The sequence below is a fragment of the Sphingomicrobium nitratireducens genome (assembly GCF_026157035.1).
In the GTDB taxonomy this organism is placed as follows: Bacteria; Pseudomonadota; Alphaproteobacteria; order Sphingomonadales; family Sphingomonadaceae; genus Sphingomicrobium; species Sphingomicrobium nitratireducens.
This window is the reverse complement of record NZ_JANJZA010000001.1, coordinates 1,773,341-1,888,683: the sequence shown is the minus strand read 5'-3', so window position 1 is coordinate 1,888,683 and position 115,343 is coordinate 1,773,341. Positions and strand designations below refer to the sequence as shown.

The window sequence follows — 115,343 nt, the reverse complement described above, 5'->3', positions numbered from 1 at the left end:
TGATGAGCCTCAGCGAATTGTCGAAGGTCACCGACGAGGGCGTTACATTCAGGAGCCATCTCGACGGCTCGCGCCACCTCTTGACGCCCGAGCGCTCGATCGAAGTCCAGCGGCTACTCGACAGCGACATCATCATGCAGTTCGACGAGCTCGTCCGTCCCGACGTCAGCGCAAAAAAGCAGCGCGAGGCGATGGACCGCTCGATCCGCTGGGCGAAGCGCAGCCGCGACGAATTCGACAGCGGCGGCGAGCATGCGACGCGTGCCGCGATCTTCGGGATTCAGCAGGGCGTCCTCGACGAGAAACTCCGCAAGGAAAGCGCCGACGCGCTGATCGACATCGGGTTCGACGGCTTTGCCGTCGGCGGGCTCGCCGTGGGCGAGGGGCACGAGGCCATGCTCGGCTGTCTCGACTTTGCGCCAGGTCAGCTGCCCGCCGACCGTCCGCGTTACCTGATGGGGGTGGGCAAGCCCGACGACCTCGTCGAATCGGTGCGGCGCGGGATCGACATGTTCGACTGCGTGCTGCCGACCCGCTCGGGCCGGACAGGGCAGGCCTTCACGCTCGACGGGCCGATCAACATCCGCAACGCGCGCTTTGCCGAGGACCAGTCACCGCTCGATCCCGACTGCGCCTGCCCGACCTGCGCAACCTATACGCGCGCCTATGTCCATCATCTCGTGCGCGCAGGGGAGATCCTCGGCGCGATGCTAATGACCGAGCACAATCTCAACTTTTACCAGCAGCTGATGGCGGGCATGCGCGCGGCGATCGCCGAGCAGCGCTTCGAGGCGCACGCCAACGGATTCCTCGACCGCTACCGGCGGCGCGGCAACTAGCGCCTAGCGCGCGCCGACCGACAGGAAGGACGGGACCGGTCCCGACCATTCGCCCTCGGCGACCTCGGGGGCAAGCGGTTTGGCGGGCAACGCCTTGGCGGCGGCGGTATCGGGACGATCGTCCTCGTAGGCCGCTTCGGCAGCCTCGACGCCCGGCGTCACTTCGTCGCTCTTCTTGCGGCCGCGCCCACCGCGGCGGCGACGCTTGGGCTTGTCCTCGTCGGAATTCTCGACACGGGGAGACTCGGCCTTGGGTGTCTCGGCCTTCTTCTCGGGCTCGGCCTTGGTCTCGGGTTCGGCCTTCGCCTTGCCGCCGATCTTGTGCTTGGTCAGCTTCTCGATCGCGTCGACCGCGTCGGCATCGGCGCGGGTCGCCAAGGTGATCGCGATACCGCTCGCGCCCGCGCGGCCGGTGCGGCCGATGCGGTGGACATAGTCGTCGGGCTGCCACGGCACGTCATAGTTCACGACGTGGCTGACGCCCTTGATGTCGAGCCCGCGCGCAGCGACGTCAGAGGCGACGAGGATGTTGATCTCGCCCGCCTTGAACCGGTCGAGTTCGGCGATGCGGTCCTTCTGCTCCATGTCGCCCTGGATCTGGCCGACGCGGAAGCCGTCGCGGCGCAGCTTGGAGGTGAGGTCGCGCACGGTCACCTTCTTGTTGCAGAAGACGATCGCGGTCTCGACTTCCTTGCCAGACAGGATCTCCTCGAGCATCTTCTGCTTGGCGCGCGGGGCCACCTGGACGATCTGCTGGTCGATATTCTTGTTGGCGGTCGCCGGGCGCGCCACCTCGATCATCTTGGGATCGTTGAGGAAGCGGTCCGCCAGTTTCTTGATCGGCGGCGGCATGGTCGCGGAAAACAGCATCGTCTGCCGGTTCTTGGGCAGCTTCTGGCAGATGCTCTCGATGTCCGGGATGAAGCCCATGTCGAGCATGCGGTCGGCCTCGTCGATGACAAGCAGGTCGCACGCGGTCAGCAGGATCTTGCCGCGCTCGAACAGGTCGAGCAGTCGGCCCGGCGTCGCGATCAGCACGTCGACGCCCTTCTCGAGCGCCTTGACCTGGTCGCCCATCTGCACGCCCCCGATAAGCAGCGTCATCGAGAGGTTGTGATACTTGCCGTATTTCTCGAAATTCTCGGCCACCTGCGCGGCCAGTTCGCGGGTCGGCTCGAGGATCAGCGAACGCGGCATGCGCGCCCGGCTGCGGCCCTCGGCGAGCACGTCGATCATCGGCAGCACGAAGCTCGCCGTCTTGCCGGTGCCCGTCTGGGCGATGCCGATCAGGTCCTTGCCCATCAGGACGGGCGTGATCGCCCCCTTCTGGATCGGGGTGGGCGTGTCGTAGCCCGCGTCGGACACGGCGCGCAGCAATTCATCGGAGAGGCCGAGATCGGCAAAAGACATGCAGGGTTTTTCCGGAAATATTTCAGGCTTGTCCGACGCGAGCCGGACGCGGCGGCTGACTGCCCCTAAACGGCTCGAAAGTCAAGAAATCTACTTGGAAAGCGGCTGGAGGAGCTGGACCCGTTCGATCCGGCACGACCCGCCCATGCGGGTGCGCACCGCATCGCGCCCGACGCACAGCTGTCCGTCGGTCGGCTGGAGGTAGAAGCCGCCGTAGAAATCGAGGCTCTTGCAGTCGCGGTCGGTCTGGACGCGCACGCGCTGATTGCCGCGCATCAGGAAGTCGATCGTGCGCTCGCCAGCCAGCCGTGCCCCGGCGATGCCGCGGGTCGCGAAGCATTTAGGCGCATTGAGCACGCGGTAGCTGGCGTCGGTCTTCTTCTTGGGCTGCAGGGGGATACGCAGGATCAGCTGGTTGCGGATGATCACCCTGCGCACGGGCGGCACCGCGTCCGCGCTCGCCAGCCGGGTGCCGGTGACGAGCCCGCTCGGTCGCGGCCCGTCGGGGGCAGCGATCGTCGAGCTCATGAGGGCAATGCCGGTGATCAGCGAGAACATGCGTGCGAAATCGATCCTTTCGCCCCTGCTGGCATGCGGGCCTTGAACCGGAAATGAACCCCAAACGCAACACTCGTCGACAAAATCCGCGATTTGCCCGCCGCTTTCAAGGGGATGCGGCTTGCACGCGGCCATTCGAACGCCTAGAGGCATGGCTTCGAAATTTCCGACCGGGACCAAGTGGTTGATCCGTTGGACGAACCGGTCTTCAAACAGGAGTAATTTGATGGCGAGTGAAGCGCCGAACGCCGGCCTGCCGATCCTTTACGAGGGTCTCGAACCGATCAGCACCGAGAAGCACGGCAAGCTCAAGATCGATCGCGTCGATGCGGGCAAGGTGCTCGCGAAGGTGCACGCCGTTCCCGTCACCGTCGAGGAGTTCCACCTTCTCCAGCGCAACTTCCCGGTCATCTTCTCGGCCGGCGAGAGCCCCGTGCCGCTGGCGCTGATGGGCCTCCATGAGGGCGTCAACGCTTTCGTCGACGACAACGGCAAGCTGACTGACGACTATCTGTACCTGCCCGCCTACGTGCGCCGTTATCCGTTCATGCTGGCGCGCCTCAACGAGCAGTCGGAAGAACTCTCGCTGTGCTACGACCCGACCTCGGGTGCGCTCGGCAGCAAGGGCGAGCCGCTGTTCGACAAGGACGGCAAGGCGTCGGAGCAGACCACCAAGATCCTCAAGTTCTGCGAGCAGTTCGAACAGGCTGCCCAGCGCACCGGCGCCTTCATGAAGGAGCTGATGGACATGGACCTCTTGATGGGCGGCGAAGTGTCGGTACAGCCGGAAGGCATGGACAAGCCGTTCATCTATCGCGGCTTCCAGATGATCAACGAGGAAAAGCTGCGCGAACTCAGCGGCGACAAGCTGCGCAAGATGAACCAGAACGGCATGCTGCCGGTCATCATGGCGCACCTCTTCTCGCTCGGCCAGATCCGCGAAGTGTTCGCGCGTCAGGTCGACCTGGGCAAGGGTCCCAAGGAGATCGTCGAGCTCAAGAAGGCTCGCGACAAGGCGACCGAAAACGCCTGACGCCAGGACTGCGACCTGATGAAAGGGCCGGTCCCGCCACGTGCGGGGCCGGCCTTTTTCATTCCGCCGCCGCCCGCATCCATCCCTCGGCAAGCCCATGGGCCAAGCGCGAGAAGAGCAGGCGCATTCGGCCCATGCCGGGCCCCGGCGCGGTGAGGCTCGCGTCGAGATAGGCCGCCCGGTCGATCTCGACTTGCAGCGCATGGACATCGAACGACGGGGCGCCATGGCACGCCGTGATGTGCCCGCCTGCATAGGGATGGTTGAACCCGCATTCCTCGCCCACCTCCTTGACGAGCTGTGCCGCGAGCCGGCTGACCCACGGCGCCGCGCTGGTACCGTGGCGATCGCCCAGCACGATCCGCGGCAAGCCCCGGCGGCGCGGCGGCATTGAGTGGCAATCGATCAGGATCGCCCCGCCATGGCGCGCCGCGGCAGAACCGAGCAGGCCGGTCAACGCATCATGATAGGGCGTCCAGCCGCGCGCGATCCTGAGGTCGAGCTGCGCGCGCGACAAGGGGCGTTTCCACAATCGCGGCTGACGATGCGAGCGCGAGGGTATCAACCCGAGCCCCTGCGCGGCGCGGCTACCAGCCGGCGGTGGCGACGCGCCTTCGACGCACAGCGGATCGAGTTCGTCCAGCGCCCGGTTGCAGTCGATCGCCGCGCGCGGCGCCTTAGCGATTACGGCCGCGAACCCCTGGCGCACGAGTGGCTCTACCAGCGCATCGACCAACGGGTCCTCGAGCGCCATCAGCGCCGCCTTGCCGCCATGCGCGAGCGGGGCGAGATCGGCGAGCTTGCCGCGCCCCGAATGCGGGACCGACAGGACGATCGGCCATCGGCCGTTCCCCTGGTGAACGGCGGGCAAGGGGAGGGGGGGCTCGATCAATGGCGTCGAGGCTAGGCGTGCCGTTTTGCAACATCAATCGCCTGATCGGGCCAAGGTGGCTGGAAAAAGCGTTCTTCAACGCGCATAGAGGAGCCTATGGCGAAGATCCTGCTGGCAGAAGACGACCACTCGATGCGCGAATATCTCGCGCGGGCGCTGGAACGCGTCGGTTATGAAGTCGACAGCGTGGGCTGCGGTACCGAGGCGCTCCCGCTCCTCGAGAAGCAGCGCTACGACCTCCTCCTCACGGACATCGTCATGCCCGAAATGGACGGGATCGAGCTGGCGCAGAAGGCGAGCACCATCGACGCCTCGATCCGCGTCATGTTCATCACCGGATTTGCGGCCGTCGCACTGCAGGGCGGCAAGGCCGCGCCCGAGGCGAAACTGCTTTCCAAGCCGTTCCACCTCAAGGACCTCGTTGCCGAGGTCGACCGGATTTTCCAGACCGAAGACCAGCACGGCCGCCTTTAGGCGAGTTTGGGCTTGGCAAGCGATGATTCGGGCCTTAAAGGCCCCCACACCACCGCGGCATATCGCTGCCGCGCGCGAGGAAATGTGGGCGTGTAGCTCAGTGGTAGAGCACTATGTTGACATCGTAGGGGTCGCAAGTTCAATCCTTGCCACGCCCACCATTTCCTCCCTGATCTCAGAGAATTAGTCGTCCTCGGACCGCAACAGGTCGCGCACCGCGCCGGCCAGCGCATCGTCCTCGAACGGCTTTTGCAACCGCGGGCGTTCGCGCCATTCCTCGGGCATCGACCAGTCGGCATAGCCGCTGGTGATGACGAACGGTACGCCGCGCTCCTCGAGCGTCTTCATGACGTCGAAACTCTTCTCGCCGCGAATGTTGAGGTCGATCACCGCCGCGTCGATCTGCTCGCGCTTGGCAAGGTCGATCGCCTGCATCATGTCGTACGCCGGCCCGACGATGAAAAAGCCCCGGTCGGTCAGGATGTCTTCCGCGCGAAGAGAAAGGACCGGGCTGTCCTCGACGACGAGGATGCGGCCCTTATCCTCTGAATGGTCGTTCAACGTTGCGTCCCCGTAACTTGCGTTCTTTCGAACAAAAGGGCCGGAGGCGTCTTCAGGTTCCCTGATTTCCCGCGCAGCCGATGCAATGGGTGACGCTGGGGTCATTCTCTAGCCGCTTGGCGGCGATCTCCTCGCCGCACGCGAGGCAGTACCCGAATTCGCCCTCGTCGATCCGCGCGAGCGCGGCGCGGATACGGTCCTTCTGTACGGCGCGGCGGCGCGACTGGGCCTGCGCCATCGCCTGCACCTGGAGCGCGTCCATGCGCGACAGGCGTCCAACCGATTCCTGGTCGAGCTCGACCGTCGCGCGGTCGCTCTCGCCCAGCGCCTCCTCGTCCTCCAGCGCTGCCAGTTGCGTCTCGAGCGCCTTGCGGGCCGCCTTATCGTCCATAGCGCGCCTGCGGGCGGGTAAAGAAGTCGCGGTCCCAGCGACCATGTTCGGGCGGACCCCAGCCAGAATGTCCCCATCCGCAGAAGGGCGCGGCCGGGTCGAAGGCGGGCCGCGCCTCTCCAAGCGAGAGCATCCCTGCCTGCGCCTGCGCAAGGAAACGCTCGCGTGCCGCCTCGTTGAACCCGTAATAGACGCCGACGAGCCCGAATGGACCGGCATCGTGCAGCGCCAGGGCTTCGTCGAAGGTCGCAAAGGTCGACAGGAACGCGATCGGGCCGAACCATTCGCGAAGGCCCAGCGGGTGATCGCCCGCAAGCCCCTCGACCAATGTCGGTGCAAGCCAGCAGCCACCGTCATGACCATCGGAAAGGCTGGACCGTGTTAGCCGCGCGCCGGCATCGCGCGCCTCTTGCAGCGCGCCTTCGATCCGGCGGCGCGATGCAGGATCGATCATCGGGCCCAGTTGCGTCTCTCGTTCCTCGGGACGCCCCACCTTGAGCCGCTCCATCGCCGCGGCCAGCTTGGTCGAAAAGGCGCTGGCCACGTCCTCGTGGACGATCAGCCTCCGGATCGCGGTGCAGCGTTGGCCGGCGTAGCTAAACATGGCGACCGCGAGGTCATGCGCCGCGGCGTCGAGATCGGCGTCGCGGTCAATGATGGCGGCGTTGCTGCCGCCCATTTCGGCCTGTACCGGCATGCCGCGCGCGGCGCCCTCGGCAGCGAGTTGGCGCCCGACCCGGTCCGAGCCGGTGAAGGAGAGTGCATCGACCTCTCGCGCGATGATGCGACCCGCCTGCGCGTCGCCCGCGACCAGCTCGAACGGCGCACGGCTGGCGCGCAGCAATTCGGCCATGCGGCGCGACAGGCGCAGCGCGGGCGGGGCGGGCTTCCAGATCGCCGAGTTGCCGTAGACGAGCGCCGCGAGCAGCTTGGCGAGCGGTATCGCGAACGGGTTGTTCCACGGCGTGATCAGTCCGACCAGCCCGTGCGGGCGATAGGCGACCTCGGCAATGCCCGCCAATTCGCGGTCCTCGGCGGTGTCGATGACGTGGCGGGAAAGTCTCTGCCCGTAGCCGAATTCGCCCTCCGCGTCGGCGATCGGCTTGCCCAGATCCTCGACCAGCAGCGCGATCAGGGCGTCCCGGGCCGCCTCGATGGTCTCGATGCCCCCGGCCAGCCGCCGCTTGCGCTCCTCGATCGATAGCCCGGCCCAGTCGGCCTGAGTGTCCCGCAACGCGGCGACCTTGCGCGCGATCGTCGGCGCATCGTCGTCCTCCAGGTCGAAGAGGACCCGCGCTCGATCGCACGGATCGTGATGGGCGAGGGGACCGCTCCCGGTCCCGACAACCTCGTCGATGGTCGCCATGCGTGCCGCGCGCCCGTCAAGCCAGGCAAGCGCACTTCGGCCGTGTGCGGGATCGTCGCTTCCCACGGCATCGGAAACGATCACCACGTCGTGGCCCGCCGCGTAGGCGTCGGTCGCGCTCTCGCGGATGCAGGCATGGCTGTGCACGCCGGCGATCAGCAGCGGGCCCGGCGCGGCCTTGCCCAGATGCTCGGCCAGTCCCGGCGCGTCGAACGCGGAAAAGAAGTGCTTGATGAAGACGGGTTCGCCCTCGCGCGGCGCGGCTTCGGGAATGGGCAGGGCGCCGGGCGTCCCCTCGACCACCTCGCGCCGCGCCGGATCGCGGCGGTGCGGCATCGCGTCGCTCCCGTCCGCGGACACGCGCGTATGGACGTGGGCGATCGGCCAGCCTTTCGTGCGCGCCGCTCCAAGCAACCGAGCAATTTTCGCGGCCAGTGCCGTGCGCTCGGGCTCCAGCCCGCTCCGCGCGAAAAAATCTTCCTGGCAGTCGACCAGCAGGAGCAGCGGCGTGTCGCCCACGCGCCGCGCCTACAGTCCCGCGTCGTCGATCACGCGTTCGAGATGATAGGCGACCCGGTCCGAGAAGGCCTGCGTCCCGACCGTCTGGCAGCCCGACGTCGTGACATCGGAGGTGCGATAGCCTTCCTCGAGCGTCGCCGCGAGCGCCGCGCGGAGCGCCGCATCGGCCTGGCCCCACGAGAAGCTTTCGCGCAGCATCATGCCGAGCGAGAGAATCTGCCCCGACGGGTTGGCGATGCCCTGGCCGGCAATGTCGCGCGCCGCGCCGTGGCCGGTCTGGTAGACCGCCTGGCCGGCATCGTTGAAGTTGCCCGAATAGGACAGCCCGCGCGAAGCGAGCAGCAGCGAGCCGCAATCGGCCAGCACGTCGCCGAACATGTTGGGCGAGACGAGCACGTCGAACTGGCCCGGGTTGGCAACCAGCTGGTAGACCGCATTGTCGATCTCGAACTCGATCAGCTCGACGCCTGCGGCCTCGGCCATCTCCTGCGCGCAGCGCTTCCACATGCCGCTGATCGAGGGGATGCCGCCCGGCTTGGTGACGAGGTGGACTTTCTTGCGTCGCGTGTTGGCAAGCCGCATCGCGACGCCCAGGATGCGTACCACGTCGTGCTCGAGATAGGAGAATTTGTGGGTCGCGATCCGGCCGCCCTGGCCGTCTTCCTCGTCCCACTGGCCCTGGTAGATGCCGCCCTTCTGCTCGCGCACCGCGATGATGTCGGTCTTGGCGACGGTTTCGTCGCGGACCACGCCCGCGCCCTTGAGGGCGGGCTGCGGCTCGAGCGGGGTGAACTTGCAGTACAGGTCGAATTCGCGGCGCGTCTCGTAGACGAAGCGGTCGCCGCCCGGGCCGCAGAACAGTGCGCCATTACGTGCGAAAACGTCCTTGGCGAAGTCGATCGCCTCGTCCGACAGGCTCGAGCCGTGCTTGAGCTTGGCGGGCAGGCCGATGAGGCCGCCCTCGTGAATGTCGAACCGGCGATGGCTGTTGCGCGACAGGATTTCCAGCATCCGCATCGCCACCGGCACGACTTCGGGGCCCACGCCCTCGCCGAGGAACATGCCGATGTGATGGGTCGCGGTCGGGTCGAACGCCGGAATTGGCCGTTCGAGCGTTTCGGAGAGCCGCGGCGCGGGCATCATGGCCAATTTCTCATCGCCGGCCTCGAGAAGGGTGGACGCACTCGTCATACTGAACCTTTAGAACGTTGATTAAGAAAAGTCTGTGTCATTTGTTGCGCGATTTGAAGCCTTGGCAGCTTTCCCATCGCGTTGCGTGGCAAATGTGTCACGCGCACGAACATGGTCGGCACGGTCTTCGGCGCGATCTGGGCGATCACCGCGCGCACCTTCTTCATCGTCTCGGGACCCTCGGCGATCGCGGCCACGCCGAGCCGGTCGCCGCCCGGCAGCTGGAGCACGACGCAGGCCGCGTCCTCGACGCCCTCGATCTCGGCAAGCCGTTCCTCGGCGTCGGGCGCGTTGAGCTTCCAGCCGCCGACGTTGAGGGTGTCGCTCGCGCGGCCCTCGATGGCGAGCAGCCCGTCCTCGAAGAGGATGGCAAGGTCGCCCGGCTGGAACCAGCCGTCGCGGAAACTGCCCTGCGACGTGTCGTCGGGGCGTGCGGCATAGCCTTCGACCATCAACGGGGTCTTCGCGCGCAGCGATCCGATCGTGCCGGGCGGGACGGGGTTGCCGGCCGGGTCGACGATCTCGACCGTCACGCCCTCGCGGACGTGGCCCACCGCGCCGGGATGCCGCGCGGTGAATTGCGCCGCGCCCGAAGAGATGTTGCCGGTTTCGGTCGAACCGTAGTGGATACGCACGTCATGGGCGAGCCGCCGGGTGGCGAGCGCGCCGACCTGGCGCGGCAGGCGACCGCCAAACAGCAGGATGCGCCGGTTGCCCGGGTCGACGACCCGCGCGCCCTGATTGACGATGTTGCGCAGTTGCACCGGCGACATCACCGAAACCGTCGCCTCATTGGCGATCACCGGCTGGCGGTTCTCGTCCGCCAGCGCGACCGTGCCACCCGCCGCCCACACGGCGAGCGGATAGCGAAAGCCCGCGGTGGTGCGCGGGAGAAGCTGCGAGACGAGGACGTCGTCGGGTCCAACGTCGCCGAGCAGCTGGGCGATCCGGCCGCACAGCATGGCGTGGTCCCACTCGACCAGCTTCGCGCGCCCGGTCGTGCCCGAGGTAAGGTTGATCCGCACCGCCTCCGTCTCGAGGCCCGGATCGGGCGGCCACGTCGCGTCGCGGTGATCCTCGAGCATCGACATCGCGAACCCGATCGGGTCTTTCGCGTCGGGCGGCAGGTCGCCGACGGCGGCATCGATCGGCCCGCTTTCGGCCAGCGCATGGTAGGTCGCGGGGTCGCCGACGCTGGTGTGCCGCGCGCCCGAAAGGATCGTCCCCAGCAGGAGCAGCCAGTCCTGGTAGGCCATCGTGCGCCCGTCGGCGGGAAACCCCACCGCGACCCGCTTACCCGGCCCGACCCCCTGCCGGCGCAGCCAGCTCGTCGTCGCGGCGATGTCGGCGCGAAAGCGAGCTAAGTCGATCGCCCCTCCGGGCAACCGCACCGCGACGCGCGCATCTTCGTGCCGACCGATCGCCTGTGCCAGCGTGTCCCAGTCGCGTTCGATGTCCGCCCCCATTCTTCTTTCCCTAGTCCGGCTTGCGGAACTTGAGGGTCATGCGATCGCTCTCGCCGATCGCGAGGTAGTGCGCGCGCTCGCCCTCGAACGCGTCGAGCCGCGGCGGCAGCGTCCACACCCCGTTGGGATGGTCGGCGCTATCGTTGGGATTGGCGTTGATCTCGCTGGTCTCGACCAACTCGAAACCGGCAGCCTGTGCCAGCGCGATGACGGTCGATTGCTTCACGTACCCCGAGCGACCTTCGAGAGCGGCCGCGCCGTTCTCGGGCAGGCGGTGCTGGACGAGGCCGAGCGTGCCGCCGGGCTTGAGCATGGCAAAAGCCGAGGCGAACATCGCGGCCGCGTGGGGCGGCTCGGCATTGAGCCAGCTGTGCGTGTTGCGAAAGGTCAGCACCACGTCGACAGTTCCGCCGAGCCCCGCGTCGCCGCCGGGAGCGGGGAGGGACGCGAACCTTACCTTGCCGTAGGTCGCCGGGTCGGCGCCCGCCTTGGCGCGCGCGGGTCCGAGCCCGCCCTCGCTCGACACCAGCACCAGTTCACCGGCATCGGCGAGATAGGGGGCAAGGATTTCGGTGTACCACCCGCCGCCCGGCCACAGTTCGACGACCCGGTCGTCGGGCTCGACGCCGAAAAAGGCGAGCGTTTGCGCAGGATGGCGCTGTGTGTCACGGGCGCGGTTGGCCGCGCTGCGGACGGGAGACGCGATCGCTGCCTGGAGCGTGACGGGCTCGGCCCGCACGGGCGCATCCGCGCACGCCGTCAAACCGGCCAGCGCAATCAGGAACAGACGCATGGTGAAAGGCCCCGCAACAACATCGTTGCGCCCTGCATGAAGGGCGCAGCCGACGGACGCAAGGGGGTGGAGGGCGAAAGCGACGCCTTCGCCCGCCCGGGAACCCTAGAGGCAGGCCTCGAGATAGGGCTGGTCGAAGCCGAACTGCTTGGCCTTGTCGAGCGTGTAGGGGCGAAGGCCCATCGAGGCATACTCGCCGATGATCTTCCCGTCGGGAGTCTCGTCGTGATACTCGAACTTGAACAGTTCCTGCGTCACGATGACGTCGCCTTCCATCCCGATCACCTCTGTGATGTTGGTGGTACGGCGCGAACCGTCGCGAAGACGCTTCACCTGGACGATGAGGTCGACCGAATCCGCGATCTGACGGCTGATCGCCTCCTTCGGGATCTTGATGTCGCCCATCATGACCATGTTCTCCATACGCGCCAGACATTCGCGCGGGGAGTTGGAGTGGAGCGTGGCCATCGAGCCGTCGTGGCCCGTGTTCATCGCAGCGAGGAGGTCGAAACACTCCTGTCCGCGAATTTCGCCCAGGATGATGCGGTCGGGACGCATACGCAGCGCGTTGATGACGAGGTCGCGGATCGAGATCGCGCCCTGGCCCTCGAGGTTGGCAGGGCGGGTTTCCAGCGGCAGCCAGTGCGGCTGCTGCAGGCGAAGTTCGGCCGCGTCTTCGATCGTGATCACGCGCTCGCCCGGGTCGATCATCTTCGACAGGGCGTTGAGCATCGTCGTCTTACCCGAACCGGTACCGCCCGAGATGACGATGTTCATGCGGCTCGCGCCCGCGATCTTGAGGCACGTCGCCATCTTTTCCGACATCGAGCCGAACCCGCGCATCATGTCGACGGTGATCGGCTTGTCGGAGAACTTACGGATCGAGATCGCCGTGCCCTTGAGAGACAGCGGCGGGATGATGACGTTGACGCGGCTGCCGTCCTTGAGGCGGGCGTCGGCCAGCGGCGTGGTCTGGTCGACGCGGCGGCCGACCTGGTTCACGATGCGCTGCGCGATCTGGAACAGGTGCTCCTCGTCGCGGAACTGGATCTTGGACAGTTCGAGCTTGCCCTTGCGCTCGACGAAGGTCTGGTCGGGGCCGTTGACCATGATGTCGCTGACCGCCGGATCGGCGAGCAGTTCCTCGAGCGGGCCGAGGCCGAGCAGTTCGTCGACCAGCACCTTTTCCAGCGCGAACTGTTCGCGGCGGTTCAGCGTGATCTTGAGCTCTGCGAGCACCTCGGAGATGATCGGGCGGAATTCCTCGGCCAGCTCGTCCTTGCCGAGCGTTGCGGCGGCTTCCGGGTCGACGCGCTCGAGCAGGCGGGGCAGGACCTGGTCCTTGATCTTGTTGACGCTGGCTTCGAAGCCCTCGGCCTTGTCTTCCTTGCCGCCCTCGTCGTTCATGCGCTGGTTGAGCTTGTCCATCGCGGACAGGCTGCCGCCCTGCGGCTTGGGCGCAGGGATTTCGGTGCCGGCCTGTTCGAGCTCGTCGAGCGGGGGGAACTGCTCGCCGCCACCGTCGGGCGCGTGCTGTTCGCGGGCGGGATTCGACGGCGCGCCCTGCATCGGACGCGCGACGCCGAAGCTCTTGCGCTGGCCCTTGCCGCCCATGCCGTTGCGGTTACCGAAAGCGTTCATGCCTAACCCATCCCCGTTCGAATTCATCGGAAATCTATTGGGTAAATAAGCGGCAAACCCTTCAAAAAGGTTGATGAGGGTGTCGTCAGAAACGAAAAGGGCGGACCCGAAGGCCCGCCCGACAACGTCCGCAAGTGGTCGAGAAATGTCAGCCTTCCGCCTTCTCCGCGAGGACGGTGAGGCCCTTGTCGCCGACTTCGGCGAAACCGCCCGAGACCATCACGCGCTCGGGTTCGCCGCCGGCGGTCTTGTAGATTTCCAGCGAGCCGTCCTTGAGCGTGGTCATGAATGGGGCGTGGCCCGCCATCACGCCGAAGTCGCCCTCGACGCCGGGCACCACGACCATGTGGACGCTCTCCGAGCGCAGCTGCTTTTCCGGGGTCACCAGTTCGAACTGAAGGTCGGCCATGGTCTCAATTCTTCCCATCGATCGCCGCGTCGAAATGCGAAGCGGCTTTCTCAAACTTGTCCCGGCAGCCCGGGTTGCAGAAGCCGACCACCTTGCCCTGGTAGAGCGTCAGGCTGTCGGCCTGCACCGGGTCGCCCGACCACGGGCAGACCCGGTTGATGCAGTCCTCGAGGCGAAGATCGCTCCCCGCCATCGAGCTTAGGCGTCTTCCGCCATCTTCTCGGCCTTGGCGACGGCGTCTTCGATGCCGCCGACCATGTAGAAGGCCGCTTCCGGAAGATGGTCGTACTCGCCGTTCACGACCGCCTTGAACGAGCGGATCGTGTCTTCGAGTTGGACGAACTGGCCCGGAATGTTGGTGAAGACTTCGGCGACGTGGAACGGCTGCGAGAGGAAGCGCTGGATCTTGCGGGCGCGCGCGACCGTCAGCTTATCCTCTTCCGACAGTTCGTCCATGCCGAGAATGGCGATGATGTCCTGCAGCGACTTGTACTTCTGGAGGATCTCCTGGACCGCACGCGCGGTCTGGTAATGCTCCTCGCCGACGATGCGCGGCTCGAGCACGCGGCTCGAGCTGTCGAGCGGGTCGACCGCCGGATAGATGCCGAGTTCCGAGATGGCGCGCGACAGGGTGGTGGTCGCGTCCAAGTGGGCGAACGAGGTCGCCGGCGCCGGGTCGGTCAAGTCGTCCGCGGGGACGTAAATGGCCTGCACCGAGGTGATCGAGCCCTTGTTGGTCGAGGTGATGCGCTCCTGCAGCGCGCCCATGTCGGTCGACAGGGTCGGCTGGTAGCCCACGGCCGACGGAATACGGCCGAGCAGCGCCGACACTTCCGAACCCGCCTGGGTGAAGCGGAAGATGTTGTCGACGAAGAAGAGCACGTCCTGGCCTTCCTGGTCGCGGAAATATTCGGCCTGAGTGAGACCCGACAGCGCGACACGCGCACGCGCGCCCGGCGGCTCGTTCATCTGACCGTAGACGAGCGCGACCTTCGAGCCTTCCGGCGTCGCGTTGCCGTCCTTGTCCTTGGCGATGACGCCCGCGTCGAGGAACTCGTGATAGAGGTCGTTACCCTCGCGGGTGCGCTCGCCGACGCCGGCGAACACCGACACGCCGCCGTGACCCTTGGCGATGTTGTTGATCAGCTCCTGGATGAGCACGGTCTTGCCCACGCCCGCGCCGCCGAACAGGCCGATCTTGCCGCCCTTGGCATAGGGGGCGAGAAGGTCGATGACCTTGATGCCCGTGACGAGGATCGCCGCGTCGGTCGACTGGTCGACGAATTCCGGCGCTTCCGCGTGGATCGGCATGTGCATGTCGCTGCCGATCGGGCCGAGTTCGTCGATCGGCTCGCCGACCACGTTCATGATGCGGCCGAGCGTCTTGGGGCCGACGGGAACCTCGATCATCGAGCCGGTCGCCTTGACGGCCTGGCCGCGGGTGAGGCCCTCGGTCGCGTCCATCGCGATCGTGCGGACGATGTTCTCGCCCAGGTGCTGCGCGACCTCGAGAACGAGGCGGTTGCCGTTGTTGTCGGTCTCGAGCGCGCCGAGGATCGGCGGCAGTTCGCCGTCGAATTCGACGTCGACGACGGCGCCGATAACCTGCGCGATGCGACCGGTCTGGGTCTTGGTGGCGGTGGCCATGTGTCTGTCCCTTGCCTTGAAGTTAGAGCGCTTCGGCGCCCGAGATGATTTCGACGAGTTCGGTGGTGATCGCCGCCTGGCGTTGGCGATTGTACTGGATCGAGAGGCGGTTGATCATGTCGCCCGCGTTGCGTGTCGCATTGTCCATCGCGGTCATCTGCGAGCCGTAGAAACCGGCCTGGTTTTCCAGCTGCGCGCGGTAGATCTGGATCGCGACGTTCTTGGGCAGCAGGTCGGCGAGAATCGCTTCCTCGTCCGGCTCGTACTCGACCGCGGCCGCCGCGGCGCCCGTGTCCTCGACCTCGGCCGGGACGACCGGGATGATCTGATCGACCATCGGGACCTGCGACAGCGTGGTCTTGAACTCGGCATAAGCGAGGTGCGCGACGTCGAAGCGACCGGCGTTGAACCGGTCGACGATGTCGTCGGCGATCGCCTGTGCATCCGAATAGGCCGGGTTCTTGATGCCCATCGTGTCGTGCTGGCCGATCACCTTGCCCGGGAAGAAGCGGTTGAGGATCGGCTTGGACTTGCGCCCGACGATATAGAAATGGACGTCCTTGCCCTCGGCGATCAGCGCATCCGCCTTGGCCTTGGCGGCCTTGACGATGTTCGAGCTGAACGCACCCGCGAGGCCCTTGTCGGCGGTGACGACGACGATCAGGTGCGTGTCGTCCTTGCCCGTGCCGGCGATCAGCTTGGGGCTCTGCGGCCCGACGGTGATGCGGCCCGCGAGCGACGAGACGACGTCGGCGAGGCGCTGCGCGTAGGGACGGCCCGCCTCGGCGCGCTCGGTGGCACGCCGCAGCTTGGCCGCGGCGACCATCTTCATCGCCTTGGTGATCTTCTGGGTCGACTTGACCGAGTTGATCCTCAGCTTGAGATCTTTGAGGCTGGCCATCGGCTAGCGTCTCCTGCTCGTCCCTCTGATCAACCGAACTGCTTGCCGAACGCGGCGAGCGCGTCCTTGAGCTTGGCGACCGTGTCGTCCTCGAGCTTCTTGGTCTCGCGGATCGTCTTCAGGATGTCGGCGTGATCCGAACGCATGAAGGTCAGCATCGCCGCCTCGTAGCGGGTCACGTCCTCGACCTTGACCGCGTCGATGAAGCCGTTGGTACCGGCGTAGATCGAGACGACCTGCTCTTCCATCGGCATCGGGTTGAACTGCTTCTGCTTCAAAAGCTCGGTCAGGCGCGCACCGCGGGCCAGCAGCTTCTGGGTCGAGGCGTCGAGGTCCGAACCGAACTGCGCGAACGCGGCCATTTCGCGATACTGCGCCAGCTCGAGCTTGATCGAACCCGCGACCTTCTTCATCGCCTTGGTCTGCGCGGCGCCGCCGACGCGGCTGACCGACAGGCCGACCGAGATGGCCGGGCGGATACCCGCGTTGAACAGGTCGGTCTCGAGGAAGATCTGGCCGTCGGTGATCGAGATCACGTTGGTCGGGATGTAGGCCGACACGTCGCCCGCCTGGGTCTCGATGATCGGCAGCGCGGTCAGCGAACCGGCACCGTTGTCCTCGTTCATCTTGGCCGCGCGCTCGAGCAGGCGGCTATGCAGGTAGAAGACGTCGCCCGGATAGGCTTCGCGGCCCGGCGGACGGCGCAGCAGCAGCGACATCTGGCGGTAGGCGACGGCCTGCTTGGACAGATCGTCGTACACGATCACGGCGTGCATGCCGTTGTCGCGGAAATATTCGCCCATCGCGCAGCCGGTGTAGGGCGCGAGGAACTGCAGCGGGGCCGGCTCCGAAGCGGTCGCGGCGACGATGATGGAATATTCCATCGCGCCGTTTTCTTCGAGCGTCTTGACGAGCTGCGCGACGGTCGAGCGCTTTTGGCCGACCGCGACGTAGATGCAGTAGAGCTTCTCGCTCTCGTCACCCGACTTGTTGATGTCCTTCTGGTTGATGAAGGTGTCGATCGCGACGGCCGACTTGCCGGTCTGACGGTCGCCGATGATCAGCTCGCGCTGGCCGCGGCCGACGGGGACGAGCGCGTCGAGCGCCTTGAGACCGGTCTGGACCGGCTCGTGCACCGACTTCCTCGGGATGATGCCCGGCGCCTTGACCTCGACGCGGCTGCGCTCGGTGGCCTCGATCGGGCCCTTGCCGTCGATCGGGTTGCCGAGCGCGTCGACGACGCGGCCCAGAAGGCCTTTGCCGACGGGCACGTCGACGATGGTGCCGGTGCGCTTGACGGTCGAGCCTTCGGCGACTTCGCGGTCCGAACCGAAGATGACGACGCCGACATTGTCGCTCTCGAGGTTGAGGGCCATGCCCTGCACGCCGCCGGCGAACTCGACCATCTCGCCCGCCTGGACGTTGTCGAGGCCGTGGACGCGGGCGATGCCGTCGCCGACCGAGAGAACGGAACCGACTTCGGTGACCTTGGCGTCAGCGTCGAAATTCTTGATCTCGTCGCGGATCACGCGGGAAATTTCAGCGGCACGGATATCCATGTTCAGCCTTTCATCGCCTGAGCGAGGGTGTTGAGTTTGGTTTGGACGGAGGCATCGATCAGCTGGCTGCCCAGCTGGATCCTGATGCCGCCGAGAAGGGCGGGGTCGACCTTGGGCTCGACCGAAACGTCGCGGCCAACGCGGGCCGACAGCTTCTTGCGGAGCGCCTCGATCTGGGCGTCGTCGAGCGGGTGGGCGCTGGTCACTTCGGCCTTGGCCTCGCCGCGATGGGCGGCGAGCAGCGTGTCGAACGCACCGAGCGCGGCGCCAAGCTGCGACAGGCGGCCCTTGTCGGCGAGCACGCCGAGGAAGTTGGCGGTCAGCCCGTCCAGCTTCATTTCCTTGGCCAGCGCGCCCATCGCCTTCACGGCCGCGGCGCGGTCGATCATCGGCGAAGTCGCCACCGCCTTGAGCTCGGCCGATTCGGCGAGCGCGGCGCGCAGCGAATCAAGGCTCGCCGCCACCGTGTCGATCTGGTTTTCGTCTCGCGCCAGGCCGAAGAGCGCCGAGGCGTAACGCCCCGCCAAGCTGGCCCGGATGCCGCCGGAATTCTCCACGCGTGTCATGCTCCGAACAGAGTATATTGCCCATGCAACGAACGGGGCGCTGCGGTCTTGGAAAAAACCGTGCGCCCCCCATGGGTTGGCGCGCCCCTAGCAAGGGGTGCGAGAGGATGCAAGGCGTGGCTCGGCGCTTTTGGAAAAAAGCGCGTCGCACCCGCGTTTTGACGTCAGATTTCGCGCGTGAAGAAATGGGTGAAGGGGGTGTCGCTGTAGCCCGCGAACGGGCCGCACCGCACGAAACCGGCGCGTTCGTAGAGCCGGTTTGCCGCCGCGAACAGCGGGCTGTTGCCCGTCTCCATCGACACGCGCGTCATCCCTGCGCGGCGTGCCCGTTCGAGGAGGGCCTCCAGCATCGCCCTGCCGGCGCCGGTGGCGCGGGCGGCATCCGCTACGCGCATGGACTTCACTTCGCCGTGCCCGTCTCCGAGCGAGCGCAGGGCCCCGACCGCGACCAGCGTGCCGTTCTCCTCGCGCATCGCCAGGAACAGGATGGACGGGGCGCCAAGTCCGTCGGCCGTCATTACGTGACAGGCCTCGGGCGGGCTGTCGGCGCGCATCTCGGCGTGATGCTGCGCGAGCAATGCGCGCACGTCGTCACGGTCGAGTTGCCCTTCGTGTATCGTGCGTCCGGCCATGCGATGGCGCTGGGCCGGAAGGGTGGCGCGCACAAGGTGAAACATTGACCGCAAGCTTCGGGAAGCCGCGCGAGATTGGCGCGGCTAGAAGTTGCTGCCATGATCCATTTCATGACCTTGTCCGACGACGAACGCTGGCAGCGCGTGCTGGCCCGCGACCGCCGCGCCGACGGCGCCTTCGTCACCGGCGTGTTGACCACCGGCATCTATTGCCGACCGTCCTGCGCCGCGCGGCATCCCAAACGCGAGAATGTCCGCTTCTTCGAAAATGGTGCCGGCGCCCGCGAGGCGGGTCTGAGGCCCTGCAAGCGCTGCCATCCGGACGATGTCGCGCCCGACGAAGCCGCCGTGGCGAAGGCCGCCCGCCTCCTCGACGCGGGGCCTTCCAGCCTCGCCGAACTCGCCGAAGCGACTGGCTATTCCCCCGGTCACCTCCAGCGCGTCTTCAAGCGCGCGCTCGGCGTCTCTCCCGCCGACTATGCCCGCCGCCGCCGCGCCCAGCGCGTCGAAGTCGCGCTCGCCACCGAAACGCGCGTGACCGACGCGGTCTACGAAGCCGGCTACGAAAGCCCGAGCCGCTTCTATGCCGACGAGCGCATCGGCATGGCGCCGTCCGCCTGGAAGAAAGGCGGGGAGGGCGTCACCATCCGCTACGCGCTCGCCGACAGCGTGCTAGGACCGATGCTGGTCGCGGCGACGACCAAGGGCATCTGCCGCTTGAGCTTCGACGAGAACGAGGACGCCCTGCGCGCACGCTTCCCTAACGCCCGGATCCTGCCCGACGATGGCACCATCAGGGCCTGGGTCGAGGGCGCACTGGCGGCGGTCGACGCCCCGCTTGCCATGCCCGACCTGCCGCTCGATGTCGCGGGCACCGCGTTCCAGGAAGCCGTGTGGCAGGAGCTCCGCCGCATCCCGCCGGGCGAGACGCGCAGTTACGCCGATATCGCGGCTGCCGTCGGAAAGCCCGGCGCGGTGCGCGCGGCCGGGAGCGCGAACGGGGCCAACAACGTCGCCGTCCTCATTCCCTGCCACCGCGTCGTACGCTCGGACGGCAGTCTCGGCGGCTACGCCTACGGGCTGGAGCGAAAGGCTAGGCTGCTTGCCGCCGAAGGAGTGAGCGAAGACCAGTCCCGCCTCGACCTTTAGCTTGCAACGCGTCCGCCTTGGTCGCACGCTCCCGTCATACCGAGGGGGAGGCAAGTCCATGGCAGACGTCGTCGCAACCAAGCCGATGTGGCGAAAGATCGTCGATTTTCCACTGGTCGCGATGCTGATCGCGCTGGCGATCATGCTGGCGCTGTCCTTCGTGACCGGCCGGATCGGCCCTTATGTGCAGTCCGCGGTGCCTGCGCCTTACGATCTCCTCGTCGGCGCCTTCATCGTCATCGGGCTCGGCTATGCGGCCTACAAGCTGGTCATCCGCCATCTCGGCGAGATCAAGCGCGACGACCTGCGGAGCGAACATGCCTTGCGCGATCTCGGCCTCGGGGTGGGCGGCTCGTTCCTGCTGATGTCCGCGATCGTCGGCGTCGCGGCGCTGTTCGACGTCTACAACATTATCGGCGAGGGCGGTTTCGACGGCTTCGTCTACATCCTGGCGGGCGGCGGGCTGATCGCGGGTTTCATGGAGGAACTCGTCTTCCGCGGCATCCTGTTCCGCTGGATCGAGGAATTTCTCGGCAGCTGGGCGGCCCTTGCGATTACCGCCCTCCTGTTCGGTTTCGCGCACCAGATGAACGACAACGCCACCACGTTCTCCTCGATCGCGATTGCAGTAGAGGCGGGACTGCTGCTCGGTGCGGCCTACATGCTGACGAGATCGCTATGGCTCGCGATTGGTATCCATTTCGGCTGGAACGTGACGCAAGGCTTCGTCTTCGACGTGCCCGTCTCCGGCCATGACGTCGAAGGGCTGGTGACGGCGAAGATGAGCGGCCCCGAACTCCTCTCGGGCGGTGCATTCGGGCTGGAGGCCTCGCTGATCGCGCTGGTGCTCGCGACTGCGGCGGGCCTGTGGTTGCTGATGAAGGCGGTCCGCAAGGGCGAGGTCATGCAGCCCTGGTGGGTCCGCCGCCGCCGTGCGCGCGCACTCGCTTCAGACGAAACTGTAGGGGTCGACGTCGACCGCGACGCGAACGCGTCCGGGCCACTCGACCCCGCCTAGCCAGTCGCGGATCACGTCCTGCACGTCGAGCTTGCGTTCGGCGTGCACGAGAATGCGTTGGCGATGGCGCCCGCGCAGCATGGCGAGCGGGGCCGGGGCCGGACCGTAGACCGCCATTCCCTCGACCTCGGGCCGCGCGCGACCGATCCGGGCGGCGACGCTTTCGGCTTCCTTTTCGTCCTCTGCGGAAACGATGATGGCGGCGAGCCTGCCGAAGGGGGGCATGGCGGCGTCCCGTCGCGCGTCGGTCTCGGCGGCGTAAAAGCCCGGCCCGTCACCCGAGACGAGCGCCGCGATGACCGGTGCATCGGGATCGTGGGTCTGGACCAGCACGCGCCCCGGCTTGTCGCCGCGCCCCGCGCGCCCCGCGACCTGCGCGATCTGCTGGAAGCTGCGCTCTGCCGCGCGCAAGTCACCCCCCTGGAGCCCGAGATCTGCATCGACCACCCCGACCAGTGTCAGGTCGGGGAAGTGATAGCCCTTGGTGACCAGCTGGGTGCCAACGACGATGTCGATTTCGCGCGCCTCCATGGCGCGGACGAATTCGGCGGCGCGGGCGGGACTCCACAGCGTGTCCGAGGTGACGATCGCGGTGCGTGCCTCGGGAAAGCGCGCTGCGACCTCGTCGGCGATCCGCTCGACCCCCGGACCGCAGGCGACGAGGCTGTCTTCCTCGCCGCATTCGGGGCACTCGTCGGGCGGCGGCATGACGTGGCCGCAATGGTGGCAGGCGAGGCGGTGCATCAGCCGGTGCTCGACCATCCAGGCGGTGCAGTTGGGGCACTGGAAGCGGTAGCCGCAGTGGCGGCACAGCGTGAGCGGCGCGAAGCCGCGGCGGTTGAGAAAGAGCAGCGACTGCTCGCCCGCCTCGAGATTTGCGGCAAGCTCGTCGACGAGTTTCGGTGCTAGCCAGCTGCCGCGTTCGGGCGGGTCCTGCGTCAGGTCGATCGCGGCGATCTCGGGCAGCGCTGCATCGGCGTGGCGCTCGGTGAGCCTGACTTCCTCGTAACGCCCGACCTCGACCATGTGGCGCGTCTCGATGGCAGGCGTGGCGGAGGCAAGGATCACGGGGATCTGCTCGAAGTGTCCGCGCATCACCGCGACATCGCGGGCGTGATACTGGACCCCGTCTTCCTGCTTGAAGCTGGTCTCGTGGGCTTCGTCGACGACGATCAGACCGAGGTCTCGATACGGCAAGAACAGGCTTGAGCGGGCGCCGACGACCACTTTCGCCTCCCCGCTGGCGATCGCGCGCCAGGCACGGCGGCGCTCGGAAGCGCGCAAATCCGAATGCCAGGCCACGGGCTCGCAGCCGAAGCGGCGGGTGAAGCGGGTGAGGAAGGGTTCGGTCAGCGCGATCTCGGGCAGGAGGACGAGCACCTGCCGGCCTGCGCCGAGCGCGGTGGCGATCGCGTCGAAGTAGACCTCGGTCTTGCCCGAGCCGGTGACGCCGTCGAGGAGGATCGGCGCGAAGCCCTGGCCGATCGCGCCCGAGAGGCGGGAGGCGGCGGCTGCCTGCTCCTCGCTCAGCGTGGGCGGGGCGTAGTCGGGGTCGGGGAGGGGGAAGGGGGCGTCGGCGTCGATCTCCACCGGCTCGAGCGCGCCGACGTTGACGAGACCGCGGATGACGGCGTCGGAGACTTCGGCGTGGGCGGCGAGTTCGCGCACGCTGCCCTGCCGGCCTTCGAGCGTTTCGAGCGCGCGTTGGCGCTGGGGGGTGAGACGCGCGGGCGCGGTGCCGGTGAGGCGGTATTCGACGAGCTGGCGGGGCGAGGCGAAGGCGGCGTTGGGGAGCACCATGCGCAGGACGCTGGCGAGGGGGGAGAGGTAATAGTCCGCGGTCCATTCGGCGAGGCGGCGGAGGGGTTCGGGGACGGGCGCGACGTCGAGCTTGGCGAGGATCGGGCGGAGGCGGTTGTCGCCGACTTCCTCGGTGGGGAGGCGGTCGGGTTCCCACGCGACGCCGACCAGTTGACGGGGACCCAGCGGGACCTGGAGGAGGTCACCGGGGGCGACCTCGATGCCGTCGGGCAGGCGATAGTCGAGCGGACCGAGCGCCGCGTTCAGGGTGACGACGCGGGTGCGCCTGACGCTCACTTCCTCTTGTTGCGGTGCGCGTCGAGGTCGAGCACCGCGCCCGCATCCTCGCCTTCGCGCTGGAGCAGGCCGAGGCGGCGCGCGACTTCCTGATAGGCTTCCGCTTCGCCGCCGAGGTCCTGGCGGAAGCGGTCCTTGTCGAGCTTCTCGTTCGACCGCATGTCCCACAGGCGGCAGCCGTCGGGGGAAATCTCGTCGGCGAGGATGATGCGCGAATAGTCGTTGTCGTAGAGGCGGCCGAACTCGAGCTTGAAGTCGACGAGGCGGATGCCGATCGCGGAGAACATGCCGCACATGAAGTCGTTGATGCGGATCGCCATGTCGGCGATGTCGTTCATCTCGTCCTGGCTCGCCCAACCGAAGCAGGCGATATGTTCATCGGCGACCAGCGGATCGCCGAGCGCGTCGTCCTTGTAGTAATATTCGATGATGGTGCGCGGGAGCTGGGTGCCTTCCTCGATGCCGAGCCGCTTGGAGAGCGAGCCCGCGGCGACGTTGCGCACGACCACCTCGATCGGCACGATCTCGACCTGGCGGATCAATTGCTCGCGCATGTTGAGGCGGCGGATGAAGTGGGTCGGGACCCCGATGCCCGCCAGCGAGGAAAAGATGTGCTCTGAAATACGGTTGTTGAGCACCCCCTTGCCGGCGATCTGGCCCTTCTTCTGCGCGTTGAAGGCGGTCGCGTCGTCCTTGAAATACTGGATCAGCGTGCCGGGCTCGGGACCCTCGTAGAGGATCTTCGCCTTGCCTTCGTAAATCTGCCTGCGCCGTGCCATGGGGTTCCCGCTCGTAAGGTTGAGCGCGGGCTATAGGGCGGGCAGCGCGCGGGTTCAATTCGCTTGTGCGCGAGAAGTCGCTCACGGCGCGTCTTGCCGGGGCGGGGCGTAGGAGGATTTCCCCTCGCGAAGTGCAGAAAGTCCACGGTGGGTCGGGGGGTGGTCCCCTGCCGCTTGCGGAGCGTCGTCGCCGTCGTCTTTGGGGGCGTAGAAGAGGGGGGCGGCGTCCCCGTCCTCGTCCTCGTCCCCGTCCTCTGGGGCGGGCGGCGAGTGGCCTTCGGCGATTGCCATGAGGGCGTCCTCGTCGGCGCGGTCGAGGGCGAGGAGGAAGGCGTCCCAGTGGGCGCGGATATTGTCCGCGATCTCGACCTCCTCGTCGGCGCCGTCCTCTTGCCGCAGCGCGTGGCGCGCGGCGCGGGCGTGGGCATCGAGGCGGGTGAGGACGGCGAAGGCGAGGCGATTGTCGTGGGCGTGGCGGTGGATTTCGCCCGTATTCTCGTCGCGGAAATAGGTCGAGGTGACGCCGAGCACGGCGCGTTCGTAGAGCGCGTCGGCGAGCGGGGCGCGGGCCAGCTCGATCGCGGCGTCCCAGGCGGCGGAAAAGAGGTAGCAGCGCGCGCGCAGCCGGTAGGCGGCCCCGGGCGAAATCCCGGCATAGCGCGCCGCCGCCGACACCACCGCCCCGCACGCCAGCCGATCGAGAAACCGCGCGCGTTTCCTGGGCGTAAACCCGTCGCGCCGCCCGAGCGCGACGAGATAGGACACATCGTCGGCAGAAGAAGAAGGCGCGCCCATGCCGTCTCCTAACCTATTTGGTTGGCTGTAGGACAGCAATTTCGCCGAGCGTAGCGAAGCGATTGCGCGAGCAATCGTGAGCTAGGCGTAGAGCCGAAATCCGCTCGGCCGGCGGGTGGCCCAAGGGCCAGCCCGTCCGACGGGGTCAGGCCGCCCTGACCCAGCTTTCTAAAGTTGTGCGTTTAACGCTTTCAAGTTGTACTTTGATCTATATTTATCTAGGTAGTCTCGGCCGAGTAAGTAGAGGGGCTGAGGGTGGTAAAATTAGCGACCGTGTTAGCTGGGGCGGAACCACTGACACAAAAGACCTATAATGATACCTATAGAGGCCAAATACTTCTTTCTGAGGGGGAGACGGTTCAGGCGATCATCAAAGATCTTGATGAGCGTCAGCTGTTGAACGAATTGTTTGTCGCGTCTCTCGCAGAGCCCCTAGAGCTTCCTGTGCCCGCTGCATTTCTCGCTTATGCGCCAACGGACCGCCTAAACTTGAAGAACGGGCCCATATCTGGCGAAGGACGGCTGTGCTTCGCCAGTGCCGATGTGAAAGTCCCGAACGTCGCTTTTCAGATCGAAGAGGCAAATGATGAGGCAAAAGAAAAGCTACTCGGTGACTTGCGAGCTTGGAAAGGGATTAGCGCGACAGTTGCTTTTGACACTTGGGTGGCAAACATCGATCGCCATGGCGGAAATTTGCTTGTCGGTGGAAGCGACGAATTCTGGCTTATTGACCACGGTCACTGTCTAACTGGCAATAAGTGGACACCATCAGATTTGGTCGAAGATAAGGTATACCGGAATAAAATTGCTGCAATGCTCAAGGCAGAGTTGGATGACGCCGAACGCGAAAAGAAGTGCAAGGAAATTGATGCTTTCGTTGCCGAAATTTTGTCCGTGAGGGTCGGCTCCTGTCGAAGCGCATCACAGATTGAGAATCTGCTAACCGAGACTGATCGGGACGCGGCAGAAGGTTTTCTGAATAAACGACAAATGCACGTATCAAAGTGTTCAAAGGCATCTTTGGGTGCCGGAAGCCTCGTGTGAGGATGTTATGACCTTAGATTTTCCACGGTCCGACCATTTTGCCCAAGCCGATTGGGCACCTATCTACTACCAGCCTATTCGTGGATCGGGTGAGAGGCTTGTGGTCGGAGTTTTGGCCGTTTCAGCGGAAGGTGCACATCTAGAATTCGTGAATGCTTTCGAGCGTTTGGAGTGCCTGTATGGTCAGGATTTCGGCGCTATTAAGTACGCGCTCGAGTTAGTCCGAACTCACTTTCAGAGCGAGCTTGATCGGAATTTCCAAAGTGTTCTTTCATCCGAAGCGCCACTGAACGGGGTCACCATAGGAGATGTTCGGAGGGGCGAGGGGCGCACGGTTGCGGACATAGCAATTAATTGGCTGAGTCAGACTTCCTCACTCTACAAGAAAGATTTTTTGGCGGTGATGACAGAGCGCTATTTTGAGGCGCCTGTAGCATATGCTTCCCATCGAGAACCCAGTTCCCATCGCGACCTAGGTCATCTGGTATTTGAGCTTGTCACGCGTGAGCGACAAGGGTTGGAGACGTGTTTCGCCAGAGGTTTGAGAGGTACGCCTAGGAAGAAGAGCCATGACGTGAGAATCGATTTTGCAGGCTCGCGAGTGGTAGCGAACTTCGGACTTTTGAAGCCGAAATTTACAGGGCATTCTTCCAACGCAATCAAGCGAAAGCTTTGGGACTTAGCGATCGAGCGAGATCAGGAGAAAAGGACCTTCTCTCGTCGTGTACATGAATTACTTGTTCAAGTGCCGAAGAAAGACGACCCGGAGTTGGATGAAGGCGGTCGAGATCGGGTCAATGAGGCTTTGGACGCGTTGGAAAAGCAGGCTGACATCGAGGAATTACGATTGCGACCGATGCCAAGTGCAGAGGTGATTGCAAATCACGTTCTTTCGTTGGAAGCAACGGACTGAAATATCCGATTCAAGCGCATGACACATTGGGGGTCTGTCGCTACCCATAAGCCATGACCGAATCCGACACCGCCATCATCGACGAACCCTTCTCCGCCGCGCTTTCCGACCGCTACCTGGTCTACGCCCTCTCGACGATTACCGCCCGCTCGCTTCCGGACGTCAGAGACGGCCTCAAACCCGTCCACCGCCGCCTCTTGTGGGCGATGCGGCTGCTCAAGCTGAACCCGGCGGGGGCGTACAAGAAATCCGCGCGCGTGGTGGGCGACGTGATCGGCAAGTATCACCCGCACGGCGATGCCTCGGTCTATGACGCGATGGTGCGGTTGGCGCAGGATTTCTCGCTGCGCTACCCGCTGGTCGAGGGGCAGGGGAATTTCGGCAATATCGACGGGGATAATGCGGCCGCCTACCGCTATACCGAGGCGCGGCTGACCAAGACCGCGATGCGGTTGATGGACGGGCTCGACGAGGGAACGGTGCCGTTCCGCGCGACCTATAATGGCGAGGAAGAGGAGCCCGAGGTGTTTCCCGGGCTGTTTCCCAACCTGCTCGCCAACGGGGCGGCGGGGATCGCGGTGGGGATGGCGACCTCGATCCCGCCGCACAATGTGGGCGAGCTGGTCGCGGCCGCGGTGCACCTGGTCGATACGCCGAGCGCGCTCGACGCGACGATCATGAATTACGTGAAGGGGCCGGACTTTCCCACGGGCGGCGTGCTGGTCGACGATCCCAAGACGATCGAGAAGGCCTATGTGACGGGGCGGGGGTCTTTCCGCATCCGCGCCAAGATCGAGACGGTGAAGGAGAAAGGCGGGGGCTGGCACCTCGTCGTCTCCGAGATCCCCTATGGCGTGGCCAAGGGCAAGTTGATCGAGCAGATCGCCGACCTCATCGCGAGCAAGAAGCTGCCGATCCTCGCCGACGTGCGCGACGAGAGCGCGGAGGATATCCGCATCGTGCTCGAGCCGAGGAGCCGGACGGTCGACGAGGGACTGCTGCTCGAGAGCCTGTTCAAGCTGACCGACCTCGAGAGCCGCTTCTCGCTCAACCTGAACGTGCTCGAGAACGGGCGGACGCCGGGCGTGATGAGCCTGAAGGAAGCGCTGCTCAGCTGGATCCGCTTCCAGATCGAGGTGCTGGTCAACCGCTCGGTCCACCGGATTGGAAAGATCGACGACCGGCTCGAGCTGGTCGAGGGGTTTTTGAAGGCGTTCCTCAACCTCGACCGGGTGATCGAGATCATCCGCACCGAGGACGAGCCCAAGCAGGTGATGATCGCGGAGTTCGAACTGACCGACCGGCAGGCCGAGGCGATCCTCAACATGCGGCTGCGCAGCTTGAGGAAGCTCGAGGAAATGGAGCTCGGCAAGGAGCGCGACGCGCTGGTGCTCGAGCGGGCGGGGCTGCAGGCGCTGGTCGACGACGAGGGGCTGCAGAAGAAAAGGCTGAAGGCCGATTTGCGCGCGCTGGCGAAGGACTATGCCGACGATCCCCGGCGTACGCTGGTCGAGGAGCAGGAGGCGCCGCGCGACCTCGACTGGAGCCAGATGATCGAGAAGGAGCCGATTACGGTGATCCTGTCGAGGAAGGGCTGGATCCGGGCGATGAAGGGGCATGGCGAGCTGGCCGCGATCCCCGAGATGAAGTTTCGCGAGGGCGACGAGGCGTTCCTCCACTTCCACGCCTACACGACCGACAAGCTGCTGGTCGCGGCGGAGGACGGGCGGGTCTACACGCTGGGGGGCGACAAGCTGCCGGGCGCGCGCGGGTTCGGCGAGCCGGTGCGGCTCCTGATCGACCTCGAGGCGGAGGTCGAGATTGTCGCGATGTTCCCGGTGAGCGCGCAGATGCAGCTGCTGACCGCGGCGTCGGACGGGCGCGGCTTCCTGACGCGGGGCGAGCAGGTGATCGCCGAGACGCGCAAGGGCAAGCAGCTGATGAACTTGAAGGCGCCGCACAAATTGCACCTGCTCAAGCCCGTGCCCGAAGGCGCGGACGCGGTGGCGGTGGTGGGCGAGAACCGCAAGCTCCTGGTGTTTAGGCTCGACGAATTGAAGGAGATGGGGCGCGGGGCCGGGGTGCAGCTGCAGCGCTACCGCGACGGGGGCCTCTCCGATGCGATCGCGTTCCGGCTCGAGGACGGGCTGAGCTGGGCGATGGGCGGGGGCAAGCGCAACCGCACCGAGAGCGACGTGTCGCCTTGGAAGGTGGCGCGCGGGGCGGCCGGGCGGATGGCGCCGATGGGCTTTCCGCAGTCGAACCGCTTCGAGCCGCCGGTCGAGAAGTCCGACGACGATTGATCCAGGTTAAGGACGGCGACAACGGGGCGTTAACCCCTTTCGTTTAAGTCGGCCTCATGCAGGCTGTCGCTCACCACGTGCCGGAGACGAATTCCCGTGCGCTTCCCGCGCGCGAGCGTCAGTCCGATCAGGCGCTGCTCGACGCGTTGCCGATCGCGGCGACGGTGGTCGGGCTAAAGGGCGAGAAACTGTGGGTCTACGCGTTCAACTCGCGCTTTGCCGAGGCGATCAGCGGGCCGGGCGCGGCGGCGCCTGCCAAGGACGCGATGGACAGCCATGGCGAGGGACCGGTGGGCGATTTCGTGCGCGCCTTCCTCGCCGATCCGGCGGGCGCCAAGAGCGAACTGGCGCTGCAGGACGGCGAGGGGATCGGCAGCCGCCACTTCACGCTGAAGCTCGCCCCGCTCCATGCCCAGGAAGACGGGACGCCGTGCTGCCTCCTCAGCCTCGTCGACAAGACAGTCGAGGTGCAGGCCGAGCGCAACCTGCGCGCCGAGATGCTGCGCGACAGCCTGACCGGCCTGCCCAACCGTCTCGCCTTCACCGAGACGATCGAGAAATTTGGCGAGATGCCGACGCGTTCGGTCGACCACGCGGTGCTGGTGATCGACGTGCTGCGCTTCTCGCGCATCAACGAGAGCATGGGCAGCCTTGCGGGCGACGAACTGCTGATCACCTTCGCGCGTCGCCTGATGAGCGCGCTGCGTGCCGGCGACACGCTGGCCCGCACGGGCGGCAACGAGTTCGGCATCCTCGTGGCGCTCAAGCGCGGGGTGCAGGACGCGCTGGCCGCGGCCGCCCGCATCCAGGAATTGCTCTCGACGCCGTTCAAATTGTCCGAACTCGAGATCAAGGTCGACTGCGCCATCGGCATCGCGCTGATGAACGGCGAGCAGGACGCCGAGGAACTCTTCCGCAACGCCCAGTTCGCGGTCAAGCAGGCCAAGCAGGTCGGCAAGCCCACCGTCTACGAGCCGGGCGAGGCCGCCGATGCGCGGCGTCGTTTCTCGATCGAGACCGAGCTTCGGCGCGCGATCGATCGCGACGAGCTCGAACTCTACTACCAGCCGCTCATCAACCTGCGCTCGGGCACGGTCGCGGGTTACGAGGCGCTGGCGCGCTGGACGCACGCGGAGCGCGGGCCGATCAGCCCGGGCGAATTCATCCCCGTGGCCGAAGAGAGCGGGCTGATCCTCGACCTCGGTCGCTGGGCGATGGACCGCGCGGCCGCGACGATGGCCGAGTGGGACCGCGCGGTGGGCGAGAAACTGCCCTTCTACGTCGCGGTCAACCTGTCGGCGATCCAGATCGCGCGCGACGACGTCGCGGGCTGCGTCGAGGACGCGATGCGCGCGCACCGCATTCCGGGCAACCGGCTGCGGCTCGAGCTGACCGAAAGCGCGATCGTTCAGGACCCGAGCCGTGCGACGCGCGTGTTCGAAGGACTGAAGGCGCTCGACACGACACTGGCGATGGACGATTTCGGCACCGGCTATTCGAGCCTCGCCTACCTCCAGAAACTGCCGATCGACGTTCTCAAGATCGACCAGAGCTTCGTGCGCGACATGCTGTCGGACCAGGACAGCGTGGCGATCGTGCGCGCGATCCTGAGCCTTGCCGAGGCGCTCGGCATGTCGACTACCGCCGAAGGGATCGAGAGCGTGGAATTGGCAACGACCCTGTCGGCGCTGGGCTGCGGCTCGGGCCAGGGCTACCACTTCGCGCGCCCGCTGCCCGCCGAGGACGCGCTGCGCTACTATCGCGAGCGCTCGGTCGCCGTCGACAAGCGCCGCTAGGCGTCAGAAACCCTTCGCCGCGAGACGGGCTTTTTCCTTCGCGATTTCATCGGGCGCGATCGGCAGGCCGGCAAGAACGCCGTTCTTGCGGCGATAGTCGATGATTCGCGCGATGGCCGGGTGGCGCTTGACGAAATCGTGGTAGCGCGGGTCGGCGCGGGCCTCGACCGGCAGGCTCATTCGACTGTCGTTGAGGATGCGGATGATATTGTCCGGCGCCTCGTTCTGCGCGACCGCGTCGAGCATGTCGAGCGCGCGATCCGGCGAGACGGTCCGCGCGCAATAGGCGACCGCGTAGTAGGAACCGGGCCGACAGGTTCCGTCGGGGTCGGTGTTGGGCACGCCCAGAGTCATCGATTCCAGTCGGTTTTCCCAGCGTGCGAAGAATGCGTCGGGCGCTTCGCCCTGGTCTTCGCGTAGGCGTTCGAGCACCACCGGGATATCGCGGCGCGCATCGGAAGCGTTGGCCAGCGCGGCGATCGCGGCCAGCCACGCTGTCAGGATCGTGGTGCAATCGGAGGAGCAGTCGGCGGCTTCCTGGCGGACGAAGTCGTAATCGCCCGTAAAATAGCGGGCATGGGCTCCGCCGACCTGGAAATAGATGTTGGTGGGGTCGAGCTGCCTTGCGCGCTGGAAATGGGCGAAGGCGCCCTCGGCATCGCCCGCGACCAGTTTGACGCGGGCGAGTTCGGCCTGGGCGAGGGCGAAGTCCGGGTCCTTGTCGACCAGTGACTGGAGGATGGCGAGCGCTTCGGAGACGCGGCCCTCGTCGCGGTAGAGGAGACCCGCGCGCGCGATCTGGCCAAGGCGATTGTCGGGGTCGAGTTCGAGCGCGCGGTCGGTGGCAGCGCGCATCTCGCGGCGGAAGGCGTCGGGGGACAGAGAGAGGGTTTGCGGACCGGTCCACAGCATCGCCATCGCCTTGAGCGCATGGGCGTCGGCGAAGTCTTCCTGTCGCTCGAGGGCGCGCGCGAAATGCCGGTAGGCCTCGGCATAATCGTTGGCGTTGAAGGCGCTGTGGAGCCGTTCGACGCCGCGCAGGTAATAGTCGTACGCTTCGGGATCGACCTCGTCGCTCGCCGCGCGCCAATCGCCACTGCCCACGCCGAGCCGGGCCTGGAGCGCGGCGGCAAGCGAGGCGGTCAATTCGCGCTGGAGCGTGGGGAGCTTGTGGAGTTCGCCTGAGACGCTGTTCGACCAGAGCGGTGTGTCGGCTTGCGGGTCGACGAGGCGCGCGGTGAGCGTGACCTGGTCCCCGATGATCCTGACGTCCCCTTCGACGAGGTGGTCGACGTCGAGGCGGCCCGCCATGGCCGCGGCAGTGAGCCCTTCCGACGCAATCGCGAAGGTCGACGTGGTCGTCGGCATCGACAGGCCCTCGAGCCCGGCCAACCCGTCGACGATCGCGGCGGCGACGCCGCGGCCGAGATAGGCTTGCGCCTCGTCGCCCGCGACCGCGAAGGGCAGAATGGCGACGCGTGCGCCGTCCGCCCTTGCGCTGGCGCCGCCGAACAGGCCGGGGGCGGCGACATAGGTGATGCCGCCGATTGCGGCGAGGCCGGCAAGCGCGCCGACTGCCCAGGCAAGCGGGCGTTTGGAGCGGGTGGCGGGCGCCGGCTCGGCGTGCGGGTGCGCCGCCTCGTTGTCGATCAGGCCGAGCGCGACCGCGAGCCCGTCGGGGAGCGGGTCGCCGTCTGTCCAGCCCGACAGGTCGACCGTGTGGAACTGTCGAAAACCCAAGGGAGGCAGGGTGCCGTCGATGGTCGCGCTGACGAGGCTGGCGCGTTCGGCACCTTCGCTGGCTTCGTCGCGGACCCAGCGCGATTGCACCGCCTCCTTCGACCACAGGACGAGGACATGGCGCGCATCGGCGAGTGCGCTTTCGATGTCGCGCGAGAATTCGTGGCCGCCGACGAGGTGGCGGTCCCACCACACGCTGCGCCCGGCCTGCTCGATGGCAGCCGCGATCTTTTCCGCGCGGGGCTGGTCACCCCTGGCATAGGAAAGGAACACGTCGGCCATCAGCGGCGCAGCTTCGCGAGCCGGGCCTTTTCGGCCTCGACTTCCTCGGGGGCGAGGGGAAGTCCGCCCATGACGCCGTTCTCGCGGCGGGCGTTGACCAACATCGCGATCCACGGATCCTCGAGGATCTTGTGGTAGCGCGGATCGGCGCGCGCTTCGGGCGGGAACGCGGTGCGCATGTCGGTCAGCAGCATCGTCAGCTCGTCCGGGTTCGCCTCGACGACCTCGGCAAGCGTGTCCAGCGCGGCGTCGATCCCCACCAGCCTCGACTGGAAGACCACCTTGTTCGCGTTGTTCTGCCGGTCCATGAACGGGGGCAGCGGTTGCTTGCGGTTGGCGACATAGGCCTCCAGCGCACTGCGCGCTTGCGCAAGGATTTCGGGAGGGGTGCCGTCCCTCCTGAAATAAGTATCGAGCTTGTCCCAACTCCTGTCGATATTGTCCTGCGAGCCGTGGGCAAGAATGGAGATGAGCCTGAACTGGTTGTTGGTGCGGCACATGTCGCATTCGCGGATCACTGCGCCGAGCAGCTCCAGATTGCCCGTTTCCATGAGTACGTTGGCCCGTGCCGTTCTCAAGAGGGGGTTGAGCGGATCGCGGGCAACGGCGCGCTCGATATAGGCGCGGCTACTGGCGAGATCGCCCCGGACCTGTGCGATCTGGAACATCTTGTAGTTGACCAGACCGTCGTCGGGCGCGTCGGCCAATAATGCCTCGCCAATCTCGACGGATTTCGCAAAGTCGTAATCGATCCGCGCCGCGCCCTGTGAGGCGGCGGCGCGTGCCATGATATTGTCGGGGTCGAGTTCGAGCGCGCGGTCGAGATGCTCGTGAAAGGCACTCTTGCGTCGCTCGTCGTCGAAGCCGAACGTGTCGGAATCCGAGAGCGAGAGGATGTAGGCGGCGCCGGCATGAGCGGGGGCAAAGTCGGGGGCGAGTTCGGCCGCGCGCACGAAGTCGCGATAGGCGGCGGCGCGCGATTCCAGATCGCTTCGCTCGGCAAGCCTCGCCATTCCGGAAAGATAGGGGTCGCGCGCCTTGGCCGGGATGTCGGCAGGCAGCGGGGAGCCGCCGAAGCCGACGCCCTGGCGGATCTGGAGCGCGATGCCGGCGGCCTGTGCGGACTGCTGCGCCAGTTCTTCGGGAAGCGCGCGGCGTTCCTCGATGGTCTTGGTCCACACCCGCTTGCCGCTGGCGGCGTCGATCAGGGCGAGGTCGAGCTGGAGCATGTCGTCGCCGACGGGAAGCAGTTGGCCCTCGAGGACGTGGGTGACGCCCATGTCGGTGCCTAGCTTGCGCGCGGTGGCGCCCGCGCGGACCGCGGCGTTGACCGAATTGGTCGAAGCGAGCGTCAGGCCGGGCAGGTCGGACAGGCGGCTGGCGACGGTCGCGGCCATACGTTCGCCGACGGTGGAGAGGTCTTCATCGCCGGGCGAGGTGAAGGGGGTGACGGCGAGGCTGAGGGACTGCGCCTGCTCGCTCTGGGCGCCCGGGATGTAGCCGCCCTGGAACGCGGCGACTCCCGCGAGAACGAGGAGCAATGCTGCGGCGATGCCCGCAAGCCATTTCTTCGACAGGCGCTTGGCGGGGGCTACGGGGACGGGCGCGGGCGGCGGTGAGGGGGGCTCGTCCCTGTCGAGGCGCATCGAGACCGCGCTGACGAGCGCGGCGAGGCCGGCCCCGCGGTTCCCCTCGCGATAGTCGATCGTGTGGAGCTGGCGGTATCCCATCGGGGGCAGGCTGTCGTCGATCTGGATCGGCAGCAGCTTGTGATGGTCGCGCCCGAAGGCGGCCTCGTCGCGCACCCAGTGGCTTTTCACCGAATGCTCGGACCAGGCGACGAGCACGGTTTGGGCGGCCTCGATCTCGTGCTCGATATCGTCGGAGAAGTCGTGGCCGCCGGTCAGCTGGCGATCCCACCAGACCGAAAAGCCCGCTTGCTCGAGCGCGGCCGCGAGTTCCTCGACGACCGGCTGGTCGGGCCTTGCATAAGAAAGGAAAATATCCGCCATCGAACCCCCCGCGTGGAGCGCCTAGGCTAGCACCTGCCTGCCAAAGATAAAGTATCCGCATCAGCAAATACGGGCATGTCGGTTGCACGACACGGCGATTTTCCTTAATCTAGGTTATATCGCAGGCGGAACGAACGCGGCGATACGGGGGGTGAGCATGCGTGAACCGGGGCAGATCAAGCGCGATACCAGGATCGAGGTCGACCAGCGCGGCATCCTCGTCGACAGCGAGGGCGTCGAGAGCCGGGTGACCGTCACCGACATCTCCAAGGAAGGCTGCCGGCTGATCACCGACGGGACGCCGATCATCGGCGAACATGTCGTGCTTCGGGTCGGCAAGGCGGGCGACGTGCCCGCGCAGGTGCGCTGGGCGCTGGGGCACGAGGCCGGACTGCACTTCACTGCGGGCGCGCCGGTCCTCGACTAGGCGAGCGCTTTCGCGACGATTTTCTCGAACGCTTCGCCGGTGGGGAAGCCGGCGTCGATCCACGCAGTCTCGATCGCGCGCAGCGTACGGGCGACTTCGGGACCCTGCGTGATGCCGCGCGCGATGAGGTCGCCACCTTTCAGGGGCAGGACGGGGACGTCCCAGTCGGCGAGGTCGGCCATCGCGTCGGCGCGGCCCTCGATGGCGAGGCGGTCGAGCGCGGCCTCCTTCGACTGGCGATAGGCCTGTTCGTGGGGGAGCATGGCGCAGGGCGCGGCGGCGCGGGCGAGACGCTGGGTCCGGGCCTTGGAGAGGCGCAGGCGCGCGGCGACGTCGCGGGCGGACTTCTCGTCCTGCGGCAACAGCGCGGCGAGGCGGCGGATCGCGGCGGGTTCGAGACCGGCAGCCTGCTCGGTATCGATCAGGCTAGCGAGGCGCTCGATGCCTTGCGCGGTGATTTCGGGCAGGACGGGGGCGAAGATGCCGCCGTCGTGCATCAGCGCGACCGTCTCGCGCGGGTCGGGGAGGCGGAGGAGCTTCAGCAGTTCGTCGGCGACACGTTCGCGCGACAGCGCCATGAGATCGTTGGCGCGCCTTGTGCAGGCGGCAAGGCCCGCCGCGTCCGGGGCGCCCTGGCCGAACCGGGCGTGGAAGCGGAAGAAGCGCAGGATGCGTAGATGGTCCTCGGCGATACGCTGGAGCGGCTCGCCGATGAAACGCACGCGGCGGGCTTCAAGGTCGTCCTTGCCGCCGAAAAAGTCGAAAATCTCGCCGGTGGCGGGGTCGGCGTAGAGTGCGTTGATGGTGAAGTCGCGGCGCGCGGCGTCCTCCTGCCAGTCGGAGGAGAAGGCGACCGTGGCGCGGCGCCCGTCGGTCGAGACGTCGGCGCGCAGCGTGGTGACCTCGACCACCGTGCCGTTCGAGACGGCGGTGATGGTGCCGTGCTCGATCCCGGTCGGGACCGCCTTAATGCCCGCGGCCTCGAGGCGGCGGACGACCTCGTGCGGGTCGTGGAGCGTGGCGCAGTCGATATCCTCCACCGCGATCCCCATCAGGCTGTCGCGCACCGCGCCGCCGACGAAGCGGATCGCGCCGTCCTCTTCGCCGAGCGCGGCGAGCAGTTTCTCCATGCCCGGGCGGGCGCGGAAGGGGGCGACGTCGAGCTTCACGCGGCCATCCGGCGCGACAGGCCGACGATCATGCCCGCGGTCGCGCCCCAGATGTTGCGACCCTCGTAATCGATCCGCCAGTAATTGCGCATGCGCCCCTTCCACATCGTGCTTTCGCGGTGGTGGTGGGCGGGATCGAGCAGCCGGTCAAGCGGGGCCTCGAACCAGTCCTCGACTTCGCCCGGAGCGGGCACCAGCGGGAGGTCTGGCGGGAGCAGCCCGACCCACGGGGTGACGGCAAAGCCGGTGCCGGTGAGATAGGGATCGAGCGTGCCGAGGAGGTCGACGTCGTTGGCGCGGATGGCGAGTTCCTCGAACGCCTCGCGCAGCGCGGCCTCCTCGGGGCTTTCCCCGGGATCGATGCGCCCGCCAGGGAAAGCGACCTGGCCGGCATGGTTGCGAAGGTCGCCATGGCGCACGGTGAGGATGAGGCCAGGACGCGCGCGGCGGGTGATCGGGACGAGCACGGCGGCTGGGGTCACCTCGCCGAATTCCGAGGGGTCGAGATCGTCGCGCGATTCGCCCGGCGAGGGTGCAGCGAGCGCGGCGCGAAGGCGCAGGTCGATCGTCATGAAGCGAGCGCGAAGAAGGCGCCGTCCGACCAGATGCCGGGCGGGTCGTGGTCTTCTGCCAGCGCGATCTCGGCCAGCTCGTAGTAGAGCGGGCGCGCGATCTCGGCTTCGAGGCCGTGGCGCACGAGGACGCGCGGCGACGGGCCGTCCGCTGCCTCGGCCAGCGTGATCGGATGGTCGGGGCCGGCGATGACCGCATCGCCGCTGTCGAGTTCGAAAGCGATCCGGCGCTTCTCGCCTTCGCCCTCCATCGTCATCTTGAGCGCGCGGAAAGGCGTGCGCTCGACACGGATCGAAAGTTTCTCGACCGGGGTGACGAGGACATGGCTGCCGTCTTCCTCGCGGCGCAGGACGGTGGAAAAGAGGCGCACCATGGCGGGACGGGTGAGCGGGCGGCCCTGGTGGAGCCAGGTCCCGTCGCGCAGGATCTCCATCTCGCTGTCGCCGCAATGATCGGGGTTCCATTGGTCGACGGGCGGCAGGCCGCGATCGGCGAGGACCTCGGCGAGCCGGGCGAGCGACTGGCCTTCGATATCGAGCGGGGGGCGGCGTTCGGGCATGGGGGCGAGATAGGCGAGCCCGCCCCAAGTTGCCAGATGCCGTGCAAGCGGGCATGGGGCGCTCATGGCTCGGCCCATCGCCATCGTCACCGGCGCCGCGAGGCGGATCGGCGCGCATCTGGTCGACGCGCTGCTAGCGCGCGGCTGGCAGGTGGTGGCGCACGTGCGGCGCGACAGCGACGAAGTGGCCGACGGCGCCGTCAAGGCGGTCGCCGACCTCGCCGCGGCGGACTGCGCCCGGGCAATCTTCGCGGTGGTCGACGGGCTGGGCGGGGCGCCGCGGCTGCTCGTCAACAATGCGGCGATGTTCGAGGACGACCGGCTCGGCGCGCTCGATCCCGACCTGTTCGAGGCGCACATGAGGGTGAACGCGCGCGCGCCCGCGATGCTGGCCGAAGCGTTCGCGCGCCGGGCAGGGGGACGCGGCGAAGACGCGCTGGTGGTCAACCTGCTCGACGCCAAGCTCGCCGCGCCCAATCCCGATTTCCTGAGCTACACGCTCGCCAAGCAGGCGCTGGCCGGCTTCACCGACATCGCCGCGCGCGCGTGGGCAGGCGAGGGGGTCAGGGTGAATGCCGTCGCCCCCGCGCTGATGCTGCCCTCGGGCGCGCAGGGACAGCGCGATTTCGAGAAGGTACATGCGCTCAATCCGCTGGGCCGCGGCGTGCGCCCCGACGACGTGGTGGCGGCGATCGACTACCTGCTTGCCGCCACCGTCGTGACCGGCCAGACGCTGTGGCTCGACGGCGGGCAGCGCTTCATGGCGCTGGATCGCGACGTGCAGTTTCTCGAGAACTCGCCGTTTCTCGACGAAGACACGCAATTTCTCGACGAAAGGAATGATGCATGAGCGCCAAGCTCGACGGGATGGTGCCGCTGGTGCCGAGGTCCGCCAAGATCGTGCTCGACAAGCTCGAGGTCGATGCCGACATCGGCTTTCACGCGCACGAGGTGGGCACGCCGCAGCGGCTGCTGGTGTCGGTCGAGCTGTGGCTGGACGAGCCCGACGCCGATCATGGCGACGACCCCGACCGGGCGTGGAATTACGATTTCCTGCGCGCCGAAGTGATTCGGCTCGCGACCGAGCGGCGTTACAATCTGCAGGAAACGTTCCTGCGCGCATTGTTCGACCGGATCGCCGCCGCGAACGGCGTTTGCGCGCTGCGAATCCGCTCGGTGAAGCCCGATATTTATGGCGATGCAGAGGCAGTCGGTGTCGAAATTGCGTCCTTTACGGGCGGTTCACCGCAATAGGCACTCGCTTTGTCGGTTAGGGAACAAATGCGTTGCCACGCGTTTTTCGTCCCTATAAGGAAGCCCGCTATTGCCATGTAACTTTAGTACACGGCGATTTCGAATAAATGAGCCGGGCGCTTGTCGTAAGCCCGGTTCGGCCACGGATCCCTCCGTGGCAAGCCGAGGAGATTAGCGACTTAATGTCCTACGCAAATCGCAGAGACATGGGATCGAACCGCACGGTTTCGATCGCAATCGTCATCCTCCTCCACGTGATCCTGGGCTATGCGCTTGTCAGCGGTCTGGCCTACAACGTGGTGAAGAAGACGGTCGAAGACCTGAAGACTTTCGACGTCGAGGATGAGCCGCCGCCCCCGCCGGAAGAGCCGCCGCCCCCGCCCGAGAACATTCCCGATGTTCCCCCGCCGGTCGTGGCTCCGCCGCCGATCGTCCGCACCAATGTCGCGCCCCCGCCGGTCGTGGCGACTCCCGTCGCTCCGCCGCCGGTCGTGACGCCGACCGCTCCGGTCGCGCCGCCGGCTCCGCCTGCGCCGCCGCCGCCGCGCATCGAACCCGCCCGTGCCAAGGCCAACCTCGCTTCGTACATCTCGAACGACGATTATCCGTCGCGCGCGATCCGTAACGAGGAGCAGGGCACGACGCGGTTCCGCCTGACGGTCGGGGCGAACGGACGCGTCAGCAAGTGCGAGATCGTCGGCTCCAGTGGCTCGTCGACTCTCGACCAGACCACCTGCAGCATCATGGAGCGTCGCGCCCGGTTCACCCCGGCCACCGACAGCACCGGCAAGCAGGTGACCGATACGGTGACGAGCTCGATCCGCTGGGTCCTGCCCGACAGATAAGCTTCAAAACATATTTTCCCGTCTCACTATCTAGGAAACGAACCCATGCTCAATTTCATCCTGGCAGCTGCCCCGGCCGCGGGCGAGAATCCCTACGGTATCGTCGCCGCGCTCAAGGAAGGCGGCATCATCACGATCGCGACCTTCGCGATCCTGGTCGGCATGTCGATCTTCTCGTTCTACATCCTGTTCACCAAGCTCCTGCAGCAGCAGAAGATCATCAATCAGTCGAACAAGGTGCGCGCCAACTTCTGGGCGTCGGCCAACCTCAAGGAAGCCGCCAACAAGCTCGAGAAGAAGAGCGCCTACCGCGCGATCGTCGAGGACGCGATCCTCGCCGACGAACAGCATGGCAAGCTGACCAACCCGGTCGACCAGCATGACTGGATGCACGGTTCGCTCGAGCGTTCGAAGAACTCGATCGGCAACCGCCTGGGCGAAGGCCTCGCCTTCCTCGCGACCGTCGGTTCGACCGCGCCGTTCATCGGCCTGTTCGGTACCGTCGTCGGCATCTACCGCGCGCTGGTGAAGATCGGTGCGGCCGGTCAGGCGTCGATCTCGACCGTCGCCGGCCCGGTCGGCGAAGCGCTGATCATGACCGCGCTCGGCCTCGTCGTCGCGGTGCCGGCGGTGCTCGCCTACAACTGGCTGATCCGTCGCAACAAGTCGATCATGGAAGACCTTTCGGCCTTCACCAACGACATCCACGGCTACATCATGTCGAACGGCACGGTGAAGCCGGTCATGGCCGCTCCTGCCGCCGCGCCGAAGCCCGGCACCACCACCGGTGGCGCCCCGGTCAAGCCGGCTGCCCGCAGCTAACGGGTTCACACCGGGCCGGCCCGAGAGGCCGGCCCGGATCCACCCCTAGCCGCAACGATAAACGAAGGAAGACCGCCCTATGGGTATGAACGTTGGCATGGAGCAGTCGGGCGAGGACATCCCGATGTCCGACATCAACACGACGCCTCTCGTGGACGTCATGTTGGTTCTCCTGATCATCTTCCTGATCGCCATCCCGATCGTGCTCGAAACGGTCCCGGTCAAGTTGCCCGAGGTCGTCTTCGAACCGACCGAAACCAAGCCCGAGAACGTCAACCTGTCGGTCCGTGGCGGACCCGGCGGGACCTGCGAAGTCTATTGGGACCTCACGCCGATGAACAGCGAAGAGCTGCTCGACGCGGCGGTCGCCAAGCTCGAGGACACGATCGAAAAGGCCGGCGGCGTCGAGAACATCACCGAAGAGAATATGCCCGAAGCGCATATCCGCGGCGACGTCGACACGCCCTACAAGTGCATCGGTGGCGCGATCTTCACGATGCAGCGCGCGGGCTTCGCCCGTGTCGGCTTCATCTCCGAACCGCCGGCGGGTACCGCCGTCGAGCGCCTCTAAGCGAAAGGAACTACAGCAATGGCTGCCGCTACCCTTAGCGAAGAAGGCGAACCGATGATGGACATCAACACGACGCCGCTCATCGACGTCATGTTGGTTCTCCTCATCATGTTCATCATTACCATTCCGATCCAGTCCCATGCGGTGAAGCTCGACCTTCCCCAGGACGCGGATTCGACCACCCCGCCGCCGGTCGACCCGGTCAAGAACAAGGTCGTCATCACGGCGGGTGGCGAGATCCTGTGGAACGGCGCGCCGGTCAGCCAGGTCCAGCTGCGCCAGTTCCTCGACATCTCGCAGCAGATGAACCCGACCCCCGAGCTGCACCTGCAGCCCGAGCCGAACGCCCGCTACGTGCTGGTCGACGAAGTGCTCGCCATCACCAAGCGCGCGAGCGTGGAGAAGATGGGGTTCGTCGGAAACGAGGCCTACGCCGAATTCTGATCGGACCAGGAACCGTACGAAACAGGGCGGCCCGGCGACGGGTCGCCCTTTTTCGTTGGAGTTGCGCGGCTCAGCTTGATCCGCGTTAAGGTCCTGCAATTTCTGGCGAAAAAATCGTTGCGGTGGCGCGCACTTTAACCTTCCGGCTACCTCTCGCGCCCTAGCGAGGATGGATGGACCTCATCGCCTCCTACCAGGCCGGACTTGCCGACGAAGTCGCCAACGACGCACGCGATCTTGCCGGGGCGCCGGGCGACCGGCTGCGCCGCGTGGCGACCTATTTCCACCTCTACCAGCACAGTCAGGGACGTTTCCCGCTCGCACTGGTACTGGCGCAGCTCGCGCTGTGGGCGCCGAAATCGAAGCTGGCCCGGGGCTGGGAAGAGGGCGACGCGAAACTGTGCGCGAGCCTACTCGCGGGCTACCGGATGACCGCGATGAAGGCGCTCGAGGGCGAAGCCGAGCGGCGGCTCGACGGAACGCTGCGCGAGGCGCTCGAGCGGATCCACCGCGTGGTCGATCCGGGCTCGGTGGTGCGCGCCAACGGGGCGATCGCCTGCTGGGCAGCCTCGCGGCGGCTCGCGCCCGCGCTTGCGGAAAAGCGCGGCGACGCGGCGACGAAGTCCGAGTGGGTCGGGTTTTCCGGATTAGGCTGGCGGTCGGTCAAGCTCGAGGCGCCTGCAGGCGCGGGAGCGATCGAGGCGATGCTGCTCGAGGCGTTGTCGCGCGGGGCGGCAAAGGGCTGGGCCAAGGCGGAACGCGCGGTGATCTTCCACAAGGCGATGCCCAAGGATTTCGCTGCCAACCCGGCGCGGCACTTCTTCGATTTGCAGCAAAAGCTCGCCGAGCAGCGCCGCCGCACCGAGCGCCAGCGGCTCGATCACGAATTCGGCGAGACTGTCAGGCTGGTCGCCTGATCACCCGAACGTGAAGGCGTAGGCGGCGGCGCCAGGGTCGTCGAACACGATGGTGAAGCGGCGGCGCTGGGCGCCGTCCTTCTGGCGCACGAGCTGGTAGAGGCGCTCGCCCTCGATCACGCCGCGGCCCATCGCGTCGACATCGAGACCCGCATCATCGCCCGGCACCTTGCCGTCGAGGAGGATGCGGAAGCGGCGGGGCCGGCCGTCCGCACTGCCAAGGACGAGGTGGAGATCGCGCGCGGCAAAATCGATGGTGAGCGCGGCGCCCGGATCGAGGCTGCGCGCGCGTTGCTCTTCGACCCACCAGCGCTTGTCGAGCGCCCACTGGTTGCGGCCCAGCCGGTCGGGAAGACGGTAGGTGCGCGGGGCGCCGCGCGCGAAGCCGCCGGGCGAGGCGAAATTGTCCGCGCGGGCGTAGCCCAGATAGGTCTCGCGCGTGTCGACGTCGGCGAAGTTCGCGGCCGCAGCGCGGCCCTTCGCGTCGACCTCGGCCCAGTCGGAGGAGAGGTCGGCGCCGGCTTCGGCCAGCAGCTTGCGGATGGCGGCTTCGGTCTCGCGCACGCCGCCCTCGCCGAAATGGTGGTAGCGTAGGCGGCCGTCGGCGCCGCGCAGGTAATGGGCGGGCCAGAAGCGGTTGTCGAAGGCGCGCCAGATCGCCCAGTCATTGTCGATCGCGGTCCGGTAGGTCAGGCGCTGGTCGGCGATGGCCCTGGCGACGTTTACGGGCTCGCGCTCGAACGCGAATTCGGGGGTGTGGACGCCGACCACGACGAGCCCGTCCTTCGCGTAACGGCGGTGCCAAGCCTCGACGTGCGGGACCGAGCGGATGCAGTTGATGCAGCTGTAGGTCCAGAAATCGACGAGCACGACCTTGCCCTGAAGGTCGGCGGCGGCGAGCGGTTCGCCGTTCAGCCAGCCGGTCGCGCCCGCAAGACCCGGGAAGGGGCCTTCGTCGGGCAGCGGGGCGTCGCTGAGCGCGGTGGTGAGGTCGCGTTCCTCCATGCCGAGCACGCCTGCGAGACGCTGCTCGATGGCGTTGGTGGGGCCGGCCGAAAGGCGCGCGAGGACGCGCGTGTCGAGCCCCAGCGCGATCGCGCCGACCGCGACGAGGATGAGAAGGCCGAGGACCTGGCGCACGCGCTGGCCCGCGCCGATCGAGGCCTTCATGCGCGCGAACAATCTGCCGCCGACGAGCAGCGCGGCGGCGAGGCTGGTCGCGGCGCCCGCGGCGTAGGCGAAGAGGAGCAATGCGGTCTCGCCGCTCGCCCCCGACAGCGCGGCCCCGGTGAGGATGAGGCCGAGAATGGGGCCTGCACACGGTGCCCAGAGAAGGCCGGTGGCGACGCCGAGCAGGGCCGAGCCGAAGGGCGAGCCGTCATCGGCGCCTTGCGACAGGCGGTCGCCGAGACCCGCGACAGGCGCCATGACCCGATCGGCCAGCGCGGGCAGGAGCAGCATCAGCGCGAACACGGCCATGACGGCGAGCGCGACGTTGCGCGCGGCCGCGTTGGCCGACACCGCCCATTCGCCCGCAAAGGCGGTGAGGGTGGCGACCGCGGCGAAGGTCAGCGCCATCCCGGCGAGCATCGGCAGACCGTGGCGCGCGAAACTCTTTTCGGCGCGCGCGAAGACGAACGGGAGCACCGGCAGGATGCAGGGCGAGAGGATGGTGAGGATGCCGCCGAGGAAGGCGAGCAGAACGAACAGGATCATGCCGGTTTGAAGTTCAGCGCGAGGCCGTTGATGCAGTGGCGCTTGCCGGTCGGCCTGGGGCCGTCGTCGAAGACGTGGCCGAGATGACCGCCGCAGCGTGCGCAATGTTCCTCGGTGCGGACCATCAGGTAGCTGCTGTCGCGGCTGTAGGCGACGCGCCCGTCCAGCGCGGCCCAGAAGGCCGGCCAGCCGGTGCGGCTGTCATATTTGGTGCGGCTCGAGAAGAGCGGCGCGTCGCAGCCCGCGCAGTGGTAGGTGCCGGTCGCCTTGAGGCGGTTGTAGGGATGCGAGAAGGGCGGCTCGGTGCCCGCTTTCCTGAGAATGCGGTAGGCCTTGGGGCCAAGCTGGCGCTGCCATGCAGCGTCCGATTTCATGACCTTGAAGCGGCCTTTGGCGTGGGGGTTGGCATACCCTCGGGTCGTGCCGAGCGACAGCGCGGCGAGCGAAACCCCGGCAAGGCCCAGCAGGGCGCGGCGGTCGAAAAGCGGGTCGGTCATGCCCCTTGATACGCCAATCGGCGGCAAAAGGTTACACGGGCGCCGAGCCGTACGCTTGCACTCGCCCGCTAATGTCGGAAGACTGCTAGCCTGTCGGTTGGAGGGGCGTGAGGTGGACTTCTACAAGCTGATCAAGTCGCTCGACGAGCTCGTATTCGAGATTTTGAGCTGGCTCTATTTCTACCCGCGCACCCTGATCCGCACACTGCTGACGCCGTTCGGACTCATGCTCGATACCGAGAAAAGGATGGACGAGGACCCCGATCCGGCATGGGGCGACCGGATCGGCCCACCGCTGTTTCTCGCGCTCACGCTGGCGGTGATTCACGGGATCGAGATCGGGATCGGGATCGACGCCGTGGAAAGCTATCAGAACGAAGCGATCAAGGAGTTGATGAGCAACGACACCAACCTGCTTGCGGTGCGCATCGTCCTGTTCGGCGCGCTCCCGCTGCTCGCCGCAGCCCGCGAACTCAAGGTGCGCGGGATCCGGATGACCAAGTCCGCGCTGCAGGCGCCCTTTTACGCCCAATGCTATCCGGCCGCAGGCTACGCGGTGCTGGTCAACGCCACCTATTTCGCCGCGCACGACCTGATCACGACCAAGCCCGCACTGGGCGCCGCGATCCTGTTCGGTGGGCTGCTGGTTTCGGCGCTGTGGGTCGGCTTCGTGGAGACGCGCTGGTTCCACCGGCGGCTGGAAACGACGCGTCTGCGCGCCATGGGGCATGCGTTCGTGCTGCTTCTGCAGTGGCTGCTGCTGGCGGTCGCAGTAACGCTGGTGCTGAGCTAGTCGAACTGGAGGCGGGCGAGGCGGGCGTAGAGGCCGTCCTTGGCGACGAGCTCGTCGTGGGTGCCCTGCTCGACGATGCGGCCTTCGTCCATCACGACGATGCGGTCGGCCGCGCGCACGGTGGCGAGGCGGTGGGCGATGACGAGCGTGGTGCGCTTGCCCATGAGGTTGTCGAGCGCAGCCTGGACCTTGGCCTCGCTTTCGGCGTCGAGCGCGCTGGTAGCCTCGTCGAGGAGGAGGAGGGGGGCGTCCTTGCGCAGCAGCGCACGGGCGATGGCGATGCGCTGGCGCTGCCCGCCCGAGAGACGCGCGCCGCCTTCGCCGAGATAGGTGTCGAGGCCCTCGGGTAGACTCTTGAGGAACTGGGTCGCGTTGGCGAGCGCGGCGGCTTCCCAGATGTCTTCGTCGCTGGCGTCCCAGCGGCCGTAGCGCAGGTTGTCGCGCGCGCTGGCGGCGAAGATCATCACTTCCTGCGGTACCATCGCGATGCGGCGGCGCAGCGCCTGCGGATCGGTGTCCTTGAGGTCGACGCCGTCGATCAGGATGCGCCCGTCCTGCGGATCGTAGAAGCGCTGGGCGAGCTGGAAAAGGGTGGTCTTGCCCGCGCCCGAGGGGCCGACGATCGCGACCAGCTCGTCGGGGCGGATGTCGAGATCGAAGTCCGCCAGCGCCTCGGTGTCGGGGCGGGTGGGATAGCGGAAAGTGACGTTCTCGAAGGTCAGGCGTCCCTCGGGCGGGGAGGGGAGCTCGACCGGATCGGCAGGCGCGGTGATGACCGGCTGGACCTGCATCAGTTCATCGAGGCGCTGCGAGGCACCCGCGGCGCGCAACAGGTCGCCATAGACTTCGCTCAACGCGCCGAACGCGCCCGCGACGAGCCCGCCGTAGAGGACGAAGGCGGCAATGGTGCCGCCGCTCATGCGGCCCGCGGCGACGTCGGTGGCGCCCTGCCAGATGATCAGCGTGATCGCGCTCATCAGGAGGGCGATGACGATGAAGGTCAAAAGAGCGCGCAGGAAGATGCGCCTCTTGGCGACCGCGAAGACGGTCTCGGTGGCCGAGGAGAAGCGCTCGCTCTCGCGCTCCTGCTGGCCGAACGCCTGGACGATCTTCATCGCGCCGAGCACCTCGCTGGTGAGCGTGCCGACGTCGGCGATGCGGTCCTGGCTCGAGACCGAGACCGCGCGCACCTTGCGCCCGAGGATGGTAAGCGGGACGATGACGACGGGAATGCCAAGGAGCAGCATACCGGCAAGCTTGGGCGACAGCGTGAACATGATCGCGGTGCACACGAGGCCCATGATGAGGTTCCTGAGCGCGACCGAGATGGTGGTGCCGACGACCTGTTCGATCACGGTCGTGTCGACGGTGATGCGGCTGGTGATCTCGGCGGGGCGGTTTTCCTCGAAATAGGCGGGCGAGAGCTTCAACAGGTTGGCGTGGACGTCGCGGCGGATGTCGGCGACGACCCGCTCGCCGAGCCAGGACACGAAGTAGAAGCGCGTCGCGGTGGCGACCGCCATGACGAGGACGAGGATGAGCAGATACTGGAACCAGCGCGCGATATCGCCGTCATTGGTGAAGCCACGATCGATGATCAGCTTGAAGGCGTAGGGAATGCCCGACGTGGCGCCCGCGGCGAGCAGCAGCGCGATGCCCGCCATGACGAGATGACCGGGGTAACGCAGTACGCGGTCCCACACCATCTTCAGGTTGGAGAGCGATTTTTTCGGGGGAGCTTCTGTGGCCATCGCCAAGCCGCCTAGCAGTGTGTCGCGCAGGCCTCAATTGCCGCGTTGCGGTCGCTGCATCGCAACATGGGGGTTGCCGGGGGAGCCAATCGCGCCCAAGCTGGTTGCAACATCATGAAATCTCCCAAGGAACAGCATGCTTTACGACGCCTATGAGGTGCAGCGCTCGCTGCTGGCGGGTGCCAGCCGCATGGCCGGCCTCGGCGCGGGCTGGATCGCCAACCCCGCCAATCCCTTCGCCTACCATTCGATGGGGCCGGTCGTGGCCGCGGGACTCGACGTGTTCGCGCACGCCACCGCAACGCGCGGCAAGCCCGACTTCGAGATTAACGAGACGGAGGTCGAGGGCGAAACCGTTGCGGTCGACGAGGATGTCGTGACCTACCGCCCGTTCGGGAATTTGCTGCATTTCAGGAAGGACGCCGAGGTTTCGCAGCCGCCGATGCTGATCGTCGCGCCGATGTCGGGTCATTTCGCGACGCTGCTCAAGGGCACGGTCGAGCGGATGCTGCCGGCCCACGACGTCTACATCACCGACTGGGCGGACGCGAAGACGGTGTCGCTGTCCGAGGGCAGTTTCGACCTCGACGACTATGTCGATTACCTGATCGATTTCCTCGAGACGATCCACGAGAAGCACGGCGTGCGCCCGCACATGCTGGCGGTGTGCCAGCCCTCGGTGCCTGCGTTCGCGGCGACCGCGATCATGGGCGGGGCGAAGAATCCGGCGCGGCCGGCCACGCTGACGATGATGGGCGGGCCGATCGATACGCGCGAGGCGCCGACCGCGGTGAACCTCCTCGCCACCCAGCGACCGCACGCCTGGTTCCAGCAGAACGTGATCGCCACCGTGCCCTATTTCTACAAGGGCGCGGGGCGGAAGGTCTATCCGGGCTTCCTCCAGCTGGCTGGCTTCATGACCATGAATCTGGGCAGCCATCTGATGAGCCACTGGGAGATGTTCAAGCATCTCATCGAGGGCGATGAGGAAAGCGCGGACAAGACCCGCGAATTCTACGACGAATATCGCGCGGTGGCCGACATGACGGCCGAATTCTACCTGCAGACGGTCGACGTCGTGTTCCAGCGGCACCTGCTGCCGAGGAACGAGTTCATGCACCGCGGCAAGCTGGTCGACCTGGCCGGGATCACGGATACGGCCCTGCTCGCCATCGAGGGCGAGCGCGACGATATTTCGGGGCTCGGCCAGACCAAGGCGGCGCTCCACCTGGCGAGCGACCTGCCCGAGAAGAAGAAGCGCTATTTCATGGCCGAGGGCGTGGGCCATTACGGCATCTTCCACGGTGGCAAGTGGCGCGACACGATCGCTCCGGTGGTCGAGGAATTCGTCGCCAAGCACGATTGAGGTCGCAGGCCATCGGTGCTTTGATCGGCATCGAAGGAGATGATGCCATGCATACCTTGATCGCCGCTTTCGCGATGGCCGCGCTGGTGCAGCCCGTCACCGCCCAGCCGGCTTCTCCGCTCCAGCCGACCACCAAGTGGGCGCAGGGGTTCGATGGGGTGCAGTGCCTCGCGCTGCGCGACTACGGTCCGGTGCATCTTGCGATCAAGGCCTACGGGATCGGTCCGGGTCTCGACATCTCGCTCGTCGAGGATGGGGCCAGCGCGCCCGAACTGACCGCGATCGGGCAGGTCGGGACCGAAACGGGGAGCGACGCCGCGCCCGCCACGCGGTTCGCGCATGCCGAGGCCAACCGGCTGGTGTCGACCTGGATGGCGAGCGACAGCTCGATGCTGTTCGATGCCGACACGTTGACGCTGACGCTGGGCGAGCGGACGGTGTCGCTGGCGCTCACCAATATGCAGTTCCTCGTTCCCGCGCTCGACCGCTGCCGGCTCATGCTGCAGCGCGCGTATGACCCCACCTGGGCCGATTTGCCCGAGCTGCCGGGTGCGCGCGAGGGCGGCGCCGACGTCTTCGGCGCGTTCGACTACGCTTCGGTCGCGGCCGATCCGACGACGCCGAGCCGTTTCCGCGCGCTTCTGCTGCTCGACGAGCAAGGCGCCATCATCGACTGCACGCTCACCGAGCACGAGGGCGATCCGGTTGCGCTGGTACAGGCGTGCGGTGTGATCCGCAGCGAGGCGCAGTTCGCCCCCGCCACCGATGGCGGCGGCGCGCCGGTGCGCTCGGCGGTGCTGAGCGACCCGATCGTATGGGCACGCGCCGACGAGGACGTCGCCAACACCAACCGGCGCCAACGGTCCGAGCAGAATGCGCTCGAGGGCTATAACGACGCCGTGCGCGGCAACAATGGTGAAGGCGCGCTGTTGCGTCCCCCCGGCGATGCGAACACCGTCACCTATCCGCAGGGACGCGGCGACTAGGCCTCAGGCAAAGCCACTACCGCGCTCTTCCGGCCGACGCGCGCCAACGCGGGCGCGCTTGCGGCGGTCTCGGAGGTTCGCAGCGCTTCAGTCGGATCCGTCGGCGGGGCGCGTCGACAGGCCGAGCAGCTTGCGGATCGCCCGCCGCGCCGCAAAGATCAGCCACAAGGTCAGCGCAACCATCGCCGCCGCGACCAGCGCCGCCGCGATGGGGTTGAGGATGGCCAGCGCCAGTAGGCCCCCGGTGGCGATATCCTCGCCCGTGCTCACGACCATGTTGCTGACCGGCTCGGGGCTCATGTTGACCGCCGCGCGCGCGCTCGCCTTGCCCACGTGGGCGGCAAAGGCCGCACCGCCGCCCAGCAGGAAAGCCGCGATCTGGAAGGCCGGATCGCCTGCATCGACGATCGCCATCGCGAGAAGCGCGCCGCCGAGCGGCCGGATGAAGCCGTGGATGCTGTCCCAGACGCTATCGACCCACGCGATCTTGTCGGCGAAGAATTCGAGGAACGTGCCAACGCCCGCGATCGCCAACACCCAGTTGTTGGCCAGCACGTCGAGCGCCTGCATGTTGTCGGGGAGCGGGACCCAGCCGAATTTCATGCCGAGCCCGGTAATGAAGGTGACGAGGTAGAGCCGCCAGCCGGCGAGCAGGCTGGTCGAGGCGGCCAGCGCGACGAGTTCGAAGGCGTCCATGAGCACGACGCTGGCAGGAAGCGGGCACGAAGGAAAGCGAAAGCGGCGCGCGAGCCTATGGCGGGAAACCGACATTTGGCGTAAAAGCTTGTTTCATCCCCCGGTCACACAGGGAAGGACGGAGAGGATGAACAGTACCAGAGACTATCTTTCGCCGATCGCGCGGCTGCTTCTCAGCCTCGTTTTCATCGTCGCGGGCTTCCAGAAGGTCGGTGCCTACCAGGAAACCGTCGCCTACATGGAATCGCAGGGCGTGCCGGGGCTGCTATTACCCCTCGTGCTGGCAACCGAGATCGGTGGCGGACTGATGGTGGCGCTGGGCTGGCACGCGCGCATCGCCGCGATGGTGCTCGCCGCGTTCAGCCTCCTGTCCGGGATCGTCTTCCACCTGATGCCGGCGATGGAACTCGCAGGGCCCGAATATTACGGGCAGATGGCGCACTTCTGGAAGAATCTCGCCATCGCGGGCGGCATGGCGATGATCGTCGCCAACGGGCCTGGCCTATTCTCGCTGCGCTCGAAGGGCGAGCCGGAAGTGACCGTCGCCGCGGATTAAGGTTTCGGTTGAGGGCGTGTGTGCGGGGGCAGGGCGGCCTGCCCCCGTCGGACCTGTCGCTACGCGCAGGCCGTGCGCAGGGGCACGCGTCTCTCGACCAAGGCGCGCCCGCTGCGCTCCGCCTGCCTTGCTCTCGGCGCTTAAAGCACCTCGAACAGGCCGGCAGCGCCCATGCCGCCGCCGACACACATGGTGACGACGACATATTTGGCGCCGCGGCGCTTGCCTTCGATCAGCGCGTGGCCGGTCATGCGCGCGCCGCTCATGCCGTAGGGGTGGCCGATCGAGATCGAGCCGCCGTCGACGTTCATCAGCTCGTCGGGAATGCCGAGCTGCTGCTGGCTGTAGAGCACCTGGACCGCGAAGGCCTCGTTGAGCTCCCACAGGCCGATGTCCGAGACCTTGAGGTCGAACCGCTCGAGCAGGCGGTTGACCGCGGGGACCGGGCCGATGCCCATCTCGTCGGGCTCGGTGCCCGCGACCGCCATGCCGACGTAGCGGCCGAGCGGGGCGAGCCCGCGCCTCGCCGCTTCGCCCGCTTCCATGACGATGCAGGCCGACGAGCCGTCGGACAGCTGCGAGGCGTTGCCCGCGGTGATGGTCGTGCCGGGGCCGAGCACCGGCTGGAGCGAAGAGAGGCCTTCGAGCGTAGTGTCGGGGCGGTTGCCCTCGTCCTTCGAGACGGTGATCTCCTTGGTCGAGACCGCGCCCGTCTCGCGATCCTTGACGCCCATCGTGACGGTGACCGGGACGATCTCGTCGTCGAAGCGGCCGGCGTCCTGCGCGGCGGCGGTGCGCTGCTGCGATTTGAGGGCATATTCGTCCATCGCTTCGCGGCTGATGCCGTAACGCTGGGCGACCGTCTCGGCGGTCTGGAGCATCGGCATGTAGGTCGCGGGGTGCATCTTTACGAGTTCGGGGTCCATCGCGACGCGCATCTCGGGGGTCTGGACCATCGAGATCGAATCCTGCCCGCCCGCAGCGACGATTCCCATGCGGTCGTCGATGACCTGCTTGGCCGCGGTCGCGATCGCCATCAGGCCCGAGGAACACTGGCGGTCGATGGTCATGCCCGCGACGGTGACCGGGCAGCCGGCGCGCAGCGCGACCTGGCGGCCGATATTGCCGAACTGGGTGCCCTGCGTGAGCACCGCGCCCCATACGACGTCGTCGATCTCGCCCGCCTCGATCCCCGCGCGCTCGATAGCGGGGGCGAGGGAGTAGCTGCCCAGCGTCGCGCCGTGGGTCATGTTGAAGGCGCCCTTGTAGGCGCGGCCGATGGGCGTGCGGGCGGTGGAAACGATGACGGCGTCACGGGACATAGGGATGGATCCTTCTAGGTGATGATCAGGCCGAGCCAGTCGGCCAGCAATGCGGGTTTGTCTTCGCCCTCGATCTCGACGGTGACGCGGTGGCGCAGGAGCAGCTGCCCCGGCGCCTTGTCGCTCACCTCTTCCAGAACGAAGCGGCCGCGGACTCGTTTCCCCGCGCGAACGGGGGCGAGGAAGCGGACGCGGTCGAGCCCGTAATTGACGGCCATTTTCGTGGTGTCGGGCACGAGCATGACGTCCACGGCCATGCGCGAGAGGAGCGACAGGGACAGGAAACCGTGCGCGATCGTGCCTCCGAACGGGGTCTGCGCGGCGGCGGCGGGATCGACGTGGATGAACTGGCGGTCCTCGGTCGCGTCGGCAAAGGCGTCGATGCGGTCCTGTGTCACCTCGATCCAGTCGGACACGCCGATGTCGGTGCCGACGGCAGCACGGATCGCGTCGAGGGAGGTGACGGGCATGGGGTTCTCTTACGCTTTCCGTTTACGTAAAGGCAAGCCCGTTGCGAATTCGAACCTATCCGTCAGTCGCTCTCGGGCCGGGCAGCCGCCTGTCGCACGGTGCGCGACGGGGCGGCGGCGGGCTCGTCGCCTTTCGCCACGGCGACCACCGGCATCGCGGCTGGGTAGGGCATGATCATCGTCCCGTCGGGCGCCGAGGTGAAAGTGGTCTGCGTGGGGTAGGCGAACTCGATGCCTTCGCGCGCGAAGATCTCGACCAGCGCGATGTGGATGAGCGACTGCACGCCGAGGATCTCGTTGAAGTCCTGGCTTTCATGTTCGTAGACCAGCTCGAAATCGATCGAACTGTCGCCGAAGCCGGTGCACACGCAGCGCACGATCTCGATCTCGTCATGGTGCGAGAGCGCCTCTTCGCACAGGGCGCGCATCCGCTTCAGCTTGGCGGGCGCGGTCTGGTAGATGACGCCGAAGGGGATGGTGCGGCGACGGCGCTGCGCCTCGGCGATGTTGGAGACTTCCTGGTCGAGCAGCTTGGTGTTGTTCATGATGACCTGCTCGCCGGTCACCGCGCGGATGCGGGTAGTCTTCATGCCGATCTTCTCGACCGTGCCGATGGTGCCGCCCACGCCGCCATAGCTGATCGTGTCGCCCTTCCGGAACGGGCGGTCGAAGACGATCGCGAGCGCGGCGAAGAGGTCGGAGAAAATGCCCTGCGCGGCAAGACCGATGGCGATGCCGCCGATCCCGAAGCCGGCGATCAGCGGGCCGACGTCGACCCCCAGATTGTCGAGAATGATGAGGATCGCGATAGCGAAGGCGGCGACGCTGACCAGCACGCGGATCAGCGAGAGGGCGTTGGCGAGCGTGCTCTCGCGGTCGTCCTCCTCGACCACCTTGGAGGTGATCACGCCGAGGATCAGCTCGCGCGCCCAGATCGCACCCTGCAGCGCGGACACGATGATGAAGGCGACGTCGACCATCCGCGCGATCGGCGCGGGGATCTGGGTATGGCTGACGACGATGTCGCTTGCCGCGACGATCATGAACAGGAGCGTCGTGCGCGCGAACACGCTGGCGATGATGCCCTTCCAGCTGGTGCGGTCGCGGTCGCGGTCGAGGAAACGGCGGCCGAGCGTGCGCAGGATCAGCATCAGCCCGACGATGCCGGTCGCGACCAGCCCGCCGATGACGAGGCCTTCCCAGTTGGTCGCGATCCAGCCGAGCGTCTGCTCGACCGGCTGTTCGAACCGCTCGACGGTCTCTTCGACCTTCAAGGCGTCGGAGCCGATCTGATCGGCGGCGTCGTTGGCGAGGGTGCTGGCGGTTTCCATGAAGGCCTGTGTGGCGGGGACGGGCAGGAAGTTCAACCGCCCGCGCGGGTTCAGCTCTCGCCGCGCAGGAGCTTGAGCAGGCGGCGGCGCCCCGTGCCGGGGCGATGTTCGAGGAAGGCGAGCAGCTGGGTTTCGGCGCGCGACAAGCGGGCGCGCGGGCGGCGGGTGAGGCGCATCGTACCGAGCGGTGCGTCGGGGTTCGCCTTGACCGCCTCGATCAACTCGGGGTGGATGTAGGAGGAACGGGTCACCGCGGGCGTGTTGCCGAGTGCGTCGGCGACGGGTTCGAGCAGCATTTTCAGCGTGAGCGGCTCGCGGCGGCGGTGATGGTCGGCGATGATCGCCATGGCGAGGCGCGAGGCACCCCAGGTGCGGAAGTTTTTGGCGGTGAAGTCGGTGCCCGAGATCTCGCGCAGATAGGCGTTGACGTCGGCCGAGCCGATGCGGCGCACGGCGCCGTCCTCGTCGACATACTGGAACAATTGCTGGCCCGGCAGCTCGTGCGCCTCGCCGATGATGCGCACGAGGGCAGGTTCGGTGATGGTCACCTCACGCTCGACCCCATGCTTGGCGCGGAAGCTGACCTTGAGGCGGGTCTTCAGCCGCTCGACATGGCGGTTGCGCAAGGTCGTCGCGCCGAAGCTCTTGTTGGTGCGGCTATACTGGTCGTTGCCGATGCGAAGGTGCGCCGTGTCCATCAGCCGCACGACCGCGGCGAGCACGGTCTCGCGGGCGAGCGAGCGGCGGCGAAGATCGCGCGCGACCTGCTTGCGGATGCGCGGCAGCGCGCGGCCGAACTTGGGCAGACCCTCGAACTTGTCCGCCTCGGCGTGGAGGCGATATTCGTCGTGATAGCGATATTGCTTGCGGCCCTTGTCGTCATAGCCGGTGGCCTGGATATGGCCCTTCTCGTCGCGGCAGTACCACACGTTGCGGTAGGCGGGCGGGACGGCGAGCGCGTCGAGGCGGGCCTTGAGCGTATCGTTCTCGACCTTGTGGCCGCCCGCGTCGTAATAGGCGAAGCCCTTGCCGAAGCGGCGGCGGGAATAGCCCGGTTCTTCGTCGCTGGAGAGGCGCAGGTCGGCGGTCATGTCGGAGCAGAAAGAGCCGCGGGGGCGTTCGGTTCCAAAGTCGGCTAGACGACGGAAAGGTGGATGATGGACGATCTGAGCGGCAAGACGGTGCTGATCATGGCGAGCGACGGGTTCGAGGAGGTCGAGCTGACGGGGCCTCGAGAACGGCTGTCGCAGGCGGGTGCGAGGGTGGTGATCGCGTCGCCAACGCTCGAACCGATCCAGGCGCGGGTGATGGACGACCCGACCATCAAGGTGCAGCCGGATGTCCGGATCGAGGAGGTCGATGCGGGCGATTATGACGCGCTGGTGCTGCCGGGCGGGGTCATCAATCCCGATCATTTGCGCACCAACGAGACGGCGGTGCAATTGGTGCGCGATTTCGACGAGGCGAAAAAGCCGGTGGCGGCGATCTGTCACGGTCCGTGGATGTTGGTCGAGGCGGACGTGCTCAGGGGCAGGAAAGCGACGAGCTGGCCCTCGATCCGCACCGACATGAGGAATGCGGGCGCGAACGTGGTCGACGAGGCGGCGTGCGTCGACGGGCACCTCATCACCAGCCGCAATCCCGATGACGTGCCCGATTTCTGCGCAGCGATCGGGCGCGCGCTCGCGGGCTAACGGAAATTCAACCGGCGCGGACGTAGGCTGGCGCGCATGGAACGGGTTCAGGGACGATTCGACCGCTGGGTCGACGTGGGTGCGGCCGCCGTCGCGGGGATCGCGGTCGGCACCGCACTCGAGGCGTTTTCGCCGGGGCTGGCCGCCGCGTGGCGCGCAGCCGGGGCGCTCGCGGCGTTCGCGCTGGTATTTTCGGCCATGGCTCGGGTCGGGGGCGAGGAGCCCGACCTTCCGGACTTCGCGCTGCCGCCGCTGCCGTTCGAGCGCGACGCGGATGAATTGCTCCTGGTCGAGGAAGCGGCGCCTGTTGCCGCCGGCGAGTGCGAAGCGCTGCTTCTCGACGATCTCGTCGGCGCGCTCGACCCGGGTTCGCGCGTGGTCGCGCTGTTCGGCGACGGGCGCGGCGCACCGATCCCGACCGCGGGCGAATTGAAGGCGCGCATCGACCGGCATCTCGCGGCACAGGCTCGCGAGCCGGCCGCGCCGGGCGAACCGGCCCTCCACCCGGTGCCCGATGCGGCGGACGCGCTGCGCGCCGCGCTCCACGAGGTGCGCGCTTCGCTGCGCTAGGCCGGTTCCTCGCGGATCGTCAGCGCCTCGATCATCAGTCCCAACGAACCGTCGGCGAGCGCGATCGGCGGTTCGGCGAGCGCGATGTCGGCGAGGATCTGCCCGGGAATCGCGAATTCCGCTTCTTCCAGGCCCTCGGTCAGGGCGCGCGCCACGACCTGCGCGTCGGGCGGAGGAATTCGGAGGCTGATCTCGTGTCGCTCGCCGATGAAGGTGAGCGATTGCCAATCGGTCGAACGCGCCTCGATGAGAATGATCCTATCGGCGGCGACCCCGGTGCGTGCGAGCAGGCCGCGCATCAGACTGGTGGCGGCGGGCGAGAGGGCAAGCTTCATCATTGCACCGTCTCCAAGTAAGAGCGCACGCGCCTCTCGGTCGCCGGGCGCGGTTCGCGGCCCCTGCGAAGGTCGAAGACGAAGCGCGGATCCCCCGTCGCGTCGCGCCCGAAGCGCGCCGCGGCGATATTGCTGTTCCTGAGATAATTCTCGACGTCACGTAGTAGATGCACTGGTGTAAGTCCCCACTCTGGAGCGACTCGGCATCCCATTGTCTTCCAATTCGTTTCCTACTTGTCTAGGATATTTCCTAGACTATGGAGAGGCCATGACGGAATCGCCTGCACAGCTGATCGAGCGGCTCTGCCGCGAACGGGGGGCCGACTATGCCGGCCTGTCGCGGCTGATCGGGAAGAACTCGGCCTATATCCACCAGTTCATCCATCGCGGCAGCCCCAAGCGGCTGGGCGAGGAGGAGCGGCGCACGCTCGCGCGTTATTTCGGAGTCAGCGAGGAAATGCTCGGTGGGCCGGCGGTCGGCGCTCTCGAGGCCGACGGATTGGCGGTCGTCGCGCGGCGGCCGGTGCGCGCTTCGGCGGGGCCCGGCGCGCTGGCGGCGGGCGAGCGCGCGCACGGACGCTTCGGGTTCGACCCGGCCTGGCTCAGGCGGCTGACGGCCTCGCGGCCCGACCAGCTGGCGGTGATCCGCGTCGAGGGGGATTCGATGGCGCCGACGCTGGCCGAGGGAGACGATATCCTGATCGATCATGGCGATGCGGCGGGCCGGCTGCGCGACGGCATCTACGTGCTGAGGATCGACGACGCGCTGGTGGTCAAGCGCCTCGCGCTCCACCCGTTCGACGGGCGCATCACCATCCAGTCGGACAATCCGGCCTGGCCCGACTGGCCCGACGTGCCGCGCGGCGACCTCGACATCGTCGGGCGCGTCTTGTGGGCGGGGCGGCGGATTTCCTGACATTCCGGCGGGAATTTTCATGGTTACCGCGAAGTTGAGCATGTCCGTGGGGAATGGCGAAAGGCGCATCGGGTTAAGACGCCGCCCATGGAAACGCCTTTCATCTCCGGCCGCGAGGCCGTCAGCGACGCGTCGCAACTGATCGAGGCCTTCGGCGACGATGCCGGGTTCGAGGCGGCCGCGCGCGCCGAGAGCAGCCGCGCGCTCGGCAACGTGCGCCGCTACTGCCACTGGCGCCATATCGAGCGGCTGATCGTGGCGCTGTCCGAGGGCGCGGCACCGGGCACCGTCCACTAGGGACGACGCGCCGAGGCGTTCCCGTTTAACGATGATCCTTACGCCGCCGTAAGCTTTGGGCTGGCGGGGCAAGCCCCTTCGGGGCTAGGCTCGTGATTGATGCGGTCGAGATGGCTCGGCGGGACCGCGCGCTGTGCGTGGGTCTTTTTTGGTGCCGGCCTCCTGTTCGGCGCCCTGCCTGCTCATGCCCAGGACACGCCGCCGATCGATCCCGAATGGGACGATATCGCGATCGACCCCGACGCGCCGCTCGACCCGCTGCCCGGGATCGACGTCGAATGGCCCGACCTGCCGGGCGAGGAGCCCGAGGAAGCGACCGTCGCGCCCGAACCCGATGCGCCGGGCGAGCCGGCCCCGGACGAGGAAGTCGCGCTCGAGGAGGAATTCGCCGAGGAGGAGTTCGCGCCGCTCGCCGATTTCACGGGCGGGCGCCACTACCGGCTCGAGATCGAGGGCCTCGACCCGGCGCTTTCGGAGGAATTGCGGCCCTCGTTCGACGCGCTCTCGACGCTCGAGCAGGGCGACGGCGAGGCGACCAATGCCGCGCAGGTCGACCGGCGAGCGCGCGCCGATGCCGAAATCCTGTCCGAACTGATGCGCTCGCGAGGCTATTATGCCGCGATCGTGACGCCCGAGGTGCGCGCGCGTCCCGACGGGCTGCTTGTCATCCTGGTGGCCGAACCGGGGCCGCTCTACCGCTTCGAGACGGTCGAATTGCCGGGGCTGGCCGAGGCGGGCGCCCGGGAAGCGTCCGAGCTGCGACTACTTTACGGGATCGAGGAAGGCGATGCGGTCGTCGCCGAGAAGGTGATTGCGGGGCGCGAAGCGCTGGTCGAGGCGCTCGGGCGGCGCGGCTATGCGACTGCCGAAGTCGGCGAGCAGCAGGTGGTGATCGACCACGAGAGCGACAGCGCGCGCCTCGTCCAGCCGGTGACGCCGGGTCCGGTCGGCCATTTCGGCGCGATCCGCGTGACCGGCGAGCCGCCCTTCCCGAGCCGCCATGTCGGTCACATCGCGCGCTTCGAGGAGGGGCAGCGGTACGATAGCGAACTCGTTTCCGACCTACGCCGCGCCCTGATCCGCACCGGGCTGGTGTCCGACGTGACGGTCGACCCGGTCCCGGTCGACGGCGGCGAGACGGTCGATGTCGAGGTGACGCTGGCGCCAGCGCCCTATCGCACCATCGCGGGCGAGATCGGCTACGGGACCGGCGAGGGTTTCCGGCTCGAGGCGAGTTGGCAGCATCGCAACTTCTTCAACCCCGAGGGCGCGGTAACGCTGCGCGGGGTGGCGGGGACGCAGGAGCAGTTGGTCGCGGCCGAACTGCGCCGGTCGAACTGGAAGATGCGCGACCGCACGCTGCTGGCGCAGGTCATCGCGGGCAGCATCGACCGCGACGCCTATCGCTCGCGCTATGTCGGGATCGGCGCGGGGATCGAGCGCCTGTCCAATTTCCTGTGGCAGAAACCGTGGACGTGGAGCCTCGAGAGCGAACTGATCGCGACCAAGGAGCGCGACCGGTTCGACGAGGCGGGGCTGCTGTTCGAGCGCTCCTTCTTCATCGCCGCGGTGCCCGCCTCGCTACGCTATGACGGCACCGACGACCTGCTCGACCCGCAGAAGGGATTCCGGCTCGGCGGGCGGATCAGCCCCGAACTGAGCGTCGAACTGGCGAGCTTCTCGCTCGGCGGCGAGACGGTCGAGGCGGGCGCGCGCGAGACCTATCTGAAGGCGCAGATCGACGCGAGCGCCTATCATCCGGTGGGCGAGAACACGGTCATTGCGGGGCGCGTGAGGCTGGGCACGATCGTGGGCGCCGAGTTCGCCAATATCGCGCCCTCGCGGCGGCATTATGCGGGCGGCGGCGGGTCGGTGCGCGGTTATGGCTACCAGCGGCTGGGGCCGCGCGATGCGCTCAACGACCCGCTGGGCGGACGCAGCCTTGTCGAATTCTCGCTCGAGGCGCGGGTGCGGTTCGGCAACTTCGGGGTGGTACCCTTCATCGACGGCGGGCGGCTGAGCCGCGACGTGTGGCCGGGCACCGACGACTGGCAGTTCGGGGTCGGGATCGGGGCGCGCTACTACAGCTCGTTCGGGCCGATCCGCATCGACATCGGCACACCGATCAACCGGCAGGAGGGTGACAGCCGCATCGCGGTCGTGGTCAGCCTCGGACAGGCATTCTGATGGCCGAAGCCGACCCCACCGCGCCGCGGCAACGCGCGAAGAAGGGCTGGGGGCGGCGGCTGCTCAACGAGTTCATCGTGCTGCTGCTCGCGCTGGCGGTGATCGCGGCGGGGGCGCTGGTGCTGGTCGATACGGGGCCGGGGCATCGCTTCATCGCCGACCGGATCGCCTCGATGGACCTGGGCGGAGGCGTGCGCGTACGGATCGGGCGGATCGAGGGGTCGATCTACGACCGGATGCGCTTGAGGAACGTCGTCGTCAGCGACCCCGAGGGCGTGTTCCTGACCGCGCCCGAAGTGACGCTCGAATGGGCGCCGGGCGCATGGCTCTACGACAAGCTTCATGTCGACGAACTGTCGGCGCCGCTGGTGACGCTCGAGCGACTGCCCAGGACGCGGCCGTCGGGGGAGGACAAGCCGATCCTGCCGGGCTTCGACGTCCATGTCGGCAAGCTCGAGATCGAGAAGCTCGTGCTGGCCGAAGGGGTGACCGGGACGGCAAGGAGCGGGCGCGTTTCGGGGGCGGTGGACATTCGCGCGGGGCGCGCGATGGCCGAGCTCGACCTGCTCGTCGAGGGCGGGGATGCGGTCAAGCTTGCGCTCGACGCCGCGCCCGATGAGGACAAGTTCGACCTTTCATTGAAAGCCCAGGCGCCTGCGGACGGGCTGCTGCCCGCGCTGCTGGGGGTGAAGGCGCCGCTGTCGCTGACCCTCGACGGCGACGGGACATGGGCGAAATGGGCGGGCGAGGCGGCGCTCGATCTTGGCGATACGCAGGCATTGCGGCTCGCCATCGAGGCGCGCGAGGGGGTCTATGCGCTAGACGGGCGCGCCGATCCGTCGCCCTTCCTCGACGGCGTGGCGGCGCGGTTGACGCGCGGCGGGGTCAGGATCGACGGGCGGGTCGGGTTCGACCGGCGCGTACTCGACGGCGAGCTGACGCTGGCATCGCGCGCACTGAGCCTGGTCGCGCGCGGCGGGGTCGACCTTGGCGACAATCGCTTCGACGATTTGCGGGTCGGGGCGGAACTGGCGCAGCCCTCGGCGCTGTCGCCGGGCCTGTCGGGAACGCCGTGGCGCGCGACGATGACGCTGAACGGGGCGATGGCCAGCGCGCGCTATGCCTATCGGCTGCGCGCCGACCGGCTGGGGATCGACAATCTCACCTTCGTGGGCGCGCAGGTCGAGGGGCAGGGCACTCGGTCGAAACCGCCGGTGCGGGTGCCGCTCAACCTGACCGCGCGGCAGTTGCTCGGCGCGGGGCCGGAGGCGGAAGATATCCTTGCCGACCTGTCGGTGCGCGGCGGGCTGCTGGTGACGGACGCGCGCATTACCGGCAAGGATCTGCGGCTCATCTCGCGCAGGCTGCGCGCCACGCTCGACCTCGATATCGACCTCAAGCGCGGGAGCGTGGTCGCGGCCCTCAATGGCGCGCTGCCCGCCTACGAGGTGCCGGGGCTCGGACGCGTCGACGTGACCGCCGATCTCGACCTCGTCCCGGGCGCAGGCGGGATGGTGCTGACCGGAACGGCGCGCGCGCAAGTGACGCGGTTCGATAACGGCTTCCTCGCCAATGTCGCGGGCGGCAATCCGGTGGTGACGACGCGTCTCAGGCGCGGGCCCGACGGCGTGCTGCACTTCACCGATACGCGGCTGGTCGCGCCCAAGCTGACGCTGAGCGGATCGGGGATGCGGCGGCGCGACGGGACCTTCCTGTTCGAAGGGCTCGGCGAGCATGAGGATTACGGGCCGCTGACGCTGACCGTCGACGGCAATATCAGCCGGCCCGCGATCGGACTGGTGTTCGAGCGGCCCAATGCGGCGCTGGGGCTAGAGGACGTGGTGCTCGATTTGGCGCCGAGCGAGGCCGGGTTCGATTTCGCTGCGACGGGCGGATCGCGCTTCGGGCCGTTCACCGCCAATGGCGCGATCCTGCTGCCTGCGGGCGGCGAGGCGGCGCTCGACATCACATCGCTCAAGGTAGCGGGATCGGAAGGGTCGGGACGGCTGCGGATCGTCGAGGGCGGGCTCGAAGGGACGTTGCGACTGGCGGGCGGCGAGATCGGCGGGACGGTCGGCGTCCAGCCCGCAGCGGGCGGGGGACAGCGGATCGCGCTCAATCTCGTGCTCGACAATGCCGATTTCCCGGGGCCGCCGGTGATGCGCTTCGGCAGCGGGACGGTGAAGGCGACGCTGCTGCTGGGTGCCGAGGGCGGGATGGGCATCGACGGGACGCTCGATGCGCGGCGGGTCGACATTGCGGGCGCGGACGTGGCGCGGCTGAAGCTCGTCGGCGCGCTCCAGGACGGGCGCGGCACGATCAAGGCGGACATGGCCGGGCGGCGCGGCTCGGCGTTCGAACTAGCGCTCGAGGCAGCGGTTGCGCCCGAGCGGGTGGTCGTTCGCGGCAATGGCAGCCTCGACCGGCGGCGGCTGCGGCTGACGAAACCGGCGGTGCTGGTGCCCGACGGGGCGGGCGGCTGGGCGCTCGAAGGCGCGGAAGTGGCGTTCGGGCGCGGGCGAGCGAGCCTGTCGGCGAGCCTTGGAAGTAGGCCGCATCTCGATGCGCGGCTGAAGGCGATGCCGCTGGCGATCCTCGATCTTCTTCAGCCCGACATGGAACTGGGCGGTACGGCGGACGGGACGCTGTCGCTCGACCTGGGCAAGCGGCCCGAAGGGGCGGTCGACCTCAAGGTGCGCGGGCTGACGCGCTCGGGACTGGTGCTCGCCTCGCGGCCGATCGACGTCGCCATCAAGGGCAAGCTGGCGAACGGCAATGCCGGGGTCCGCGCAGTCGCAGCCGCCGACGGCAAGGTGGTCGGGCGCGCGCAGGCGCGTTTCGCGCCGCTTCCCGATGCGCCGCTGGGCGAAGCGCTGATGCGGGCACCGATGGTCGCGCAGCTGCGGTACGACGGGCCCGCCGACACGCTGTGGCGCTTGTCGGGGATCGAACTGTTCGACCTGACCGGGCCGCTGGCCGCCGGGGTCGATGCGCGCGGGAGCCTGCTCAACCCGCAGATCGCGGGCTCGCTCAAGACCGACGGGGCAAGGATCGAAAGCCCGGTGTCGGGCACGGTGGTCGAGAAGATTTCGGCGCGCGGGCGCTTCAACGGGGCGCAATTGACGCTGAGCAGCATCAAGGGGACGACGCCCGGCGGCGGGAGCGTGACGGGGTCGGGGACGCTGACCTTCGTCGGTGGCACGAGCGCGATCGACATGAAGTTCGATGCCAGGAAAGCGGTGCTGCTCGACCGCGACGACATCGGCGCGACGGTGACCGGGCCGCTCGCGATCCGTTCGTCGGGCACGGGGGGCACGATCTCCGGAACGCTCGCGCTCGACGAGGGTCGCTTCCAGCTGGGGCAGGCGGGGACGGTCGCCAAGATCCCGCGCATCGACGTGGTCGAACGCGGGCGCCCGGACGAGGAAGTCATCACCCGCGCCGAACTTTCGCCATGGACGCTCGACATCGATGTTGCGGGCGGGCCGCTGCAGGTGTCGGGGCTGGGGATCGAGAGCCGCTGGCGCACCGATCTCGCGATCGGCGGGACCTTGTCCGATCCGCGGCTCAACGGCGAGGCCGACCTCATCCAGGGCGACTATGATTTCGCGGGGCGCAATTTCCGCCTGTCGGAAGGCAAGATCCGTTTCCGCGGGAGGACGCCGCCCGACCCGCTGCTCGACATCGAGGCCGATGCCGAGGTGCAGGGGCTGCAGGCGACGGTGCTGGTGCAGGGGACCGGGCTCGAGCCGAGGATCAGCTTTACCTCGATTCCCGCCTTGCCCGAGGACGAACTCCTCTCGCGCATCCTGTTCGGAACCTCGATCACCAACCTTTCCGCCGCCGAGGCGCTGCAGCTGGGCGCGGCGGTGGCCTCGCTCCAGGCGGGCGGGGGCGGGCTCGACCCGATCAACGCGATCCGCAAGGCGGTCGGTCTCGATCGGTTGCGCATCCTCCCCGCCGACGTCGCGACGGGGCAGGAGACCGCGATCGCGGCCGGCAAGTACATCACGCGCAAGCTCTACGTCGAAGTGATCACCGACGGGCAGGGCTATACGGCGACGCAGGCCGAGTACCAGGTAACGCGCTGGCTCTCGATCCTCTCGACGATCAGCTCGATCGGGCGGGCGAGCGCGAACGTGCGCGTGTCGAAGGACTATTGAGGGACTAGAGGTCCCAGGGCGTGCCGGTGACGGTGCGGTCGGCGCGCGCGGCAGCGAAGGCCGGGAGCGGACGCGGCGTCACGAAACGGCGCACGAGCCTCGAGGGGAGGCTGCGCTGAAAGGCTGCGAAAGGGATCGTTTCGGCCGACATGGGCGCCATGATGCGCGCGCCATGCTTGCCAAATAGTAAAGGGCGCCCCCGCCGAGTGGAGGGAGCGCCCTTCGCGAAGTCCGAGCAGGACGTCGTAATGATAAGCGCTTACGCGCTGTAATACATGTCGAATTCGACCGGGCTGGGCGTGGTTTCCCAGCGCATCACCTCTTCCCACTTCAATTCCATGTAGGCGTCGATCTGGTCGTCCGAGAAGACGTCGCCCTTGGTCAGGAAGGCGCGGTCCTCGTTCAAGGCGATCAGCGCCTCGCGAAGGCTGCCGCACACCGTGGGGACGTCGACCAGTTCCTGCGGGGGAAGATCGTAGAGATTCTTGTCCATCGCCTCGCCCGGGTGGATGCGGTTCTGGATCCCGTCGAGCCCCGCCATCAGCAGCGCCGAATAAGCGAGATAGGGGTTGGCCATCGCGTCGGGGAAGCGGAATTCGACCCGCTTCGACTTCTCGCCCGCCCCGTAGGGGATGCGGCACGAGGCCGAGCGGTTGCGCGAGGAATAAGCGAGCAGCACCGGCGCCTCGAAACCCGGGACCAGCCGCTTGTAGCTGTTGGTCGTCGGGTTGGTGAAGGCGTTGAGGGCGCGCGCATGCTTGATCACGCCGCCGATGAAATAGAGCGCCATCTCGCTAAGGCCGGCATAGCCCGAGCCGGCGAACAGCGGCTTGCCGTCCTTCCAGATCGAGAAGTGGGTGTGCATGCCCGACCCGTTATCCTTGGCGATCGGCTTGGGCATGAAGGTCGCGGTCTTGCCATAGGCCTGCGCGACCATGTGCACGACATATTTGTAGACCTGCATGCGGTCGGCGGTCTCGACGAGTTGACCATAGGTGAGGCCGAGCTCGTGCTGGGCGGGGGCGACCTCGTGGTGGTGCTTGTCGCACGGCAGGCCCATCTCGATCATGGTCGAGACCATTTCGCCGCGAATGTCCTGCGCGCTGTCGACCGGGGCGACGGGGAAGTAGCCGCCCTTGGCGCGCGGGCGGTGGCCCATGTTGCCGCCCTCGTAGTCGCGGCTCGAATTGCCCGGCAACTCGATATCGTCGAGTTCGTAGCCCGAGCCGGCATAGCTGTCGGTGAAGCGCACGTCATCGAACATGAAGAACTCGGCCTCGGGACCGACATAGACGGTGTCACCGACGCCGGTCGCCTTGAGGTAGGCCTCGGCGCGGGTCGCGGTCGAGCGCGGGTCGCGGCCGTACAGTTCGCCGGTCGAGGGTTCGACGATGTTGCAGAACAGCACCAGCATCGGCGTGGCGCTGAACGGGTCGACATAGGCGGCATCGAGATCGGGCTTGAGGATCATGTCCGATTCGTTGATCGCCTTCCAGCCGGCGATCGAGCTGCCGTCGAACATCAGCCCGTCTTCGAGCTGGTCCTCGTCGAGCATCGCGGCGACCATCGCGAGGTGCTGCCACTTGCCCTTGGGATCGGTGAAGCGCAGGTCGACATATTCGATTTCCTCGTCCTCGATCCGCTTGAGGATATCCTTCGCCTTCGTCGCCATGATGCTGCTGCTCCCGTCTTCGAATGTGTGAACGCCGGACGCGTGCGGTCCGGCGGATGGGACAGGGATTCCAGTTGGCGCCGCGCCCGGCAAGCGCGACTCGACACGGCGTGAACAATTCACGGGTGGTGCGCAGATTCGCTTCCACGCGCCTCTTCTAGGTGATTGCCTTCATCGGTTCGGCAGCGTAATCACCAGCGCTAAGTTCCTTGTCGTCAAAGCCTTTTCGTCATGAACATGGATTTCGATACCCGCCCGCCGCTCCCCGCGTCGCACCCAGGCCAGGCACGCCTTCCCTTCGTGCTGCTGGCACTGGCCGCGCTCACCAAGATCGCGATGCTGGCAGCGCTGCTGGTGACGCTCGACAGCGAACAGAAGCTGCGCGACCAGGCGCTGCTGACCAAGGCGGTGATGACCGACCTCCAGCAGGTCCAGGCCGCGGTGACCGATGCCGAGACGGGGCAGCGCGGCTACGTGCTGACGGGCGATCGCGACTATCTGCGGCCCTATGCGCGCGGCACTGCGGAGGCGCCCGAAGCGCTGGCGCGGCTCGACGGTCGGCTGCGCGCGATCGCGACGCCCGAGCAGGCCGAACAGCTCGACCGGCTGTCGGCGCTCCTGCCGGCCAAGCTGGCCGAGATGGCGCGCACGGTCGAACGGATCGAGGCGGGCGATGAAGAAGGCGCCCACGCCCTTGTCGAGGAGGGCTCGGGCCTTTCGATGATGCGCGAGATCCGCGCCACGATCTCGACGCTCTATGCGGCCGAGGAAGTCATCTTCGACGAGCGTCTCGCCGATGCCGAACGGATCGAGGGGTGGACCATCGCGCTGATGCTGGCGCTGATCGGCGCGACCGCGCTGCTGGTCGGGCTGGGCGTGTGGCAGATGCGGCGCACCCAGCGCGCCGAGATGGCGGCGCGCGACGCCGAGGCGCTGCGCATGGCGAGCGAGCAGACCGAACTGCTCAACCGCGAACTCAACCATCGCGTGAAGAACATTCTTGCCGTGTCGGGGGCGATCGTGAATTCGACCCTGCGGCGCGAAAGCGACATGGAAGTGGCCGCCGAAAAGGTCGCGCAGCGTCTCCATGCGCTGTCGGTCGCGCACGACGTCAGCCAGGGCGCGCTCGATCGGCCGGTCGTGTCGCTGGGCGAGCTGATGACGGCGACGCTGGCGCCCTACGACGATTATGAGGACCGGCTCGATCTTCTAGGCGAGGAAGTCGCGCTGCCGTCGAAGGCGGTGACGCCGTTCGGGCTGATCCTCCACGAACTGGCGACCAACGCGGTCAAGTACGGGGCCTGGTCGGACGAGAATGGGCGCGTGTCGGTCGCGTGGGAAAGCGATGCGAGCGGGACCGGGCCGGTGCGGCTGCGCTGGCACTGGCGCGAGCATTGCGAGCGCACCGTGACCAATCCCGAGCGCGAGGGGTTCGGCTCGATCATGATCACGATGGCCGCGCGCCAGATGGGCGCGACGCTCGAACGCGAATGGAAGTCCGACGGGCTGTCCGTGACACTCGACGTGCCGGTCGCCGAGCCACTCGACTGAGAAACAAGGGCTTCGCGAATGCATGCTTCCTTACTCGCCTTCCTTCTTTCGGCTTCTGTCCTTCAATCCGGCGAGGCGGATCGCGCCACCGAGGCCCGCTATGCGGTTGGCGAAATCGAACTTGCCGGCGAATTGCTGTTTCCGAACGCAAACGGACCATTCGCCGCCGTCGTGATCTCGCAAGGATCGGGTTCGTCGGCGCGTGACAATCTCTGGGCGCGCGCGGCGGCGGAAATGTTGCGCGACGAAGGGCTCCTCGTCCTGTTGACCGACAAGAGGGGGAGTGGGGCGTCCCAGGGCGACTGGCGGGACATCGGGATTGCCGAGCGAGCGGACGATCTACTGGCGGGCGTCGAACACCTGCAGCGCCGCAGCGACGTCGATGCGCAATGCGTCGGTGTGTTCGGGCTCAGCCAGGGAGGGCGCGTGGTGCCGGTGGCCGCTGCGCGCAGCGACGAGGTGGCCTTCCTCGTCAACGCCTCGGGCGACCTCGTCAGCTTTCCCGAGCAAATCCTCCACGAGATGCGGAACGATGCGCGCGGCGCGGGCCTCTCGGAGGAGGCAGTCGGCAAGGTGCTGGAGATCGGTGCGGCGGCGCTGCGCGCGCTGGGGACCGGCGACTGGAGCGACTATCATCGCCTCAAGCGCGAAGCCGAAGACAAGGAATGGGGAGAGTTCGTTGGCGGTTTTCCTGACGAAAGCTTGCCCGACTGGGCTTTCTACCGGGAAAACCTGGAATTCGACGCGATGCCCTTCTGGGTTCGGGTCGATCAGCCCGCGCTGATCCTGCTCGGCATCGAGGACGAGCAACAGAATGTCGCGGTCCAGGAAAGCATCAGGCGGCTGGAATTCATGCAGGAGGTGTCGGGCAAGACCAACATCCGCGCAGCCCAGTTCGACGATCTCGGTCACCTGCTCGGCTGGACCAACGATGCGCCCTACGACCCGCGAGTGCGCGCGGAACTATCGAATTTTCTCGGCACGGTGCCGTGCATCGCGGCCAAGCGCGGGGAGAAAGGCTAGTAGCTGCGCCGCTGGGCGGCGAGGAGCATCCTCAGGAGCATCGCGACGGGGCGCGGGACGCCGACCTTGCCCTCGAGCCACAGGCTGACCGCGCTGCGCGACACGCCGATCGCCTCGGCCAGGCGTCCCTGCGTGTGGTAGCCCAAGGCGCGCATCGTGCGGCGCAACTCGTCGGGGCTCATCGAAGCGAGGCGCGGGTCCTTGTCGGTCATGCCCCCGCCAGCCCCTAGAGCGCGTCCGCGTCGCGGTCGCCGGTGCGGATGCGGATCGCTTCCTCGACCGGAGACACGAAGATCTTGCCGTCGCCGATGCGACCGGTGCGCGCGGCGTGTTCGATCGCCTCGACCACGCGGTGCGCCTGGTCGTCCTCGACCACCACCTCGACCTTCACCTTGGGCAGGAAGTCGACGACATATTCGGCGCCGCGATAGAGCTCGGTGTGGCCCTTCTGGCGGCCGAAGCCCTTCACCTCGGTGACGGTCAGGCCCGAGACGCCCGCGTCGGCGAGCGCGTCCTTCACGTCGTCCAGCTTGAACGGCTTGATGATCGCTTCGATCTTCTTCACGGGCGCGGATCAGCCTGCGTAGGGCGGGCAGTCGAGCCCCTTGGGGCTCTTGGTGAAGATCTCGCAGCCGTCCTCGGTGATGCCGATCGAATGTTCGAACTGCGCCGAGAGCGAACGGTCGCGGGTGACCGCGGTCCAGCCGTCGTCGAGGATCTTCACGTCGGCGCGGCCGATATTGATCATCGGCTCGACGGTGAAGAACATGCCGGGACGAAGTTCGGGGCCGGTGCCGGGATTGCCGGCGTGGATCACCTCGGGGCTGTCGTGGAACAGGCGGCCGAGGCCGTGACCGCAAAAATCGCGCACCACGCCGTAGCGATGCTTTTCGGCGTGGGACTGGATGGCGTGGCTGATGTCGCCGAGGCGGTTGCCGGGTCGCGCCTGCTCGAGCCCGAGCATCAGGCATTCGTAGGTCACCTCGACAAGGCGCTGCGCCTTCACGGAGGGCTTTCCGACATAATACATGCGGCTGGTGTCGCCGTGCCAGCCGTCGAGGATCGGGGTCACGTCGATGTTGACGATGTCGCCGTCCTTCAAGGCCTTGTCGCCCGGGATGCCGTGACACACGACATGGTTGATCGAGGTGCAGCAATTCTTCGTGTAGCCGCGATAGCCGAGCGTCGCGGGAACCCCGCCGGCCGCCAGCGTCATGTCGCTCACGATGCGGTCGATCTCGTCGGTGGTGACGCCCGGCACGACATGCGCGGCAAGCGCGTCGAGGATCTCGGCGGCAAGGCGGCCGGCCTTGCGCATGCCCTCGAAGCCGGCGGCATCGTGAAGCTTGATCACCCCGTTCTTGGGCTCGACCCGGTCTTCCGGCCCGACATGGATATATTCGGTCATGCCAGCCGATATAGGCGGACAATCGCGCGATTGCGAGGGCGATGCGAAGCTGCGAGGGTGGTGCTCATGAGCAAGACTCGCCACGGGCGCTGCGGATGCGGCGATGTTTCCTTCACGACACCGGACGATCCGGTCATCGTCCACTGCTGCCATTGCAGCTACTGCCAGCGTGAGACGGGCAGCGCCTTCGTGGTCAACTTCCTGATCGAATCCGACCGGGTCGAATGGAATGGCGAGACGGAGGAAATCCTCACCCCCAGCGAGAGCGGCGGGGGCCAGCGGATCCATCGCTGCCCGACCTGCCATGTCGCACTCGCCAGCCATTATCCGGTGCTCGGAGATGCTTTCTTCATGCTGCGCGCGGGAACGTTCGACGACAAGACGGGGATCAAGCCCGACGTCCACATCTACACATCGACCAAGCAGGAGTGGGTCGACCTGGGCGATATTCCCGCGTTCGAGGGATTGTACGACCATCTCGAATTCTGGTCGCCCGAGACGCTGGCTCGCGTTCGCAAGGCGCTCGGCCGGTGAGCCGGACCTGGACCGCCGCGCTCGTCATCATCGGCGACGAGATCCTCTCGGGCCGCACGCAAGACAAGAATGTCGGGCAGATCGCGCGCTGGCTGAACCTGCAGGGCATCCGCCTGTCCGAAGTGCGCGTGGTACCCGACATCGAGGCGCGGATCGTCGAGGCGGTCAACGAACTGCGTGCGCGCAACGACTACCTCTTCACGACCGGCGGGATCGGGCCGACGCATGACGACATCACGGTCGACGCGATCGCGGTAGCGCTGGGCGTTCCGGTGGTCGAGCACCCGGAAGCGCGCGCGATGCTCGAGCGCTATTACGCGCGGATCGGCGGCGAACTGACCCCGGCGCGGCTGCGCATGGCGCGAGTGCCGCAGGGCGCCGACCTGATCGACAATCCGGTGTCGGGCGCGCCCGGCATCAAGGTCGAGAATATCTTCATCATGGCAGGCATCCCGCACATCACCGCGGGCATGCTCGAGGGGCTGACGGGGACGCTCGAGGGGGGCAGGCCGCTGGTCTCTGTGACGGTCGGGGCGCACGCGCCCGAGAGCGAGGTCGCCGATATCCTCATCGCGGTGCAGAAGGCGCACGAGGGGACCGCGATCGGCTCCTATCCCTTCTTCAAGGAAGGCCGCGTGGGTTCCAACTTCGTGATCCGCGCCGAGGAGGAAGAGGTCGCGAGCGCCTGTGCCGAGGAACTGGCGGAAAAGCTGCGCGGCGCAGGCTACGCGCCGACCCTCGGCGGGCTGTGATTTCTCTTTCCAGTACTGCAAGCCATGTTATGGTCGCGCCGGGCTCAACCGGGGATTTTAACGACGCTTGGCCGACATTTTCCTCTCTTACGCACGCGCGGACCAGCCTCTGGTCGAGAAGCTCGCGGCGGCGCTGCTAGAGGCGGGTTATTCGGTCTGGTGGGACCGGCACATCCAGGGTGGGCAGGAATTCTCCAAGGATATCGAGCAAGCGATGGAAGCGTCCAAGGCGGTCGTGGTCGCCTGGTCCGCCTCGTCGGTCGACAGCGAATGGGTGCGGGACGAAGCCGCTTACGGCCGCGACGAAAACAAACTGGTGCCGATCCGCATCGAAAACACGATGCCTCCGCTCGGGTTTCGCCAGCGCCAGGCCATCGATTTCTCGGGAGGGCGGTTCGAGGGCGAACCTCTTGCCGAACTGTTCGCGGTCCTCGACGCGAAGATCGGCGGCGAGACCCATGAAGCGCCGCCCGCGCCGGTACACCGCAAGCCCGTCCTGCTCGCGGCGATAGCGGTGGCCATCCTTGCCGCGCTGATCGCGAGCTGGTGGACGGTGCGCGAGGGCGCGGACGCGAGCCCGGTCGTCGCGGTCGAAGCGCGCTCTCTGCTCGTGCTTCCCTTCGTCGCGACCTCGCGCGGGGAAGACGACCAGTATTTTGCCGACGGGCTGACCGAGGAAGTGCTCAATCGCCTCGATGCGCTCGACGAGCTGCGCGTGGTGCCTCGCACGACGGCGTTCACCTACCGCGACACCGACAAGTCGATCGAGGAGATCGGCAGGGAAATGGGGGTGGGCCATATCGTCGAGGGCTCGCTGCGGCGCGAAGGCGACCAGGTGCGCGTGACGGCGCGGCTCGTAGAAGCGTCGGGCGAGCGAACCTTGTGGAGCGAGAATTACGACGCGAGCGTCGAAGATGTCTTCAAGGTTCAGGCCGATATCTCGGAAAAGGTCGCCGATGCGCTCGACGTGCTGCTCGACGAAGAAAAGCGGCGTGCGATGGCCGAAGTGGGGATCGACAATCCCGAGGCGTTCGCGCTCTATGCTAAAGGACAAGAGAAATTCGACGAGGCCCATCGAAACCTCGAGGACATGCGGCTCTTCGCGCAGGTGGTCGATATCTTCGACCAGGCGTACGCGATGGAACCCAAGCTCGCCCGGGCCCAGATCCTGGCCGCCGACTTCCACTCGCACATCCTGATCGACGAAGCCGGCGGGCTTGCCCATCCCGAGCTACCGGATTCGCTTCGATCGAGCGCGCGCGACGATCTCGACCGACGGTTGCGGTTGGCACAGGCGAAAGCGGGTAGCGAGGCGGATCGGCTCGCGATCGAGCTATTCAGACTGGCGTTCAGCGACGACTGGTCGCGCATTCCGGAATTGTCGAAGCGCTTCTACTCCCTTCGCGGGAGGTGTGCATCGTCCGCCTGGCCGGGATTCGGATTCATGCCCTACGGAGGGGCGCCGCCGATGTTCGAATTCTACGACGACCAGTACGGATGCCATGGGAGCGCCCGATCATACTGGGGATACGTGGTCATGAGTGGAGTCCAGGCGGGCGAACTTGATCGTGTCGAGCGGATCATCGCCAAGGGACGCGAGGACGGGGTCGCTGAACGCGAATTCCTCGAAGTCGACTTCCTTCTGGCCCTCGCGCGCGGGGACCGCGACCGCGCCATCGACGTGGCCATGTCGAGCGGTGCAAGCGAGGCGACCATCGCAATTGCTCGCAAGGACAGCGCGCTCGTCCCCACGGCTGATGAATTGCAACGAAAGCGAGCGCCCTACAAAGCCCTCCAGACGCTGGCACAGGTGGGCTATCAGAAAGAGGCCGACGACCTTGCCGCCGCCATCGATGCGCGGCCGGCAGGGGCAAGCGTGCTCGAGATCGTGGTCGACGAATGCCTGTGCGGGGCACCTTTCGACATTTCCCGCACGCCCAATTTCGCAGCGCGTCTAGAGGAACTCGGCGCCACGTGGCCGCCCAAGTCGCCGATCAAATGGCCGCTCAAGAAGGAGCGCCGTTGATGCGGGTCGGGGCGCACGGTGCTATGGTGCCCGGCCCCCAGGGCTAGAAGGGACGCGGATGGCGGATATCTTTCTCTCCTACGCGCGCGCCGACCAGGACGAGGTCGAGCGGATCGCTGCCGCGCTCGAGGAAGCGGGCTATTCGCTGTGGTGGGACCGCGAGATCCGCGGCGGCAAGCAATTTTCCAAGGATATCGAACAGGCGATCGATGCGGCCAAGGCAGTGATCGTCGTCTGGTCGAAACATTCGGTCGAGAGCGAATGGGTCCGCGACGAGGCCGCCTTCGCGCGCGATGCCGACAAGATGGTGCCGGTGCAGCTCGACGCGACGCTGCCGCCGCTCGGATACCGCCAGCGCCAGGCGATCGACCTGTCGCACGGCATGGGTGAACAAGCGATGGCGCACCTCGCGCGCGCGCTCGATCCGATGATCGGGGGCGAGACGCATCACATGCATGCCGCGCCGGGCATGGGACGCACCAAGAAGATGGCGCTGATGGCGATCCCGCTGGTCGCGCTGGCGGGGGCAGGCGGCTGGTGGCTGCTCGAGGGCGGTCTCGCGGGCGATGCCGAGAAGGTGGTCGCGGAGGAACCGCACAACGCCCATGTCGCGGTGCTGCCGTTCGAGGCATTGTCGAGCGGAGAGGAGGATCGCTTCTTCGCGGAAGGGCTTTCGGAAGAGATCATCAACCGCCTCTCGCCGCTACCCGAGCTGGTGGTGATTTCGCGGACCTCGTCCTTCTTCTTCAAGGGCAAGGACGTGCCGCTCAAGGATATCGCGCAACGGCTGGGGGCGACCCACCTTGTCGAAGGGACGGTCAGGCGCGGGGGCGACCTCCTGCGCGTCACCGCGCGGCTCGTGAAGGCGAGCGACCTTAGCGAGGTATGGAGCAAGAGCTACGACGTCGCGCCGGGCGACATGCTGGCGGTGCAGAGTGATATCGCGACCAGCGCGGCCGAGGCACTCGACGTGCTGCTCGACGAGAACAAGCGCAAGCGGATGGCGGAGGAAGGGACCGACGACCCCGAGGTGTACACCATGCTCGCCAAGGCCAACGACCTCTACTTGAATACGCATGCGAAGGGTATCGACATGAACGATCTCGCCGCCGCGAACCTGCTTTACGACAAGGCGTTCGAGACCGATCCGAGCCTGTGGATCGCTCGTTGGCGCAGTTCGGACCGCGCAATGCACGACGTCCAGAACTCGGTCGTCGCACCGACCCCGGTCGACGATGCGAAAGTGCGCGCGATGCTGGCCGAATACGACCGGCGCATGGCCGACGCGATCCGCGCGGCTCCGACCTGGGCGCTTCCGATCCTGCGCCAGTCGCGCATGATCGCCAGCGACGATTGGACCGGTGCGGTCGAGCTGACGCGGCTACGCCTGACGAAGGCACCAGCCTGTCCGTCCGAGGGATGGCCCGAATTTCTCGCGTGGCGCTCGGGCCTGGGTGACGAGGTGGTCGATTTCTACGGTCGCGTCGCCAAGTGCGACCCGCTGGAATCTGATTTTTTCTACGCGCAGGTCCTCCTGCTCAACGGCCAGTTCGAGGAATCGATTAAGGTTTCGGATCGTGCGATCGCGAACGAGGAATGGCGCGCGGCCGGGACCTTCCTCAAGGCTGTGGCGCTCATCGGGCTCGGCCGGACGCAGGAAGCCGAGGCGCTGGCTCCCGACGCGCTGTTCAACCGCACAGTCCGGTTACTGATCGCCTCCTACAGAGGCGACCGGGAGGCGGCGCGGGCGCTCGCGCCGGGGCCCGACGCCAATCTTGGCGACCGGTTGAATTATGCCGCACTGACCGGGGATCGGGAGGCCGCCAACCGCATCGCGGCGCAGATCGACGCACGCCCCGGCGGGCCGACCTGGATCGAAGGCTACGGCACGATGTGCTTCTGCGGCGAGAAGTTCGATCTCGACGCGACGCCAAATTACAAGCGGCTGCTCGAGCAGGCGGGCGCGATGCAGCCGCTCCCCAAGCCGTTCCCGCTCAAGCTCAAGCCCTGGTGAGCAACGCGTACCAGTCGGCGTAGGGCGTGTTCTTCGCGAGATGGCGGTTCCAGTCGGGGGCGCCGTCGTCCCACCACACGGGTCCGCGCTCGCCCAATGCTTCCTTGGCGGACTGGACGCGGGCCTTGGCAGCGGCGCGGCCCGCTTCGTCGCCAGCGCGCATGGCGGCGCCCTTGGCGCTGCGCGCGGCCATCAATTCCTTGACCAGATCGTCGCGTTCCTGCGGGTCGAGCGCGGGATCGCTGCAGCGCCACAGCCGCCCGCGCACGACGAGATAGCGGCCGTCTGGGGTGCGTGGGTAAGGTTCGCTTTGCGCCATGACAAAACATGTTATGGTCGCGCGATAAGTTCCAATGGGGCCGTTGGGGGAGTGCGTGGCGGACGTCTTCATTTCCTATTCGCGCGAGGATCGCGCCGACGTCGAGGCGCTGGCCAAGGCGCTCGAGGCCGAGGGATTTTCGCTGTGGTGGGACCGACAGCTGACCGGCGGACACGATTTTTCGGCCGACATCGAACAGGAATTGCAGGACGCCAAGGCGGTGCTCGCCGTGTGGTCGGACGCGGCCGCCAAGAGCCACTGGGTGCGCGACGAGGCCGGCTACGGGCGCGAGCAGCACAAGTTGGTGCCGATCTCGCTCGACGGGAGTGCGCCGCCGATCGGGTTCCGGCAGGTTCACACGATCGACTATCGCTCGACCGCGCGCAAGGAAGGGTTTCCGGCGCTGGTTGCTGCGCTGAAGGCGCAGGTCGGCGGCGTCGCGAAGCCGACGGCGACCGCGGCCTCGACGAGCGCGAAGGCGGGATGGTCGCGGCGCAAGAAGATGCTCGCGGGGCTTGCGGCGGTGCTGCTGCTGGCGCTGGCGGGTGTCGGGCTGGTCGCGAGCGGGATCATCCCGATGGGCCCCAAGGCCGAACAGTGGCAGGACCTCACCATCGCAGTGCTGCCGATCGACCATCCGGGACGCGAGGACGACCGCGTGCAGGGGGTCAGCCTGTCGCAGCTGGTGGGCGACGAGATGAGCGGCGTGGCGCGCCTGTCGCTGCTGCCGGTGGGCACCACCGAGCCGCTGGTCAAGCGCGACCTGTCGCCGCGCGAGATCGGGGCGCAACTGGGTGCGACGCATCTGGTGACCGGCGAGTATCGGGTCGCCGACGGCATGGCGACGGTGAAGATCGCGCTGCTCGATGCGAAGACCGGCAAGCAGGTGTGGAACACGATGCAGAGCGGCATCCAGGTGACGAGCATCGACATGGTGCGGATCGCGGCCGAGGACCTCGTCAACTTCCTGCGGACCCGGCTGGGCGCGGGAGGCAGCAGCTACGTCGATGCGGGCGATGCCGATCCGCGCGCTTACGAACTGTATCTCAAGGGCCTGGAATCGGTCGCCGCCCGAGACCTGCCGGGCGAGCGCAATCGCGCGATCGAGCGGTTTCGCAGCGCCATCTCGACCGATCCGAAGTTCGTCGGCGGTCACGCCGGGTTGGCCTACGTGCTGTCGCTGTCCGATCCGGTCTGGGTGGAAATGCGCGAGAGCCGGTGGCGCGACGAGGTGACCAGGGCGATGGACGCGGCCCGCGCGATCGATCCCGACAACGTCCTGCTGCGCGCGGCCGAAGTCCATGCAAGGAGCCGCCTCGACCATGACATCGAAGGGGCGCTCGACCTTGGTCGTCGGCTGGCCGAAGAGCATCCGCAGTCGCCCGAAGCCGCCTACGCCTACGGCGATGCGCTGGTGCTTGCCGGCGACGAAGATGGGGCGATCGAATATTACGACCGCGCCATCGAACTCGATCCGCGCAACCGGACGCTCAGGAGCAATCGAAGCCTTGCGCTGGTGCGCTCGGGCAACCTCAACCGCATTCGCCTGCAGGCATCGCGATGCAACGAGTGCGTGCAGGAGAAGATGTACTGGGCGATGACGCTGGCCAATTTCGCCTCGCAGGAAGAATTCGAGCGCGACTGGAAAGTCATCAGCAAGCAGCTCAAGGCGGCGGGGCTTGGGGACAAGGATCTGGCCGAAACGGTGAGGGGGCTCCGCGCCATCATCAGCGGAAAGCGTATCCCCTCGGAAGGGTCGAACCTGTTCGTCGCCAACGACAGCCTGTCCCTGGCGGGGGAAGCGGCCGCCGGTGACGCGGATCGCGCCCTCGACCGGCTGGAAAACTTCGCCGACGAGAACGGCCTGTTCGGGGCATTCTCCTTCCTCTCCGACGGGCGGTTGAGCTACTCCCCTGAAGCGCGCACCGATCCGCGCTATCATGCCGCGTTCGAGCATCCCTTCATGAAGGCGATCGTGGCCTATCGCCGCAAGCACGGCATCATGCGCGGCGTGCCGCTCGCGCCCAGCGAAGTGGCGGCCGAAAAAGCACGGCTGGCGGCGCTGCGGCGCTAGGGTCAAGGAACGCCTTCGCGCGCGTCCCGTTGACCCCGGGATGCTGTTTTCCCCCCAAAAGGCGTGCGCATGGACCATCACCTGATCCTCGTCATCGGGTTAATCGGGCTGGCCGGAATCGGCGCGCAGTGGATCGCGTGGCGCACAGGCTGGCCGGCGATCGCGCTGATGCTGGTCGCGGGGCTGCTGCTCGGGCCGGTCACCGGACTCATCAATCCGGACGAGGATTTCGGCGACCTCTTGAAGCCGATGATCTCGATTGCGGTCGCGATCATCCTGTTCGAGGGCGGGCTGAGCCTGCGCTTTCCCGAACTCAAGAAGACGGGCGGGGCGGTGCCGCGGCTGGTGTTCATCGGCGTGCCGGTGGCGTGGGGGCTGGGCAGCCTCGCGCTCTACCACGTGGCGGGGCTGGTATGGCCGGTCGCGATCCTGTTCGCGGGCATCCTCGTGGTGACCGGGCCGACGGTGATCATCCCGCTCCTGCGCCAGACCAACCTCAAGCAGCGGCCGCGCGCGATCCTCAAGTGGGAAGGGATCGTCAACGACCCGATAGGCGCGATCCTGGCGGTGATCACGTACGAGTATCTGGTCCAGCAGCAGGCCGGCAAGGCGTTCATCGACAACCTCCTGGGGCTGGCGGTGTCGTCGCTGCTGGCGGGCGCGGTCGGCTATGGCGCGGCGCGCGCGATCCGCTGGCTGTTCCCGCGCGGGCTGGTCCCCGAATTCCTGAAGGCTCCGGTGCTGCTGGTCGCGGTGATCGGGACCTTCGTCATTTCCGACCTCATCCAGCAGGAAACCGGGCTCGTCGCGGTGACGGTGATGGGGATCGCGCTCGCCAACATGAAACTGTCGAGCGCGCGGACCTATCTGCCTTTCAAGGAGAACATTACCGTCCTTCTCGTCTCGGGCATTTTCGTGATCCTGTCGGCGAGCCTCGATATCGAGGTGCTGCGGCAGTTCGAGCTGCGCTTCGCCGCCTTCCTCCTCGTGCTCCTGTTCGTGGTGCGGCCCGCGACCGTGCTCGTCGCGCTCGCTTTCTCGAAAATCCCCTGGAAGGAACGGCTGCTGATCGGATGGATCGCGCCGCGCGGGATCGTCGCGGTGGCGATCGCGGGCCTGTTCGCGCTCAGGCTGGGCGAGATCGGCTATGGCGACGGGCAATTGCTGGTGACGCTGAGCTTCGCGGTGGTCGCCGCGACGATCCTCGCACACGGCTTCACGCTCGGCCCGCTGGCGAGGCTTCTCGGGCTGATCAACCCCAATAGCGGGGGCGTGCTGATCGTGGGCACCAACAGCTTCGCGCTGTCGCTGGCGCGATCGCTCAAGGCGCTCGAGGTGCCGGTGACCGTCGCCGATACGAGCTGGCAGCGGCTGAGCCCGGCGCGCGCGCTCAAGATACCGACCTTCCACGGCGAAATCCTGTCCGAAGCGACCGAGGAGGAGCTCGACATGCACCAGTTCCAGGTGCTCGTCGCGACGACCGAGAACGAGGCGTACAATGCGCTCGTCTGCTCCGAGTTCGCGCCCGAGATCGGGTCGGATTCGGTCTACCAGCTCGGGGACGCGGCGGGCGACGATCCGCACGCGCTGCCCGACAGCCTGCGCGGACGCGCGCTGTTCCAGTCGGGGCACGGCGTCGAAGACGTCGCCGACAGCGAGGCGCGGGGCTGGAAGATGGTACCGATCGACCTCACGCTGCGGTTCGATTTCGACCGCACTCTCGCCGCGCTCCCCGACGGAGCGGAGCTGCTCTACGTGCGCCGCGAGGATGGCAAGGTGCGCTTCTTCACTCACGCCTCAGGCCCGACGCCCGAGCCCGGCGACACGATGGTCGTCTATGTCGCGCCGGGGACTAGGATCGAGCGCTACGAGGGCGAAAATCTCGGCGAGGACGACGCAACGGAGGCCGTATCATGACGCGCAGTTTCATCATCCTGTCGGCGGCGATGGTGGCCGCCTGTTCGGCCGGAAGCGACGAGAGTCCCGCCCGCGACGAACCCACGATGCCGGCGGGCGGCGATCCGGTGTCGATCATCCGCAACGACGTGCGTGCCGAAATGGACGCCGAGCCGCTCGAGGGCGCACCGATCCGCGCGGTCGTCGGCTTCCCCGAGGGCGGGTCCGAACTGGACTCGGCGGCGGTCGAAACGCTGGGCGCGTTGCTGGCGCCGGGTTGGGTGTCGAGCGAGCGCCAGGTGACCTTGTGGGGGCACAGCGACACGGTCGGCAGCGACGAGGCCAATTTCCGCGCCGGCGAGGCGCGTGCGCGGGCCGTGGCGGACTATCTTGAGGAAAATGGCGTGCGGCCGGAGCGGATCACGATCGTCTCGCTCGGCGAGGGCAATCCGGCCGAACCCAATTACCTGCCCGACGGGAGCGACAACGAGGAAGGCCAGCGCGCCAACCGGCGGGTCGAGATCGAGATCGCGGGTTTGGCGGAGGATGCCGACGAGGCCGAAGCCGAAAAGGCCGGGGAAGCGGTGGAGCGGGTGAAGGGAATCGAACCCTCGTCTTAAGCTTGGGAAGCTCCTGCTCTACCATTGAGCTACACCCGCCCGAGTGGCGGATTTCCGCCAAATTTCGTGCTGACCGATCGCTGTGATCACGCCGGTTTACAGTTCCGGTTTACACCGCGTGCGATCCGCTGGCCGATTGCCACGACCTTTGCACTGTCGTCAACATAGACTTTGCGGATGCGTGAAACTTCTTCGGGCGCCCAGCCCATGACGTCCGCGATCTCCATGTCCGTGAGGTCCGATTGGGTCATCAGGAACGTGGCGAAGGTGCCCCGCACATCGTGCAGGTGCTTCTTGCGCCTCTTGCCTGTTTCCTCATCAACATGAACGATATCGGCTTCGTCTCGGATCTTGTGGATAGCCTTGGACAGTTGGTCAGGGCTCCAGGGTTGCCCCTCCGAGGTGACGATGACGTTGTTTACCCCTTCTGCTCGTGGCCGGTCTTCGAGCTCGGTCAGGAGCGCGTCCAAGGTTGGAATGCGTGGGAGGGAGACGAAGCGGCGACGTTGCCGGCGGCTCTTTGCCGTCTTCTTGATAATCGCGAACTGGCTGCAGTCCGAGAATTTGAGGGCGCAGCCATCAGAACGCCGCAATCCTGTCATGGCGAATAGCCTAAGCGCGTCCCAGACGTGAGTTTCGCCTCGCTCCTTCGCTACCTTCTCGAAGGCGGCCATATCCTCTTCAGTCCAGACGATCTCTTCGCGCTGTCCTCCTTGGTAGATCTTCCCGATGTCGGCAGCGACGTTGATCGATAGTAGACCAAGCTGGATACCGTACTTGAGAAGCGCTCGGAGTACGGTGACACCTTGGTCAGCTGCGCGGGGGGTATCAGCTCTGCTGTCACGCCATTTGACGATCTTCGAGATCATCCGGCGGTCGTCGAAGATGGTGAGCGGAACAGTCCCCCATTTTTCATCGATACGCTTGAGCGCCGATCCCCACGTTTTCTTGGTACTATCCGCCATGGATGCCCATTCTGGGCTGGGCGCCTTCGTACTTGTCCCCGTCCACCTCAAAATGAGGTATGACAAGGTCTTCGCCCGAGGGGCATGTCGATCCGTTTGCGCCTTCAAGATCGCCGCGAGCTCTTTAGTGCCGAGCGTCGGTTTTGCGCGTCCTTTCGTATGCAAAACGCATGGTCCGCCGCGGTAGGCATATACATACCAACAGATGCCCGAGGCGTTGCGTTTCTTCACGAAATGGACGCCGTCGATCACAGACGTGACTCCCACTTTTCGAAGTCGTCACGCGATGCGATTAGCGAATTTTCGCTACTGGATATGGTGATTGATCCATCGGAGCCGACCTGAACCTGAAAAACATCAAGTCCTGATGATCTCACTCCTAGGATTGTCTTCTTGATCTCAGCGGGAGTTGGAAACTTCCCTGACCTCGTTTTTTTCATTTACTAATTTCCTATCAAAATTCTCCATCTTGAATTCATGAAAAATCCCAGTTCCCGTACGTATATTATCCTTGCGGTCCGGAAATCGCGCAAGGCCACTTTGTCGATTTTTGAAAAAAGTCGGGGCGCCCCGCTATCGACAGCGAAGCGCCCCAAATTCAGGTCAACCGACTGCGCGATTGCTCCAGGCCAACCACGACTCCTTGGCCGACCGACGATCCCGGTCATTGCCGATCCGGACGTCGATCTTGCCCCAGCCGAACCGGGTTAGCCGCCGGGGAAGCACCATGGCATGCGCGTGAGGAGGATTGTCGCTGCCCTTGCGAAAGGGTGCATGCAGGACGAGGATGACCGGGAGCCCTCGGCTGTCGACATATTCGGATCGTACCCAGGACCGCGCCGCCTCATAGGGGGCATGTAGGTTCGGCGCTTCCTCGAAGCGCAGAGTAACTTGCGCCAGCGCAAGGCTCTCATCGGTCGGGTAGCCATCCTCGAAGTTCTGCACGAGGAAATCGACGTCAGCATAGAGCTGAGGCGCATCGGCAGGCAGGAGAACCTCCACGCGCTCTGCTGTATCGATCACACCCTCCTTCGCCGCAGGACGGCGCTTGGCGAGGATTTTGGGCGAGATTGACTCGCGCGCCCCCTTGCCTGCCTCCCAGTTGTGGCGAGCGAAGGTGAAAGCGTCATCGGGATCCCCGTCCCAGAAGGACTTGATGGCGACGGTCTTCGGCGTTTTGATCTTCGGCTTCGGCATCAGAACCACCCCGCCACTGCAATCTGCAGCATCTCGGCGCCGAATTCGAGGCCGCGGTGTTTCTCGGCCCAGTCCAAATAGGGTGGGTCTTCCTCGATGCTCAGCCCGTCCTGCTCGAGCCGCACGCAAGGACCTTCCCCGACCGATGGGATCAACCATGCGGTGCCCGTCGGACGCGGGATCCAGAGCCGATAGGCCATCAGCAGGCGGTCATCGCCCAGCAGCTTGGCGTCGAATGTTGCGTGGCACGGCTTGTCGGACGCCCGCACGATGATCAGGTCGCACGTGACCGCATTGGCCACGGCCAAGCCCTCGCGGATGAGGAAGGGCCGTTGGCAAGTCGTGCCGAGCACGACGGCATTTGCCTCTGCCAACATCACGCTGTGTCTGAGGTATGGGTGGAATGTCTCGGGTTTCTGATCGACCACCCCGTCGATCAGCATGCCAACGGCGAGCATCAGGCGCTTCACTTGATCTCGTGGCTCGGGGATCGGATCGAGTGGGAGACGGTCGATCGGAGTTGGGATAGCATTCATTTGACTTGGTACTTTCTGACTTATTTCAGCAGTCGCGCCGACCAAGCCCGAGGTCGCGACCGCCAGGAGTTTCATCACTTTTGGCTTAGTCAATAAGCCCTCTCTTCCCCTTGAATCTTCTTTGTTGTGCGGCGTTAGCCACGACCGCCGCCTCGTTGGAGATCTTTCCAGCGTTCACAGTCCGGACTTGGATCTGTGGCTGACGGCGCGTTTTCTCCAGGCTGAATATCCGGGGCCAGGTCGGGCGCGATTTTCTCGACCGATGACTCAATCCCCGGTCCGCGTGATGCATCTTGAGACCGCTTTGCGGCTTCCAGCTTGCGTGCCGCTCTCGCCTGTTCCCGCATGCGGTCGAATTCCGCTTTCAGCGTTGGATCCTCGACTAACCAATCCAGATGCGGATGGAGGTCTCTCGGGAAGTTTTTCATCAGGGCCAATATGCGCTGGCCGCCGACTATGCAGGCGCTTGGGTTATTCTTGAGGATGTCGCTAAAGCGCCTGCGACACTCGATGAGGTAGGTGGTGAAACGCTCATCAATCGGGTCTTTCATGTATTTCGCGAAATGGCGGTCCTCGGGTGTGAGACGCTTAAACGCGCTGAGAGCCAGGCGTGGGACATTATCGACAAAGGTCACCGCGAAATTGTCGTTCTGCGCCACCTTGATACGCATCGCGACACGGTTGATTGCGTCGTTGCGATCCTCAGCATGCTTCGCAAGCGCCTGGTCTCTAAGCTGATCCCATTTGCCATCCAGCGGTGCAGGGGGCTGTTCCACTCGTGGTACGACCTGAACAGGTGGCGTGATCTCCGCGACGGCTTCAGCCTCAGCACCAGGGCCACCGATCTCGCCGCGCTCCAGACGGCTCTCGAATATTCCACGCAAACGTGCTTGCGTTCGCTGATCCAGGATCGGGTTGAGCAAAATATCGAGATCGGCCTTCGCGATCCCTGGCACCGTGTATGGAGCGCCGGCTTCGGCCGGCGGCTGGATCGGCAGGCCATCGTCGATGATCTTCTGGATTATGGCATCCCATCGCCTTTCGTAGGAAGAAAAATCCTCGTACATCTTACCCACCTGGTCGCGTTCGCGTTTCGTGAGGCGCGACCTCTTCTCGACGCTGGCGATACCGGTGGGTTCGACAAGAAGTTCTCTGGTCGATGGCGCTTCGCCAATTGCTTGGGTCAGCGCGTCGATTTGCTTTACCAGGCGCGCCGCTTTCGCTTGAAGGGCTTCAAGCCGAGCATGGTCGAACTCCGCACGCTGGAGATCGATCATGAACTCGCGATCGAGCATTTCGCGATATGCCACGGCCTCCTTCAGCCGTTGAGCAATCTGGCTTTGCTGCCGCTCGCTTTTCGTTCCCGCGTCGCCGCCGAGCTGTCGGCGGCATCTCTGTTCCGTCTTGTGAGCCCGCGAATACAGCATTCCTTTCGTCAGCTGGATCTGCATGGCCTGACGCTCCCACCGCGAAAGATCGCCTGCCATCTCCCGAAGGCTCGCCAACGAGCTGATCAGATCGGCCGCCTTCGTGTGGGATGTGTTCTGCGCCTTTAGCGCGCCGATAGCCTCTTCCCCGCTCTGAAGAGCCCTCGTGCGCTCGGCCATCGACGCCTTGAGCGTCTCCTCGGCGCGTTTGAATGCACCCTGCCAAGTGCGCTCCGCATTGAGGACGCCGTCCTTGGTCGGAACGCCCGCGCTGTCGAGCTTTTCGGCACGACCGAGATGTACGGACGGCTCCTGCTCGATCCCCATCGCTTCGAACGAGCGTGGGTCGAAAAGGCGATTGCTGCCGCTGCCAGCGAGCAGCACATTACAGATTGAAGCGTAGTCCGATCGTAAGGACTTCATGAATTCGCGACCGTGATCCTTAACAGATTGGCCTTCTGCCGGCTGTGCGATCACTTTGTTCTTATTCTGGCGCTTTGCCGCCTTCGACCGACCACGCTGCCCTGGGACCGGCGTGCGAAGTTCGAAGTCCCAGCATCCCTCCTCAACGAGATATTCGCAGGGTCGGTCGTAGAAGGCGATGTGGAGATGATAATTGCGGCGGTCGTTGTGCTCGTCGGGCTCGTGGATAACCGCGGTGTACATCACATTGAGCGCATCAAGGCGCGCCGAAAAGGCTCGTAGTATCTCGAGACGCGCTTCATCCGAAAGGCCATCGGGTAACTCTGCCACGATGCGATACTGGACGCGGCCGCCTCGCCCCGGACGCAGCCCTGCCACTTCCTCGGTCCAGATGCTTTGCCGCTTTAGTTTTGCGCGGAACTGGTAAAAATGTTTGCGCGGGATGTCGATTTCGACAGTCGGCTCAGACCATTTCCATTCGAGAACCTCTTCAAGCTTGGCACGATCGTCCTGTGACAGATCCTTACATTTTGCGAGCAGGTTGATTGCGCGCACCCGCCACTGATCAGGGATCTTCGAAAGGTTGATGATCATTCTATCGCGCCGGGGAGTGCGCTCCGCCCGCACGACCGCATCCCAGAAGCGCTTACGCGCCGCAGGGTCGGTGGAGATGTTGCTGATGATGGCGCGGGTCCCCGAGGCTCCGGCCTCGATATAGTCGCCGTAGCCCTCAGTCCCCGTCTCCATGACCGCACCGTCGCGGCCGATATAGTCCTCATGGTCACCGGGCTTTGAGACCTGACCGCTGCCGGTCCCCGAGTTGATCACCGTCACGAAAGGAGGCTTGTTATCCCCGTAGGTCGCCGTCTTGGAGATGCTTATTAGGTTGAAGTGGAAGCTAGTCTTGCCCGACGCGCTGATCGGGCGGCCGTCGTACGCGACCGGATAACGGAAGTCGGCGGGCAGTGAGTAGGCGCCGCCGCGCTTCTTCTCGTGATCATCGACGGGCCGGCGGATGCGCACCACGCTTCGAATAAGGTCTTCTTCCTCGAGCTGGGCCTTCTTCGCCATGCGCCGTATCAGCCAGTCGCGATCAGTCTCCTCCTCAGTCATTCGACTTCCCCCTTGAGACGAATTGTATCAGTCGCCCAAGGGGGTCGAAAAGGGATTCACAAAATAAAATTAGTTACTTAACTGTTAACCCTGATCTCTAGATCAGTCCCGACCAGCGCACCGCCGCGGTCGCCCACGCCCGACTTTTCAGCCGTAAAAGTGAACGGCTGGTCATGAGGGTGTGCGGTGCAAAAATTACCGTAAAACTGATGCGTTCAGCTTTACGGAATTGCGCTTCTTTCATGTTCGATCGGCGTTGGGGTGCCGATCCCTCTTTTCTCTCCGGAGGAATGGTAGAGCCGGGTCAGGCGGCGTAGCGGCCGTCCTCGAGCCGGCGGGCCATGCCGATGCCGGTCAGCGCATCAAGAACGGGGCGGACGGTGGCCGCGCGCTTGCCTTTGAAGGTGCGCGCGACGTCCTGGGCGGCGAGCGGCGCTTCCGCCGAGGCGAGGATGGCCTGCACGGCGCTGAAGCGCTCGGGCAGCGTCTCGGGCCAAGCGATGACGTTGTCGAGCACGGGCGCTGCGGCCTCGCCGAGGTCGAGCGTGCCGTCGACGGGTGCCTGATAGTCTGGCGCCTGATAGTCGGGGCGGAGCCAGCGGATCAGCCCGTTCGCCTCTTCTGCCGCGCGTTCCTTGTTGAGGGCCACGAGGCGCGAGAGGATGTCCTCGTCGCTCAAGTCGACGGGCCACTTATAAGCTTCAGCCACCAAGGCATCGATAGCATCGTGGTGCTGCTTGACGAGCGACACGAGGCCACGATCGTGGATGTCGGTGTCCGAAGCCGAATGCTCTCGCCCCGATCTGAGAAGGTCGAGCGCGTTATACAGCTTTGTCAGCGTCAAATCCTCGTGATCGCTGAGCACTTGGCGCCTGAGACCATCAAGTGCCTCCGCCTCAGCGGCGAGGCTCAACGCAAGTTCCTGGCTACAGTCGGGAAATGGGAACGGGTCGAAACACGTACCAACTTGATAACGCGGTCGGTCTTCAAGTGCGCCGCCAGCGGTGTGCTTCCAAATTGAATGAAACCGCGAACTCAACACTCCCAAGACCCACGGTTGATCGCTCGCGATAACGATCAGTGAGCCATCGAACTGCGTGTCAGCGGTTGGCGCGAAGGCGAATGTCGGATGCTTCGACACCTCTGAGGTGACGATCACCCTCCCCAAGCCTGCGATGGCTGACCTCATTGCGGGTCGTGGCTCCGCAAAAATCCACCAGAGGTCCCGATAGCTCTTTCGCTTCAAGGTCGCACGCCCAGGGCGCACGGTATTGAACAGGTGTTGGTAGAGAGCGGGCTCTACTTCGCGCAGCTGCTCCTCCGAGTGACCGAAGACATCAATAACGTAGCGTCCTTGCGGTCTTCCCGTGATGTCCGACCCCGCCAGCAATATCGGCATAGCATCAACCGAGGCACCAGCCTCAATCAACTTCTCGCGCTCCTCTCCCGTGATCCGGAAGCCAGCACCGGCGAGCTTCACGCCCATGAAGCTGAGGTCCTGGTTCGCGCGTAGCTTCACAGCATCAGTGGTAGACACGCCGATTGTTAGGTCCTCGTGAACCCAGCCATATCGGTGATCGATCAGAGAAGCGTCGCTTCCGGAGTCGACCTGATAAACCGAACCTGGCACTCGACCTTTCGCTACCACGGTCATCGAAACGCGAACGGCAGCGTCGGTTTCCACATCGCGCCATGGGTGATCTCCCACAGCGAACACTAACGAGGCACTCTTCCTGCCATTCAGGGCCTTTGCGATCACCTTCTGACCCGTGCTTTGCCGCAGCGTGTTTGTCGTGATCAGGCCCGAACGCCGGACCTCTCCCTCGGACACCTTGGCGGCGCCAATTGCCCACCAGTATATGACGAGGTCGATATCGCCAGGCAGCTTGGGGAAAGCTTGGCGCACAGCCTCGAAATAGCCGTCGCCGAGTTGATCGCGGATCCTCTTGCTACCGATGAAAGGCGGGTTTCCAACGATGAAGTCGGCCTTCGGCCACGACGCCGGTCGCGGATTGTCGTAGCAATAGGCTTCTACCCGTGCGGTCTCGTCTGGCACCTTCTTGCCAGTCACCGGGTGGAGTTTCATCGTCTCGCCATCCCAGCGGGTTACCGGCTTGCCGTCATCGTCCCGCTTGAGCTGCTTTGCGTCATAGTCGAGCAGCGCATCACGGTTCTCAATGGTCCGGATGTCTTTCAGGATGGGCTCGGGCGGCGCAGTACGTCTGCCATTGACGCGGAAATGCCACTGGAGATAGCCGATCCACAGCACCAGCTGCGCGATCGCCGCAGCGCGCGGGTTGATTTCGATACCCAGAAAGTTCTCGGGCGTGATCGTATGGCCGGTGATCTCGGCGACATATTGCTGGTCGCCCAGCTCGACGAGCAGGTCGAGCACTTCGCCCTCCAGCTCCTTCATGCGCGCCATGGCGACATAGAGGAAGTTGCCCGTGCCACAGGCAGGGTCGAGGACCTTGGTCTGCGCTAGGCGGGCATGGAAGGCTTCGACGTCCTTGCGCGCCTGCGCGGTCTTGCCCTCCTCGATCAGAGCCGCTGCCGAGGCACGAACCGCGTCCCACTCGCCCCGCAGCGGCTCCATGATCGTCGGCCCGATCAAACGCTCAACATAGGCGCGCGGCGTGTAATGCGCACCAAGCTTGGCCCGCTCCTTTGGATTGAGCGCTCGCTCGAGCAACGTGCCGAAGATCGCGGGCTCCACATGCTGCCATTTGTGCTCTGCAGCGCTGATCAGCACCTCCAGTTCTTCGGCGTCGAGCGGGATCGCGCTGGTGTCCTTAAACAAATAGCCGTTGAAGGTCCGCACCGGGACACCGAGAGCCGGAGCAAATCCGCCCTTATCCATCGCTTGCCACAGCGCCGAAAGCTGGTCGGCGAGATGTTCGGGATGGTCGCGCTGCCCCTTGAGCAGGTCGGTGAAACTCCCTTCTGGGATAAGGCCGCTATCCTCGGCAAACATTGTGAAGAGCAAGCGCATTAGGAAGCCACTGGTCTTCTCGGCGTTGGAGCCGCGCTTCTCGATGCGCCGTGCGACCGTCGCCAGCAGATCGGCAATATCGCGCGTGACACGTGCCGCCTTGGCCGTGGGGTCGAGAGCCATCGGTTCCGTCCAGATATCGCGCAGCCGGTCCCGCACCTCCTTGTGACGCAAGTCCTCGAGCATGATGCGATAGCGCGCCCGATCAGGGAATTGCGCGTAGGCCTTCCCGCTCCCCGAGAAGTCGGCATAGACCTCGAGGCAGTAGCCGATATCGGCGACCATCAGGATGGGCGGCCAGCCATGATCAATCGGCAGCGCCTTCGCATAGCGTTCGGCCTGCCCTTTGGCCTGGATCATCGCACGGACCCACCCGTCGGTCCCGCGCCGGGCCGTCCCGCGCTTCACACGCGTGGCAGCGGTCTGCCCAAAGAGATCGAGGTCGTCTTCGCCGCGATCGGCTGCACTCCGGTCGGCCGCGCTGCCCTGCTTGGCCTCGAGGACGAAGCAGCCGCGCTTGTAGCAGTCGATGCGCCCAAAGCTCTGGGTGCCGTCGCCGTTGTCCTGAAAAACTCCGCGCTCGAAGACATAATCGTTGCGGGCGTCGTCTGCCATGCTCCCGTCGGGCGAAGGAACATTGAGGAGGTTGCACAGCCCATTGATGAAGCTCTGAGTATTCGCGATCTCAGACCCGCCCGTCTCGCGCCACTGCGCGATGAAGGCGTTCACGCGCTCGTCAATTTGATCGTTGTCGGTATCCGCCACGCTCACACGCCCCCTGAATTTATCCGAGCGTCGTAGAGGTAGCGTGCAAGCTTCTCAGAAGAAAGTGGTCGTCGCCCAACCAAGAATAACTACTCCAGTACCTGGTGTGGTTTTCTTTTGGCGCTCTGCCCGTTACCCATAAAAACGTAAGGCATCTCCTCTTGCAACTTGCTGGCTGACCGGGATGATGAGCAGATGCCCGAGATCAATCCTTTAGGTCTGACAGTCGGCGGTGGCGATCATGAGCCACTTATGGTCGTGGCAAAGGGAACTGATGGGAATGATCGATGGATCGACGAAGTTCCCAGAGGCGCGGCATGTTCATGCGTATGCCCAAAATGTCACAACCCGGTGATAGCTAGGCAAGGGCAGATCAGAGCGTGGTCATTCGCTCATGCATCCTTCTCGGAGTGCTCGGGCGGGACCGAGACACTCGCGCACAGATTTGCAAAGGATGTCATCAAAGACGCTGGGGGGTTACATATCGCCAGTGTGGATGCCGATGGTTGGGGGAAGCTTCACGACAAGTTTGTGCTCCTCGACGACATTCGTCTCGAACATAGGATTGATGGCTACAGAGCCGACCTGGTCGGGTCATCAAGAGGACATGACCTCATCATCGAGGTGAAGGTGACACACGCGTGTTCCGTGGAGAAAGTCGAGGCCTATCGACTGACTGGCGTTTCGGTGCTGGAGATTGACCTCGCGCGGTATCGGAACAAGACGGAACATGAGCTCCGCCAAGCGGTCTTGAAAAATGCTCCGCGTGAATGGCTGTGTCTAAGTGGTGGGCGAGACATCCCCAAGCGATCAGCGAGTCTTGGCTGGCGGGAGTTACAAGTCATTTCCCGCTGCGCTCGCGATGGACGGCCTGCGCGGATCTCGGCTCGAGACTGGGAGCAGATGACACCTTTGCAACGGGTAAACGCGATAGATCCCGACGGTCGCCAAGCCATCCGAAGCCGGGGGTATCGGGGAAGGTAAGCCGCCATCCGCGTATCAAGAGGGCGCGCCAAAAATATCGGCTAACGACCCCACTTCCCTCTGGCGTTGTTACGGTGGTGATGCTTATTGTCAAAACGCCGAGCTTATTAAAAGGGTTTGTTAACCAATATGTCGTCGCGTCCGTATCTGAATGACAGTCTGCAGCAACTTCACGAGAGAGCCCAGAGCGCCCAAAACGACGCTGCCCAATTGGATAGAATTTTGTCCGAACTGGCTCGCCGAAAGACGAAGGGCGCTCAGGAACTACGCAAATCGGTCTACAACCGGATCGATGAGCTCGAGTCGGGGGGAAAGGTTTCTTCTGACTGGCGACCGCTGTCGGACGGTCAACTCGATATGCTCGAGCTTGAAACTGAAGCTGACGCCCCCCAGTCTGGTCTGAGCAAGCCTCAGCGCACACAAGAGCCCATCTCGCCGGAAGATGCGAGGAGGTATCGACTTGCGGAGGAGGCAATTGCCGACCTGCGCGAGAAATTGCTCGACCTCAGTCGCCGAAATCCTTTGATTTCGTTCAAGCACTCCACTCGCGCCGCTGGCCAGCTACGGATCGTCGACGAACGTATCGACAAGCTGTTTGCCGCGCTGGGGAGGGGAGCGATGGGCTTCGAGCATCTACCGGGCGAAGACGTCACGCCGGCAGATGAGAAGACCCATGATTTCACGATGGCTCTAGAGCGGGCCAAGTTGACTGATGTGGCATATCTCAAATCGATTGACGACCTTGCGGACGATGAGGACGACGTCGTAGCTTGGCAAGCCGCCGAACGTGCTCTGCGTTACCGGGTGAGGGAAGAGCTCGGGCTTCCGAAGATCGAGTATGGCAAGAAAGTCGATGTTCGATCCTTGGCCAAAGCTCACGGGTTCGACCCATCCTATGAATTGAAAGATTACGATGAGAGCGACGATGCGCACCACGATGACCACAATATTCGAGTGCTGCTGACAGAGAAGCAGCTTGAGACCCGATTGAAAGCGATTGAGCAACGTTATCGCAGCCACCAGTCGCAGACCGGACTCCACACGCTTTTCCTCTCGTTTGGCTTTCTCGAGTATCCTGACGACGGTGCTGGAGACGGAACGTCGCTCGCTCCTCTATTCCTCATGCCCGTGGATCTGGAGCGTCAGCGCAAGCGTCAGCGCTATGTCTTCGAACTTACCCGGCGCGACGACGAGCCTGAGATCAACATAGCCCTGCGCGAAAAACTTCGTCGTCCGCCGTATGGTATCGAGCTTCCCGAGATGCGCGAGGAGGAGGAGCCCTCATCCTATTTCAGCAGGGTGGAAAATGTCCTCGAAGAGGCCGGTCGGCCCAATTTCCGTGTACGTCGGTTCGCGACGCTGGCCGTTCTTCCCTTCCCCCGCATGGTGCTCTGGCGGGATCTGGATCCGGAAATCTGGGACGATCATGCCTTCGGTAAACACGACCTGCTGGCGAGCCTCCTTGCCGCAACCGACAAGTTGCAAGGTGGTGGCTTACAGAGCGATCACGATGTAGAAAGTCTCGAAATTAAGGGCGAGGCGCCGCCGCTGGTTTGCCCAGCCGACAGTTCCCAGCATTCGATTATCGTTGATGCGATGAAGGGCACATCCCTCGCGGTCGAAGGTCCTCCAGGAACCGGCAAATCCCAATCGATCACCAACGTGATCGCTGCGGCGCTAGACCGGGGTAAGAAGGTCCTTTTTGTCGCCGAGAAGCAGGCTGCCTTGGACGTTGTCCGCGAGCGATTGGAGAAGATGGGATTTGGCCCGCTGCTCCTCGATCTACATTCCGAGAACCTGACTAAGAAGAAGGTCGCAACTGATCTCAGGGATCGGCTTGCCATGTCGGGCGGGGGCTGGGCCGAAGCCGAAAGCCTTCGAAATCGATTGAAGTCCTCGCGTGACCAGATTCGGACCTATCTTTCTTTAATAAACAAGCCTCTTGGCGTGCTTGGCCAGCGCTGCTTTGACCTGCTCTGGCGTCGAACGAGCATTGTATCCTTGCTCGATGATAGGGTTGTGATTCAAGCGCGACAGGCCATCGGTTCAGCAACCGCGATCGCCCTTGAAAAGCGAGAGTACGACGCCGCTCTCTCTAGCCTCTCCAAGCTTTCAGAAAGCTGGGAAGACGATGAGAAGCTTTCAGGAGTTCAAGGCAATGCTTGGCTGCGCGGCGGCCCGTTGCCGCCTTTCAATCAGACGGTGCAGCAGGATGCCCTCAAAGATGCAGCGAGCGCGTTGACCGAGGTCTCGAACCAACGTCAACAAATCTGCGCCAAGAGCGGGTTTCGCGCGCCGGAGCGGCTTTCTGATCTGAGGGGGTGGGTAAATGACTTCCTCGAATTGGAAGTATCGGAGCGCATAAGCGAACGCGAATTTAAGGCGGCCTTGATCGAGGAAGGGCTGAGCCGGGATCTTGTCGAGGCCCAACGCCAGTTCCAGCGCCTTGATACATCGCTTCGCGACTTCCATCCCACACCCTCGAATATCGAAAGCGACGATGTTCAGTCCTTGGCCAAAGCTTTCGAGGCGTTCAAACCGGGGAAGGGCGTCACGCTGTCGGACCTGGAGTCGGCGATCGCCGACCTGCATCGCAAGCTGGCACTTCTTGAAGACGCTCAAAAAGCGCAGGGCCAGATTGCCAAGATGGGGGTGGACCTTCGAGAGCTCGATATTGAATCGAAGGAGGCAGTGGTCAGCGAGCTGCTCGAATTGGCCGACCCAGATGGACAGGCAGCAGCATTCGTAACCCCAGCACTGTTAAGCGATGCCGCTTCGACCACTGCTACACGAATCTACGAAAAAGCGATCGAATTGCGTGCGGAACGAGACCGCCTGTCTCAGACCGGCGTCCGTCTCTCGATCCTGGACCTCACGTCCAATGAACTCGAAGCTCAAGCCGAAGAGATCGAGCGAACCGGCTGGTTCGGACGGCTTTTCTCAAGAAACTACCGTGACCTTGTGAACGCTGCACGTCGGCACGGCATGACTGGTAAACGTGAGGAAATGGTGACGGGCTTGCGTGCTGCAGCTCAATTCAAAGCCAGTGAAACGCGCTTCATTGATGATCTGGCGGCCACTTCGCTCGTTCGTGCTGGAAATCAGATCACCATCGACCTCGATACCGCTATCCTGCCCGCGCTCGTCGAACGGGCACAGTCAGCCTGGACCAAGCTCGTGGCGCTTGACCAAGCTTCTCTAGTAAAGGGCTTGCTCGAAGCGAGCGACATCGAAAGGCGTGCGATTTTCGCCGGTCTGTCATCGATGAGCGCAGCAATTGAGGTCCTTGATGTAGAGCAAAAGCAGCAGGCTGGTTTCCCAGACGTGAAACCAGAGATTTCTGCTGAGCTGGACGCTAAGCAATCGCTGCATGATTGTTGCCGCCAAATTGGCCTAGCCCCTCATACGGTTCTGAATAGCCCGGCCGGACAGCTAGATGAGCAGCTATCCCAGCTGCAGCAATTGAATAAGAAGTTGGAAGGTGCGAAGCCGACGGTGCTGGCATTTTTCGACGGGACGGACTTCGATGCGGCTCCCTTGATCGATGCGCTGCAATTGGTTGGTGTCATGTCATCCGATCCGACCATGCAAGCCGCGAATGTCCTGAATGTTCTGCGCGAGGCGAACACGCCCTTGGCGCGCGTAAAAGAGTGCCAAGGAGCCTGCGCCGCTATCCGAGACGCCCTTTCCGGCTTCGATGATATCGCGCAGCAAGTCCTTGATGTCTGCGCGGTCCAGCCATTGCAGTATTTGACCAAAAACGAGCGACTTTCTTCTATAGAAGAGCAGGCGCGGTCACTCTCGTTGATCGCGGCCGACAATGACGCCCTTCGTCGTGCTGCAGCCCTTCAGAGCTTGCTCGATGAGGTTGCCGAAGGGCCGGCAAGTGCTCTGATCGGGATGTTGAAGGACGGCTGGATCAAAGCCGCGGATTTACCCCGTGTCTTTGAAGGGGCCATCGCGGACGCCTTATTAGATGCCTACGTCGGCGGTGAAGGAAAAGAACTCGCTCGTCTCAGCGGGCTGACCATGGACAGGGTGCGTGATGAGTTCCGCAAAGTAGATCGCCAGCTTTTGGAAGCCGAGGCCCAGCGCATCATCGCCGCGCGCCTAAAGGACAAGGCGCCTTCAGGAAATGGGGCCGGCCCCAAATATACGTGGACCCAGCTTTCGTTGATCGAGAACGAAGCGTCGAAGAAGGCGCGCCACGTTCCCATTCGAGATCTCACGAACCGTGCTGCTGAAGCCCTGCAGGTGCTCAAGCCCCTTTGGATGATGTCGCCCGGCAGCGTCGCGCAATATGTGCCGCCGGGGGCAGCAGACTTCGACCTCGTCATTGTCGACGAAGCATCGCAAATGAAGCCCGAATTTGCGGTTTCGGCGTTCATGCGCGGAAAGCAGATCATGGTTGTAGGCGACACCAAGCAACTTCCGCCGACCGACTTTTTCGATGGCAGCGCCGATAAAGATGATGATGATGGCGGGATGGAGGTCCAGCAGGACTCGATCCTCGAACTTGCAGAAGCTCGACTGCCCGGTCGCCGATTGTCTTGGCACTATCGCTCCCAGCATGAGGATTTGATCGCGTTCTCAAACCGCCAATTTTACGATGACAGCCTCGTTGTTTTCCCCTCGCCGCGGCCCGAGGACCCACTCCTTGGCGTAAGGCATGAGCATGTAGGTGGCATCTATCGCAGCTCACTAAACGAGGAGGAGGCACGACGCGTCGTCGAGGAAGCGGTCTCATTGATGATCCAATATCCCGAGGAATCGCTCGGCATCGCCACGATGAACGCAAAGCAAGCCGACCTCATCCGCAACGAGATGGAACGGCTCGCCCTCGAACAGAAAACAGTCGCTTCCTACATTGATCGCTGGGCCGGATCGCTCGAAAGCTTTTTCGTAAAAAACCTCGAGAATGTTCAGGGCGATGAGCGCGATATCATTTTGATAAGCACGGTCTATGGACCTGACGAGAATGGTACGGTTGCGCAGCGTTTCGGTCCGATCAACCGTCCAGATGGCGGCCGCCGCCTCAACGTCCTCGCATCACGCGCGAAAAAATCGATGCGCGTTTTCACCTCGCTCGCGCCAGGCAACATCAAGATCACGCCGGGCTCTTCTGATGGGCTGGTGGCCTTCCACGCATTTCTTACGCGCGTTTCTGGTGGCGCGGTCGAGGATGATCCGACCGCTCAGGAAAAAGATTTCGAATCCGACTTTGAGCGTATGGTCGCCGAACGCATCCAGCATCACGGCTATCGGGTCGTGCCGCAGGTCGGTGTGAAAGGCTATCGCATCGATTTGGGGATTAAGCACAAGACCTTGCCGCTCGGTTATATCGCCGGCGTCGAGTGCGATGGTGCGACTTATCACAATGCACCTTCGGTTCGAGATCGCGATCAGGTCAGGCAGAGTGTTCTCGAGGGGCTCGGCTGGAACATTCATCGCATCTGGTCGACGGACTGGTGGCAGGATGCTGACCGCGCAATGGCCAAGCTCCTAGCGCAATTGGAGACTTGGTCTCGCGAACTTGAAGATAGATGGCATCGCGAACAGGCGCTCGACAGTGAAGGCGCGCCGCATCTCTCGGAGAAGGATGACACCCCATCGCCAACGACGGCCGACGAGCCCACGTCGGTTGGTGAGAACCGTAGCTCGGATGTTGCGAAGCCGGCAGAAGTGGAAGTCCAATCGCCATCAACATCTGACGAAGAAACCGCTGCGATCAACGGGGTGCGCCGTACGCTGGACACTTTCGATTATGTCGAGACCTCGCCTCATCGAATGTGGGTCGTTGTCGAGGGGGATGAACGGCTTGGTGAAGTTGAATGCTTAAAGCGCGGTGGCGGGAGTGTGCAACTCTACGGGGGGCACACGAATGTCGGACTACCTGAATATGAAGCCCGCCCCGATGGCGCGGCGATCCGTAAATTCACCGACCTATATGCTGCGCTACGATATGTGAATAACAAGGGGAAGGACAAAGCGGCCTAGGGCACTACTTGTGATCCTCTATGCTTCGACCACCGGGTGCGTCGGCATCCCCCGGGCGGAGTTGGTGTCATCCATGATGGATCGATGAACATCGACATAAGCTGGCAGGGAGTGGCTGCACTGTTTGGGACTTGGTCTCGGTTGACCTAGCTGTTCCAGGTCGCGCCGCCATGCACCATCTGCGAACACATCTCGGCGATGCTTGTGATGAACCCGCGTTTGTTCGCTTTCAATGCGGAAAGTGGCGAAGAACTCCAGTTTTTGATTACGACCGCCAAGGCAGTCAACGAGGGACTTGAATGAGGGAAGAAGAGTTCAAGGAATGGCTCGAGGCGAACGGCGCGAATACGGCAGCCGGGCGGGCAACCCGGTCCTATGCTGTGCGGACTATCGAAGAGAACCTTCAGCAGCTTGGCTTCGCCTATGAGAACCTAGACGAGGCATGGGCTGCCAAGGGTTTTGACGACATTCGGGACGCGATAACCGAGTTGCGAGTCGATCATGATGCCGGGGGTGACCGCTACAAAATTTTGATGCCGGAATCGGAGAAGCCGAGGAGACGCCTCGGCAGTTGGCGCAGCTGGCTCGGCCAATATGGCCGCTTTCTCAATGGCGAAGGCATCGGGATGCAGGATGCCGACAAGATCCGCCACCACGTTCTCGAAAACTATATCGAGCCTGCCCGCGAAGCGGACGAAGAATCGGTTGAGCTGGTCGTCAAGGACGTGAATGACGCCCTAGGCCTGAATGCGGCATGGCCCAACATTTGTCAGGCTCTCCGGGGGAGGAGGTTTCTCGAACTCGCAGAGGTGCCGCCAGCCCAGAGCTTCGGAGCGGATCAAAGCACCGCCACTCGATTTCGCTTCAATGTCGACCAGGATGATTATTGGGCGCTCAGGTTGCTCGAAGGGCGGTTCGGTGAGCCGATCGCCAAAACAAAAAAGATGGCCGCGTTTGAAGCCGACGACGGTCGGCAGATCGCTCTCGACCTCGGCTCTGCGCGTCCCCAAATCTGGTTCGAAGGTGACGGTTTTGGAGCCAATGGAAGGGTCTACGTTCCTGCGGCGCCTCGACACTCCAATTTGCCTCCGCGGCTAACGCATAGGGGCGACAATCCTCGAACGGTAAGTCTCGTGACCTTCGCGAATAGCGAGGAGCTTTCCAGCCTCTTAGACACCTACATGAAGGGAAGCGACGAGCGGGCTCTCGATAGGTTGAAGGCCGTTTTCATCGAGGCCTATCCTTCTTTCGAAGAAGACGGCGGTTTCGCGAGCTCCATTCCTTTCGACGAGCAGGAAAATCGCTACAAGCGAGCGCTGATTGACGCTGCTCGCGAAGCGGTCGTCGAGATGCGCGACGACAAGGCGGCGCTTGGTGGGCGTCTGCTCGATCTCATTGCCGGCGATGGCGGCCTGGAGAGCAATCTCCTCGGCTGGCGCATGGCAGACGGCCTTCGCGAACGCCGCCGGGCGCATCCTGGGCTGCTTGAAGAAGCCGCAGCCGACATTGCACTTGCGGATGACCCTCAGGCTGCCGTCATCGAGTTTGTTGAACGGACTTGGGAGCCTGCTTTCGCGAATGAGAAGAGCAATCCCTTTAGCGACAGCCGGACGATCCCAACCCTCATCTCTGCCCTAACCCACCCCGAGGACGCCATCGGTCTACGAACAGATCGATTTAACAACCTGTTTCTGGCGCTCGAGGGCGAGCGGCTGTTCGGGTGGTCGCCGCTTTCAAAGGATGAACTCGATCAAGCCACTGCGAAGTCCGAAGAAATCTTTCGGGTCATGCGCGACGAATGGAAATGGGCCCCCCGCGACCTCTGGGATGTGCAGGGGTTCATCTGGGTGGCCTGCAAGAACAGGCTGGGTGATCGCGGCGAACTTGATCCGACGCCCCTGTGGATCGTCACCGCGCGCTATGGCGAGGAGGACGGGCTGCCCCGCTTCGTCGAGCGAGACGAGTGGAGCCTTCTGACCGATACGGGCAGCGTCAACAATGATCGCGTCAGGGCGATGGAAGTTGGCGACAGGATCGGGATGCGAGACTATTTCCATCAGGTCCACGATCTTCCTTTCGACGCCAATGGCGGCCGCGTGACCGCGCTGCGCTTTCGGGCGCTCGGGACCATCACTGAGGCGAGTGAGGATGGTCTGCGCGTCGGCGTCGAGTGGGACGAGTGGGACGAGCCTCGTACCTGGTATTTCTACACCCATAACGAGCCCGTGTGGCGCGTTCACGACCCCGGAGAGAGCGCCTTTGCCGACCGCCTACGACGCTTCCTGCTCGATGGTGTCGACCAGGATTACGACTGGTTTCTCAACGACCCCTATTGGCGCGACCGCCTCTTCCCGGACAATACGACCAAGGACCAAACCATGAAGCCGATCAACCTCATCCTCTACGGTCCTCCCGGAACGGGGAAAACCTATCGGACGGCGAGCGAGGCCGTGAGGCTTTGTGACGGCGAGCTGCCCAGCGGCGACGGCGAAATCGGCGCCCGCGAAGCGCTGATGCAGCGCTACGAGGAGCTTGTTAAGAAGGAGCGGATTGCCTTCGTCACCTTCCACCAGTCTTTCGGTTATGAAGACTTCGTCGAGGGGCTCCGGCCAACACAGGAAGGCGAGGATGGCGAAGCCATGTCGTCAGGATTCCGGCTTGCCGCCGAGCCTGGGATCTTTCGATCGATGGCCGAACGCGCCGCTACACTGTCGCAGGGCCAGGATTTCGATCTTGGCGACCGGCGTATCTTCAAGATGTCACTGGGTGAGGTCGCCAACGCCGCGGACGACTACCTCTTCGACGAGGCGATCGAAGGCGGTTTCATCCACCTTGGCGATGACAGCGAGATGGACTGGTCACAGCCGCAGTTCGAAAACAAGCGGGCGATGATCGACGCCTATGTCGAGCGTTACCCCGACCGCGACGCGCCACACCCCAACAGCGGAGTGATCGATCATGCTTTCACCATGCGTAACCGGATGCGCGAAGGTGACCTGATTATCGTGTCAAAGGGTAATCTTCTCTTCCGCGCGATTGGCGAGGTCAGTGGCGACTTCCATCGCGTCGAACGCGAGAATGACGACTATGTCTTCCGTGTCCCGGTGAAGTGGCTCTGGGTCGACCCTGACGGTCGCAGCTACGACCTCGTCAATGAGAAGCGTTTCAGCCAGAAGACGGTCTATGAACTGGCGTCGAGCCAGATCAAGAATGATGCCCTGTCGGGCCTGATTTCGGGCGGAGAGGTCATCGGCGGAGAGCAGAAGCAGTTCGTCCTCGTCATCGACGAGATCAACCGTGCTAACATCTCCAAAGTCTTTGGCGAACTGATCACCCTGATCGAGCCCGACAAGCGGCTTGGGATGGACAATGCACTGACCGTCACGTTGCCCTATTCAAAGCGCGAATTCGGCGTGCCGGCTAACCTCCATCTCATCGGCACGATGAACACGGCGGATCGTTCGATCGCTCTGCTCGATACCGCCCTCCGCCGGCGTTTCCGCTTCGAGGAGATGGCGCCTGACGCTTCGCTGCTGCCCGACGAGGTCGACGGCATTCCGCTCGAGGGTGTGCTCAAGACCATGAACGCGAGGATCGAATATCTGCTCGATCGCGAACATGCCATTGGCCACGCATTCTTCATGGGTGAGGGTGGTCGCGACAAGGCGGCAATTGACGACGTCATGCGTTTCAAGGTTATCCCGCTCCTGCAGGAATATTTTTTCGAGGACTGGAGCCGGATCCACGCGGTGCTGGGCGATGGCTTCATCACCGGCTCGACGCTCGCGCCGCCGCCGGGGATTGAAGATGTGGGCGAGCGCAAGAGCTGGAAAGTGCGCGAGCATTTCGATCGGGCTGCTTATCAGGCGCTCGTTGGTGGCAGTGCCGCGGACGACCAAGCGCAGGCTGCCGAATGACGCATCTGTCGGTGCGCGAATGGGGGCGTGTGCCCGTCGGCGAGGGCGGCTTCAGCCGCCGCGAGGCCGACGCGCTGCTCGCCGCTGCGCGCGCGCACCCCAAGGCGCATGAGGACGCCACCAACATCCTCGTCGACCTGCACAAGAAACTCGCGGTGCGGCAGATGGTGGGGGTGATCGCTGCGGAGGGCTGTAGTCTCGAGATCCTGCCAAAAGTCGATCCTGCGGATGGTGGAGACGAGGATGCGGCGACGGTTCGTTCGCGGCTGATGCGGATGCTGCAGGTGGCGCTGGGGCTCGACTTATCGCTGGGTTCGGCGTCCGACCTCGCAAGGCAGGGCGATACGCTGCTCGACGTCATCATTCGCGTCTTTGCAGATCAGTTGCTCGCCGAGGTGCGGCGCGGCCTGCCGCGGCGCTACCTGGCACAGCAGAACGATCTGGCGGCAATGCGCGGCAGTCTCGACGTCACCCGGCAGTTCACGGTGCACGCGGTACGGCCCGACAGGCTCGCCTGCCGCTATGACGAGCTCGATGCCAATACGCCGCTAATGCAGATCATGGCGACCTCTGTCGCCTTCCTCGGCAACCATGCGCGCAGCATCGAGACGCAGCGGCGCCTGTCGGAACTACGGCACGCCTTTGCCGAGATCCGCACATGCCCAGTTTCGCAGCTACCGTGGCAGGACGTGCGCATCGATCGGACCAATCGTCGCTGGCGGGGGTTGCTGGACCTGGCTGCCCTGCTGCTCCGCCGCGACTGGCAGGCGACGCATCACGACCCAGGCAAGGCGGGGATTACGCTGTTGTTCCCAATGAACGATTTGTTCGAAGCCTATGTCGGCGCCATGCTGAGACGGGCTTTTGCGGGCACCGGTATCAGCGTGACCGAGCAGGGGGGCAGGGCTTTCTGCCTCGGGCACCATACGGGAGAGCATCTCTCGAGCGGTCATCTCTTCCAGACGAAGCCCGATTTCATTCTCAAGCGCGGCGGGGACATCGTCGCGATCATCGACACCAAATGGAAGCGTCTTGCCGAACCGACAGACGGGAAACGCGGGATCAGCCAGAGCGATATCTACCAGCTGATGGCCTATGCGCGGCTTTATCAGGCGCGCGAGCTGATGCTTCTTTATCCGGCAGTCCCAGGCGAGGAGGCTGGTCTGCAGCGCGGTTTCGGAATCGTCCAAGGTCATGAACGCCTGTCGATTGCGACGGTGGACCTGAGTTTGGGGGAAGCGGCACTGCTGGCCCAGTTGCGAGCAACGATTACGCCGACGATGTCGACCATCAAGGCCTGTGCATGAGGGAGGTTCGATGCTGACGACACGATTTGACGAGGCGTTGGTCTATGCGAGCGAGGCGCATCGCGAGCAGACGCGCAAGGGCGCCGATATCCCTTATATCTCGCATCTTCTCGGTGTCGCCTCGATCGTCATCGAAAATGGTGCCGACGAGGATCAGGCGATTGCGGCGTTGCTGCACGATGCAGTCGAGGATCAGGGTGGTGCGGCGAGGCTGGCGGATATCGAGCGGCGGTTCGGGCCGCGGGTCGCCGAGATCGTCGATCACTGCACCGACAGTAACGTCGAACCCAAACCGCCGTGGCGAGCGCGCAAGGAAAGCTATATCGAGAGCCTGTCATCCAAACCGAAGGCTTCGTTAGAAGTGAGCCTCGCCGACAAGACGCACAATGCCGGCGCCATCGTCGCCGATCTTCATGCGCATGGCGAGGCTCTATGGGAGCGCTTCACGGGAAAGAAGGACGGGACGCTCTGGTATTATCGATCGCTTGCGAATGTCTTCGTCAGGGAAATTCCAGGTGATGGCGCAAGCCGCCTCGAAAGGCTCGTCAACGAGATGGAACGTCTGGCCTGACATCAACGCACCGAGGAATGAATGAATGGAAATCCTGCACTTATGCGACCGGAGTGATCGAGGCACACTTTTCGAAGACTTACGCGTCATCGATGTGCGGTCAGACGACGATTTGGTCGCTTGTAGGTCATTGAATTCACCGGCTTGGAAACGCATTTTCGTTGCGGCTCCAAAGCCAAGACACCTCAAGTCAGATGGCTCGCCTGACCGGCGGTATCGAGAATGGTGGAACCAGGAAGATTTCAAGATCTGGCCACTTATCAACTTCAACGAGCGCATGCTCCGGCTCGCTGAAGAAGGAGACATGACTTCTCCCGACCATGAATGGGTCGATACGAGTTTTCGTCCTGCTTTCTATCGCGAGGGGGCGGTTCGCTTATTGGATTGGCCGGTATTGCCGGTGTATCGGGCCGGAGGGTTCGAAGGATTTCTTAGGAATGTCGTGGATATCGGTGAGGCCACGTCATCTGTATTGAAAGAGGTGCACCTAGAGCTCGGATCTGCGGGTTGAGACTAGTTGCATGCGTTTAAAAGCAAGACCGGAGCCGATTTCTCGGCGCGCGCTTCGGCAAGATATCGTCGGCCGCTGACGCCTTTTTTTAGTAACAAGCTCGCGATGCCCTGAGAGCCTTCCATTGCTTCTCCAGCCAGGCGTAGTTTTCGGGCGATATCGCGCCGCGCCGTGAAGTCGCTTACGAACTTATCCGGTAATCCCTCGAGATCAGGATCTGCATTCTTGAGGATGATGGGCGGGCAGGTTGCATTGCTTGCGTCGATTAGGGCCTCGAACTGGCTGGTAACAGCAGCAGCGGCTCCTTCCGCAGCCTCGACTTCGTCCGCTGCTATTCTTGCGGCGACACGCACGTTGCTTGCCAAGCTGAACGCTTCAAGTAAAGGTGCTGCAGTCTCCATCGCTCCGGGTGCTTCGAGGAGCGTTGTCCGCGCTTTCTCGTAGAAGCGATTTCCCAGCAAATGCCCTTCGTTTGCCACCCGATCGAGTTGGGCATCGGGGTTCTGCAAAGTCCAACTTTCCTCCATCTGCTGCGCGGCTGTTCGCAGACGGACCAGGTCTTCAGTCATCCGATCATCCAGGATTTCGCCGACCTTCGCGCGAAGTTCGTCCTGGCGCGAAAGGAGATCGTGAAGTTGGCATTCGACCCGCTCGATCTTGTTGGCGATCACGGCAAAACCAACAATGGACACGCCGAGGGTCGCACCGGACATCACCATTCCTGCCGTCTGACTGGCTCTGATAAGATCAACTGTTTGCTGAATCCTCTGGCCCTGCCGGAAAAGCGCAGCGTCGCCGGCCACTTGCGATGCCATGCCTAAAGGCCCAGACAATCCCGACTGCAGGAGTGATGAGACGGCGTCTCCAATGATGCCCGTCTCCTGGAGGTGATAAGCGATCTGTCCTGTTTTTGACGAACGAATGACCGAGCCGAAAACTGCTAAATCGCCGCTCTCCAACCCCATGCGTGCGGCCTCGGGGATCGTTCGAAGGAGGATGCTGTCGATCACGCTCACCGAGCCGTCCTCGCGCGTTCGACGACCGCATCGAGGTGGCGAGCAAATTGCTCGAGTAGAGATGGGTGCTTCTTACCAATCAGAACCGTGGCGAGAATGAACTCGCGGGACTTTTTGCGTAGTCTAGCACGCATCTTGTCGGTAATTCGGCTCGCGTTCCAGAGGCCCGTGGCGATCAGTCCGCCGGCGACCAGGCCGCCCGATGCCACGATTGGCCAACTGATCGTCGTGGTTGCGAAGAAACCGAAGATTCCGGTGGTCGTAGTGACGGCAGCGGCCGGGATCGCCATGGCAGTAGCGACACCGCCCGCTATTGGCCCTGCCGCAAGAGCCACATCGGGCATGCCCTCAAGATAACTCTCACGAGGCTCGTCGGTGGGGCTCTCTGCCCAGATCGCGGCTTCGTGAGCGAGCGCTTCAAGGTCGCGGTTTGCCTTCGCGGAAAGTTTGTCCATGAGTGGACGGCTTCGCTCTTTGATCATGGGCAGGACAGTGCGCGCGATATAGGTGGCTTGCTTGGTAGCGAGAACGCGGTTCGAAAGGGCGTCGATATCGGCGTCTACGTACTCGATTAGATCGGTTGCAAATTGGTGCAGTACGAGGCCTGCACCCACGTACTGATCTTCACGCCACTCATGCAGCCGGTTGGTAACGAACAAACTCGTCAAACGCATACTTCCCCCAGAACTCGTACGTGAGATCGAACTACGCGCCAGTCAATACAGCTCGGCAATCACGGGCGAGGTTTTTCAGGCCCCATCGAAGGTCCACGTCTCGCCATCCTTGCAGTCTTTGCACAGGCGGCAGATTGATCTCCGGATCGTCCCATTTGATGCCATGCACGGGTACGAGCCATTTTGGCGCGATCGCTTCCGCAAAACGACATAGTTCGGACGCGCTCGCATGGCCGCTTGTGTGCAAATGGAGCGTATTGGCGCCTGCTGCGTCGGCCTTGGCCCATGCAGTATTCTCATCATCAGGATCCAGATAACCGCGCCAGTTGGAGAAGGCGTAGGCGTCGTCCGATGTAAAGGAGATGCCGGCATTCTCGAAATCGCGAAGCATGGAATCACGAAGCATGACGATCGACGGAATCTTCTTCAGCAACCTTCTGGAAATGGCTTCGGGCTGTCTGGCCATTGCATCGATAGCATCCGACCGACCGCCGCGGTGGAAGAGTCGCTTCCCGCTAGGCAGAATGAGAACACGCAGGCGATCGAACCTCGCACCGGGCCGCATTATCCGAGTTCCTTCGGCCACTCGGTTGAGAACATCGGCCGCATAAGCATCGATCACCAATTTTCTCGCACTGCGAATGGCAGCGCGATAGAGCGTCACGGTCCGGTCGATATTTTGCGCAGACCATTGGACATATACCTGCCCCTTTGTTGTGCGCGCGAGATCTACGAAGCGATCCTCGAGCTCGCGTTCGGTGATGACGGGCTTATCGCTCCCGAGGTTGGTGCCTTCCATGAGGAGAAGGTCGACCTTGCCTGTCAGGCGCTCGATAGTGCCTTCGACCAGCGACGCCTTGCGGCCGTGGGTTCGAAAATCGCCGGTATAGAGAAGGCTCGACCCGACAGCCTCGATGAAGAGCATATAGGCATCGAAGGCGCTATGATCGGTAAGAAACGGCGTGATCCGGAAGGGCCCAATGTCGAATGGGCCCGAGCGACTGTTCCAGCACTTGATCTCGCGGTCGATCGCACCCCCAAACAGCCCTTCGGTGAGGCGCATGAGTTCTGCCGACTTTTCACCAGTCATGATCTTCCAGTGCGGTGGCAGCTCTCCGATCAGACCCCAATGATCCATGTGCGGATGGCTGATTAGCACCGTTGCCGGGCGCTCGCGGTTCAGGGTGTCGGGAAGCAAGTCGGTGGCATCACGCGGTGCCTCGAGCGGCCGCCCCGCATCGAGGATCAGCCGCTCGCCCTCCGCTTCGATCTCGATGCAACTGCCGCCGATCTGCTGGGTGCCGCGGTGCACCGTCAACGACAGGCTCAAAGACGCTCTCCTGGAAGGGGAACATTGATGGCGAGGTCGCTTGGATCGATGCCGTCTACTTCCTTGATGACAAAGCAGCGATCCGGATTGTCGTGCTTCTCCAGCCGCGTCCGGTGCTTCGAAAAGGATTTTCGGCAAGCGAACATGCCCAGATTCCTGCACTTCGGGTCGTAATTCCCTATCAGGATCCCCGGCCTTGGATTGATAGCCACCTTCGACTGACTCAGGTCATGCCAGAGATCGACGGCCGGCCCGGTCTTGCCTGCCATCGAAGCGAGCGCCGAAAGCGCCTTGCCAGTGGAATTGAAGGCGTTGCAGACTTGCCGCGCACGGCCGTTTATTTTGATCCATCGCATATAATCGGTCAGCTGGTCGCTGACGTGCGGCTCCTTCGTGCCTCCATTCTCAGGAAGTGTGGCCCGAAGTTCGCCATTCGTGGCGAGTTTCGCTTCCCAGAAATCGATCACCATCCCGCCCTCAGCGACCTGATGAGCGACGACGACATCCATCCGAGGCGCGACCAGCTTGTTCTCGCGTTTCTTCATGCACGACGCGAGCGAGTAATCGCCTGGGAGCGCCATCTCGACTTCGAGGACGTTGTGATTTGCTGCCATCACGTGTTCGACAAATCGTTTTTCCTTACCCGATTTTTCACCCGCAATTTCGATGAGCTCATCGAGCAATGCTTGAGGCTTATCGAGTAGCAAGTCGTCGGCGCCCAGTTTGACATAGCCACTATCGCGATGGAGATCGCGGTAACCTTGTGATGCCTTTTCGAAATAGACTCGTGAAATTTCGAGGTGCGGCTCACCCGACCCAGCGCTGAGTTTCCCCACCGACTGACCATTCACGTAAAAGTTCAGGTAGTTATCCCTTAGTGCCAAGCGCACGGGGGCGTGCTTTGCATCGACCGAGGTGTTGATCGTTCCTTGTCCGGGCACCGTCCAGCGATCAAACAGTGCACGAATCAGAGACCTGGGCTCAGCATAATGATCTCGGATGTGCTCGATCGCGAACTTGCGGTCGAATGGCGTGTGCTTTTTCGTGCTATTCTTCTTCATCATGCCCCCATTATAAGCGACCTCTACGACAAATACGGTCGCACCCGCTCTTATTAATGTTGCCGTACACTGATTACATTGCCTAGCATGACTTCATGCAAGTTTTCGCGCGTACGGACATTGGGCATGTTCGATCCAGCAACCAGGACATGATTGCCGTTGCCGGCTGGAACTCGCGCCAAGGACGAGGGGAAAGGCTCGCGACACCTGTCCGAAGTGATTGGATGTTATTAGCTGACGGGATGGGCGGGCACGCCGCAGGCGAAGTCGCCAGCGAATTGGCGATCGACTATCTCGCAGAACTGATGCCAAGGCGGCCGGATGCCGACAAAATCGAAGGCGCGCTCATAGCCCTTCACGCCCGATTGCTAGAATTAGCTCTCTTGGAACCCGAATTAAACGGCATGGGCACGACCATCGTTGGCGCGATCCGAAATGAGAATGTCGTGACGGGCTTCAATATCGGCGATAGTCGACTCTATCGCTTGCGCGCGGGGCGCCTCGAGCAAATGTCAAAAGACCATGCGTGTGGTCACATGTTGACCCAGTGCCTGGGCGGAAATGACCACTCGTCGCCAAGACCCCATATCCTGTCTTGGACGCACTCCGAAGGTGACATGCTTTTGTTGTGTTCTGACGGACTGACGAACCTGGTGTCGGATGATCGCATCGGTTCGCTCCTCTCTGGTAAAAACAAGGATCCGGCAAATGTCCTTGTTACCGAAGCCTTGGAGAATGGAGGGACCGATAACGTGTCAGTTATTATTGCCAGGTGAGTTTTAAGCGTAGTGCGGAGACTTATACAGTCGGACGCGCGGTGGACTGAGAAACTAGGGGGCTTAGGTGAATTTCGAGAAGATAGAGAAGACGACTTCGCCAAGGAGAAAATCGAGGTGGCAAGGCCGCGCGGTCGCATCGAAGCGGGGCCCATGGGATGAGATTTCATTCACCCTTCCGACGCACCGGAAAGCGGATTTCGTAGCGCCTGGCCACGATCGAGCACATCCGTTCCTTCGCACCGTAGTTCTAGAGCCCAAGGATGGTGAAGAAGCGCCCATACCTGTTGCGGTTGTCGGCGAGAATTATGGTCTGCTGCAACACGTCGAAATCGGGCAGGTCATTGTCAACGCCCTGAAAGATCTTGGCGTCTACTACTCGCTGATGCCTTGTACACTTGAGATATCGGAGTTCGGGGAGTGGGCTCACTTTCGTTTTGAACTCGACGACGATTTTGCTCTCACTCCTCCCGACGGTCATCGCATCGGGTTCTGCATCGAGATATTTAACTCGGTCGATGGTTCAAGCCGGTTGCTTATGACGACGAGTTGGTTGCGCCAGATCTGCGATAACGGCCTAGTTGCTCGCGAAAATTCAGACCTTGAACTCTCGCGTATTCACGATCGAAATCTTGCGTTGAACGAAGTGAGGCGGACTTTGAAAACGGCCCTGGAAAGAGTACGCGAGGACGGCAAGGTTTTGCAGAAATGGTGGGCCACGCAATTCAGTTCGGGCCTTTCGACGTGGATCGATCAGACCCTCACCCCTCGCTGGGGAAAGATGAAGGCGGCTCGTGTGCACTCGATCTGCCGGTCAGGTCACGATGGCGACCCAGAGCGGTTCGTACAGAAACCCGCCTCTGAAATGGACATCGGCGCAAAAAAACGCGTCCCCGGTGCGCCGCACGAGGCCAAAAGCATCTATGATCTCGCACAGGCTTTGTCATGGGTCGCTGGCACGATCGAGAATGTTGAGGACAGAAGGCGGCACATCGCCGACATTCCGAAGCTGGTTGAGACGATCTGACGTTTCAAAGTAATTGCAATAGTAGTTTGTAGGGACGGGAAGGCGCGCGAGCATTCTTGGGCCGTTAGCCGCCTGGCCGCATTTGAACCTAGAAGCCACAGAACGGATATTCCGCTGACGATCCGGGTCAGCACGTTCATTCATTTACCCAGAAACGATCCGATGCTTTGCCGCGGGACGACAGTATCTGCGTTACTATTGCCTCGCTGCCAAAAACTTCGACGGGGTCGAAGAGGTATCTACGAAATATGGCTTCATCAATCCCCGCTTCGCCCATGATTTCTTCGACCATTTTAAGCCGAGTTTTGAACTTCTCCTCAACAAACTCGATCGCCAATGGAAGCACGCGCTCTAACCGCTCTAGGGTTTCGCGATGCCAAGTCGTTTCATTGGTTGCTGCCGCTGGAGTCCATTGGCCATGAGCATTCCGAACCGCAAAGAGAGAGACCTTGTGCCATAGGCGATCTCCCACTTTGTGGGTGGGGTTAACGTGGGCCAAGGCTTCGTTCCGAAGCGAAATTAAAGCTTCATGATCGTTTTTCTGTGCACCGGTCAGGACTTTCTTATTCAATTGGATCGATCCACGCTCGGCACCTTTCCCACCAGTTGATGTCGCTCGCGCGTAGAGCATGACTGCCGTTGTCTGCAGAGCCTTGATGACCGTTTGCTCGGCTGGGCCGTGCGATTTGCCCTCCTGATCCACGATCGCCCGAAGCTGCTTACAGCAATCGCTGGCCTGCAAGAGATCGCCGAGACAGGCTTCAGCCCGCCACGCCTGCAGGAGGGCTCCCTTCAGTCCTTTTTGCTTTGCAGTCCGCTTCAGATCTTTCGACAGCGCCAACAGATCGGTGAATGGAGGGTAGTTCATTTCACGGCTCCTCAACCCTCTCTTACTCGCCTCCAGAAATCATCACCAAGTTGGCAGTCTAAAGGTTATCGAGGTCGTCAAAGATTCCGTCGAAGCGGGTCTTCCAAGCGGTATGTACTTGGACTCTACCTAGCAAGTGCTTGTTACCCATCGCGTAGAACATCATGTCAGAACTGCTGTACCCGCGACGCACAATTGTCCCAAGGAACTCGATCAATTGCCGATCGAATTCTGCTGGCTCCTCGGGCCCAATCGCATCGCTGGCGACGCGCGCGACAAGGCTCAATATGAATGACATCGCCCTGGGCACGATCGTCCCCGCAATCTCGCGCGCTCGCGGGCAGACACGCTTCGTCGGAGTGTGATGGTCGGGCTCACCACCGAGTATAACTTCAATCGAACGCAGATTGTCGCCATTGATCCACGCCATAAGGCCGCGAAGTAAATGGTCGAGATGCTGGGGGCCAAGGGCGCCGCCCTTCGGTTCACCGCATGCTGCCAAGATGCTGTCCGACACGTCCGACAGCAGAGCGGAGCGTGCCTCGGAATCCTCGGAAAGCCACCTGAATGTCCAGGCCAACCAATCAGCGACCGAGTTCGGAAGCTTGGCCAGATCGGCATGGACACGGACCTTGAGCGCAACAAGCAAGTTTGCGGAAAGGCCGCTTTGGGAAGATAGGATTGCGACGTTGTGATCGATATCCGGATCGCGCTGAGCTGCGATCGACGCGCGAAGCTGATCTATCTTGGCTTCGAACTCGTCGGCGGCGGCTCGGCTCGCCGCCTTATAGTAACCGAACGACTTTTGAAGATTGAAAAGGTGAGCAGCATCATCCGCATTCTCCCCGCTGGCTAGGACAGCCATGCGGTTGATCGTATACTGAACGTCGGAATTCAGCGTCTGACCTTCCATGAGGCGGTCCAGAACGGTTTCCAGCGGATCCGTGATGGTCACGCAGTGGTCGTCCTCCGGGAGAACGCCTTTGAGCTTGTCTATGAGGTTCGCGTTTAGTGGCTGTCCGCTGCGGAACGTAATGATGGGCTCAGGGATCAGCAGGACCAGCCCGTTCGCTAGGTGACCTGCGCGGCCGGCGCGCGCCGCGGCATTCAATATTTCGTGCGCCTCGAGATTCTCGCGACCACCGGCGCGATCGGCGCGCTTGTCGCCGGCAAGGATTGCGAGCTGCGCAGGCAAGTTCAAGCCCTGCGCTAGAGTGGGCGTCGCCACGATGACATTGGCGCCGTTGTTTCGTTTGAACATTCGCTCGGCGAGCTCCCGCTCAAGCCGAAGCATCGACGAGTTGTGCGGGACGGCGCAATGCTCGGGCGTGATGAGGGAATGTTTGAGACCGCCGAGTTCGATTTCGAGTGCTGCCCACCGCTCGCTTTCCGATTCTGTTGCTGGAATACGAGTTCCCAGTTCCGTCGCGATCTCACGCGCGACAGAAACCGCATCACGCTTCGTGTTCACGAACACGATGGTCTTCAATTCACGAAGACTGGCAGTGGCCGCAAGCCGCGCGGCAACCTCGTTGACGTTCGGCTTGAGCCTCAGTGGGCCGGTCTTGATCGACCCAGCAAGCAATACGGGCGCGTCCAGCAGCGCGGTTGTGACGACCCAGGCCTTGCCTTCAGAAATAGAATGCCAGTTATGCTGGAGGCCCCAGATTCCGTAGGGCCGCGCACTCAGCTCCCTTTGCGCCACTGTGCGCAAATCCTTTGCAGGCTTGGGAGCGGCAGCGTCCGCGGCATTCTGTTGCTCCCAGGCGCGCGTGCGCGAGGCGTCGAGTTCCGTCTCATCATATATGACTACGCCTCTGGCTTGACGACTCGGCTTCCACAGGAGGTCGACCGCAACACTCCGCCGGTTGGTCAGCGTTCCAATCCAGTCTGCGAGTTCGGCGCCATTGCGCACCATCGCGGACAGCAGGAGCAGATCGGCTTCGGGAGCAGCCTCCGCAAAGGCCAATACACACAGCATCGCGTCGAGTGCGCGGCGGATCTTACCCGTCTGCGGGCTCAATAGATGGCACTCGTCGAAGACGAGCAATCCGACGTCGGCAAATGCTTCGGGCGCGAAGGAGAGCATCGCCAAGCAACGCTCGGGGGTCATGACCTCAATATCGTGGAACGCGGCATCATCGCCGAGGAGAAGATCGAAGTCGTTGGAAATGACCGATTCGATAATCTCGCTCGGAAACATTTCTTGGAGGTCGTCAGTTAGCTGATCGACCAAGGCATGCGTGGGGGCAAGGAAGGCAACCTTCTTTCCCCGCGCAAGAACGCCAGCGATCTTGAGCGAGGAGACTGTGGTCTTACCGGCACCTGTCGGAAGCACGACGACCGAGGAAACCCCCGTCTGGTGAAATTCCTCGGCAATCGCCTTGCGATGGTTCGGCCAAACGAAGGGAAACTTATCCGCTCGAAATCGAAGCCAACGTTCCCAGGTCGCCGCGTCGGCGCCGCTTGGCATCGGGGTATTGTGCAAGCTCGCCGCCTTGAGAACGCCGTCGGCGGCGGACAGCAACGATGCGAGGTGGAAGGGGCCGGGATAGAGCGCACCAACGTCGAAAGTGGCGGCGCCAAAGTCGCGGCGTTCGACTGCCAGCCCGACAACGGCATCGAACGCATCGCGCGAGCTGGCGAAGCGACCGACGATCGATTCCGGAGGGGGGGCGCGGAGAATATGCGCTGCCAAGAGTTCGATGCCCGTCGCTATGGTTTCTAGCAGCGCAGCAAGCGCCCGCTCTTCCATTCCGCTGGGATGCGCTGGCCGCCGCCAGCGGGCTGAGCGATCCATGATACGGACCAGCCTGCCACGCGCCAAGTCGGCGACATGCTCGCTCACGATCGCAGCTTCGAAGGTTTCGGCCCCGGGCGCGAGCCTGATTTGCAAGGCGGCCTCGTTGGCGTCGCCATACTGTTCAGCCATCAGGAATAGGATTGCGGCCGAGAGCGAGGGATCGACCCGGTCGCGGTCAATGTTGGAGATTGGTTGGTCGGGGGACTGCAATAGTTGCCGGCGGGCGAGGATTTGCTGCGCTGTCCCAGCTACGAACGCCGCTGCGGCTCTTGACGGAGACTCGCGCTGCGTCGACGCGACAAGCTCATAGGTGTCAGCGATGCGCTCGAGCGGCCAGTTCGTATTTGGCGGCGATGCTTCGCTTCCTCTCAGCCGGGACGAGGCTAGTTCAGCATAATGCTGAGTAAGGAGCGCCGGGATCATGTCGGGGTCGAGATCCGGCACCGGTGGGGCCGAACGCAGGAAGCGTGACGTCTCAGCGTCAAACATTGATGTCGTCCTCTAGGGAGTTGAGATAGGCCACGGCCTGAAGGCCGAGTTGGTCGAACCACGGCCGCAGTTCAGCGGGAACGACAAAGCAGGCCGCTTGGCGCTGGTCGGTCGTTAGTCCAGCCAAATCTCCATAAGTGGAGAAGATGCTGGCGCGAGCAGCGTCATTGTCCAGTTCCGTGACGGTGGTTACGGCGGCGCGGTAACGGCGACGGTTACGGTCGGTAACTGCGGCAGACATCCTCGCTGCGAACTCGTCGCTGATACCCGTTCTGGTCAGTAGCGCGCTCGCCGTCGCGATGATTTCCGCACTCCGCCGATTGTCGTGACGCTCCTGGAATCCCGGCATCACTTTACCGGCAAAAATCGACTTCGGATCGTCGGTGCATTTATCTTCGAAGATCGTCGTAATCTCGACCGCCGACCTATCTGGAGACAACTCGAGCATGAGACCATCCAAGCCTTGGCTCGTCGCACTGACATGCGGGTCTTTCATAAGCACAGCAGGACCATGAGACTGGCGGGCGGCAATCCATGAAATGGCCTCGAACATGAATCCGTCACGCTGCCAGCGCGGATAGCCGATACGCGGTGTCCGCGGCTCGTCCTGCACCGTCAGTCGGATGATTGCTTCGGACCGCAATTCCGCGAAGGCAAAGGCCGGGGCAGCCGGCGTCAGGCTCGAGACGATGTGCGCGGCTTGACTAACCTGCCCCATCGCGATGATCGCTATCAGGCGTGCCAATTGCGCTTCGTTCGCAACCGTCCAGCGCTCACCCACACAATCTGCACCGGCATGGCAGGCCGCCGCGGTCAGTGAGTTCCAACTTGTATCACCATTTTGTTTGATGACGCGCTGCCCCTTGTACCCAGACGGCCAACTGCCCTTCTTTTGATGAGAAAGCCAAGACTCAATTTACGATCTCACTGCTTTTCGCATCTATGTCGGGGCGCCGTTACTTGGCATACCTCCGGCAATTCTACCCTCAACCAACTTTAGGTCATAGTGGACCGGCCGACAAAAGTAATATGGTTCGACAAACCGGTCTGCGGGAATCCGCTCACCAAACGGTAAACTAACGTGATCGCACCATAGACTCCGTTCAGTTGCTATGGTCCGACTTTCAAGCTCATCATTCCGACGACCGCTATCGGGAAATCTGCAGTGAAGCGCCTCTGACCGAAATGGGGCGCGAAGCCGACGCTAAATGATGCTTAAGGTGAGGGCAGGGATCTGCGCGATCCGGTTTACAGGCCAGCTGTAAACTATTGATCTAAAACGACCGATTTTTGCGCAGTTTACAGCAGGAATGGCGGGAAACTGCCATTTCATGGAGCTTGGGAAGCTCCTGCTCTACCATTGAGCTACACCCGCATCACGGAGAGGCTCATAGTTTGCCGGGATGAAGGGTCAAGCGTGTTCGTGACGCCAGGCGAAAACGGGCATCGAAACAACTCGCCGCATCAGGCGCCCGCGCCACCTGTAAATTTAACGGCGGCTAAACCGGTCATGGGATCGTTCATCTGGCAGCAAGGTTTTGGTAAACAGTCGGGCGACCAAACGGGGTTGTATCCGTGTCGCCCACGCGGCACGACAGGCATTCGAAGGAGCGAAGTTAGTGAACAGTTTCAATCGATTTACGGCATCCTTGATGTTGGCTGCAGCGGCCATTCCGGCCAGTGCGCTTGCGCAACAGGCTGCGGAAATAGATTCGGTCACCGTGGAAGGCCAGCTTCCGGCAACGCTGGAAGGCCTGCCCGCAGGACCCGAGGTCAAGGGCTTCATCGCCGCGCGCCGCGCCGGGCAGATGAAGATCACCGGCGAAGATGGTACCAGCACGTCGGTCCTCGTCGCGCCGACCACCGAGATCCGCTCCAGCGGCGGTTTCCTCGGGCTGGGCGGTGACAAGCTGACGGCGGACTCGCTGCTCAACGGGCTTCCGGTCAAGGTCAAGACGGTGCAGTGGGGCGGTGGCCTCATCGCGACGAACGTCAAGCTCTCGGACAAGGACCTCGAGACCGCGCTGATGATCCGCAACGGGACGGCGCAGCGCTTCGGCGAGAATGAAGCCGCCATTGCCGAGAACGCGGCGGCGACCGAGGCCCTGCGCAGCCGCTTCGGCGACATCGACCAGTACAACGTCAAGAGCACGACCAACATCTATTTCGACACGGGCAAGTGGTCCGTCTCGAGCCAGGACGTGTCCCGGCTGTGCGCCGCGGCGGACGAGGCCAACGCGATGGACAACGCACTGTTGCTCGTCGTCGGATACACCGATTCCGTCGGCGACGAGGACTACAACCAGGTGCTGAGCGAGCGTCGCGCAGGCAAGGTCGTCAACACCCTGCAGCAGAAGTGCGGCTGGGCGCCGTACCGCATGCTGACCCCCACCGGGATGGCCGAGTCCGACCCGGCGGCGGACAATTCGACCGCGCAGGGCAGGGCAGAGAACCGCCGCGTCACGGTCAATGTCCTGGTCAGCAAGGCCCTCGACGAGATGGGCCAGAGCGCGTTTTAAAATTCGACCGATCTCCGGCGGTACCCGGCTCAGGGTGCCGCCGGACTATTCGATGCGCTCGTGATCGGGCCGTCGCGTGCCACCCTCCTAATCTCGCGCGCTTCCTGCACGCTCGACAAATCCGTCGGCGGGGTTAGGAGGGCGCCATGGTGCCCCGCGAAATCCTCGCCATCGCCCGGATCC

The 115,343-nt window shown here is 64.5% G+C and carries 98 protein-coding genes and 2 tRNA genes (2 of these 100 running past the window's edge); 47 read left to right on the top strand and 53 right to left on the bottom strand.

Annotated features, from left to right (window positions below; genetic code table 11):
- Positions 1–839: the 3' portion of a tRNA guanosine(34) transglycosylase Tgt gene (tgt, locus tag NNY25_RS09605; protein ID WP_265571142.1), read on the top strand. It extends 292 nt beyond the left edge of the window; the window shows 839 of its 1,131 coding nt (coding positions 293–1,131); the start codon falls outside the window, past its left edge; it ends in the stop codon at positions 837–839.
- A gap of 3 nt (positions 840–842) precedes the next feature.
- Here tgt and NNY25_RS09600 read toward each other — a convergent pair whose 3' ends face one another.
- Positions 843–2,249 (bottom strand): DEAD/DEAH box helicase, encoded by a 1,407-nt coding sequence (locus NNY25_RS09600; protein ID WP_265571140.1) that lies wholly within the window; start codon positions 2,247–2,249, stop codon positions 843–845.
- Positions 2,250–2,339: 90 nt separating this feature from the next.
- Entirely contained in the window at positions 2,340–2,807 is a 468-nt protein-coding gene (locus NNY25_RS09595; RefSeq protein ID WP_265571139.1) for a hypothetical protein, read from the bottom strand.
- A gap of 226 nt (positions 2,808–3,033) precedes the next feature.
- Between NNY25_RS09595 and NNY25_RS09590 the strand changes: the two genes are divergently transcribed.
- Positions 3,034–3,840, top strand: coding sequence for a SapC family protein (locus NNY25_RS09590; protein WP_265571137.1), 807 nt, complete (start codon positions 3,034–3,036; stop codon positions 3,838–3,840).
- 58 nt (positions 3,841–3,898) lie between these two features.
- Here the strand turns inward: NNY25_RS09590 and NNY25_RS09585 are convergent, their stop codons facing one another.
- The gene (locus NNY25_RS09585) at positions 3,899–4,732 is read right to left on the bottom strand and encodes an N-formylglutamate amidohydrolase (protein ID WP_265571136.1); all 834 of its coding nucleotides are present in this window, start codon (positions 4,730–4,732) and stop codon (positions 3,899–3,901) included.
- A gap of 96 nt (positions 4,733–4,828) precedes the next feature.
- Here NNY25_RS09585 and cpdR point away from each other — a divergent pair, with 96 nt between their 5' ends.
- Both cpdR and NNY25_RS09575 read left to right on the top strand, forming a co-directional pair.
- Positions 4,829–5,206 carry a cell cycle two-component system response regulator CpdR gene (gene cpdR / locus NNY25_RS09580; RefSeq protein ID WP_265571135.1) on the top strand — a complete coding sequence of 126 codons (378 nt, stop codon included), beginning with the start codon at positions 4,829–4,831 and terminating at the stop codon, positions 5,204–5,206.
- A gap of 86 nt (positions 5,207–5,292) precedes the next feature.
- A tRNA-Val gene (locus tag NNY25_RS09575) sits at positions 5,293–5,367 on the top strand.
- Between the two features lie 22 nt (positions 5,368–5,389).
- Here the strand turns inward: NNY25_RS09575 and NNY25_RS09570 are convergent.
- From NNY25_RS09570 to NNY25_RS09505, 14 genes are all read right to left on the bottom strand, one after another.
- Positions 5,390–5,767 carry a response regulator gene (locus NNY25_RS09570; protein ID WP_265571134.1) on the bottom strand — a complete coding sequence of 126 codons (378 nt, stop codon included), beginning with the start codon at positions 5,765–5,767 and terminating at the stop codon, positions 5,390–5,392.
- A gap of 52 nt (positions 5,768–5,819) precedes the next feature.
- A complete protein-coding gene (locus tag NNY25_RS09565; protein WP_265571133.1) occupies positions 5,820–6,158 on the bottom strand; it encodes a TraR/DksA family transcriptional regulator in 339 nt (112 codons plus the stop codon).
- Positions 6,148–8,043, bottom strand: coding sequence for an aldehyde dehydrogenase family protein (locus tag NNY25_RS09560; protein ID WP_265571132.1), 1,896 nt, complete (start codon positions 8,041–8,043; stop codon positions 6,148–6,150). The genes NNY25_RS09565 and NNY25_RS09560 overlap by 11 nt, the downstream gene beginning before the upstream one ends.
- 9 nt (positions 8,044–8,052) lie before the next feature.
- Positions 8,053–9,234 carry an isocitrate/isopropylmalate family dehydrogenase gene (locus NNY25_RS09555; protein WP_265571130.1) on the bottom strand — a complete coding sequence of 394 codons (1,182 nt, stop codon included), beginning with the start codon at positions 9,232–9,234 and terminating at the stop codon, positions 8,053–8,055.
- Entirely contained in the window at positions 9,231–10,700 is a 1,470-nt protein-coding gene (locus NNY25_RS09550) for a class I adenylate-forming enzyme family protein (protein ID WP_265571129.1), read from the bottom strand. The genes NNY25_RS09555 and NNY25_RS09550 overlap by 4 nt, the downstream gene beginning before the upstream one ends.
- A gap of 10 nt (positions 10,701–10,710) precedes the next feature.
- Positions 10,711–11,439, bottom strand: a complete 729-nt coding sequence (locus NNY25_RS09545) for a class I SAM-dependent methyltransferase (RefSeq protein WP_265571127.1) — start codon at positions 11,437–11,439, stop codon at positions 10,711–10,713.
- Between the two features lie 159 nt (positions 11,440–11,598).
- Positions 11,599–13,134, bottom strand: a complete 1,536-nt coding sequence (locus tag NNY25_RS09540) for a TadA family conjugal transfer-associated ATPase (RefSeq protein ID WP_265571126.1) — start codon at positions 13,132–13,134, stop codon at positions 11,599–11,601.
- Positions 13,135–13,282: 148 nt separating this feature from the next.
- Positions 13,283–13,543, bottom strand: a complete 261-nt coding sequence (locus NNY25_RS09535; protein WP_265571124.1) for an ATP synthase F1 subunit epsilon — start codon at positions 13,541–13,543, stop codon at positions 13,283–13,285.
- 4 nt (positions 13,544–13,547) lie between these two features.
- Positions 13,548–13,736, bottom strand: a complete 189-nt coding sequence (locus NNY25_RS09530) for a glutathione S-transferase (RefSeq protein ID WP_265571123.1) — start codon at positions 13,734–13,736, stop codon at positions 13,548–13,550.
- Between the two features lie 5 nt (positions 13,737–13,741).
- Positions 13,742–15,190 (bottom strand): F0F1 ATP synthase subunit beta, encoded by a 1,449-nt coding sequence (gene atpD / locus NNY25_RS09525; protein ID WP_265571122.1) that lies wholly within the window; start codon positions 15,188–15,190, stop codon positions 13,742–13,744.
- A gap of 22 nt (positions 15,191–15,212) precedes the next feature.
- Positions 15,213–16,091, bottom strand: a complete 879-nt coding sequence (locus NNY25_RS09520) for a F0F1 ATP synthase subunit gamma (RefSeq protein WP_265571121.1) — start codon at positions 16,089–16,091, stop codon at positions 15,213–15,215.
- Between the two features lie 29 nt (positions 16,092–16,120).
- Positions 16,121–17,650: a F0F1 ATP synthase subunit alpha gene (gene atpA / locus NNY25_RS09515; RefSeq protein ID WP_265571119.1), complete on the bottom strand. Its 1,530-nt coding sequence runs from the start codon at positions 17,648–17,650 to the stop codon at positions 16,121–16,123.
- 2 nt (positions 17,651–17,652) lie between these two features.
- Positions 17,653–18,207, bottom strand: a complete 555-nt coding sequence (locus tag NNY25_RS09510) for a F0F1 ATP synthase subunit delta (protein WP_265571118.1) — start codon at positions 18,205–18,207, stop codon at positions 17,653–17,655.
- 173 nt (positions 18,208–18,380) lie between these two features.
- On the bottom strand, positions 18,381–18,848 hold the full coding sequence (locus tag NNY25_RS09505) for a GNAT family N-acetyltransferase (protein WP_265571117.1): 468 nt from the start codon (positions 18,846–18,848) through the stop codon (positions 18,381–18,383).
- Positions 18,849–18,947: 99 nt separating this feature from the next.
- Here NNY25_RS09505 and ada point away from each other — a divergent pair, with 99 nt between their 5' ends.
- Both ada and NNY25_RS09495 read left to right on the top strand, forming a co-directional pair.
- A complete protein-coding gene (ada, locus tag NNY25_RS09500; protein WP_265571116.1) occupies positions 18,948–19,997 on the top strand; it encodes a bifunctional DNA-binding transcriptional regulator/O6-methylguanine-DNA methyltransferase Ada in 1,050 nt (349 codons plus the stop codon).
- Between the two features lie 58 nt (positions 19,998–20,055).
- A complete protein-coding gene (locus NNY25_RS09495; protein WP_265571115.1) occupies positions 20,056–21,015 on the top strand; it encodes a CPBP family intramembrane glutamic endopeptidase in 960 nt (319 codons plus the stop codon).
- Here the strand turns inward: NNY25_RS09495 and NNY25_RS09490 are convergent.
- From NNY25_RS09490 to NNY25_RS09480, 3 genes are all read right to left on the bottom strand, one after another.
- The gene (locus NNY25_RS09490) at positions 20,947–23,112 is read right to left on the bottom strand and encodes a primosomal protein N' (protein ID WP_265571114.1); all 2,166 of its coding nucleotides are present in this window, start codon (positions 23,110–23,112) and stop codon (positions 20,947–20,949) included. The two genes, NNY25_RS09495 and NNY25_RS09490, sit on opposite strands and share 69 nt — an antisense overlap.
- The gene (gene purC / locus NNY25_RS09485; protein WP_265571113.1) at positions 23,109–23,891 is read right to left on the bottom strand and encodes a phosphoribosylaminoimidazolesuccinocarboxamide synthase; all 783 of its coding nucleotides are present in this window, start codon (positions 23,889–23,891) and stop codon (positions 23,109–23,111) included. Before purC ends, NNY25_RS09490 begins: the two co-directional genes overlap by 4 nt.
- An 81-nt stretch (positions 23,892–23,972) precedes the next feature.
- Complete coding sequence (locus tag NNY25_RS09480) at positions 23,973–24,686, bottom strand: hypothetical protein (protein WP_265571112.1); 714 nt, start codon at positions 24,684–24,686, stop codon at positions 23,973–23,975.
- Between the two features lie 255 nt (positions 24,687–24,941).
- Here NNY25_RS09480 and NNY25_RS09475 point away from each other — a divergent pair, with 255 nt between their 5' ends.
- The 4 genes from NNY25_RS09475 (at position 24,942) to NNY25_RS09460 (ending at position 30,742) form a co-directional block, all read left to right on the top strand.
- Positions 24,942–25,730 (top strand): HipA family kinase, encoded by a 789-nt coding sequence (locus NNY25_RS09475; RefSeq protein WP_265571111.1) that lies wholly within the window; start codon positions 24,942–24,944, stop codon positions 25,728–25,730.
- Positions 25,731–25,737: 7 nt separating this feature from the next.
- On the top strand, positions 25,738–26,643 hold the full coding sequence (locus NNY25_RS09470) for a hypothetical protein (protein ID WP_265571110.1): 906 nt from the start codon (positions 25,738–25,740) through the stop codon (positions 26,641–26,643).
- A gap of 53 nt (positions 26,644–26,696) precedes the next feature.
- The gene (gene parC / locus NNY25_RS09465) at positions 26,697–28,946 is read left to right on the top strand and encodes a DNA topoisomerase IV subunit A (protein WP_265571109.1); all 2,250 of its coding nucleotides are present in this window, start codon (positions 26,697–26,699) and stop codon (positions 28,944–28,946) included.
- A gap of 77 nt (positions 28,947–29,023) precedes the next feature.
- On the top strand, positions 29,024–30,742 hold the full coding sequence (locus tag NNY25_RS09460) for a putative bifunctional diguanylate cyclase/phosphodiesterase (RefSeq protein WP_265571108.1): 1,719 nt from the start codon (positions 29,024–29,026) through the stop codon (positions 30,740–30,742).
- Between the two features lie 3 nt (positions 30,743–30,745).
- On the opposite strand, the gene NNY25_RS09455 is transcribed toward NNY25_RS09460, so the two are convergent.
- Both NNY25_RS09455 and NNY25_RS09450 read right to left on the bottom strand, forming a co-directional pair.
- Entirely contained in the window at positions 30,746–32,764 is a 2,019-nt protein-coding gene (locus tag NNY25_RS09455) for a TIR domain-containing protein (protein ID WP_265571107.1), read from the bottom strand.
- Positions 32,764–34,776 carry a TIR domain-containing protein gene (locus NNY25_RS09450; protein WP_265571106.1) on the bottom strand — a complete coding sequence of 671 codons (2,013 nt, stop codon included), beginning with the start codon at positions 34,774–34,776 and terminating at the stop codon, positions 32,764–32,766. Before NNY25_RS09450 ends, NNY25_RS09455 begins: the two co-directional genes overlap by 1 nt.
- A gap of 157 nt (positions 34,777–34,933) precedes the next feature.
- On the opposite strand from NNY25_RS09450, the gene NNY25_RS09445 reads away from it, so the two are divergent.
- Positions 34,934–35,203: a PilZ domain-containing protein gene (locus NNY25_RS09445; protein ID WP_265571105.1), complete on the top strand. Its 270-nt coding sequence runs from the start codon at positions 34,934–34,936 to the stop codon at positions 35,201–35,203.
- Here the strand turns inward: NNY25_RS09445 and NNY25_RS09440 are convergent.
- Genes NNY25_RS09440 through NNY25_RS09430 form a run of 3 tightly spaced genes read right to left on the bottom strand, consistent with a single transcriptional unit; the run spans position 35,200 to position 37,504 of the window.
- Complete coding sequence (locus tag NNY25_RS09440) at positions 35,200–36,333, bottom strand: CCA tRNA nucleotidyltransferase (RefSeq protein WP_265571529.1); 1,134 nt, start codon at positions 36,331–36,333, stop codon at positions 35,200–35,202. The two genes, NNY25_RS09445 and NNY25_RS09440, sit on opposite strands and share 4 nt — an antisense overlap.
- A 35-nt stretch (positions 36,334–36,368) precedes the next feature.
- Positions 36,369–36,944, bottom strand: coding sequence for a CoA pyrophosphatase (locus NNY25_RS09435; protein ID WP_265571104.1), 576 nt, complete (start codon positions 36,942–36,944; stop codon positions 36,369–36,371).
- Positions 36,941–37,504, bottom strand: coding sequence for a DUF1285 domain-containing protein (locus tag NNY25_RS09430; protein WP_265571527.1), 564 nt, complete (start codon positions 37,502–37,504; stop codon positions 36,941–36,943). The genes NNY25_RS09435 and NNY25_RS09430 overlap by 4 nt, the downstream gene beginning before the upstream one ends.
- Positions 37,505–37,568: 64 nt before the next feature.
- Between NNY25_RS09430 and NNY25_RS09425 the strand changes: the two genes are divergently transcribed.
- The 7 genes from NNY25_RS09425 to NNY25_RS09395 all read left to right on the top strand — a co-directional run bounded on the left by NNY25_RS09425 (position 37,569) and on the right by NNY25_RS09395 (position 42,357).
- Positions 37,569–38,354 (top strand): SDR family oxidoreductase, encoded by a 786-nt coding sequence (locus NNY25_RS09425; protein WP_265571103.1) that lies wholly within the window; start codon positions 37,569–37,571, stop codon positions 38,352–38,354.
- On the top strand, positions 38,351–38,758 hold the full coding sequence (locus NNY25_RS09420) for a dihydroneopterin aldolase (protein WP_265571102.1): 408 nt from the start codon (positions 38,351–38,353) through the stop codon (positions 38,756–38,758). Before NNY25_RS09425 ends, NNY25_RS09420 begins: the two co-directional genes overlap by 4 nt.
- A gap of 206 nt (positions 38,759–38,964) precedes the next feature.
- Positions 38,965–39,603, top strand: a complete 639-nt coding sequence (locus NNY25_RS09415; RefSeq protein WP_338112490.1) for an energy transducer TonB — start codon at positions 38,965–38,967, stop codon at positions 39,601–39,603.
- Positions 39,604–39,648: 45 nt separating this feature from the next.
- The gene (locus NNY25_RS09410; protein ID WP_265571100.1) at positions 39,649–40,425 is read left to right on the top strand and encodes a MotA/TolQ/ExbB proton channel family protein; all 777 of its coding nucleotides are present in this window, start codon (positions 39,649–39,651) and stop codon (positions 40,423–40,425) included.
- Between the two features lie 79 nt (positions 40,426–40,504).
- Positions 40,505–40,996: an ExbD/TolR family protein gene (locus tag NNY25_RS09405; RefSeq protein WP_265571099.1), complete on the top strand. Its 492-nt coding sequence runs from the start codon at positions 40,505–40,507 to the stop codon at positions 40,994–40,996.
- An 18-nt stretch (positions 40,997–41,014) separates the two neighbouring features.
- Complete coding sequence (locus NNY25_RS09400; protein WP_265571098.1) at positions 41,015–41,440, top strand: ExbD/TolR family protein; 426 nt, start codon at positions 41,015–41,017, stop codon at positions 41,438–41,440.
- Positions 41,441–41,613: 173 nt separating this feature from the next.
- Positions 41,614–42,357 (top strand): hypothetical protein, encoded by a 744-nt coding sequence (locus NNY25_RS09395; protein ID WP_265571097.1) that lies wholly within the window; start codon positions 41,614–41,616, stop codon positions 42,355–42,357.
- Here NNY25_RS09395 and NNY25_RS09390 read toward each other — a convergent pair whose 3' ends face one another.
- Positions 42,358–44,073, bottom strand: a complete 1,716-nt coding sequence (locus NNY25_RS09390; protein ID WP_265571096.1) for a cytochrome c biogenesis protein DipZ — start codon at positions 44,071–44,073, stop codon at positions 42,358–42,360.
- Positions 44,070–44,570, bottom strand: a complete 501-nt coding sequence (gene msrB / locus NNY25_RS09385) for a peptide-methionine (R)-S-oxide reductase MsrB (RefSeq protein ID WP_265571095.1) — start codon at positions 44,568–44,570, stop codon at positions 44,070–44,072. The genes NNY25_RS09390 and msrB overlap by 4 nt, the downstream gene beginning before the upstream one ends.
- A 112-nt stretch (positions 44,571–44,682) precedes the next feature.
- Here msrB and NNY25_RS09380 point away from each other — a divergent pair, with 112 nt between their 5' ends.
- On the top strand, positions 44,683–45,363 hold the full coding sequence (locus tag NNY25_RS09380; RefSeq protein WP_265571094.1) for a hypothetical protein: 681 nt from the start codon (positions 44,683–44,685) through the stop codon (positions 45,361–45,363).
- On the opposite strand, the gene NNY25_RS09375 is transcribed toward NNY25_RS09380, so the two are convergent.
- Positions 45,360–47,114: an ABC transporter transmembrane domain-containing protein gene (locus NNY25_RS09375; RefSeq protein WP_265571093.1), complete on the bottom strand. Its 1,755-nt coding sequence runs from the start codon at positions 47,112–47,114 to the stop codon at positions 45,360–45,362. The genes NNY25_RS09380 and NNY25_RS09375 overlap by 4 nt on opposite strands.
- A gap of 136 nt (positions 47,115–47,250) precedes the next feature.
- On the opposite strand from NNY25_RS09375, the gene NNY25_RS09370 reads away from it, so the two are divergent.
- On the top strand, positions 47,251–48,480 hold the full coding sequence (locus NNY25_RS09370) for a polyhydroxyalkanoate depolymerase (RefSeq protein WP_265571092.1): 1,230 nt from the start codon (positions 47,251–47,253) through the stop codon (positions 48,478–48,480).
- Between the two features lie 47 nt (positions 48,481–48,527).
- Positions 48,528–49,466, top strand: a complete 939-nt coding sequence (locus NNY25_RS09365; RefSeq protein WP_265571091.1) for a hypothetical protein — start codon at positions 48,528–48,530, stop codon at positions 49,464–49,466.
- Between the two features lie 87 nt (positions 49,467–49,553).
- Here the strand turns inward: NNY25_RS09365 and NNY25_RS09360 are convergent, their stop codons facing one another.
- Positions 49,554–50,162: a DUF4126 domain-containing protein gene (locus tag NNY25_RS09360; RefSeq protein ID WP_265571090.1), complete on the bottom strand. Its 609-nt coding sequence runs from the start codon at positions 50,160–50,162 to the stop codon at positions 49,554–49,556.
- A gap of 127 nt (positions 50,163–50,289) precedes the next feature.
- Between NNY25_RS09360 and NNY25_RS09355 the strand changes: the two genes are divergently transcribed.
- Positions 50,290–50,718: a DoxX family protein gene (locus NNY25_RS09355; RefSeq protein ID WP_265571089.1), complete on the top strand. Its 429-nt coding sequence runs from the start codon at positions 50,290–50,292 to the stop codon at positions 50,716–50,718.
- A 140-nt stretch (positions 50,719–50,858) separates the two neighbouring features.
- On the opposite strand, the gene NNY25_RS09350 is transcribed toward NNY25_RS09355, so the two are convergent.
- The 4 genes from NNY25_RS09350 to NNY25_RS09335 all read right to left on the bottom strand — a co-directional run bounded on the left by NNY25_RS09350 (position 50,859) and on the right by NNY25_RS09335 (position 54,932).
- Positions 50,859–52,040, bottom strand: coding sequence for an acetyl-CoA C-acyltransferase (locus NNY25_RS09350; RefSeq protein WP_265571088.1), 1,182 nt, complete (start codon positions 52,038–52,040; stop codon positions 50,859–50,861).
- 14 nt (positions 52,041–52,054) lie between these two features.
- Entirely contained in the window at positions 52,055–52,510 is a 456-nt protein-coding gene (locus NNY25_RS09345) for a MaoC family dehydratase (protein WP_265571087.1), read from the bottom strand.
- A 62-nt stretch (positions 52,511–52,572) separates the two neighbouring features.
- Complete coding sequence (locus NNY25_RS09340; RefSeq protein ID WP_265571086.1) at positions 52,573–53,841, bottom strand: mechanosensitive ion channel domain-containing protein; 1,269 nt, start codon at positions 53,839–53,841, stop codon at positions 52,573–52,575.
- Between the two features lie 50 nt (positions 53,842–53,891).
- Positions 53,892–54,932 (bottom strand): DNA topoisomerase IB, encoded by a 1,041-nt coding sequence (locus tag NNY25_RS09335; protein WP_265571085.1) that lies wholly within the window; start codon positions 54,930–54,932, stop codon positions 53,892–53,894.
- Positions 54,933–54,998: 66 nt separating this feature from the next.
- Here NNY25_RS09335 and NNY25_RS09330 point away from each other — a divergent pair, with 66 nt between their 5' ends.
- Together NNY25_RS09330 and NNY25_RS09325 are read left to right on the top strand one after the other, a co-directional pair.
- The gene (locus NNY25_RS09330) at positions 54,999–55,535 is read left to right on the top strand and encodes a type 1 glutamine amidotransferase domain-containing protein (RefSeq protein WP_265571525.1); all 537 of its coding nucleotides are present in this window, start codon (positions 54,999–55,001) and stop codon (positions 55,533–55,535) included.
- A gap of 36 nt (positions 55,536–55,571) precedes the next feature.
- Positions 55,572–56,105, top strand: coding sequence for a hypothetical protein (locus NNY25_RS09325; RefSeq protein ID WP_265571084.1), 534 nt, complete (start codon positions 55,572–55,574; stop codon positions 56,103–56,105).
- Here NNY25_RS09325 and NNY25_RS09320 read toward each other — a convergent pair.
- Positions 56,102–56,443: a hypothetical protein gene (locus NNY25_RS09320; RefSeq protein WP_265571083.1), complete on the bottom strand. Its 342-nt coding sequence runs from the start codon at positions 56,441–56,443 to the stop codon at positions 56,102–56,104. The two genes, NNY25_RS09325 and NNY25_RS09320, sit on opposite strands and share 4 nt — an antisense overlap.
- On the bottom strand, positions 56,440–56,613 hold the full coding sequence (locus tag NNY25_RS09315; protein WP_265571082.1) for a hypothetical protein: 174 nt from the start codon (positions 56,611–56,613) through the stop codon (positions 56,440–56,442). Before NNY25_RS09315 ends, NNY25_RS09320 begins: the two co-directional genes overlap by 4 nt.
- Before the next feature lie 95 nt (positions 56,614–56,708).
- Between NNY25_RS09315 and NNY25_RS09310 the strand changes: the two genes are divergently transcribed.
- The 4 genes from NNY25_RS09310 to NNY25_RS09295 all read left to right on the top strand — a co-directional run bounded on the left by NNY25_RS09310 (position 56,709) and on the right by NNY25_RS09295 (position 64,003).
- Complete coding sequence (locus NNY25_RS09310; RefSeq protein WP_265571081.1) at positions 56,709–57,356, top strand: S24 family peptidase; 648 nt, start codon at positions 56,709–56,711, stop codon at positions 57,354–57,356.
- Positions 57,357–57,443: 87 nt separating this feature from the next.
- Positions 57,444–57,653: a hypothetical protein gene (locus NNY25_RS09305; protein ID WP_265571080.1), complete on the top strand. Its 210-nt coding sequence runs from the start codon at positions 57,444–57,446 to the stop codon at positions 57,651–57,653.
- A gap of 99 nt (positions 57,654–57,752) precedes the next feature.
- Complete coding sequence (locus NNY25_RS09300) at positions 57,753–59,840, top strand: autotransporter assembly complex protein TamA (protein ID WP_265571079.1); 2,088 nt, start codon at positions 57,753–57,755, stop codon at positions 59,838–59,840.
- Complete coding sequence (locus tag NNY25_RS09295; RefSeq protein ID WP_265571078.1) at positions 59,840–64,003, top strand: translocation/assembly module TamB domain-containing protein; 4,164 nt, start codon at positions 59,840–59,842, stop codon at positions 64,001–64,003. Before NNY25_RS09300 ends, NNY25_RS09295 begins: the two co-directional genes overlap by 1 nt.
- A gap of 259 nt (positions 64,004–64,262) precedes the next feature.
- Here the strand turns inward: NNY25_RS09295 and glnA are convergent, their stop codons facing one another.
- On the bottom strand, positions 64,263–65,675 hold the full coding sequence (gene glnA / locus NNY25_RS09290; protein ID WP_265571077.1) for a type I glutamate--ammonia ligase: 1,413 nt from the start codon (positions 65,673–65,675) through the stop codon (positions 64,263–64,265).
- 231 nt (positions 65,676–65,906) lie between these two features.
- On the opposite strand from glnA, the gene NNY25_RS09285 reads away from it, so the two are divergent.
- Together NNY25_RS09285 and NNY25_RS09280 are read left to right on the top strand one after the other, a co-directional pair.
- Positions 65,907–67,226, top strand: a complete 1,320-nt coding sequence (locus NNY25_RS09285; RefSeq protein ID WP_265571076.1) for a CHASE3 domain-containing protein — start codon at positions 65,907–65,909, stop codon at positions 67,224–67,226.
- 18 nt (positions 67,227–67,244) lie between these two features.
- On the top strand, positions 67,245–68,249 hold the full coding sequence (locus tag NNY25_RS09280; RefSeq protein ID WP_265571075.1) for an alpha/beta hydrolase family protein: 1,005 nt from the start codon (positions 67,245–67,247) through the stop codon (positions 68,247–68,249).
- On the opposite strand, the gene NNY25_RS09275 is transcribed toward NNY25_RS09280, so the two are convergent.
- From NNY25_RS09275 to map, 3 genes are read right to left on the bottom strand one after another with little or no spacing between them, the layout of a single operon-like run.
- Positions 68,246–68,461 carry a helix-turn-helix domain-containing protein gene (locus NNY25_RS09275; RefSeq protein WP_265571074.1) on the bottom strand — a complete coding sequence of 72 codons (216 nt, stop codon included), beginning with the start codon at positions 68,459–68,461 and terminating at the stop codon, positions 68,246–68,248. The two genes, NNY25_RS09280 and NNY25_RS09275, sit on opposite strands and share 4 nt — an antisense overlap.
- Positions 68,462–68,475: 14 nt before the next feature.
- Positions 68,476–68,814 carry a P-II family nitrogen regulator gene (locus NNY25_RS09270; RefSeq protein ID WP_265571073.1) on the bottom strand — a complete coding sequence of 113 codons (339 nt, stop codon included), beginning with the start codon at positions 68,812–68,814 and terminating at the stop codon, positions 68,476–68,478.
- Between the two features lie 9 nt (positions 68,815–68,823).
- Complete coding sequence (map, locus tag NNY25_RS09265) at positions 68,824–69,657, bottom strand: type I methionyl aminopeptidase (protein WP_265571072.1); 834 nt, start codon at positions 69,655–69,657, stop codon at positions 68,824–68,826.
- Between the two features lie 66 nt (positions 69,658–69,723).
- Between map and NNY25_RS09260 the strand changes: the two genes are divergently transcribed.
- From NNY25_RS09260 to NNY25_RS09245, 4 genes are all read left to right on the top strand, one after another.
- The gene (locus NNY25_RS09260) at positions 69,724–70,191 is read left to right on the top strand and encodes a GFA family protein (protein WP_265571071.1); all 468 of its coding nucleotides are present in this window, start codon (positions 69,724–69,726) and stop codon (positions 70,189–70,191) included.
- On the top strand, positions 70,188–70,943 hold the full coding sequence (locus NNY25_RS09255) for a competence/damage-inducible protein A (RefSeq protein ID WP_265571070.1): 756 nt from the start codon (positions 70,188–70,190) through the stop codon (positions 70,941–70,943). Before NNY25_RS09260 ends, NNY25_RS09255 begins: the two co-directional genes overlap by 4 nt.
- Positions 70,944–71,010: 67 nt before the next feature.
- Positions 71,011–72,969, top strand: coding sequence for a TIR domain-containing protein (locus NNY25_RS09250; protein ID WP_265571069.1), 1,959 nt, complete (start codon positions 71,011–71,013; stop codon positions 72,967–72,969).
- Between the two features lie 58 nt (positions 72,970–73,027).
- Entirely contained in the window at positions 73,028–74,983 is a 1,956-nt protein-coding gene (locus NNY25_RS09245) for a TIR domain-containing protein (RefSeq protein WP_265571068.1), read from the top strand.
- Here NNY25_RS09245 and NNY25_RS09240 read toward each other — a convergent pair.
- A complete protein-coding gene (locus tag NNY25_RS09240) occupies positions 74,970–75,302 on the bottom strand; it encodes a hypothetical protein (protein WP_265571067.1) in 333 nt (110 codons plus the stop codon). The genes NNY25_RS09245 and NNY25_RS09240 overlap by 14 nt on opposite strands.
- Positions 75,303–75,357: 55 nt before the next feature.
- Here NNY25_RS09240 and NNY25_RS09235 point away from each other — a divergent pair, with 55 nt between their 5' ends.
- The 3 genes from NNY25_RS09235 (at position 75,358) to NNY25_RS09225 (ending at position 79,892) form a co-directional block, all read left to right on the top strand.
- Complete coding sequence (locus NNY25_RS09235; RefSeq protein WP_265571066.1) at positions 75,358–77,376, top strand: TIR domain-containing protein; 2,019 nt, start codon at positions 75,358–75,360, stop codon at positions 77,374–77,376.
- 69 nt (positions 77,377–77,445) lie between these two features.
- Entirely contained in the window at positions 77,446–79,293 is a 1,848-nt protein-coding gene (locus NNY25_RS09230; protein WP_265571065.1) for a cation:proton antiporter, read from the top strand.
- A complete protein-coding gene (locus NNY25_RS09225; protein WP_265571064.1) occupies positions 79,290–79,892 on the top strand; it encodes an OmpA family protein in 603 nt (200 codons plus the stop codon). The genes NNY25_RS09230 and NNY25_RS09225 overlap by 4 nt, the downstream gene beginning before the upstream one ends.
- Here the strand turns inward: NNY25_RS09225 and NNY25_RS09220 are convergent.
- The 6 genes from NNY25_RS09220 to NNY25_RS09195 all read right to left on the bottom strand — a co-directional run bounded on the left by NNY25_RS09220 (position 79,858) and on the right by NNY25_RS09195 (position 89,310).
- Positions 79,858–79,931, bottom strand: a tRNA-Gly gene (locus tag NNY25_RS09220). The genes NNY25_RS09225 and NNY25_RS09220 overlap by 35 nt on opposite strands.
- Before the next feature lie 47 nt (positions 79,932–79,978).
- Positions 79,979–81,109 (bottom strand): tyrosine-type recombinase/integrase, encoded by a 1,131-nt coding sequence (locus tag NNY25_RS11605; protein ID WP_265571063.1) that lies wholly within the window; start codon positions 81,107–81,109, stop codon positions 79,979–79,981.
- 351 nt (positions 81,110–81,460) lie between these two features.
- Positions 81,461–82,054 (bottom strand): hypothetical protein, encoded by a 594-nt coding sequence (locus NNY25_RS09210; protein WP_265571062.1) that lies wholly within the window; start codon positions 82,052–82,054, stop codon positions 81,461–81,463.
- Positions 82,054–82,665, bottom strand: coding sequence for a hypothetical protein (locus NNY25_RS09205; protein WP_265571061.1), 612 nt, complete (start codon positions 82,663–82,665; stop codon positions 82,054–82,056). The genes NNY25_RS09210 and NNY25_RS09205 overlap by 1 nt, the downstream gene beginning before the upstream one ends.
- A gap of 59 nt (positions 82,666–82,724) precedes the next feature.
- Positions 82,725–85,553: a MobA/MobL family protein gene (locus NNY25_RS09200; RefSeq protein ID WP_265571060.1), complete on the bottom strand. Its 2,829-nt coding sequence runs from the start codon at positions 85,551–85,553 to the stop codon at positions 82,725–82,727.
- A gap of 304 nt (positions 85,554–85,857) precedes the next feature.
- Positions 85,858–89,310: a class I SAM-dependent DNA methyltransferase gene (locus tag NNY25_RS09195; protein ID WP_265571059.1), complete on the bottom strand. Its 3,453-nt coding sequence runs from the start codon at positions 89,308–89,310 to the stop codon at positions 85,858–85,860.
- Between the two features lie 195 nt (positions 89,311–89,505).
- On the opposite strand from NNY25_RS09195, the gene NNY25_RS11655 reads away from it, so the two are divergent.
- From NNY25_RS11655 to NNY25_RS09170, 6 genes are all read left to right on the top strand, one after another.
- A complete protein-coding gene (locus NNY25_RS11655; RefSeq protein WP_420854340.1) occupies positions 89,506–90,294 on the top strand; it encodes a competence protein CoiA family protein in 789 nt (262 codons plus the stop codon).
- Positions 90,295–90,423: 129 nt separating this feature from the next.
- A complete protein-coding gene (locus NNY25_RS09190; protein WP_265571058.1) occupies positions 90,424–96,291 on the top strand; it encodes a DUF4011 domain-containing protein in 5,868 nt (1,955 codons plus the stop codon).
- Positions 96,292–96,590: 299 nt separating this feature from the next.
- Positions 96,591–100,208: an AAA family ATPase gene (locus NNY25_RS09185; RefSeq protein ID WP_265571057.1), complete on the top strand. Its 3,618-nt coding sequence runs from the start codon at positions 96,591–96,593 to the stop codon at positions 100,206–100,208.
- On the top strand, positions 100,205–101,515 hold the full coding sequence (locus NNY25_RS09180; protein WP_265571056.1) for an McrC family protein: 1,311 nt from the start codon (positions 100,205–100,207) through the stop codon (positions 101,513–101,515). Before NNY25_RS09185 ends, NNY25_RS09180 begins: the two co-directional genes overlap by 4 nt.
- A gap of 10 nt (positions 101,516–101,525) precedes the next feature.
- Entirely contained in the window at positions 101,526–102,086 is a 561-nt protein-coding gene (locus tag NNY25_RS09175) for an HD domain-containing protein (protein WP_265571055.1), read from the top strand.
- A 25-nt stretch (positions 102,087–102,111) separates the two neighbouring features.
- Positions 102,112–102,597 carry a hypothetical protein gene (locus tag NNY25_RS09170; protein ID WP_265571054.1) on the top strand — a complete coding sequence of 162 codons (486 nt, stop codon included), beginning with the start codon at positions 102,112–102,114 and terminating at the stop codon, positions 102,595–102,597.
- A 2-nt stretch (positions 102,598–102,599) separates the two neighbouring features.
- Here the strand turns inward: NNY25_RS09170 and NNY25_RS09165 are convergent, their stop codons facing one another.
- Genes NNY25_RS09165 through NNY25_RS09150 form a run of 4 tightly spaced genes read right to left on the bottom strand, consistent with a single transcriptional unit; the run spans position 102,600 to position 106,681 of the window.
- The gene (locus tag NNY25_RS09165) at positions 102,600–103,613 is read right to left on the bottom strand and encodes a hypothetical protein (RefSeq protein WP_265571053.1); all 1,014 of its coding nucleotides are present in this window, start codon (positions 103,611–103,613) and stop codon (positions 102,600–102,602) included.
- A complete protein-coding gene (locus NNY25_RS09160; protein ID WP_265571052.1) occupies positions 103,610–104,287 on the bottom strand; it encodes a hypothetical protein in 678 nt (225 codons plus the stop codon). Before NNY25_RS09160 ends, NNY25_RS09165 begins: the two co-directional genes overlap by 4 nt.
- A 31-nt stretch (positions 104,288–104,318) precedes the next feature.
- Entirely contained in the window at positions 104,319–105,617 is a 1,299-nt protein-coding gene (locus NNY25_RS09155; protein ID WP_265571051.1) for an MBL fold metallo-hydrolase, read from the bottom strand.
- On the bottom strand, positions 105,614–106,681 hold the full coding sequence (locus tag NNY25_RS09150) for a hypothetical protein (RefSeq protein ID WP_265571050.1): 1,068 nt from the start codon (positions 106,679–106,681) through the stop codon (positions 105,614–105,616). The genes NNY25_RS09155 and NNY25_RS09150 overlap by 4 nt, the downstream gene beginning before the upstream one ends.
- 92 nt (positions 106,682–106,773) lie before the next feature.
- Here NNY25_RS09150 and NNY25_RS09145 point away from each other — a divergent pair, with 92 nt between their 5' ends.
- Together NNY25_RS09145 and NNY25_RS09140 are read left to right on the top strand one after the other, a co-directional pair.
- Positions 106,774–107,454: a PP2C family protein-serine/threonine phosphatase gene (locus NNY25_RS09145; protein ID WP_265571049.1), complete on the top strand. Its 681-nt coding sequence runs from the start codon at positions 106,774–106,776 to the stop codon at positions 107,452–107,454.
- A gap of 67 nt (positions 107,455–107,521) precedes the next feature.
- Complete coding sequence (locus NNY25_RS09140; protein WP_265571048.1) at positions 107,522–108,481, top strand: DUF932 domain-containing protein; 960 nt, start codon at positions 107,522–107,524, stop codon at positions 108,479–108,481.
- Between the two features lie 136 nt (positions 108,482–108,617).
- Here the strand turns inward: NNY25_RS09140 and NNY25_RS09135 are convergent, their stop codons facing one another.
- Genes NNY25_RS09135 through NNY25_RS09125 form a run of 3 tightly spaced genes read right to left on the bottom strand, consistent with a single transcriptional unit; the run spans position 108,618 to position 113,422 of the window.
- Positions 108,618–109,349, bottom strand: a complete 732-nt coding sequence (locus NNY25_RS09135; RefSeq protein WP_265571047.1) for a hypothetical protein — start codon at positions 109,347–109,349, stop codon at positions 108,618–108,620.
- A gap of 58 nt (positions 109,350–109,407) precedes the next feature.
- The gene (locus NNY25_RS09130) at positions 109,408–112,596 is read right to left on the bottom strand and encodes a DEAD/DEAH box helicase (RefSeq protein ID WP_265571046.1); all 3,189 of its coding nucleotides are present in this window, start codon (positions 112,594–112,596) and stop codon (positions 109,408–109,410) included.
- A gap of 37 nt (positions 112,597–112,633) precedes the next feature.
- Positions 112,634–113,422 (bottom strand): hypothetical protein, encoded by a 789-nt coding sequence (locus NNY25_RS09125; protein ID WP_265571045.1) that lies wholly within the window; start codon positions 113,420–113,422, stop codon positions 112,634–112,636.
- Positions 113,423–114,293: 871 nt separating this feature from the next.
- Here NNY25_RS09125 and NNY25_RS09120 point away from each other — a divergent pair.
- Both NNY25_RS09120 and NNY25_RS09115 read left to right on the top strand, forming a co-directional pair.
- A complete protein-coding gene (locus NNY25_RS09120; RefSeq protein ID WP_265571044.1) occupies positions 114,294–115,160 on the top strand; it encodes an OmpA family protein in 867 nt (288 codons plus the stop codon).
- Between the two features lie 146 nt (positions 115,161–115,306).
- On the top strand, positions 115,307–115,343 hold the 5' end (the start) of the coding sequence (locus tag NNY25_RS09115; protein ID WP_265571043.1) for a spermidine synthase family protein. It continues 644 nt past the right edge of the window; 37 of the gene's 681 nt are visible here — the first part of the coding sequence; it begins with the start codon at positions 115,307–115,309; the stop codon falls past the right edge of the window.

What these genes read in the sequence shown, in the direction of transcription:
- NNY25_RS09600 (WP_265571140.1), bottom strand. Translation starts at nt 2,249, where the DNA reads ATGTCTTTTGCCGATCTCGGCCTCTCCGATGAATTGCTGCGCGCCGTG.
- NNY25_RS09595 (WP_265571139.1), bottom strand. Translation starts at nt 2,807, where the DNA reads ATGTTCTCGCTGATCACCGGCATTGCCCTCATGAGCTCGACGATCGCT.
- NNY25_RS09590 (WP_265571137.1), top strand. Translation starts at nt 3,034, where the DNA reads ATGGCGAGTGAAGCGCCGAACGCCGGCCTGCCGATCCTTTACGAGGGT.
- cpdR (WP_265571135.1), top strand. Translation starts at nt 4,829, where the DNA reads ATGGCGAAGATCCTGCTGGCAGAAGACGACCACTCGATGCGCGAATAT.
- NNY25_RS09565 (WP_265571133.1), bottom strand. Translation starts at nt 6,158, where the DNA reads ATGGACGATAAGGCGGCCCGCAAGGCGCTCGAGACGCAACTGGCAGCG.
- NNY25_RS09555 (WP_265571130.1), bottom strand. Translation starts at nt 9,234, where the DNA reads ATGACGAGTGCGTCCACCCTTCTCGAGGCCGGCGATGAGAAATTGGCC.
- NNY25_RS09550 (WP_265571129.1), bottom strand. Translation starts at nt 10,700, where the DNA reads ATGGGGGCGGACATCGAACGCGACTGGGACACGCTGGCACAGGCGATC.
- NNY25_RS09540 (WP_265571126.1), bottom strand. Translation starts at nt 13,134, where the DNA reads ATGAACGCTTTCGGTAACCGCAACGGCATGGGCGGCAAGGGCCAGCGC.
- NNY25_RS09535 (WP_265571124.1), bottom strand. Translation starts at nt 13,543, where the DNA reads ATGGCCGACCTTCAGTTCGAACTGGTGACCCCGGAAAAGCAGCTGCGC.
- NNY25_RS09530 (WP_265571123.1), bottom strand. Translation starts at nt 13,736, where the DNA reads ATGGCGGGGAGCGATCTTCGCCTCGAGGACTGCATCAACCGGGTCTGC.
- atpD (WP_265571122.1), bottom strand. Translation starts at nt 15,190, where the DNA reads ATGGCCACCGCCACCAAGACCCAGACCGGTCGCATCGCGCAGGTTATC.
- NNY25_RS09520 (WP_265571121.1), bottom strand. Translation starts at nt 16,091, where the DNA reads ATGGCCAGCCTCAAAGATCTCAAGCTGAGGATCAACTCGGTCAAGTCG.
- atpA (WP_265571119.1), bottom strand. Translation starts at nt 17,650, where the DNA reads ATGGATATCCGTGCCGCTGAAATTTCCCGCGTGATCCGCGACGAGATC.
- NNY25_RS09505 (WP_265571117.1), bottom strand. Translation starts at nt 18,848, where the DNA reads ATGGCCGGACGCACGATACACGAAGGGCAACTCGACCGTGACGACGTG.
- ada (WP_265571116.1), top strand. Translation starts at nt 18,948, where the DNA reads ATGATCCATTTCATGACCTTGTCCGACGACGAACGCTGGCAGCGCGTG.
- NNY25_RS09495 (WP_265571115.1), top strand. Translation starts at nt 20,056, where the DNA reads ATGGCAGACGTCGTCGCAACCAAGCCGATGTGGCGAAAGATCGTCGAT.
- purC (WP_265571113.1), bottom strand. Translation starts at nt 23,891, where the DNA reads ATGGCACGGCGCAGGCAGATTTACGAAGGCAAGGCGAAGATCCTCTAC.
- NNY25_RS09480 (WP_265571112.1), bottom strand. Translation starts at nt 24,686, where the DNA reads ATGGGCGCGCCTTCTTCTTCTGCCGACGATGTGTCCTATCTCGTCGCG.
- NNY25_RS09470 (WP_265571110.1), top strand. Translation starts at nt 25,738, where the DNA reads ATGACCTTAGATTTTCCACGGTCCGACCATTTTGCCCAAGCCGATTGG.
- parC (WP_265571109.1), top strand. Translation starts at nt 26,697, where the DNA reads ATGACCGAATCCGACACCGCCATCATCGACGAACCCTTCTCCGCCGCG.
- NNY25_RS09455 (WP_265571107.1), bottom strand. Translation starts at nt 32,764, where the DNA reads ATGGCCGACGTGTTCCTTTCCTATGCCAGGGGTGACCAGCCCCGCGCG.
- NNY25_RS09450 (WP_265571106.1), bottom strand. Translation starts at nt 34,776, where the DNA reads ATGGCGGATATTTTCCTTTCTTATGCAAGGCCCGACCAGCCGGTCGTC.
- NNY25_RS09445 (WP_265571105.1), top strand. Translation starts at nt 34,934, where the DNA reads ATGCGTGAACCGGGGCAGATCAAGCGCGATACCAGGATCGAGGTCGAC.
- NNY25_RS09440 (WP_265571529.1), bottom strand. Translation starts at nt 36,333, where the DNA reads ATGGAGAAACTGCTCGCCGCGCTCGGCGAAGAGGACGGCGCGATCCGC.
- NNY25_RS09435 (WP_265571104.1), bottom strand. Translation starts at nt 36,944, where the DNA reads ATGACGATCGACCTGCGCCTTCGCGCCGCGCTCGCTGCACCCTCGCCG.
- NNY25_RS09430 (WP_265571527.1), bottom strand. Translation starts at nt 37,504, where the DNA reads ATGCCCGAACGCCGCCCCCCGCTCGATATCGAAGGCCAGTCGCTCGCC.
- NNY25_RS09425 (WP_265571103.1), top strand. Translation starts at nt 37,569, where the DNA reads ATGGCTCGGCCCATCGCCATCGTCACCGGCGCCGCGAGGCGGATCGGC.
- NNY25_RS09420 (WP_265571102.1), top strand. Translation starts at nt 38,351, where the DNA reads ATGAGCGCCAAGCTCGACGGGATGGTGCCGCTGGTGCCGAGGTCCGCC.
- NNY25_RS09415 (WP_338112490.1), top strand. Translation starts at nt 38,965, where the DNA reads ATGGGATCGAACCGCACGGTTTCGATCGCAATCGTCATCCTCCTCCAC.
- NNY25_RS09410 (WP_265571100.1), top strand. Translation starts at nt 39,649, where the DNA reads ATGCTCAATTTCATCCTGGCAGCTGCCCCGGCCGCGGGCGAGAATCCC.
- NNY25_RS09405 (WP_265571099.1), top strand. Translation starts at nt 40,505, where the DNA reads ATGGGTATGAACGTTGGCATGGAGCAGTCGGGCGAGGACATCCCGATG.
- NNY25_RS09400 (WP_265571098.1), top strand. Translation starts at nt 41,015, where the DNA reads ATGGCTGCCGCTACCCTTAGCGAAGAAGGCGAACCGATGATGGACATC.
- NNY25_RS09395 (WP_265571097.1), top strand. Translation starts at nt 41,614, where the DNA reads ATGGACCTCATCGCCTCCTACCAGGCCGGACTTGCCGACGAAGTCGCC.
- NNY25_RS09390 (WP_265571096.1), bottom strand. Translation starts at nt 44,073, where the DNA reads ATGATCCTGTTCGTTCTGCTCGCCTTCCTCGGCGGCATCCTCACCATC.
- msrB (WP_265571095.1), bottom strand. Translation starts at nt 44,570, where the DNA reads ATGACCGACCCGCTTTTCGACCGCCGCGCCCTGCTGGGCCTTGCCGGG.
- NNY25_RS09375 (WP_265571093.1), bottom strand. Translation starts at nt 47,114, where the DNA reads ATGGCCACAGAAGCTCCCCCGAAAAAATCGCTCTCCAACCTGAAGATG.
- NNY25_RS09370 (WP_265571092.1), top strand. Translation starts at nt 47,251, where the DNA reads ATGCTTTACGACGCCTATGAGGTGCAGCGCTCGCTGCTGGCGGGTGCC.
- NNY25_RS09365 (WP_265571091.1), top strand. Translation starts at nt 48,528, where the DNA reads ATGCATACCTTGATCGCCGCTTTCGCGATGGCCGCGCTGGTGCAGCCC.
- NNY25_RS09360 (WP_265571090.1), bottom strand. Translation starts at nt 50,162, where the DNA reads ATGGACGCCTTCGAACTCGTCGCGCTGGCCGCCTCGACCAGCCTGCTC.
- NNY25_RS09355 (WP_265571089.1), top strand. Translation starts at nt 50,290, where the DNA reads ATGAACAGTACCAGAGACTATCTTTCGCCGATCGCGCGGCTGCTTCTC.
- NNY25_RS09350 (WP_265571088.1), bottom strand. Translation starts at nt 52,040, where the DNA reads ATGTCCCGTGACGCCGTCATCGTTTCCACCGCCCGCACGCCCATCGGC.
- NNY25_RS09345 (WP_265571087.1), bottom strand. Translation starts at nt 52,510, where the DNA reads ATGCCCGTCACCTCCCTCGACGCGATCCGTGCTGCCGTCGGCACCGAC.
- NNY25_RS09340 (WP_265571086.1), bottom strand. Translation starts at nt 53,841, where the DNA reads ATGGAAACCGCCAGCACCCTCGCCAACGACGCCGCCGATCAGATCGGC.
- NNY25_RS09335 (WP_265571085.1), bottom strand. Translation starts at nt 54,932, where the DNA reads ATGACCGCCGACCTGCGCCTCTCCAGCGACGAAGAACCGGGCTATTCC.
- NNY25_RS09330 (WP_265571525.1), top strand. Translation starts at nt 54,999, where the DNA reads ATGGACGATCTGAGCGGCAAGACGGTGCTGATCATGGCGAGCGACGGG.
- NNY25_RS09325 (WP_265571084.1), top strand. Translation starts at nt 55,572, where the DNA reads ATGGAACGGGTTCAGGGACGATTCGACCGCTGGGTCGACGTGGGTGCG.
- NNY25_RS09320 (WP_265571083.1), bottom strand. Translation starts at nt 56,443, where the DNA reads ATGATGAAGCTTGCCCTCTCGCCCGCCGCCACCAGTCTGATGCGCGGC.
- NNY25_RS09310 (WP_265571081.1), top strand. Translation starts at nt 56,709, where the DNA reads ATGACGGAATCGCCTGCACAGCTGATCGAGCGGCTCTGCCGCGAACGG.
- NNY25_RS09305 (WP_265571080.1), top strand. Translation starts at nt 57,444, where the DNA reads ATGGAAACGCCTTTCATCTCCGGCCGCGAGGCCGTCAGCGACGCGTCG.
- NNY25_RS09300 (WP_265571079.1), top strand. Translation starts at nt 57,753, where the DNA reads ATGCGGTCGAGATGGCTCGGCGGGACCGCGCGCTGTGCGTGGGTCTTT.
- NNY25_RS09295 (WP_265571078.1), top strand. Translation starts at nt 59,840, where the DNA reads ATGGCCGAAGCCGACCCCACCGCGCCGCGGCAACGCGCGAAGAAGGGC.
- glnA (WP_265571077.1), bottom strand. Translation starts at nt 65,675, where the DNA reads ATGGCGACGAAGGCGAAGGATATCCTCAAGCGGATCGAGGACGAGGAA.
- NNY25_RS09285 (WP_265571076.1), top strand. Translation starts at nt 65,907, where the DNA reads ATGAACATGGATTTCGATACCCGCCCGCCGCTCCCCGCGTCGCACCCA.
- NNY25_RS09280 (WP_265571075.1), top strand. Translation starts at nt 67,245, where the DNA reads ATGCATGCTTCCTTACTCGCCTTCCTTCTTTCGGCTTCTGTCCTTCAA.
- NNY25_RS09275 (WP_265571074.1), bottom strand. Translation starts at nt 68,461, where the DNA reads ATGACCGACAAGGACCCGCGCCTCGCTTCGATGAGCCCCGACGAGTTG.
- map (WP_265571072.1), bottom strand. Translation starts at nt 69,657, where the DNA reads ATGACCGAATATATCCATGTCGGGCCGGAAGACCGGGTCGAGCCCAAG.
- NNY25_RS09260 (WP_265571071.1), top strand. Translation starts at nt 69,724, where the DNA reads ATGAGCAAGACTCGCCACGGGCGCTGCGGATGCGGCGATGTTTCCTTC.
- NNY25_RS09245 (WP_265571068.1), top strand. Translation starts at nt 73,028, where the DNA reads ATGGCGGATATCTTTCTCTCCTACGCGCGCGCCGACCAGGACGAGGTC.
- NNY25_RS09240 (WP_265571067.1), bottom strand. Translation starts at nt 75,302, where the DNA reads ATGGCGCAAAGCGAACCTTACCCACGCACCCCAGACGGCCGCTATCTC.
- NNY25_RS09230 (WP_265571065.1), top strand. Translation starts at nt 77,446, where the DNA reads ATGGACCATCACCTGATCCTCGTCATCGGGTTAATCGGGCTGGCCGGA.
- NNY25_RS09225 (WP_265571064.1), top strand. Translation starts at nt 79,290, where the DNA reads ATGACGCGCAGTTTCATCATCCTGTCGGCGGCGATGGTGGCCGCCTGT.
- NNY25_RS09210 (WP_265571062.1), bottom strand. Translation starts at nt 82,054, where the DNA reads ATGCCGAAGCCGAAGATCAAAACGCCGAAGACCGTCGCCATCAAGTCC.
- NNY25_RS09205 (WP_265571061.1), bottom strand. Translation starts at nt 82,665, where the DNA reads ATGAAACTCCTGGCGGTCGCGACCTCGGGCTTGGTCGGCGCGACTGCT.
- NNY25_RS09200 (WP_265571060.1), bottom strand. Translation starts at nt 85,553, where the DNA reads ATGACTGAGGAGGAGACTGATCGCGACTGGCTGATACGGCGCATGGCG.
- NNY25_RS11655 (WP_420854340.1), top strand. Translation starts at nt 89,506, where the DNA reads ATGCCCGAGATCAATCCTTTAGGTCTGACAGTCGGCGGTGGCGATCAT.
- NNY25_RS09190 (WP_265571058.1), top strand. Translation starts at nt 90,424, where the DNA reads ATGTCGTCGCGTCCGTATCTGAATGACAGTCTGCAGCAACTTCACGAG.
- NNY25_RS09185 (WP_265571057.1), top strand. Translation starts at nt 96,591, where the DNA reads ATGAGGGAAGAAGAGTTCAAGGAATGGCTCGAGGCGAACGGCGCGAAT.
- NNY25_RS09180 (WP_265571056.1), top strand. Translation starts at nt 100,205, where the DNA reads ATGACGCATCTGTCGGTGCGCGAATGGGGGCGTGTGCCCGTCGGCGAG.
- NNY25_RS09175 (WP_265571055.1), top strand. Translation starts at nt 101,526, where the DNA reads ATGCTGACGACACGATTTGACGAGGCGTTGGTCTATGCGAGCGAGGCG.
- NNY25_RS09170 (WP_265571054.1), top strand. Translation starts at nt 102,112, where the DNA reads ATGGAAATCCTGCACTTATGCGACCGGAGTGATCGAGGCACACTTTTC.
- NNY25_RS09160 (WP_265571052.1), bottom strand. Translation starts at nt 104,287, where the DNA reads ATGCGTTTGACGAGTTTGTTCGTTACCAACCGGCTGCATGAGTGGCGT.
- NNY25_RS09150 (WP_265571050.1), bottom strand. Translation starts at nt 106,681, where the DNA reads ATGATGAAGAAGAATAGCACGAAAAAGCACACGCCATTCGACCGCAAG.
- NNY25_RS09145 (WP_265571049.1), top strand. Translation starts at nt 106,774, where the DNA reads ATGCAAGTTTTCGCGCGTACGGACATTGGGCATGTTCGATCCAGCAAC.
- NNY25_RS09135 (WP_265571047.1), bottom strand. Translation starts at nt 109,349, where the DNA reads ATGAACTACCCTCCATTCACCGATCTGTTGGCGCTGTCGAAAGATCTG.
- NNY25_RS09120 (WP_265571044.1), top strand. Translation starts at nt 114,294, where the DNA reads ATGTTGGCTGCAGCGGCCATTCCGGCCAGTGCGCTTGCGCAACAGGCT.